Origin of the sequence: Vibrio sp. 10N.239.311.G01, from assembly GCF_041465805.1 — a bacterium.
Classification (GTDB): Bacteria; Pseudomonadota; Gammaproteobacteria; order Enterobacterales; family Vibrionaceae; genus Vibrio; species Vibrio crassostreae_C.
This window is the reverse complement of record NZ_JBFSRM010000014.1, coordinates 1-115,343: the sequence shown is the minus strand read 5'-3', so window position 1 is coordinate 115,343 and position 115,343 is coordinate 1. Positions and strand designations below refer to the sequence as shown.

General features: G+C 44.2%; 98 protein-coding genes and 1 pseudogene (1 of these 99 running past the window's edge). 37 read left to right on the top strand and 62 right to left on the bottom strand.

Annotated elements, in window-relative coordinates:
• Both AB6D06_RS13150 and AB6D06_RS13145 read right to left on the bottom strand, forming a co-directional pair.
• Positions 1-438, bottom strand: the beginning of a protein-coding gene (locus AB6D06_RS13150; protein ID WP_372110446.1) for a glutathione synthase. It extends 1,020 nt beyond the left edge of the window; the window shows 438 of its 1,458 coding nt (coding positions 1-438); the start codon lies at positions 436-438; the stop codon falls past the left edge of the window.
• Between the two features lie 117 nt (positions 439-555).
• Positions 556-1,503 (bottom strand): LysR family transcriptional regulator, encoded by a 948-nt coding sequence (locus AB6D06_RS13145; protein ID WP_017061092.1) that lies wholly within the window; start codon positions 1,501-1,503, stop codon positions 556-558.
• A gap of 126 nt (positions 1,504-1,629) precedes the next feature.
• Here AB6D06_RS13145 and add point away from each other — a divergent pair, with 126 nt between their 5' ends.
• Positions 1,630-2,628 (top strand): adenosine deaminase, encoded by a 999-nt coding sequence (gene add, locus AB6D06_RS13140; protein WP_017071685.1) that lies wholly within the window; start codon positions 1,630-1,632, stop codon positions 2,626-2,628.
• Between the two features lie 152 nt (positions 2,629-2,780).
• The gene (locus AB6D06_RS13135) at positions 2,781-3,347 is read left to right on the top strand and encodes a sugar O-acetyltransferase (protein WP_372110444.1); all 567 of its coding nucleotides are present in this window, start codon (positions 2,781-2,783) and stop codon (positions 3,345-3,347) included.
• On the opposite strand, the gene AB6D06_RS13130 is transcribed toward AB6D06_RS13135, so the two are convergent.
• Together AB6D06_RS13130 and AB6D06_RS13125 are read right to left on the bottom strand one after the other, a co-directional pair.
• Positions 3,344-3,538, bottom strand: a complete 195-nt coding sequence (locus tag AB6D06_RS13130; protein ID WP_017072485.1) for a hypothetical protein — start codon at positions 3,536-3,538, stop codon at positions 3,344-3,346. The genes AB6D06_RS13135 and AB6D06_RS13130 overlap by 4 nt on opposite strands.
• A gap of 37 nt (positions 3,539-3,575) precedes the next feature.
• The gene (locus AB6D06_RS13125; protein ID WP_324295268.1) at positions 3,576-4,220 is read right to left on the bottom strand and encodes an HAD family phosphatase; all 645 of its coding nucleotides are present in this window, start codon (positions 4,218-4,220) and stop codon (positions 3,576-3,578) included.
• Between the two features lie 255 nt (positions 4,221-4,475).
• Between AB6D06_RS13125 and AB6D06_RS13120 the strand changes: the two genes are divergently transcribed.
• Positions 4,476-5,183 carry a GntR family transcriptional regulator gene (locus AB6D06_RS13120; protein ID WP_017065208.1) on the top strand — a complete coding sequence of 236 codons (708 nt, stop codon included), beginning with the start codon at positions 4,476-4,478 and terminating at the stop codon, positions 5,181-5,183.
• Between the two features lie 203 nt (positions 5,184-5,386).
• Here the strand turns inward: AB6D06_RS13120 and AB6D06_RS13115 are convergent, their stop codons facing one another.
• A complete protein-coding gene (locus tag AB6D06_RS13115; protein WP_004732372.1) occupies positions 5,387-6,586 on the bottom strand; it encodes an enolase C-terminal domain-like protein in 1,200 nt (399 codons plus the stop codon).
• Between the two features lie 260 nt (positions 6,587-6,846).
• On the opposite strand from AB6D06_RS13115, the gene AB6D06_RS13110 reads away from it, so the two are divergent.
• From AB6D06_RS13110 to AB6D06_RS13100, 3 genes are all read left to right on the top strand, one after another.
• The gene (locus AB6D06_RS13110; RefSeq protein ID WP_371693387.1) at positions 6,847-8,280 is read left to right on the top strand and encodes a PTS transporter subunit EIIC; all 1,434 of its coding nucleotides are present in this window, start codon (positions 6,847-6,849) and stop codon (positions 8,278-8,280) included.
• 106 nt (positions 8,281-8,386) lie between these two features.
• Positions 8,387-9,343, top strand: a complete 957-nt coding sequence (locus AB6D06_RS13105; protein WP_372110441.1) for a sugar kinase — start codon at positions 8,387-8,389, stop codon at positions 9,341-9,343.
• Between the two features lie 15 nt (positions 9,344-9,358).
• Positions 9,359-9,988, top strand: a complete 630-nt coding sequence (locus AB6D06_RS13100) for a bifunctional 4-hydroxy-2-oxoglutarate aldolase/2-dehydro-3-deoxy-phosphogluconate aldolase (RefSeq protein WP_372110439.1) — start codon at positions 9,359-9,361, stop codon at positions 9,986-9,988.
• A gap of 419 nt (positions 9,989-10,407) precedes the next feature.
• On the opposite strand, the gene AB6D06_RS13095 is transcribed toward AB6D06_RS13100, so the two are convergent.
• The 4 genes from AB6D06_RS13095 to AB6D06_RS13080 form a co-directional block, all read right to left on the bottom strand.
• The gene (locus tag AB6D06_RS13095; protein ID WP_372110437.1) at positions 10,408-11,463 is read right to left on the bottom strand and encodes an AI-2E family transporter; all 1,056 of its coding nucleotides are present in this window, start codon (positions 11,461-11,463) and stop codon (positions 10,408-10,410) included.
• Between the two features lie 100 nt (positions 11,464-11,563).
• On the bottom strand, positions 11,564-11,776 hold the full coding sequence (locus tag AB6D06_RS13090) for a hypothetical protein (RefSeq protein WP_016795981.1): 213 nt from the start codon (positions 11,774-11,776) through the stop codon (positions 11,564-11,566).
• Positions 11,763-12,251, bottom strand: coding sequence for a hypothetical protein (locus AB6D06_RS13085; protein ID WP_372110435.1), 489 nt, complete (start codon positions 12,249-12,251; stop codon positions 11,763-11,765). Before AB6D06_RS13085 ends, AB6D06_RS13090 begins: the two co-directional genes overlap by 14 nt.
• 35 nt (positions 12,252-12,286) lie before the next feature.
• The gene (locus AB6D06_RS13080) at positions 12,287-12,535 is read right to left on the bottom strand and encodes a hypothetical protein (protein ID WP_010431939.1); all 249 of its coding nucleotides are present in this window, start codon (positions 12,533-12,535) and stop codon (positions 12,287-12,289) included.
• Positions 12,536-12,840: 305 nt separating this feature from the next.
• On the opposite strand from AB6D06_RS13080, the gene AB6D06_RS13075 reads away from it, so the two are divergent.
• Together AB6D06_RS13075 and AB6D06_RS13070 are read left to right on the top strand one after the other, a co-directional pair.
• Positions 12,841-13,269 carry a DUF2383 domain-containing protein gene (locus tag AB6D06_RS13075; protein ID WP_010431941.1) on the top strand — a complete coding sequence of 143 codons (429 nt, stop codon included), beginning with the start codon at positions 12,841-12,843 and terminating at the stop codon, positions 13,267-13,269.
• A gap of 107 nt (positions 13,270-13,376) precedes the next feature.
• Positions 13,377-13,787, top strand: coding sequence for a hypothetical protein (locus tag AB6D06_RS13070; protein ID WP_010431943.1), 411 nt, complete (start codon positions 13,377-13,379; stop codon positions 13,785-13,787).
• Between the two features lie 188 nt (positions 13,788-13,975).
• On the opposite strand, the gene AB6D06_RS13065 is transcribed toward AB6D06_RS13070, so the two are convergent.
• The 6 genes from AB6D06_RS13065 to AB6D06_RS13040 all read right to left on the bottom strand — a co-directional run bounded on the left by AB6D06_RS13065 (position 13,976) and on the right by AB6D06_RS13040 (position 18,162).
• Complete coding sequence (locus tag AB6D06_RS13065; RefSeq protein ID WP_016797856.1) at positions 13,976-14,893, bottom strand: mechanosensitive ion channel family protein; 918 nt, start codon at positions 14,891-14,893, stop codon at positions 13,976-13,978.
• Between the two features lie 41 nt (positions 14,894-14,934).
• Positions 14,935-16,548: a diacylglycerol kinase family protein gene (locus AB6D06_RS13060; RefSeq protein WP_017065852.1), complete on the bottom strand. Its 1,614-nt coding sequence runs from the start codon at positions 16,546-16,548 to the stop codon at positions 14,935-14,937.
• Between the two features lie 150 nt (positions 16,549-16,698).
• Positions 16,699-17,127, bottom strand: a complete 429-nt coding sequence (locus tag AB6D06_RS13055) for a hemerythrin domain-containing protein (protein WP_010431952.1) — start codon at positions 17,125-17,127, stop codon at positions 16,699-16,701.
• Positions 17,128-17,197: 70 nt separating this feature from the next.
• The gene (locus AB6D06_RS13050; protein ID WP_010431955.1) at positions 17,198-17,395 is read right to left on the bottom strand and encodes a hypothetical protein; all 198 of its coding nucleotides are present in this window, start codon (positions 17,393-17,395) and stop codon (positions 17,198-17,200) included.
• An 8-nt stretch (positions 17,396-17,403) separates the two neighbouring features.
• Positions 17,404-17,574 (bottom strand): DUF1328 domain-containing protein, encoded by a 171-nt coding sequence (locus AB6D06_RS13045; RefSeq protein ID WP_010431958.1) that lies wholly within the window; start codon positions 17,572-17,574, stop codon positions 17,404-17,406.
• A gap of 42 nt (positions 17,575-17,616) precedes the next feature.
• Positions 17,617-18,162, bottom strand: a complete 546-nt coding sequence (locus tag AB6D06_RS13040; protein ID WP_017065851.1) for a BON domain-containing protein — start codon at positions 18,160-18,162, stop codon at positions 17,617-17,619.
• A 335-nt stretch (positions 18,163-18,497) separates the two neighbouring features.
• On the opposite strand from AB6D06_RS13040, the gene AB6D06_RS13035 reads away from it, so the two are divergent.
• On the top strand, positions 18,498-19,838 hold the full coding sequence (locus AB6D06_RS13035) for a sigma-54-dependent Fis family transcriptional regulator (RefSeq protein ID WP_010431963.1): 1,341 nt from the start codon (positions 18,498-18,500) through the stop codon (positions 19,836-19,838).
• 123 nt (positions 19,839-19,961) lie between these two features.
• Here AB6D06_RS13035 and AB6D06_RS13030 read toward each other — a convergent pair whose 3' ends face one another.
• The 5 genes from AB6D06_RS13030 to AB6D06_RS13010 all read right to left on the bottom strand — a co-directional run bounded on the left by AB6D06_RS13030 (position 19,962) and on the right by AB6D06_RS13010 (position 24,427).
• Positions 19,962-21,386, bottom strand: coding sequence for an aspartate kinase (locus AB6D06_RS13030; RefSeq protein ID WP_010431966.1), 1,425 nt, complete (start codon positions 21,384-21,386; stop codon positions 19,962-19,964).
• A 78-nt stretch (positions 21,387-21,464) separates the two neighbouring features.
• Positions 21,465-21,851 (bottom strand): ectoine synthase, encoded by a 387-nt coding sequence (locus AB6D06_RS13025; protein ID WP_010431969.1) that lies wholly within the window; start codon positions 21,849-21,851, stop codon positions 21,465-21,467.
• 13 nt (positions 21,852-21,864) lie between these two features.
• Entirely contained in the window at positions 21,865-23,130 is a 1,266-nt protein-coding gene (gene ectB / locus AB6D06_RS13020; protein WP_372110430.1) for a diaminobutyrate--2-oxoglutarate transaminase, read from the bottom strand.
• A gap of 35 nt (positions 23,131-23,165) precedes the next feature.
• Positions 23,166-23,699 carry a diaminobutyrate acetyltransferase gene (ectA, locus tag AB6D06_RS13015; RefSeq protein ID WP_010431975.1) on the bottom strand — a complete coding sequence of 178 codons (534 nt, stop codon included), beginning with the start codon at positions 23,697-23,699 and terminating at the stop codon, positions 23,166-23,168.
• Positions 23,700-24,166: 467 nt separating this feature from the next.
• Entirely contained in the window at positions 24,167-24,427 is a 261-nt protein-coding gene (locus AB6D06_RS13010; RefSeq protein ID WP_010431978.1) for a DUF5062 family protein, read from the bottom strand.
• Positions 24,428-24,875: 448 nt separating this feature from the next.
• Here AB6D06_RS13010 and AB6D06_RS13005 point away from each other — a divergent pair, with 448 nt between their 5' ends.
• Positions 24,876-25,091 carry a hypothetical protein gene (locus tag AB6D06_RS13005; RefSeq protein WP_017065847.1) on the top strand — a complete coding sequence of 72 codons (216 nt, stop codon included), beginning with the start codon at positions 24,876-24,878 and terminating at the stop codon, positions 25,089-25,091.
• A 131-nt stretch (positions 25,092-25,222) separates the two neighbouring features.
• Here the strand turns inward: AB6D06_RS13005 and AB6D06_RS13000 are convergent, their stop codons facing one another.
• From AB6D06_RS13000 to AB6D06_RS12965, 8 genes are all read right to left on the bottom strand, one after another.
• The gene (locus AB6D06_RS13000; RefSeq protein WP_371725491.1) at positions 25,223-25,969 is read right to left on the bottom strand and encodes a phosphatase; all 747 of its coding nucleotides are present in this window, start codon (positions 25,967-25,969) and stop codon (positions 25,223-25,225) included.
• 15 nt (positions 25,970-25,984) lie between these two features.
• Positions 25,985-26,719 (bottom strand): nucleoside/nucleotide kinase family protein, encoded by a 735-nt coding sequence (locus AB6D06_RS12995; RefSeq protein ID WP_372110427.1) that lies wholly within the window; start codon positions 26,717-26,719, stop codon positions 25,985-25,987.
• A gap of 10 nt (positions 26,720-26,729) precedes the next feature.
• Complete coding sequence (locus AB6D06_RS12990) at positions 26,730-27,248, bottom strand: MltR family transcriptional regulator (protein ID WP_048609996.1); 519 nt, start codon at positions 27,246-27,248, stop codon at positions 26,730-26,732.
• A gap of 52 nt (positions 27,249-27,300) precedes the next feature.
• Positions 27,301-28,572, bottom strand: coding sequence for a zinc-binding dehydrogenase (locus AB6D06_RS12985; protein WP_372110426.1), 1,272 nt, complete (start codon positions 28,570-28,572; stop codon positions 27,301-27,303).
• A gap of 48 nt (positions 28,573-28,620) precedes the next feature.
• The gene (locus tag AB6D06_RS12980) at positions 28,621-30,027 is read right to left on the bottom strand and encodes a PTS mannitol transporter subunit IICB (protein ID WP_372110424.1); all 1,407 of its coding nucleotides are present in this window, start codon (positions 30,025-30,027) and stop codon (positions 28,621-28,623) included.
• A gap of 29 nt (positions 30,028-30,056) precedes the next feature.
• Positions 30,057-30,500, bottom strand: a complete 444-nt coding sequence (locus tag AB6D06_RS12975) for a PTS sugar transporter subunit IIA (RefSeq protein WP_017065190.1) — start codon at positions 30,498-30,500, stop codon at positions 30,057-30,059.
• Positions 30,501-31,039: 539 nt separating this feature from the next.
• Positions 31,040-31,471, bottom strand: coding sequence for a GNAT family N-acetyltransferase (locus tag AB6D06_RS12970; protein ID WP_017065189.1), 432 nt, complete (start codon positions 31,469-31,471; stop codon positions 31,040-31,042).
• 119 nt (positions 31,472-31,590) lie between these two features.
• A complete protein-coding gene (locus tag AB6D06_RS12965; RefSeq protein ID WP_171733163.1) occupies positions 31,591-32,247 on the bottom strand; it encodes a QnrS family quinolone resistance pentapeptide repeat protein in 657 nt (218 codons plus the stop codon).
• A gap of 320 nt (positions 32,248-32,567) precedes the next feature.
• Between AB6D06_RS12965 and AB6D06_RS12960 the strand changes: the two genes are divergently transcribed.
• Positions 32,568-33,158: a TetR/AcrR family transcriptional regulator gene (locus AB6D06_RS12960; protein WP_372106644.1), complete on the top strand. Its 591-nt coding sequence runs from the start codon at positions 32,568-32,570 to the stop codon at positions 33,156-33,158.
• Between the two features lie 121 nt (positions 33,159-33,279).
• Here AB6D06_RS12960 and AB6D06_RS12955 read toward each other — a convergent pair whose 3' ends face one another.
• The 14 genes from AB6D06_RS12955 to AB6D06_RS12890 form a co-directional block, all read right to left on the bottom strand.
• Complete coding sequence (locus tag AB6D06_RS12955) at positions 33,280-34,527, bottom strand: anaerobic sulfatase maturase (RefSeq protein ID WP_372110421.1); 1,248 nt, start codon at positions 34,525-34,527, stop codon at positions 33,280-33,282.
• Positions 34,528-34,644: 117 nt separating this feature from the next.
• Entirely contained in the window at positions 34,645-36,390 is a 1,746-nt protein-coding gene (locus tag AB6D06_RS12950) for an arylsulfatase (protein WP_372110419.1), read from the bottom strand.
• A 93-nt stretch (positions 36,391-36,483) separates the two neighbouring features.
• Entirely contained in the window at positions 36,484-36,915 is a 432-nt protein-coding gene (locus AB6D06_RS12945) for a tetratricopeptide repeat protein (protein ID WP_372110417.1), read from the bottom strand.
• Positions 36,916-37,109: 194 nt separating this feature from the next.
• Positions 37,110-38,315 carry an iron-containing alcohol dehydrogenase gene (locus tag AB6D06_RS12940; RefSeq protein WP_372110415.1) on the bottom strand — a complete coding sequence of 402 codons (1,206 nt, stop codon included), beginning with the start codon at positions 38,313-38,315 and terminating at the stop codon, positions 37,110-37,112.
• Positions 38,316-38,531: 216 nt separating this feature from the next.
• Complete coding sequence (locus AB6D06_RS12935; protein ID WP_372110413.1) at positions 38,532-38,975, bottom strand: hypothetical protein; 444 nt, start codon at positions 38,973-38,975, stop codon at positions 38,532-38,534.
• A 72-nt stretch (positions 38,976-39,047) separates the two neighbouring features.
• Entirely contained in the window at positions 39,048-40,463 is a 1,416-nt protein-coding gene (locus AB6D06_RS12930; protein ID WP_372110411.1) for a coniferyl aldehyde dehydrogenase, read from the bottom strand.
• Positions 40,464-40,738: 275 nt separating this feature from the next.
• A complete protein-coding gene (locus AB6D06_RS12925; RefSeq protein WP_004732429.1) occupies positions 40,739-41,221 on the bottom strand; it encodes a MarR family winged helix-turn-helix transcriptional regulator in 483 nt (160 codons plus the stop codon).
• Positions 41,222-41,583: 362 nt separating this feature from the next.
• A complete protein-coding gene (gene choV / locus AB6D06_RS12920; protein WP_372110409.1) occupies positions 41,584-42,798 on the bottom strand; it encodes a choline ABC transporter ATP-binding protein in 1,215 nt (404 codons plus the stop codon).
• Between the two features lie 2 nt (positions 42,799-42,800).
• On the bottom strand, positions 42,801-43,643 hold the full coding sequence (gene choW, locus AB6D06_RS12915) for a choline ABC transporter permease subunit (RefSeq protein ID WP_048610272.1): 843 nt from the start codon (positions 43,641-43,643) through the stop codon (positions 42,801-42,803).
• A gap of 95 nt (positions 43,644-43,738) precedes the next feature.
• Complete coding sequence (locus AB6D06_RS12910) at positions 43,739-44,710, bottom strand: choline ABC transporter substrate-binding protein (protein ID WP_372110407.1); 972 nt, start codon at positions 44,708-44,710, stop codon at positions 43,739-43,741.
• A gap of 145 nt (positions 44,711-44,855) precedes the next feature.
• Positions 44,856-46,577, bottom strand: coding sequence for a choline dehydrogenase (betA, locus tag AB6D06_RS12905; protein WP_372110406.1), 1,722 nt, complete (start codon positions 46,575-46,577; stop codon positions 44,856-44,858).
• Between the two features lie 72 nt (positions 46,578-46,649).
• Positions 46,650-48,110 (bottom strand): betaine-aldehyde dehydrogenase, encoded by a 1,461-nt coding sequence (betB, locus tag AB6D06_RS12900; RefSeq protein ID WP_137001589.1) that lies wholly within the window; start codon positions 48,108-48,110, stop codon positions 46,650-46,652.
• 105 nt (positions 48,111-48,215) lie between these two features.
• Positions 48,216-48,818, bottom strand: coding sequence for a transcriptional regulator BetI (betI, locus tag AB6D06_RS12895; protein ID WP_048610022.1), 603 nt, complete (start codon positions 48,816-48,818; stop codon positions 48,216-48,218).
• A 431-nt stretch (positions 48,819-49,249) separates the two neighbouring features.
• Positions 49,250-50,347: an alpha/beta hydrolase gene (locus AB6D06_RS12890; RefSeq protein WP_102428883.1), complete on the bottom strand. Its 1,098-nt coding sequence runs from the start codon at positions 50,345-50,347 to the stop codon at positions 49,250-49,252.
• Positions 50,348-50,635: 288 nt separating this feature from the next.
• On the opposite strand from AB6D06_RS12890, the gene AB6D06_RS12885 reads away from it, so the two are divergent.
• The 5 genes from AB6D06_RS12885 to AB6D06_RS12865 all read left to right on the top strand — a co-directional run bounded on the left by AB6D06_RS12885 (position 50,636) and on the right by AB6D06_RS12865 (position 57,714).
• Positions 50,636-51,340 carry a response regulator gene (locus AB6D06_RS12885; protein ID WP_029235682.1) on the top strand — a complete coding sequence of 235 codons (705 nt, stop codon included), beginning with the start codon at positions 50,636-50,638 and terminating at the stop codon, positions 51,338-51,340.
• Positions 51,341-51,376: 36 nt separating this feature from the next.
• The gene (locus tag AB6D06_RS12880; RefSeq protein WP_102333556.1) at positions 51,377-52,696 is read left to right on the top strand and encodes a cell wall metabolism sensor histidine kinase WalK; all 1,320 of its coding nucleotides are present in this window, start codon (positions 51,377-51,379) and stop codon (positions 52,694-52,696) included.
• 100 nt (positions 52,697-52,796) lie between these two features.
• Positions 52,797-53,072, top strand: a complete 276-nt coding sequence (locus AB6D06_RS12875) for a hypothetical protein (RefSeq protein WP_017065177.1) — start codon at positions 52,797-52,799, stop codon at positions 53,070-53,072.
• A 572-nt stretch (positions 53,073-53,644) separates the two neighbouring features.
• The gene (locus tag AB6D06_RS12870) at positions 53,645-56,014 is read left to right on the top strand and encodes a M4 family metallopeptidase (protein WP_372110403.1); all 2,370 of its coding nucleotides are present in this window, start codon (positions 53,645-53,647) and stop codon (positions 56,012-56,014) included.
• A 143-nt stretch (positions 56,015-56,157) separates the two neighbouring features.
• Positions 56,158-57,714, top strand: coding sequence for a M28 family metallopeptidase (locus AB6D06_RS12865; protein ID WP_065584460.1), 1,557 nt, complete (start codon positions 56,158-56,160; stop codon positions 57,712-57,714).
• A gap of 143 nt (positions 57,715-57,857) precedes the next feature.
• On the opposite strand, the gene lhgO is transcribed toward AB6D06_RS12865, so the two are convergent.
• The 4 genes from lhgO to AB6D06_RS12845 all read right to left on the bottom strand — a co-directional run bounded on the left by lhgO (position 57,858) and on the right by AB6D06_RS12845 (position 64,161).
• Positions 57,858-59,072: an L-2-hydroxyglutarate oxidase gene (gene lhgO / locus AB6D06_RS12860; protein ID WP_065584461.1), complete on the bottom strand. Its 1,215-nt coding sequence runs from the start codon at positions 59,070-59,072 to the stop codon at positions 57,858-57,860.
• Positions 59,073-59,098: 26 nt separating this feature from the next.
• On the bottom strand, positions 59,099-61,276 hold the full coding sequence (locus AB6D06_RS12855; RefSeq protein WP_017067838.1) for a TRAP transporter permease: 2,178 nt from the start codon (positions 61,274-61,276) through the stop codon (positions 59,099-59,101).
• 213 nt (positions 61,277-61,489) lie between these two features.
• Positions 61,490-62,503: a TAXI family TRAP transporter solute-binding subunit gene (locus AB6D06_RS12850; protein WP_372106667.1), complete on the bottom strand. Its 1,014-nt coding sequence runs from the start codon at positions 62,501-62,503 to the stop codon at positions 61,490-61,492.
• Positions 62,504-62,820: 317 nt separating this feature from the next.
• Positions 62,821-64,161, bottom strand: a complete 1,341-nt coding sequence (locus AB6D06_RS12845; protein ID WP_372110400.1) for a sigma-54-dependent transcriptional regulator — start codon at positions 64,159-64,161, stop codon at positions 62,821-62,823.
• 230 nt (positions 64,162-64,391) lie between these two features.
• Here AB6D06_RS12845 and AB6D06_RS12840 point away from each other — a divergent pair, with 230 nt between their 5' ends.
• Positions 64,392-66,455 (top strand): ATP-binding protein, encoded by a 2,064-nt coding sequence (locus AB6D06_RS12840; protein WP_136975820.1) that lies wholly within the window; start codon positions 64,392-64,394, stop codon positions 66,453-66,455.
• Between the two features lie 119 nt (positions 66,456-66,574).
• Here AB6D06_RS12840 and AB6D06_RS12835 read toward each other — a convergent pair whose 3' ends face one another.
• From AB6D06_RS12835 to AB6D06_RS12810, 6 genes are all read right to left on the bottom strand, one after another.
• Entirely contained in the window at positions 66,575-69,025 is a 2,451-nt protein-coding gene (locus tag AB6D06_RS12835) for a family 20 glycosylhydrolase (RefSeq protein WP_372110399.1), read from the bottom strand.
• Between the two features lie 127 nt (positions 69,026-69,152).
• Positions 69,153-69,782, bottom strand: coding sequence for a bifunctional 4-hydroxy-2-oxoglutarate aldolase/2-dehydro-3-deoxy-phosphogluconate aldolase (locus AB6D06_RS12830; RefSeq protein WP_017070148.1), 630 nt, complete (start codon positions 69,780-69,782; stop codon positions 69,153-69,155).
• A gap of 20 nt (positions 69,783-69,802) precedes the next feature.
• Positions 69,803-70,750: a sugar kinase gene (locus AB6D06_RS12825; protein WP_372099528.1), complete on the bottom strand. Its 948-nt coding sequence runs from the start codon at positions 70,748-70,750 to the stop codon at positions 69,803-69,805.
• A gap of 90 nt (positions 70,751-70,840) precedes the next feature.
• Positions 70,841-72,355: a sodium:solute symporter family protein gene (locus AB6D06_RS12820; RefSeq protein ID WP_372099529.1), complete on the bottom strand. Its 1,515-nt coding sequence runs from the start codon at positions 72,353-72,355 to the stop codon at positions 70,841-70,843.
• A 206-nt stretch (positions 72,356-72,561) separates the two neighbouring features.
• A complete protein-coding gene (locus AB6D06_RS12815; RefSeq protein WP_017065166.1) occupies positions 72,562-72,954 on the bottom strand; it encodes a RidA family protein in 393 nt (130 codons plus the stop codon).
• 103 nt (positions 72,955-73,057) lie between these two features.
• Positions 73,058-74,491, bottom strand: a complete 1,434-nt coding sequence (locus AB6D06_RS12810) for an amidohydrolase family protein (RefSeq protein ID WP_017067118.1) — start codon at positions 74,489-74,491, stop codon at positions 73,058-73,060.
• 176 nt (positions 74,492-74,667) lie between these two features.
• On the opposite strand from AB6D06_RS12810, the gene AB6D06_RS12805 reads away from it, so the two are divergent.
• Together AB6D06_RS12805 and AB6D06_RS12800 are read left to right on the top strand one after the other, a co-directional pair.
• Entirely contained in the window at positions 74,668-75,942 is a 1,275-nt protein-coding gene (locus AB6D06_RS12805) for an amino acid deaminase (RefSeq protein ID WP_372110395.1), read from the top strand.
• Positions 75,943-76,059: 117 nt separating this feature from the next.
• Positions 76,060-76,923, top strand: a complete 864-nt coding sequence (locus tag AB6D06_RS12800; protein WP_065206557.1) for a MurR/RpiR family transcriptional regulator — start codon at positions 76,060-76,062, stop codon at positions 76,921-76,923.
• Here the strand turns inward: AB6D06_RS12800 and AB6D06_RS12795 are convergent.
• Entirely contained in the window at positions 76,920-77,459 is a 540-nt protein-coding gene (locus AB6D06_RS12795) for a hydrolase (RefSeq protein ID WP_108184970.1), read from the bottom strand. The genes AB6D06_RS12800 and AB6D06_RS12795 overlap by 4 nt on opposite strands.
• Before the next feature lie 192 nt (positions 77,460-77,651).
• Between AB6D06_RS12795 and AB6D06_RS12790 the strand changes: the two genes are divergently transcribed.
• The 6 genes and pseudogenes from AB6D06_RS12790 to AB6D06_RS12765 all read left to right on the top strand — a co-directional run bounded on the left by AB6D06_RS12790 (position 77,652) and on the right by AB6D06_RS12765 (position 82,913).
• Positions 77,652-78,236 (top strand): porin family protein, encoded by a 585-nt coding sequence (locus tag AB6D06_RS12790; protein WP_102333566.1) that lies wholly within the window; start codon positions 77,652-77,654, stop codon positions 78,234-78,236.
• A gap of 231 nt (positions 78,237-78,467) precedes the next feature.
• A complete protein-coding gene (locus AB6D06_RS12785; protein ID WP_372099532.1) occupies positions 78,468-80,090 on the top strand; it encodes a phosphoethanolamine transferase in 1,623 nt (540 codons plus the stop codon).
• 327 nt (positions 80,091-80,417) lie between these two features.
• On the top strand, positions 80,418-81,353 hold the full coding sequence (locus AB6D06_RS12780) for a CorA family divalent cation transporter (protein ID WP_017062015.1): 936 nt from the start codon (positions 80,418-80,420) through the stop codon (positions 81,351-81,353).
• Positions 81,353-81,928 carry a mechanosensitive ion channel family protein gene (locus AB6D06_RS12775; protein WP_017070158.1) on the top strand — a complete coding sequence of 192 codons (576 nt, stop codon included), beginning with the start codon at positions 81,353-81,355 and terminating at the stop codon, positions 81,926-81,928. Before AB6D06_RS12780 ends, AB6D06_RS12775 begins: the two co-directional genes overlap by 1 nt.
• A gap of 18 nt (positions 81,929-81,946) precedes the next feature.
• Positions 81,947-82,146 (top strand): annotated as a pseudogene (locus tag AB6D06_RS12770) (AraC family transcriptional regulator); the annotation flags it as partial.
• A gap of 134 nt (positions 82,147-82,280) precedes the next feature.
• Positions 82,281-82,913 carry a triacylglycerol lipase gene (locus tag AB6D06_RS12765; RefSeq protein ID WP_050647609.1) on the top strand — a complete coding sequence of 211 codons (633 nt, stop codon included), beginning with the start codon at positions 82,281-82,283 and terminating at the stop codon, positions 82,911-82,913.
• A gap of 151 nt (positions 82,914-83,064) precedes the next feature.
• Here the strand turns inward: AB6D06_RS12765 and AB6D06_RS12760 are convergent, their stop codons facing one another.
• Positions 83,065-84,039, bottom strand: coding sequence for an arginine deiminase-related protein (locus AB6D06_RS12760; protein WP_017061193.1), 975 nt, complete (start codon positions 84,037-84,039; stop codon positions 83,065-83,067).
• 586 nt (positions 84,040-84,625) lie between these two features.
• On the opposite strand from AB6D06_RS12760, the gene AB6D06_RS12755 reads away from it, so the two are divergent.
• Together AB6D06_RS12755 and AB6D06_RS12750 are read left to right on the top strand one after the other, a co-directional pair.
• Complete coding sequence (locus tag AB6D06_RS12755) at positions 84,626-86,476, top strand: ABC transporter ATP-binding protein (RefSeq protein WP_017065156.1); 1,851 nt, start codon at positions 84,626-84,628, stop codon at positions 86,474-86,476.
• 285 nt (positions 86,477-86,761) lie between these two features.
• Positions 86,762-87,466 carry a DUF445 domain-containing protein gene (locus AB6D06_RS12750; RefSeq protein WP_372110392.1) on the top strand — a complete coding sequence of 235 codons (705 nt, stop codon included), beginning with the start codon at positions 86,762-86,764 and terminating at the stop codon, positions 87,464-87,466.
• Positions 87,467-87,576: 110 nt separating this feature from the next.
• Here the strand turns inward: AB6D06_RS12750 and AB6D06_RS12745 are convergent, their stop codons facing one another.
• Complete coding sequence (locus AB6D06_RS12745; protein WP_004732526.1) at positions 87,577-88,065, bottom strand: Lrp/AsnC family transcriptional regulator; 489 nt, start codon at positions 88,063-88,065, stop codon at positions 87,577-87,579.
• Between the two features lie 278 nt (positions 88,066-88,343).
• On the opposite strand from AB6D06_RS12745, the gene AB6D06_RS12740 reads away from it, so the two are divergent.
• The gene (locus AB6D06_RS12740) at positions 88,344-88,514 is read left to right on the top strand and encodes a hypothetical protein (protein ID WP_017061196.1); all 171 of its coding nucleotides are present in this window, start codon (positions 88,344-88,346) and stop codon (positions 88,512-88,514) included.
• Positions 88,515-89,158: 644 nt separating this feature from the next.
• Here AB6D06_RS12740 and putP read toward each other — a convergent pair.
• From putP to AB6D06_RS12720, 4 genes are all read right to left on the bottom strand, one after another.
• A complete protein-coding gene (putP, locus tag AB6D06_RS12735; RefSeq protein WP_229647623.1) occupies positions 89,159-90,649 on the bottom strand; it encodes a sodium/proline symporter PutP in 1,491 nt (496 codons plus the stop codon).
• Positions 90,650-90,832: 183 nt separating this feature from the next.
• Positions 90,833-91,537: a 1-pyrroline-5-carboxylate dehydrogenase gene (locus AB6D06_RS12730; protein WP_372110391.1), complete on the bottom strand. Its 705-nt coding sequence runs from the start codon at positions 91,535-91,537 to the stop codon at positions 90,833-90,835.
• An 11-nt stretch (positions 91,538-91,548) separates the two neighbouring features.
• Positions 91,549-94,686, bottom strand: a complete 3,138-nt coding sequence (gene putA, locus AB6D06_RS12725) for a bifunctional proline dehydrogenase/L-glutamate gamma-semialdehyde dehydrogenase PutA (protein WP_372110389.1) — start codon at positions 94,684-94,686, stop codon at positions 91,549-91,551.
• A gap of 181 nt (positions 94,687-94,867) precedes the next feature.
• Positions 94,868-95,692, bottom strand: coding sequence for an AraC family transcriptional regulator (locus tag AB6D06_RS12720; RefSeq protein WP_017065150.1), 825 nt, complete (start codon positions 95,690-95,692; stop codon positions 94,868-94,870).
• Positions 95,693-96,175: 483 nt separating this feature from the next.
• Between AB6D06_RS12720 and AB6D06_RS12715 the strand changes: the two genes are divergently transcribed.
• From AB6D06_RS12715 to AB6D06_RS12705, 3 genes are all read left to right on the top strand, one after another.
• The gene (locus AB6D06_RS12715) at positions 96,176-97,279 is read left to right on the top strand and encodes a PEGA domain-containing protein (RefSeq protein ID WP_017065149.1); all 1,104 of its coding nucleotides are present in this window, start codon (positions 96,176-96,178) and stop codon (positions 97,277-97,279) included.
• A gap of 188 nt (positions 97,280-97,467) precedes the next feature.
• A complete protein-coding gene (locus tag AB6D06_RS12710) occupies positions 97,468-99,297 on the top strand; it encodes an SUMF1/EgtB/PvdO family nonheme iron enzyme (RefSeq protein ID WP_372110386.1) in 1,830 nt (609 codons plus the stop codon).
• A gap of 364 nt (positions 99,298-99,661) precedes the next feature.
• Complete coding sequence (locus AB6D06_RS12705; protein ID WP_032547136.1) at positions 99,662-100,444, top strand: helix-turn-helix transcriptional regulator; 783 nt, start codon at positions 99,662-99,664, stop codon at positions 100,442-100,444.
• Between the two features lie 102 nt (positions 100,445-100,546).
• Here AB6D06_RS12705 and pdxH read toward each other — a convergent pair whose 3' ends face one another.
• Positions 100,547-101,182, bottom strand: a complete 636-nt coding sequence (pdxH, locus tag AB6D06_RS12700; RefSeq protein ID WP_017061203.1) for a pyridoxamine 5'-phosphate oxidase — start codon at positions 101,180-101,182, stop codon at positions 100,547-100,549.
• Positions 101,183-101,349: 167 nt separating this feature from the next.
• Here pdxH and AB6D06_RS12695 point away from each other — a divergent pair, with 167 nt between their 5' ends.
• The 6 genes from AB6D06_RS12695 (at position 101,350) to AB6D06_RS12670 (ending at position 110,925) form a co-directional block, all read left to right on the top strand.
• Positions 101,350-103,272 carry an ATP-binding protein gene (locus AB6D06_RS12695; RefSeq protein ID WP_372110384.1) on the top strand — a complete coding sequence of 641 codons (1,923 nt, stop codon included), beginning with the start codon at positions 101,350-101,352 and terminating at the stop codon, positions 103,270-103,272.
• An 84-nt stretch (positions 103,273-103,356) separates the two neighbouring features.
• On the top strand, positions 103,357-104,643 hold the full coding sequence (locus AB6D06_RS12690) for a sigma-54 dependent transcriptional regulator (protein WP_017066341.1): 1,287 nt from the start codon (positions 103,357-103,359) through the stop codon (positions 104,641-104,643).
• 113 nt (positions 104,644-104,756) lie between these two features.
• A complete protein-coding gene (locus tag AB6D06_RS12685) occupies positions 104,757-106,148 on the top strand; it encodes an HlyD family type I secretion periplasmic adaptor subunit (protein WP_017061206.1) in 1,392 nt (463 codons plus the stop codon).
• Between the two features lie 59 nt (positions 106,149-106,207).
• Entirely contained in the window at positions 106,208-106,876 is a 669-nt protein-coding gene (locus AB6D06_RS12680) for a transglutaminase-like cysteine peptidase (RefSeq protein ID WP_019823329.1), read from the top strand.
• A 5-nt stretch (positions 106,877-106,881) separates the two neighbouring features.
• Positions 106,882-108,792, top strand: coding sequence for a LapD/MoxY N-terminal periplasmic domain-containing protein (locus AB6D06_RS12675; RefSeq protein ID WP_372110382.1), 1,911 nt, complete (start codon positions 106,882-106,884; stop codon positions 108,790-108,792).
• 18 nt (positions 108,793-108,810) lie between these two features.
• Complete coding sequence (locus tag AB6D06_RS12670) at positions 108,811-110,925, top strand: type I secretion system permease/ATPase (protein ID WP_017061209.1); 2,115 nt, start codon at positions 108,811-108,813, stop codon at positions 110,923-110,925.
• 120 nt (positions 110,926-111,045) lie between these two features.
• On the opposite strand, the gene AB6D06_RS12665 is transcribed toward AB6D06_RS12670, so the two are convergent.
• Together AB6D06_RS12665 and AB6D06_RS12660 are read right to left on the bottom strand one after the other, a co-directional pair.
• Positions 111,046-112,716 carry a DUF342 domain-containing protein gene (locus AB6D06_RS12665; RefSeq protein WP_372110380.1) on the bottom strand — a complete coding sequence of 557 codons (1,671 nt, stop codon included), beginning with the start codon at positions 112,714-112,716 and terminating at the stop codon, positions 111,046-111,048.
• A 420-nt stretch (positions 112,717-113,136) separates the two neighbouring features.
• A complete protein-coding gene (locus AB6D06_RS12660) occupies positions 113,137-115,230 on the bottom strand; it encodes a GNAT family N-acetyltransferase (RefSeq protein ID WP_372110379.1) in 2,094 nt (697 codons plus the stop codon).
• Positions 115,231-115,343: the final 113 nt, after the last annotated feature.

Below are 115,343 nucleotides of genomic sequence, written 5' to 3'. Positions count from 1 at the left end.
GCGTTGACCAAAAGGCGCCATCCCTGCCGCAATGCCATTAAACTCAATCACTTTTGCACCGTGTTGGCGATCGTCCATGAAATCAGTGCGCATTAATAGCAATGGTTGGCGAGCTGGATTCAAGCGCTCATCCGCACTGCCATGGGCTTGTCGGTGCAACTCCATCAGACGACCAAAAAACGGGTCGGCTTTCGCCATATCGCTCAAGGATGACTGTAAAAAGTCGTGGTCTTCAGAAACATTATTGATGAGCTTGGTGATCAGCGGCGTCACCTTCAACAGGTGTTCAAAAACCTCACGCTCAATACTCATTGGAGCAAGGCTAAACGGGCAATGTCTCGCGGTATTGTCAGACTGACGAAAAGCGACACCGTGCATAATTGCCCACTCACAAGCATCTTCAATGACTTGTTGCGGAATCGATGGCATTGGATTCATTTAGATATCTCATTCTTGGCGGGCATTTGGCACCCGTAATAAGACAATGCTCATTCGAAAAAGACGAAATAAATTTAAAAAACTTATTTCGCCGTTTTGATCATCGTAGCTCGCGGTTTACAGCTGAGGTTCTTGGGTCTTATTGACTATGAGGTCGCGAAGCCATTTGTGGCTTGGTTCAGAATCAAAGTAACGGTGCCAAAGCAAAAACAAACCACCGGGAACCAACTCAATAGGAATCGGCTTCATCACCAGTTCGCCACTCTCAATATAGTCACGAACCGAGTTGTACGGATAACACATCAGCAAATCGCTTTGTTTGCACAGCTTTACTGCGCTGGTGATGTCCGACACGTTGGCGGCTTTGTTAATTTGAAGCTGTTTGGCTTGCAAGATTTCCAGTAGCAACCAGTCGCCAACGCCACCGGTCACCAACTGAATATGACGGTATTTAAGGAAGGCTTGCAGATTCCACTCTTCTTGAAGTACTGGGTGATCATTTCGCATCAAGCACACAGAGTAATCTTGCAGCAACTCGACGTGGTTTAGCTCGGCAGGGATATTTTGAATGTGGGTGCTAGCCCTTTCATCGAGCTCAAAAATTCCAATCCCGAAATCGACCTCACGCTTTAGTAAGCGCTTAAAGGTTTCGCTGCTCCAAGTAGTGCTGTTTACCGTAATGTTCGGCGCATCTGCTAGCGCGTTAGGCATAAATTTAGGGTAAATCGCGGTATAAGCGGTTTCAACAAGATCGATATTAAAAGTACGTTCGCTGTCTTTCGGCTCAAAAATGTCCGGCACGGTTAGCTGTTCAACTTGCAGAAGGATTTGATGAATTTTAGGCGCTAAAGAGGTGGCTTTCGGTGTTGGAAACAGGCCTTTTGACTCACGTTCAAACAAAGGGTCGTCAAACAAAGAACGCAGCTTAGTGAGTTGTTTACTCACCGCAGACTGACTAAGGAACAATCGCTCTGCCGTTTTGCTCACGCTGCGCTCTTCAAGCAACACGTGTAAACACAGCAGTAAATTCATATCACATTTGAGTAAGCTTTTAACATCTACCATGATATTCCTTAGATTCAGATTAATGATGACTTTATGTCACTTTAAATCATATCACAAACTTGTTAATTTAAGCCCATGTAACCTATGAGTTAATAACTCAAAAAATAATAGACCTAAGGAATACTCATGAACTTTCTAGCACTCCCTAAGATTGATCTGCACTGCCACCTAGACGGAAGTGTTCGTCCAGACACCATTATTGATCTGGCGAAACAGTACGGAATCGAACTTCCAGAAGACCGTGAAGCGGTAGTAAAGTCTCTAACAGTGCCTGAAGATTGCAAAAACCTTGATGAGTACCTAGCTTGCTTTAGCCTGCCACTGCAAGTGATGCAAACGGAAGAAGCGATTGAGCGTATCTCTTTTGAGCTTTACGAAGACGCAGCACTAGAAAACGTTAAGTACCTAGAAGTTCGTTTTGCACCGATTCTTCACGTAAACAAGGGCTTGTCTCTTGATGCAATCATCGCAAGTGCGGTTAAAGGCATGAAGCGTGCAGAAGAGAAATACGACATTAAGGGCAACTACATCATGTCTGTACTTCGTATGTTCCCGAAAGACTCAATCAAAGATGTAATCGACGCTGGTAAACCATACCTTGGTAAAGGCGTGGTTGCGTTTGATATTGCAGGCGGTGAAAAGCCGGGCTTCTGCGCTGAATTCCCTGAGTACACGCAATACGCTATTGAACAAGGCTACCGTGTGACGGTTCACGCAGGTGAGCAATGGCATGGTCAGAACGTTTACGATGCAGTCACACTGCTTGACGCTGAGCGTATCGGCCACGGTGTCCACATCCAAGGTAACGAAGACGCGTACAACATCGTTAAAGAGAAGCAGGTTGCGCTTGAAACTTGCCCAACAAGTAACGTGCAAACTAAATGTATTCACAAATTCAGCGACCACCCAATTGCTGAATTCAAGAAAGACGGCATCGTTGTAACGATCAACACAGACAACCGCACTGTGTCGAACACAACCATGACTAACGAAGTGAAACGTGTATGTGAAACGTTCGGTCTAACACAAGAAGACTACGCAGAGATCTACAAGTACTCTGTAGAGAGTGCTTTTGCTTCAGACGAAGTGAAGAAGCACCTAATGGGTTTCGTTGAGCAAATCTAATTGGTAAAGCGCGCCTTTTGCTGAATAGCTGGGCTCACTTAGCATTAATGCTTAAAGGTACAAAATAGGAAGAGAAAGGCTGAGGCTTTTCTCTTTTTTTATGTCCAATTATCCGTATTCTAATATCGATGTTGACGAATGGGATGCAAACAATGAAAACAGAACTCGAGAAAATGCTGTCCGGCGAGATTTTTGATGGCGCAGACCATGAGGTAGACCACATGCGCACTCACGCCAGCAAGGCGCTATCAGACTTGAATCAATGTTCAGACGATACTCAACTACCAAGTCTTCAGGCTAATCTGTTTGGTAAAGTAGGAAGCAGCGTTGTCCGTCCTCCTTTTCATTGCGAGTTTGGCAAAACCATCGAGATCGGTGACGACACCTTTATCAACATGAACGTGGTGATGCTTGATGGCGCGAATATCAAGATTGGTAACAATGTATTGATAGGGCCAAGTGCCCAGTTTTACACAGCCTCCCACTCACTGGATTATCTCAGCCGCCGTAAGTGGGAAACTTTCTGCCTACCTATCACAGTCGAAGACGATGTGTGGATTGGTGGAAACTCAGTCATCAACCAAGGCGTTACGATTGGCGCTCGCTCTGTTATCGCAGCGAACTCAGTGGTTAACAGTGATGTACCACCAGATTGCCTGTACGGCGGCACTCCAGCCAAGTTGATTCGGCATTTGAATGCCGAACAAACTCGCAATTAAACAAGAAAGCGCGTATCCAAATCTAAAAAAGAGCGATGTTTCAATAGCATGGCTCTTAATCTAATTATCAGCGTTGTTTTATCGCACGCTTGTTCACCGCGAATTTGAAGCACGACAGCCGCAACTAAAACCAGCGCTGATATAGTCAAAAACAAGAATGCAACGATAGACTTAGGTGGGTATCTTTTCATTTTCTACACCCTCAAATTTAACTCACTCGCCAAGGTGTCAATCTAATAAATTAACGCCAAGCGCCTGCAAGCTGTTTTCACACTGAACGGCATCGGTAAACTGGATAGCAGCCATACCCAAAGATCTCGCACCTTCAACGTTATAAGGCATATCGTCAATGAAGACCGTTTCTGAAGCTTTGAGCCCATAATTAGATAAAAGCGCTTGGTAGATTTCAGGCTGCGGTTTAAGCATGCCAAGTTCAGCGGATACGGCTGCGCCATCAAACAAAGGCCAAAATTCGTAGGTGGCTTTTAGGTGTTCAACAATCTCGACCACGTTGTCGGTAAGTGCATACACACCATACCCAGCACGCTTTACGCGCTCGATAAGGTCGACAGAACCATGCAATAAGATCTGCGTTTTCTTAACGTAATAAAACAGGCGGTCGCACTCTAATGAAGATAAATCGAGCTCTTGTTGGTAGCGAAGTTTGGCTTCATTTTCGGTTAAGAACCCTTTGTTCAAATCCGACCAAATCGCACTTTGGAAAATCGAAAGCGCTCGGGCTTCAGGGTCGGCAATGTTACCAAACGTTAGTTGAGTAATTTCCAGCGGCGACCAACGCACAATCACATTACCCACATCAAATACGACATTTTGATTTGATTCGAACTCATACCCTACTCCTGAATTAGTCACTTAAAATAGCAACAACACAGACATTAAATGCCGCACGTTAAAGTTCATAATCTTGTTTTACAAAATGAGGACTAGAATCACAAGATGTAATCAAGTCAGCGCAAAAGGTGGTCACTAGTATCCCTAACTAACCCTATTTATCATCACCCACTTAACCTTCTATGTTACAATTATGAGTCATTCAGAGCGTACTGAATCCCTGATTTAGTTCACTATTCTTTAGTCACAGTGAATACACTTTAAAGTTATTGATCTATGAAAAAGTACGAGTTAGTTGTCCAAGATATTGTGAGCAAGATCTGTCAAAACAGTATCAATCATAAGCTTCCCGCGGAAAGAGAACTCTCTGAAATATATGGGTTATCTCGATTTACTATTCGAAAAGCGCTAGCCAAGCTAGAGGCTATTGGCATGGTGAAATCTAAGGTGGGTTCTGGTTACTTCGTCAACACTTCTCTCATTGGTACACCACTGGTGTACAACTCCATTACTGAAAACAGTTTTGAAGAGATCTCTTATAAAAAGCTCCAACTGAATAAAGCGCTACCCGATAACCACGAACAGCAGATTTTTTCTTTAGACGACAATGACTACATCTGGAAAATTAGACGGCTTCGATTGATTAACAACAAAGTAGTTCAGATTGAAGAAGCCAAGATCCCTGTCAGTGTCTTCCCAGAGATGAATGCCGAGATCATTGAAAGCTCAATCCAGAAACATGCATTGGCGAAAGGTCTTCAGATCGATAGCTACTTAACGACGTATCAAGCGATCAACGTATCTAAAGAAGACGCGGAGTTGCTCGGCTGCAAAAAAAATGCCGCGGCGATGAATATCACCAACCGAGGTTTCTTAGCATCGGGGGATCTATTCATCGTCAGCGATATCATCGACATCAAATATCAATGCACCTATCACACTCCTTTTAACAATGAGAGCATGAGCTTCCGAGATAAGAAGTAACCTTTTAATTCGATTTAGTATGGTTAATTTTTATAGATATAAGTTAATTACTCTATAGATTAGCCACTAATATTATTTCACATCTAATATTATTAATTTAATGATACTAGAAATATACTTACCAGATAATACGTAATATCTGGTAAGTATATTAAATAAGAAAATGGCCGCTTATAGCGACCATTTGATATTAAAAATACGAGTTAAGGGGTATGAATCGCGCCATCAGGAAGGCGACTTTGAGTCCACTCGTGGGGGCGATACATAACAGGGAACTCGGCTGCAACCTCTCGGTCGATTTCAACACCAATACCTGCGATTTCAGAAGCGTATAAGTAGCCATTAATTGGCTCTGCAGCGTTCGGGAATACCTTGTGTGTATTCTCGTTGTACTCGACATGTTCTTGAATGGCAGCATTGTGTAAATGCACATTCAAATGCGTGTTTACCGCTGCGCCAATTGGCGTCATATCTGGCGGGCAATGCCATGCAATACGAACACCGAAGTTCTGACATAGATGGCCGAGTTTCAGAGCTGGGGTAATACCACCAATCTGTGAAACATGGCAACGAATGAAATCAATGCGGCGGTTAGCAATCAATGATTTCCACTCTTCAGGGTTATTAAATAACTCCCCTAAACCTAATGAAACTGAGCTCTGGCTGCGAATATTATCCAACCATTCCGTTTGATTTGGCGGCAGAATATCTTCAATGAAATACGGCTTATATTGCTCGACTTCCTTCGCAAATTGTATCGCTTGGTTCGGGAATAGGCGCTCATGAACATCATGAAGAATATGGAATTGGTTACCATATTTCTCTCTCAGCGACTTAAACATCGTTAGAGTATTGTCCATGTACTGATCTTGGTCGTAGTACGAACCTTCAGTCGGGTTTTGAGTGGTATGCAAATCCGTTGGAACGCCGCCATAGAAACCAAGCTGACAACGAATGTGCTTGTAGCCTTTGTCTAGGAAAGATTCCACCAGCTCATAAATCCCTTCCATCGTGTCGCTCGTCGCGTGTGTGTATACAGGAATAGCATCACGAGACTTACCACCAAATAACTGGTGTAACGGCATACCCGCCAATTTGGCTTTAATATCCCACAGTGCCATATCAACACCGGAAATTGCATTATTGATAACAGGGCCATTTCGCCAATAAGCGTTGACCATCATCATTTGCCATAAGTCTTCAATATTATTGGCGTTTTTACCAATAAGAATAGGTTTTAAATATTCATCGACCATTGTTTTTACAGCAAGCGGTCTTTGTTGGAATGTCGCACAACCAAACCCTGTCACGCCTTCATTCGTTTCAACTACCACGGTAATGAGGTTGTGTCTGTCTGGTTTAGTAATAATACAATGGATATCAGATATAATAGTTTCTTTCACAATTAAATAACCTAAACTTAAGTCAACTCCTATTATCTAACCGCTTTAAAAACCACATTTCAAGCGCTAATTTTGCGTAAAAATAATTGGTACGTTAAGTGATTTTTTTTGATAACCAAAACATACCAATTGGCCAAAAACGGTGAAAAAATAATTTTTCGGATTTCAAGTGTGATTGAGATCTCTTTTTACTCCGTTGGATTTAAATTGGTTGTCGTTATGATTGCTCGAGTTAAATATATTCCAATAACAGGTGTAGTATGCAAATGGTAGAAAAAAGTGATGCCGTTATTAATAACTCGAAGTCATCATCGAAGAAGAAAAATTTCAAAGAAAATATACAGTTATTAATCACTGCACTTGGTGGTGAAGACAATATCGTGAGTATCACGCACTGTATGACAAGGCTGAGATTCAAATTAGCAGACGAGTCGCTGGTAGACGAAGAAGCAATCAAGCAGATCGCAGATGTGAAAGGTGTGGTACTTCAACAAGGCCAAACTCAAGTCATCATCGGTGTTGAGGTCGAGAAGTGGTTCAACGCGCTATCAAACACTCAACAAGCTGACGCTAATCCGGCTGATGAACTAGAGAAAGGCAAGCTGTTCCAAGGCGTGATGCGTATTGTCGCAGGCATCTTTGGTCCGGTTGTACCCGCAATCGCTGGCGCGGGTATGTTGATGGGCCTGTTGTCTGGTCTTATTGCAACCAATGTTATCTCTGAAACCTCGGACACGGTTTATTTCTTCCGTTCAATTTCTGTCGCTGTGTTCTTCTTCTTGCCTATGCTGGTCTCTTTCTCTGCCGCTAAGGTATTCAAAGTAAACGAGTACATCGCACTTGCTGTCTCCTCTGCAATGCTAGCACCCAAGCTAGTAGATAAAGCGGTGATGCTAAAAGATGCTGGCGCGGCTCCTGAGCTGACGGTGCTAGGCGTGGTTCCTATTGAACTGCTTAATTACGGCGGCGCGATTGTTCCTGCGATTCTAGCAATCTGGTTATTGTCTAAAGTGACACCTCTAGTTGACCGACTGGTACCCTCTTCAGCGAAACCAGTATTTACGCCACTGCTTGCGTTTACTGTGACTTCGACCATCACGCTATCATTTGTTGGCCCTGCTGGTATCTGGCTAAGTAATGGTGCAGGTTGGGTAATGAGCTCGCTACTGGAAATCTCTCCGACGTTAACGGGCTTTGTGTTTGGTCTAACTCGCCCGATTACCATCGTATTTGGTATCCACCACAGCATGACACCAATCAGCCTGAACAACTTTGCACTGTACGGTAAGGATTTACTTATGCCGATCATGTGTTTGGGTAACATGGCAATTGCAGGCGCGACAATGGCTATCTGGCATAAGCAACGTAAGACAGTTTCTAAAGAGCAATCTTCAATTACGATGGGCTCAAGTGTTACGGCTATTTTAGGCATCACGGAGCCAGCTCTATTTGGTGTCCTAACGAAATACACCAAAGCGATGATGACCGCGAGCTTGGCTGCAGGCGTGTTCGGTGCTATCTCGGTAACAATCGATACGCACTTAACAAGCTACATTCTTTCTTCTGTATTCAGCTTGCCAGCTTACCTTGCAGGCGGTACGCAAAACTTCATTCAGGCACTGATGGGCGTGGTGGGGGTGTTCGCACTGTCTTATGTTCTAACGCTATTGTTCGTAAAACTAGACAACAAATAAGACCTCCTCTCAAGCTATTGGGAAAAGAATCAACGTGGCTACTTTCCTTGTAGCCACGTTCCATCATTTATACCTAACAATACCAATCTTTCTGTAAGGGCACACTATGAGCCACATTGCGATTATCGGCGAGTGCATGATTGAACTGAACGGCGCTCCATTCGGCACCATGCAACAAACCTATGGTGGAGATACGCTCAACGCCGCTGTTTATTTGAACCGAGGTGCCACAAGCTATTCCTGTTCGACAGGTGCACCTATGATTCGTACCAGTTATGTCACGGCTCTAGGCTCAGACGCTATCAGCAAAGAGATGCTTAACCAATGGCAGGATGAAGGGCTATCAACTGATTTCGTACTGATTGACGAGCAGCGCTCGCCAGGCCTTTATCTGATTCAATTAGACGACGTTGGTGAACGCACATTTCTGTATTGGCGTAATGACTCCGCTGCTCGCTACATGGTACAGCACCCAGATTTCGACAAAATAACCGCCCAACTTGAAGATGTCGATATGGTGTTTTTGAGTGGAATCTCTCTGGCGATCTTGCCACACAGCGATCAACTAAAGTTGCTCACTATCATCGAGGGCCTGCGTGAGCGTGGCGTTACCATCGCCTTTGATAGCAACTATCGACCAAAGTTGTGGAGCTCAGAAGCCGCAACTAAAGAATGCTATCTATTGGGCTATAAAACAACCGATATAGCCCTAGTCACCTTTGATGATGAACAACTGTTATGGAGCGATCAAACGCCGCAAGACACCATAACAAGGCTGCATGCACTCGGCGTCAAAACCGTTGTTGTAAAGCTTGGTGCTGAAGGCTGCTTGATCAGCGAAAACTCCGCAAATGAGCCAGTAAAAATCACAACGACACCAGTCGAGACTGTGGTTGATAGCACCTCTGCTGGCGACTCTTTTAACGGCGGTTTCTTATCTTGCTATCTCGCTGGAGGTTCTATTGAAGAAGCTTGCCACCAAGGTAATGCATTAGCCAGATTGGTGATTCAACATCATGGCGCAATCATCCCAAAATCCATCACCGACACTCTTTCAAACTGATATTAAGAAGTACACATGTCTACAATTAACGAACAGCTAAAAGCACTTAAAGTTATCCCTGTTATCGCCATTGATAACGCAGAGGATATTATCCCTCTAGGCAAAGTATTGGCTGAGAATGGGCTTCCCGCCGCTGAAATTACGTTCCGTTCAGACGCCGCTGTTGAAGCTATCCGACTGCTTCGCCAAGCACAGCCACAAATGCTGATCGGCGCGGGCACCATCTTGAACCGTGAGCAAGCACTCGCAGCAAAAGAAGCGGGCGCAACGTTTGTGGTATCACCGGGCTTTAACCCGAACACAGTTAAAGCATGCCAAGAGATCGGCATCGATATCATTCCAGGTGTGAACAATCCAAGCACCGTTGAAGCGGCATTAGAGATGGGCCTAACAACCTTGAAGTTCTTCCCAGCAGAAGCATCTGGCGGCATCAGCATGGTTAAATCACTCGTTGGCCCATACGGTGATATTCGACTCATGCCTACAGGCGGTATCACGCCATCAAACATCGATAACTACTTAGCAGTGCCTCAAGTATTAGCCTGCGGTGGTACATGGATGGTCGACAAGAAACTCGTTGAAAATGGAGAGTGGGATGAGATTGCCCGCTTAACACGCGAGATTGTCGAGCAAGTGAATCACTAGTCTATGTCATTCAGGTAAACAGAGCCTGTTTAATTTCTAACAATAAAGCCACAGCACTTTGGTGAGGCTTAATTATATGATCCGCCTCATTCTCAAGCCCTTAAGCTTAGAGTCGGCTCTCAGAGTGAGGTGAACCAAATATCTTCTATCCATACTTTAGGTATCGACCTAGGTAAACATTGCTTCTATGCTATCGCACATAACCGTTGTGAGGTGGAGGCGCTTCGTCGCAACCGACTCTTAACCTTTCTAAGTGAAATAGAACCAGCAACTATTGCTTTTGAAGCCTATAGCGATACTAGTTTGATCTCACACAGAGTTTAACCTCAGCCAGCTGTCCAAAAAGGAGTCATAAAGCAACAGAACTAACACTCACAGAAAGAAGTGACGCTGAGTGGTTATCAAGGCTTACTTCTGCTCTACTGACCTTTATGAGCATTCAACCTTGGATGTCTTAACTGTTCAAAAAATACATTCACACAGACAAGTAATGGGACCCCTACTAGCATTCCCATAGAGCCCCATAGCCAACCCCAAAATACAAGCCATACAAATAAAATCAGCGGATTGAGACTAAACCTTTTCCCCAGTAATGTAGGAGTAACCAATTGGCTTTCTATCAAATTAATCGCCAGGAAGATCGCAGCGACCGTCAATGCGTAGCTAAACGACTCAAACTGTATAAAAGAGACTAAAGCAAAGCACGTAACTGAAACCATCGGGCCAAGATAGGGGATAAAATTAATTAAGCCTGCAAAAGCGCCCCAAAGGAAAGGGTCTTGCAATCCCATCATATAAAAAGCAAAGCCAACAGTGAGTCCTAAGCAAACATTAATGATGGTGATGGCGCCTATGTAACGAGACAAATCCTTTTGAACAACTTTAACCAATTCAACAGCCCTACGCTTATCTGAAAAGCATTCAAAAAGAGATAAGCTTTGAGAATAAATTTTTCGACCGTAACTCATCATGAAATACGCCATAAGAAACGCAACCAACAACTGAGTAACAATGGTTGGTGTTGTCGTAAGCACTGATTCTATAATGGAAAAAGCCGTGTTATTGGTAAGCCCATCATTGGTAACAGTACTACTCATGGAGAACCCGGTGGCGTCAGTTAAGCGACTGTTTTGAGTAACCTCACTCACTTCATTAGATACATTCTCAACCAACATTGGTAATTTTGACCACCATTGCTGAGCGGGCTCACTCAACATATTCAAACTAATCACAACAAAGCCAATAAAACCAATAAGTACAGCCATTACGTTAATGACTCGAGGGATACCGAAGCGAGTAAGGTAGTTAACTAGAGGGCTACATAGCAAAGAAATAAAAGCACCAAAGATGATTGGCAACAAAAATGGCTTGGCGATATGTAATGTAAAAATAGACATCATGAGAACAGCAAGGAGCATAAAACTAGTTTGCAACACACTTCGTTGTCTAAGAATACTGTATTTTTTTGATGTCATTTTATTCCTATGAGTAGGAGGTTTTGTTTTTGAGGCTTCGTCAATTTGAATCAGGCACTCGATACCGTCAGCCAACACTAACTTGAATTAAAAATGATGGTTACTTAAGTAAATTAAGTATTAGCGATAGCTGTTTATAACCAAAAACAGACGATTTAAAACGATGAGTTCGATTCAAAATTACAACACCAAGGCCTGTGATGCCAAGAGCATACAAGGGGTACTTGTGAACAAACTCTTTTCCTTTGTGACGAATAAGTCCCATACAAAGTGCAACTTGGCGAGCTCTACTTCTCCCCTCAAGTCTTTTCATTTGAATCTGTCTTTGTCGATTCTTGAGTGCTGACATGTAACCCCTCCTTCAATTGCTCTTTCGTACATTCAAAACCTATAAATTGCTTTAAGTAACTAGAACGAAGTACCAAGCATATTAGAATCAAACCGAGTGTGAATATAAACGCGCCGTAACCCGCTAACAGATTCAAAGTGAAGTAGTAGATCACTACTCCAGCACCGACGGCGATACTAAAAAGAAACAGCGGTAACAACGCAACAAAGAGGAGCTGAAACACAAGACGCTTTTTAAATGCATCAACACTATTGCGAAACTCCAATAAGAAAAGCTCTAAGGTCGATTGAGACCATTGCTGGGTATGTGTCTGTAATATAGCTAAGTCTTTCCACAATCCATTTAACTCATAAGCAGAACGTTTAAGATCATCCACCTTACGATCGCTCGATTTATCATTGGCAGAGTTTACTGGATCATTTTGACTATTTACCTGCATAACGGTGCTCTCTCAATTGCGATGTTGATATATGGCTATTTGATTAACTTCGAGACAGCCCAACCAGCGAGAAACGCACAGCCAACACTCAATAATGGACGCTCTTTAATGATGTTTTCCGCTTTCTCAGACGTGTTCTTCACACTTTCAGAGCTGGCCTCGAGAGTTTCATGGACCGCCTCTTTCACATTTTCGATAACTTCTACTGCGGCCTCTTCAGCTTTTTCATAAGTTTCTTCAATTTGTTGTTTGGCTTCTGAATTTTTAGCGTTTGACTTTGGCATAATTTTTCTCCTTATTTGATTATCATAAGCCAGAGAATAATATTAATACTATTAATCTCTAGCTACTTTAATAATCAATGCTAGCATCGTGCCAACTTTCACAAGTACCAGAATAATTGAAGATAAGCTCCCATATCATTAATAAATGGCATTAATCAATGTAATAATTTCACTAGAAAACATCTATTAATGTATTTTTTACAAAAACAAAGTAAAACCTTAGACGAAACAAGCTGAATATAGGGTTATTAATTGGCATAAAAAATGCAATAAACCAAATACAGCTTAGAACCAAATGAGGATTCATGAGAAACCAAAGTATATTATCTATTGTTAACCTGATAAAAAGTGGAAATATTATTTACGAAAAAGCGATATCCAACATAAGAAGTGAAAAGATGGCAAAAAATCTTTTTGATATCTACACGGTAAAGAAATGTGCAGAGTTAAAGTTACAATCTTTAACTTACTACTCAAAAATACATCAAGAACAGATACCCGCTAGTTATACGATAAATGCCAGAGAGCGCTGTATTGAAGCGGAAGATACAAAAGGTAAAAACAATCAAGAGCTCTATTTAAAGCACCTAGAAGGTGTCGAGACAAAGATCATTTCCGACATTGAATCACTGCTAGAAACTAACCCTGATTTAGAAGGGAGAAGAAGATTAAAAGTGGTAAAAAATGAAATGGAATCATGTCGAGACCAAATACACAACATGCGTCAGAATTAGTTATTAGCGAATGATGGTTGGAAATCAGAATCAAAGAAAAGGCTTATTTTAATTATTATAAATCAACTGAAATTATAAATACTACTGAGATAAAAAGGAGTAATGATATGTTGTTTAAAAAGGACAATGATCCCCTTGAGGTAATTCACTATAAAGGCATAGAAAAAATACTATGTACATTGAAAGATCACTACTTCTCATGTGTTGACCTAATTGAACAGAAAGCACATGGGAACATTGCAAGAGCTGCAAATCGATTTATAAAAGTTGAACGTTCATTAATAAACGAAGTAAACACCAAGTTCTGCATTAACAATGAAGTTAATGACAATGACATATTGAGTCAGCCCCCTGCGTTAATTGTTAGTTATAACGATATGTACCAGAGTAATTTAAGCCTAATTTCTTACCTCAAAAACACTATTAGAAAGTTTAACAATCAACATATGTCTGCTTTTTTCTCCTATTGGGTTGCGGCGTTGCAAGTTGAAAATGATGAGATAGCAAAGCATTTGTAACAGATATAACCCATCTAAAATAGATACGATTAATTAACTTGAGAAGAGAATCAAAGCCTACAACACAATCATTAAACAGTGGGAATAATCTAGGTTTAATTCTGATCTAATTCTGACATCACTCAAAATAAAAAGCGTCGAGGCATATTGCCTTGACGCTTTTTTACGAGAGGGACCGCTATGTTATTCTAGGAAGCGTCATCGACAGCCCCAGTCATCATTCTAGACAGACTTTTACCGCCTTTGGGATCAAAATCAAGTGTTCTAATCGGAAACGGTATTGTCATTCCAGCCTCTGATAATGACTCTTTAACCGCTATAATACCGTCGTGCTTTGCGTCCATATAACCAAAACCTCCTGGGTACTCAATCCAAAACCAAACCAATAAGTTAACGCTACTATCAGAAAAGCTTGAAGCGTAAACCGTCGTATCTTCTTTCCGACTAACATAAGACTTTTGGTTTATCGCTTTGGTTATCACCTCAGCGGCTCTTTTGGGACAGTCTGCGTAGGAAATCCCCACAGGGATCTCGACCCTTCTTCGTCCTTTTCGACTGTAGTTCGTCAAAATATTTCGGAAAACCATCTTATTGGGAATCATGACGTGTTGACCAGAGAACGTTTCAACCAGTGTATTTCGTAAGTTTATTTTGACTATGGTACCCATGACATCGTTGGAACCAACAACATCGCCAATTTTAAAAGGTTTACGAATACTCATTGTAATACCTGAAATGAGGTTCTCAGTCATATCTTGAAAAGCAAAACCGATAGCTAAACCTAGAATACCGGCACCGGCAAGCAACGATGTAACCGTACCTTGGAGCCCAACAAAATCTAACGCGACAAAAAATCCAATAGTAACAATGGTAACCTTAACAATAGAAGCCAGTAAGTTAATGACTTCTTGAGAGTCGACAACTCTATTGCTCAATCTTTTAAACAACTTGCCGCTTATGTTGGCAACAAAGATAAAAATAAGAAACGTAACAAAAGCAACAATCAGGTTAGGGATAAGTTTAATTGCTTCAACTAACCAATGCTCTAACTTACCCTCTATCAGATGCTGAAACTTCTCTAAGTTAAAAGAGAGATTCATTTCCATGGTGTCTCCTTCTTATTCAATATGCGGATTATTCAATACATTCATGGAATACAAACCGTTAAGGCTTGCTTATCAATACTTATCTCCAGTGAATCAGCCAAATACGTCTCTCCATCAATCACGTATGAAATAGGTCGGTCAGAATCAATTTTAACGAGCTGTGCCGAAGCATAAGTAAAGTAACTAGCTTGTTCTTTCGCTCCGAGACTCGATAACAACAGATCAGATAGAGCGATAGCTCGTTTACTAAGTGAATTTGTGTTTTCCAAATAGGTAATATGCAGCTTCCCATCATCCGGCCTAGGAGGCTGTCCCCCTTGAGCAAGCACAGTACTAAAAGGGGAAGAGTTCGCCACGACCAAACTTTGTAGTTTCATACTTTGTGATGGTTGGTCATCGATTGAAATTTGAAAGTGTTGATTATCGTCGGTGATTACTGCATTGAAGAACCCAGTCAAATACGCGAATTGCCCTTTTTCATTTTTTTGTTCTCGATGTGCGTAATCGATCATCTGTTCTTCAAACCCAATACCAAGAAGCAGTAATATTGGTTGTTGATTACAGAACGCCAGATCGATTCTTTTTGAGTTGCCAGATAAAATAGCCTCACACGCTTTTTCAACAGGCGATATTTTCGAGGTCAATCCATAAAGCATATGACATAGAGCGTTCGCGGTACCCAAAGGTATAATCCCGAGTTGTGTATCAGTCTTCCTAACTTGCCTTGCGACTTCACTAACCGTCCCATCGCCACCTGCAACGATAATATGCGCAGTATTCCGGTCTTTGGCCTGCTTAGCTAATATTTCTGCTGATACTTCTTGGCTAGTAAGAAAAATATCTAAACTATACTTTCTCGTAAGTTCACGAATAACCTGTTGTTCATTCGCCAACCATTTACCACCACCTGCAACAGGGTTGGCAATAAGGCAAGCTTTATGGCCAAGAGTGAGCAAACCTTTATCACTGATTGCTTGAAGTGTTTTTAGTTGTAGATGGTTCAATTGGGCTGTACTTCGCACGTCGTTAATACTTTTCAAGACCTGCTCTACAGTAAGTGACGGATTTTTTGCTAAAAGATAGGCAGCTACGACAAAGACAGAACGTCCTCGACCGAGAGCACAATGCACAACAACCGATCTAGATTGATGGATTTGGGTATCGATCCAATTTATAGCATGTTTAAGCTTATGCATTTTAGGGACTTTATGATCAAGAACCGGGGTGTTTAAATAGCGAAATTGATCACCGGTCATTGCACTTTCTAAACCAGAAAACTCAGCTGTAACATCTACAATACAATGGATGTTTTGAGATTCTAAGAACGATAAATCTGAAGGGAACAAACGACGAGATACATATAAACCTTTTCCAACCTTCTGTATTGGTTCAACTTTATCTCTTTTAATTGCCCATGCATTGTACAGTCGAACACCTAAGAAGAATGGAATGAAGATCCATCTAATCCACCACACTATTTTCCCATCGCTAGTCTTCCTAAATATTGACGGCATATCGAAGATGTAGGCAACACTAACGATGAACATCGACAAACTACACCAGGCAAAAACACCACGGATTATTAGCTGTGGTATAAGAGCAGCAGCAAAAAAACAAGCTATAGCAAGAAGCATATAATATTTAATAATAAACATGTTACGCCTTAATTTATCCGTGAATTTAAATATATTTATCCGTAAATTTATCTATCTCTAAATTAAATAAAAGAAGGGCTCAAGAATGAGCCCTTAGCTTGATAACAAAGCAGTTTTATACTTATTTAAAGAATTTGATTACTTCGTGATTCAAGCAACCTCTTTTTCATATTTACGAGCTAATGTTTCTTTTTGTTCAGTATCTAAGACTCGACCTGCGGTTTGAAAAAAACGCTGCTCTTCTTCTTCTAAATGATGTTCAACCTTATCTTTTAATGTTTTCATTAAAACAAGCCAAGCTGGTGAAGACATCTCTGTATCATCGAGTTGAGCGAGTATTTTGTCGATTCCATGATGTTCAGCGATTCCATGTCTAGTCATGTCAATGGATTGATCACTCTCGATCAAAGGTGCATAAAAATGGCGCTCTTCTGCAATCGCATGCTTGGTTAACTCATCCTTAAGGTTAACATAGAGTTCTTGCCTAGCTTGTGTGTCTCCCGAAGTTTGGAGTAACGCATCCATCAAAAGTCGTTGCTTTTCATGACTGTCTTTGAGCACATCAAATATATTTTTCATGTCTAATTCCTACTTCATTGGTTTATTTTTATGAGGATTTTGGCATCTCATTGCACTCTAGATGACAGTTCTAGCAATCTTCATCTTTCGCATCTAAATGCTCTTTAATATTTTCACAACTATCTTCTATTGCGTTTTGAGTATCCTCTACAGCCTCATCTACATTTTCCCCGGCTTGTTCCATCGGACCTTCATCACTACATGCCGCAAGTGCAAATGTAATACCCACAATAGTTAAAAAACGGTAAGCGTTCGATTTGATGTTCATATAAACTCCTAATGTTTGTTTTTATTCAGCAACATAATTACCACTGAAACCAGTAGTGATATTGCAAATATATAAAATATGATCTTTGCTACTGTCGCAGCAGCCCCAGCGATACCACTAAATCCCAATAGGGCGGCAATAATTGCGACAATAAAAAATATTAGCGACCAGCGAATCATCGTTATTCCCCAATTTTTAATAAATTACCAATTGTAGAGAGGTTAAATAATATTTAATTTATCCACCACTCTCTCTACATTCGGGGTATTATTTGCTATAGATAAAGCTAAGTCGTGTTCACTGCTTGATGAAACTGAACCTTTCAAGATAACCACACTGTTTTCGGTTTCAACTTGAATATCGCTACCACTAACATTGGTATTCATTAATAAACGAGTGATTACCAGTGTCTTTATGTGAGCATCAGTCAAAGCTTGTACGGCTGCGGGTGTTTTTTCTTTGTCTTCATCAATCACTGTAAGTTCGTTTTTTACAGACTTAACGTCATCTAGGCTTAGCACTAACTCTTCTGCCAAATCTTTCTCTGTTTCATTTTTAACCGAGCCAGTTAAAGTAACCACTCGATTTTTAACGTAGGTGTTGATGTCAAATGAGTTTAAATTAGTATTCAGTAATAAAGTCGTTTCTGCTTTTCCATCAATCCACGCATCGAAAGTTTCTTTTTCCCACATGCTATTAGCAAAAACAGTTGATGAAGAAGTTGCAATCAAAGTAGCTAATAATATTTTACTTGCAGTATTTCTCATTAATTATCTCCTCTAGTTAACTGACACTTGTACAATTGCAACCAGCATGCCAACTTTTTAACTGACTGAAAATAAAGGATTTACACTTTAATTTTGAAAATTTACCATTGGTAAAATAATCGGAGGTGTATTAATTACACGAGTATTTTGTAAAAATTATCATCAATGGAGATCCTAGAATAATTAATATCAATACTGTTAATTAGCCACTTCTACTATCAGTAATATTGTAACTACATTTAAAAGGTGGCGTATAGTAAATGATAGATTCGTATTTGAAGGACATTATGTTATTATCAAGGTCGTTTTCTGTCGTACAAAAAGAGAGTTAAATCATGTCATTACCGACACTTTTTATAGAGTTAAAAGATGAATTATTGCGGTCTAAAATAAACTCTCTAGATGAATTATCAAGCTTTGAAATAATTCAAAGTACTATGGATGTTCATTGGATTGACAAGCTACAACAACTGCAACCAGATACTGCTATTGTTGAAGTCTCTCGATTTACTAACGATGATTTTAAGTCCTTATCGAGTGCAACAGGGTTGGACGAAATGGACTTGATTATTATCAGTACAGGTACGCCAAACAAAAATTTAGACATGATGATGAACCATGGCGCAATCTTCCATTATAGAAAGCCCGTCGACATGCAAATATTGGAAGATACCCTTGCAGACTTCAGTCAATACTTCCTCCAGAAGCAGGAAGAAGGGCGTAAAGTGTCCACCAGCGATTTAGACCAGTTCGGTATGTTAGTCGGTTCTTCTAAGCCCATGCATAAGCTGTATCGAACTTTAAGAAGAGTCGCGAAGACTGACACCAATGTTTTGATTGTCGGCGAAAGTGGGGCAGGTAAAGAATTAGTCGCACAAACGATTCACCTTGCCAGTGATCGTAAAAACCAACCTTTTATTGCGATCAACTGCGGTGCTATCAGCCCTGAGTTAGTTGATAGTGAATTATTTGGTCATGAAAAAGGCGCTTTTACAGGGGCGAATCGCACACACCAAGGGGTGTTTAGGCAAGCAGAAGGTGGCACATTGTTTCTCGACGAAATCACCGAAATGCCACTTGAACACCAGGTCAAATTACTACGAGTTTTAGAAACAGGTGAATATCGCCCTGTAGGCAGTAATGCAACGAGTATCGCTAATACTCGAGTCATTGCAGCGACAAACCGAGATCCACAAGTCGCTATTGAAGAACAGTTTTTGAGAGAGGATCTCTATTTCAGGTTGGCTCACTTCCCCATACATGTCCCTCCATTGCGTGAAAGAGGCGACGACATCGTCGGCTTAGCAAAACATTTTATTGCTCATCGCAACGCAAATGAAACCACTGCGAAGACCATTTTCACATCAGCGCTTCAAAAAATATCAGCCCATGCATGGCCAGGGAATGTCAGGGAATTAAAACACTGTATTGAAAGAGCTTTTATATTGGCAGATGAGACGATTAAAGATGAACACCTAATTTTTGATACTCCTCCTTTAGAAACAGGGACTACCGTTGAGGATATGGTTCCGGCGGGTGTTTCTCTTGAGAAGATTGAGAAAGCGGCGATTATCAATACGCTCGAAGAAAATGAAGGCAACAAAAAGGAAACAGCACAAGACTTGGGAATCAGCATCAAAACGCTTTATAACAAGCTCGATAAGTATCAAGAGTAGTAATACTCATATCTGATGTTGCTGTGTGATCAAAATAGATACAGGCGATCGTTAATTTGCAGTTGATGTTTTGCTTTTCCATGAAAATTTAACAGTGGAGGGTGAGCCCTCCACTGTTAAATTTTATGCTGCATTCACCGATGTCTCGGTTCTTTTATCTTGGTCAAAGAATTCTTCATGCAACGCGCAAATCGCTTGTTGATACTTGTCATCACTCACAACAAATTGCACATTTACGTTTCTCATAGACGAATGTAATGCAATAGGCGTAACACTATGGTTCATCAAAGCCAATACACCATTAGCGAGCGTTTTATTGGTATCAATTTGAGAACCGATCGCTGAGATTATAGCGACCATTCGACCTGAAATAGATGCCTGAGGGTAACGTTTCTCAGCCTTATAAGACACCTTGTTTAAACTCTCGGTGCTACCACCTAGATAATAGGTAATAGAATTGGCGTTCATCTCTTTACCAATAAGGTTCACTCTAGCATCTGCGATAATCTCCATTAACTCATAACTAACATTGTCCGCCTTACCGACCATTCCCTGGTCAAAAACATGTAACGCATATACCTTCTGTTTTCCGGCAATGATCTCAATGTGATTCGTGTCTGGTCGGTAATCAGAAGAAATCAGTGTTCCCTCATGTTCTGGCTCGAAGGTGTTTTTGATTTGCAGTTCTATGCCACTTTCTCGTAACCCAGCAGCCGCATTAGAGTGAATAGCTTCCATACCAAGGTTAGCCAGTTGATCGGCAACATCATAATTGGTTGCCCCAATCGGTTTAACCGAACCTACACCAACGACTTTTGGGTCAGCCGAACTAAAGTGATACTCCTTATGGATGATCGCCAATGATGCCTCAGTAATAGTAGCGATACGACTAAACGTCATCTCACTGTAACCACGATCATAAGTATGCATCAAACCTTCTTTGCAATACGCATAACCAGTTACTATGGGAAGCTCCTCAGTAACATCAATGTCAGAGAAAGCCTCTCTAATCGTATCGTCCAAACTTTGAGGGGTTTTGTTGTCCCAACCAGAAAGGTCAACAAAGGTCGAATTTATACCAATGTTTTTTAATTTAAGAGCCGTGTTGTATGCACTATGTGACTCTCCAATTGAAGAAAGAAACTCTCTAATCTGTGGTAAATAATGTCTCAGTGAAAACTGTCCGTATTGGCACGTTTCAAGAATGTTAGTAATACAGTTTTTGGCTTCTGAAATACGAGACCGGATGAACTTATCTGCTCTCATACGATTCATTGGATCCGCAAAAATATGCTCATTGGTCAATAGCATGCGGCGTTCAATATAAGATAGAGCATCCTTCCACGAATCGTCACGCATCGCTATCAATTGATAGACACCAGGCTTACCTGTTTTTTTACATTCCAACAATGCATCCGTCATACCGCTGTAAGCGGACACAACAAAGATTCGGTTATAAGGATTTTGAGGGCGGAGAATAATATTGTCGAGCACAGCATCAAATGCTGTCATTGATGTACCGCCGATTTTTTCTACGGTAAATGTCATAAAAGACCTTTTGTTCTTGAAGAGATTAAAGACTAAATAATAGGGAGCGGGGTGAGATATCACCCCTGAATATATGGGTTAATCAACGAGTGGATAAACGCCGTTTTCATCGTGTACTTCAGCGCCAGTAATTGGTGGGTTAAACACACAAGCCATTGTCATTTCTTTGTTTTTATATGCGCGTAAATAATGCTCATCATTCTTATCTAGGATGTACAACGTACCGGGTTTGATTGGGTAAGTTTTACCACCAACGACTTCAATCTCCCCTTCACCACTCATACAAAACACAGACTCCAAGTGGTTTTGGTAATGGATATGTGTTTCTGTCGCTTCGTAAATTGTTGTGATATGAAAAGAAAATCCCATATTGTCATCTTTCAATAACATGCGAGTACTTTCCCAGTTATCCGATACAATACGTCTTTCACTATTACGACATTCATCAAGTGTTCTAACAATCATTTTACTCTCCCTATTACGATGCTTTCTTGAAATGCTTGGTTGCTACCACTTCAACTGAGTCTTCGAACATAGTTAAACCTTGCATCAATTCCGATTCTGAAATGGTTAATGGACAAAAGAACTTCAAGATTTCATCGTTTGGACCTGCGGTCTCAATTACCATGCCCTTGTCAAAACACACTTTTGCAATCTCATCAGCTGTGTTCCCATCTTTACATTCAATGCCAATCATCATTCCGCGTCCCTTGCGTTGAACAAATAGCTCAGGGAAACGCTTGAGATTGCGTTGAATGACATCATCGACCATGCTTGAGCTACGTTGAATATGATTTTCAAAATCATCATTTGACCAATACATTTCTAACGCTTTCGCAGCAGTAATGAACGCATGGTTGTTACCACGGAAGGTGCCGTTGTGTTCTCCCGGCTCCCACTTGTCTAGTTCAGGTTTTAATAAAACCACAGCCATCGGTAAGCCATAACCACTTATCGACTTAGATAGCGTAACGATATCTGGTTTTATACCTGAAGGTTCAAAGCTAAAAAACGTTCCTGTTCGACCACAACCGGCTTGAATATCATCCACAATAAGTAGGATATCGTGGGCTTTACAGATTTTGCTTAACTTCTGTAGCCACTCATTTGAAGCGACATTTAACCCACCTTCACCCTGAACCGTTTCCAATAAAACGGCAGCAGGTTTATCCATACCAGCGGAATTATCGGTTAACATCGTTTCAAATAATTTTAAACCATCGATTCCAGCGTAACCTTCAAATGGCAAACGCGTAACGTTGTTGAGATTTGAGCCCGCACCTTGCCTGTGGTGTTGGTTGCCTGTAGCAGCCAATGCACCCGCCGTACAACCATGAAAACCATTGGTAAATGCAACAATACTGCTTCGACTTTTTACTTTTTTCGCCAACTTAATCGCTGCCTCAACCGCATTTGTTCCTGTCGGGCCGGTAAATTGAACTTTGTAATCTAATGCTCGAGGTTCCAAAATAAAGCGACTAAGAGCTTCTAGGAATTCAGCTTTGGCTTCTGAATGCATATCCAAGCCATGTGTAATTCCATCCATTTCAATATACTCAAGTAAAGCTTGCTTAAGTATTGGATTGTTATGACCGTAATTGAGAGATCCTGCTCCAGCAAGAAAATCGAGGTAACGATCACCTTGTTTTGTTTCAAGCCAGCAGCCTTTTGATTTAGCAAAAGTGACTGGAAAACTATTCGAGTATGAACGTACGTTAGATTCCTGCTTTTTAAAAATATCCATGATAAGGCCGTTATTTGATTCCTATAAGTTAATGATTATTTAAGGGGTATTCGATACAAATACTCAGTATCGTGCAGCCCTTTAAAATGAACATTTTCATCTAAGAAAGTGGTCACTTTTCCAGTGCTACTATTTTTTGCGTCTAGCTTTTTAAAGAGTGCCCAAGACGCTTGATTTGACTTAGTAATGGTTGTTTCAATAGCTTCTATACTCTTCAGCCACTCTCGACGAAGTAAGCTGTTCAACATCTTGTAAGCTAAAGAGTGACCTCTAAATCGAGGGGCAACTGCAACTTGCCAAATAAAGAGAACATTAGGCTCACTCGGTTTTTGATAACTCGAGATAAAGCCCGCAAGCTCACCTTTGTTCTCAACCAAAATACAAGTTTTACTAAAGTGAGTGGATTGCAAAAAATTGCAATATGACGAGTTGGTGTCTAGTGGCGGACATTCTGAAATCAGTCGATAAATGTCGTTGCCATCTGAAGCTTTGGGCTCGCGAAAACTCCATTCTTCACTCGTTTTTTCTATCACTTCTGGACACAACACCCAAGGCGCTGATGTAATCATACCGAGAAATTCCTTTGAACTCTAATTAAATCCCTTTTTATTATGAGCATTTACCCCCTACTAAGATCAACACCTTAACTTTAAAAAAACAAAAATTAGTGATCTGTATCACATTTAATAGCGGTCAGCATGAATTAAATAATACTTTGAGTTCTAATGTATTTGATCGGTGGAGATCTTAAGAAAATGTCTTTAACCGAATAAGCGTCAAAAGAAGGTTAGAGTCATTAGTAAATTATGTGCTCAGATTGCCAATCAAGCGGCATAAATCACCAACACTCTCAGTGTTGAACATTCTATCGAGTAGATAACAACGCTTCGAATGGCAGTGACTCGCTATCCACTATTAAAATATCGGCCTCAAAAACAAAAAAACCTAGCGAGAGCTCGCTAGGTTTCTTATCTAACATATCGATGAATAATGAACTCAGAGGAAACGAGTCCAGAAATATCAACTTGGAAAAGGTTTACTTCAAGGGATCATTGTCAGGCAATGCTTTATGTATCCATAGCGCCAGACGCTTTTTAATGTTTGCCCCATCAAGCTTACTTTCTGGTAACGGCGTGATCTGATTTACTTCAACAAGAAACAAGTACACCGCTTTGACCTTTATTGGTTGAGATGAATGTGGCAAATCAAAACCTTGCAATTTAGCCATTTTAAAACCGACCTCAACTGCTTTTTTCACTAGTTTATCTTCATTAATGATCTTCGCGGTTTTCGACATATCATCTCCATCATCTTTATCGAACGAGTACTGAGTATATCAAACCGAACAACTCACAAGATTACCTCGCTCTCAATTTGAGGAGTCGCTTTGATAAATAACATAAAGCGAATAACAGGCTCTAGAATAACTCTAATTCGATTGATAGTTACGATATCAATGGCTATACGCAACCGATCTCTTAATAAAACACTCAATAAATGAGATCTTAAGTCAAGAAACAAAAAGTTGAATAATATTTGACTTAGTATTCCAAAGAATACGGAATACTATGTTTCTCATTTAGATGATAAACATTGTATATAATACAAATAACTTTCTGTTATTTAATCAGTTTTATACTAAAACGACTTAGATCATACTTACTGGTTCTTGTAACAAAATGTTATTTACAAAATACTCATTAAGAAAATAGAATAAACCCACTAATATTATACTGGTGTTAAAAATGCGTTACCTATGGGCTTCATTCTGTCATAAAAACCCAATCATCGGACGAATCGTTCATATCTTGGTTATGTTAGTTGCATTAGCTTCTATCGTTGTTCCATTGATATCAAAAGACGCAACAACAATCATAGCTTCACTGTGTGTTGCTCTAGTATGCTTCGTCATTTTTGTCTTCTTTGCTCTCGCCGACAAGATGCGTTCAGGCATGCACTAATCAGTTCTCTATTCACCAAGCATTCTCTTTTCTACAATTCATTATAAAATGCTGGTTACCAAATACGGAAAAGCCCAAAGTTATTAGCTTTGGGCTTTTTGATACCAGTAATCATTAACTCAGCAACACACTTAATATAAGTGTGCAAATTCTTCGATTCGACTTTTACCGCGCAGTAATAAAAAGTTCAAAAAACGGGATGTTGAGGTAGTGATTATTTTGTCTTCTTCCACACCGTGCTTTTCAAGTAATGCTTTTACAAGACCCAAATGAGCAATCTCTTCACAGAAATGCGCATCAGAACCTGTAGAAAAGTAAACACCAACTCGCTTTCCAATCTCCACAATCTTAGAACAGCGTACATCACTCCCCTTGCGGCTTTTTCCCGTCAAAGAGGTATTGTTCACCTCAATCGCCACATTGTGCTGTTTAGCACACTCGAGCACGGCTCGAATATCAAATGGGTAATTTGGGTTACCAAGGTGCCCAAGCACATCAACCTTTCCCCCCTCAATTATATTAATGAGGGCTTGGGTATGTATCTCTTCAGTGGATGGAGGAAACACAGGTTCGTGGAAGCTGGCAATAGTCCAGTCAAGGTGCTGATAGGTTGAAGGGGATAGATCTAAGTCTCCTTCAATGTTGGTGATGTTTGCTTCCACTCCACGCAGGATTCCTACATAGTGAAGAAAGCGGGGCAAAATTCTTTGATTGTTGAAAAACCAGTAGTGGGGGGCACCCGGCATTTCAGGAGCATGATCCGTTGTACAAAGAAGTTTCAGCCCCTTATGCTGTGCTGCTTTAGCGTTCTCAATAATAGTGCTGTAAGCATGGCCGCTGGCAACAGTATGAGTGTGGCTGTCGACGACGATCTTCATAGCGACCTCCTAGAATTAATTGATATCAAAAGAACCATCTTGGTTCATATATAGAGTTAGGTCCGCTTTTACAGAATGATTTAAAACCATGTCTACATTCTTTGAATCTGAACTTTTATAAAAAGCGAGAGCCTCTTCAAGCGTTGAGCCACCACGAATCTTGCGGTTCACTAAACGCTCTTCTAAAAACTTAGGAGCGGTATCGATGAAGATGGTGAAATCAGCAAGCTCATTCAACCCACTCCATACTGGTTCATCGAGCAGAAGCCAATTTCCCTCAATCACCACAATCTCTTTTTCAACGGTGATTGCGTCATCAACTGGATCATGCAGGTTACGATCGTAGTAAGGCCACTTTGGGTCTTGAACTTTTAGCTTCTTGAGTTTGTCGATAAGAGATGTGAGGTTAAAGGTTTCGTGTGCGCCTTTAATACTACGCAGCTTTATCTTGTCTTCACCGCGGATGGTGTAATTCGAATCGAGGATCTCGTTCGGGTAATGAAAGCCATCGAAAGGCAGCACCTGCAATGGTTCAACATTTGGGATTGTGTGAGATAGGTACTCCCAGAATGCCGCTAGGGTTGATTTTCCACTGCCAGGAGGCGCAGCTAAGAATATAACCGTTCGTTCGTTCTTTTCTTGGTAAAGACGAGAAAACTTTTCAACCAATGGCTTATGAATTTGTTCGATATTGTTATCTGAAAACACAGCTTCGGTCTCAAAGCCACTGACATTTAGGGAAACCTTCATATGAAAAGCCTTAATCTAAAATTTCGTTCTCCACGGTTTCTAACAAACCTTCGCAAGCGAGCTTCAACACGGTTTTGACCAGTGACTCATAGCGAGCTTGAGAAAAGGAGTCGAATGATGAAAATTTTAATTGGTTAATCGAATCAAGATAGATGCTGCCGTCGCTCTTTGAGAGCGTCGCTTGATTAGTGATGAAGTCGTAAATGACATCATCACTAAACGAAATTGGCTCTTGTTGCTGAGCGACAAAACCGTGCATTTGGTCAAACAAGTTAATATCTGCGTAACTCTCTAGTGAGATCTTACCCATCGCAAACATCAGCTTTGATACCACATCAATCTCGACTAAAGGACCATCCTCTTTGAGTAGAGGGGTCACGGCATACTCAATCACCAAAGGATCTTGAACAAATACCCTTGGTAACAAATGCTTTAACTTAACGCTAATCAGCTTATGAGATGCTTGGATAAAACAAGTGGCGGTTTCGCACTCTTCTAAGGCATCTAATAATTCGTCTTGCACCGTAATAACATGTTCCTTATTGGTCGTGGCAGCAGTGTAGCTGCCACGAAATCATCGATTACGCCGTTAGGCTAACGCCGTAGAACTCAAGCAGTGCTTTCTCTGCCAGTTCGTTCCAAACGTAGTTGTTATCTTTCAAAATTCGGTCTAGTTCGCCGAAGAACGGGTCTTGCTCTGCTAGCTTATGGAACTCATCAATTGCCGTCAGTGGCAGGTCAATATGCGGGTAGATTAGCTTTTTACCACTCGGAATATCCAGTTGATTTAGGATAGTGTGAGGTGCCGCCTCTAAGCCACCAACGTGAGTTAGCATAAATGATGGGTTGATCTTACCCGCTTCCGAAAGTTCAATGGATTCAACCATATCCCCTGTTGAACCGCCAGAGGTTCCTACAATATGCGTAGATTCATAATGCACATTGTAAAAGTTGAACGGTACTTTAAATTGCTTATCTGTTGGACCAGCAAAGAAGTTCAGGCAGCCATCGTTACCTAATAGCTCATCAGCTTGCTCAAGCACCTGTGCAACCGCTGCATACACCATGACATCGTCATAGCCATTGCCGTCATTCAGTTCTTTTAAGTACGTAACAGGGTCATCAATTTTCGCTGTGTTTACGTAATGGAGTTCAATACCATTCTCGGCCGCTTTTGATACCGGGATAAGGCTTTCTGCGCGCGAGAGACGAGCTTCATCGATATCAGTCACCACAATACGGCTTGGCTTCACAGGGCCGTTAATCGCGTAATCAATCGCGCCAATACCCATAGGGCCAGCACATGCAAGTAGCGCTAACGCTCCGCCCTCTTTGATGCCCATTTGATGTTCATACACGTACGGGGTTGTGTGGTAGCTAGCGTGGAACGCACCGATGATGCAAGACATTGGCTCTGCAAGCGATGCGTTTGCATAGTAAGAACTCTTGTATGGCAGCACACAGTCTAAATCAATCGCTACTTTAGGGATGATTGAGTACGTCGCGTTACCACCGAATGTCTCGTAGCTGTAGCCTGCTGAGTAGCCTGTTGGCAAGCCCATTGCGGGCTGCAGTACAAATGGTTCGCCCGGCTTAAAACGGTCTTGTAAGTTAGCACCTACTTCTACAATCACACCTGCGTATTCATGGCCTGTCATTACAGGTACTTCAGCAATATTTTCAGGCACACGTTTGTGGTTACTGCCGAGGAGTGCTGCTTTGTAAGTCGATAGACAGATGCTGTTTGAAACGTTTTTAACCAGCAGTTCATCATCTGAAATCTTTGGTAGATCGAAGGTTCTTAGTTGAACGTCTTTCTCACCACAAATTACCGCTGCAGTTGTTTGAACCATGATTTTATCTCCGAAAAGTGGGGCCAATACCTGACCCCAGAATATTAATTAAGCTTGCTGACCGATGGTGTCCATTAGGTTGTCTAATGCTGGGTCATGTAGGAAGTTCTTGATGGTCACCACAGGCAGGCCTGTTGCTTTGATTGCTCGACTCTCTAGACTCTCGTGGGTCACCACCACGTCCGCGTTGCTCGGCACTTTTTCGATTGCGAAGTTCTTCACTTCAACGTTAAAGCCGGCTTTTTCGAGTTTGCGCTTAAAGGTTGATGCCCCCATTGCGCTTGAGCCCATCCCTGCATCACATGCAAAGGCGACAAATTTAATGTCTTTCGCTTCTGCTTTTACCGCTGCTTGTGCTGGCGATTTTGCTGCTGCACCTTCAGCTTTCATATCTTTCATGTCTGTGATTGATTGCTCAAACTCTTCTTCAGACTCCTCTTTCTTGCTTACTTTGAGGATTGCGCTTGCGACTAAGAAAGAAACAATCGTTGCTGTTGTTACACCGGCGATGGTCGCGAAGAAGCTGCCTTTTGGTGTTAGAGCTAGGTAAGAGAAGATTGAACCTGGACTTGGACCTGCAACCAGACCAGCATCAAGTAGATTGAACGTTGTGATGCCTGTTGCCGCACCTGCAATCATCGCTAAAATCATGATTGGCTTCATTAGCACGTATGGGAAGTACAGCTCATGAATACCACCGAAGAAGTGGATGATGATTGCACTTGGTGCTGATTTCTTACTTAGACCTTGACCAAACTTAGCGTAAGCCAGAAGCATACCTAAACCAGGGCCAGGGTTAGACGCCACCATAAAGAAGATAGATTTGCCTGTTTCAGCTGCTGCTTGTAGGCCTAGTGGGTAGTAAATACCTTGGTCGATAGCGTTGTTCAGGAACAAGACTTTTGCTGGTTCATTAATAATTGCAAGTAACGGTAGGAAGCCAGTCGCTACAAGCGCTTCGATGCCCGATTTAACGAATAGGTTCGCTGCAGTTACAGCTGGACCAACAATCGCGTAAGCAAATAGACACATCAACATGCCGAAGATACCTAGCGAGAAGTTGTTTACCACCATCTCGAAACCAGAAGGGATCTTGTCTTGTAGGCGTTTATCGATTTGAACAATCACCCAGCCACTTAGTGGACCCATGATCATTGCACCAACAAACATTGGAATCTCGGCGCCGGCAATAACACCCATAGTACCGATAGCACCAGCTACAGCACCACGCTTGTCACCAACAATCTGACCACCGGTATAACCAATCAATAATGGTAATAAATAGGTAATCATCGGACCAACAAGCTCACCGAAATACTCATTCGGCATCCAACCTGTTGGGATAAATAATGCGGTAATGAAGCCCCAAGCAATGAAGGCTCCGATATTTGGCAATACCATGGCAGTCAGATGACCACCAAAAGCTTGCACTTTGGCTCTTATATTTGTAGACACGTTATATTCCTTATTTTCAAAGGTTATTATTAGTAACTTTTAATAATTTCAAGCACTTCTGCTTTTGAAGAAGAAGCAGCCAGTTTGGCAATGTTTTCTTCATCAACCAGCATTTCGCTAAGCGCTTGAATAACCTCAATGTGTGTATCTGAATCCTTTGCAGCTAATGTTAATAAGACATTGGCAGGCCCCATATCAGACCCAAAATCCACCGGGTTAGAAAAGACATGAATACCAAGTCCAGTCTTTAGTACACCTGCTTCTGGGCGGGCATGAGGCATAGCAATACCTGGACAAAGAACGTAATAAGGTCCATTATCATGCGTTGACTGAATGATCGCGTCTGCGTAGTTATCGGTAACGTAGCCCTTATCTTGTAGGTAACGAGTCGTTTCCTTAACTGCATCTTCCCACTTGTATTCAGAGTGGTTAATAACATCAATTAGGTCGTGGTCAATAAGGTCATAAAGCATAATATATCCCAGTTATTCTTTGTTCGTTTTTGTTGGGATTATTATCAATGGAAGTAGAAGAATAGAGAAATGGCAACAAAGTGAGATCCAGGTCACTTAAATATCAGAGTCAAACGATTAGTTATTCTCTACCTCTCATATTTATCATGAAATTTAATTACAATTTTATTATTAACAACAAGTCAATAGTTTAAATTTGATAGCAAGCCCAATTATAGGATTTAAATAAGATTACACAAACGTGATAAAGATCTATTTATACATATTGACCAAGTATTAATTGTGATGATTGTTACATTTAATTTGGGCGTTTGGGTAATGTTAAGCGCTAAGATCAGTGACCAAGATCCCGTATGAAATACAAACACCACCACTTTGTAAGTGAGTAACACCTCGTTCACGCACCTATTCAGATCTGCCTCATATTGGATAATTTGGTTATCATTGGTTCAGATACGGAAAAGCCCAAAGTTATTAGCTTTGGGCTTTTCTTCTAGCGACTGTGGTTGATTACAACCGAGTGATACGACAACCGAGTCTTACAGCGTCATATGCAGAATTGGAAATGGTTTTCCCATATCATCAAGTGGTGAGCGTGATTCTACTTTAAACCCCATGTGCTGATAGAAACCTACCGCTTGTGGGTTTTGCTCATTAACGTCAACTTTGGTGGCTGCTAACTGCTCAATCGCATGTTGCAACAGCACCGTACCTACGCCTTGCCCTCGAACTTCATTCAAAACGAAAAGCATCTCGACTTTTGCATCATGGACACCCACGAAGCCAACTATCGAACCACTTTCATTTTTAACGCATTTCAAAGAAACCGCAGGGAACGCATGTTCCATGATGATAGGTTTAAAAAACTCAATATCTTCTTCTGTAATAAAGTCATGAGTTGCTCGGACCGAATTCTCCCAAACCTTAAGCATTTCTGCATAATCTTCAGGAAGCACATTTTCTATAGTCATAAATTTCTCTAGATTAAATTGAATATAAACATGTGCAGCCGCGAGCCAGTAGTCTATCAATGGTTAGGAAAACAAAACAACCGCCTTCTCTATACCATTTACTCGCTTCGCTAGCCCTATTAATCGGGCATTACCACAATACCCATGGTTTCAAGCAGTTGCTCTTGCTGCCAAGCAACGATTTTAATCCCCGATGTGTCTACCTTGCGAGGATCTAACCCTTCTAATTCAGCATGGCATAAATTAGCACCTTGCATACTAAATTGCCCCCATACATCTTCCGAGAACACGCCTCGGCTAAGATCGGACTCTTTTAGTGACGCTCCGCCAAGGTAAGTACCTATCCAGCGGTTTTCAAATAACTCACACTTCTCTAAACAAGCTTGCTCCAAGTTGGCGTATGACAGGTTACAGCCCGTAATATACGCGGAGCAAAAATACATTCTATTGCTTACCTGGTTGGCAAAGTTAGCACGAGTAAAGTTCGCCCCTTTCAGGTCACAATCACGTAACTCAATACCGTAGCAATTCGCATTACTAAAATTCGCCATCGCCAACTGGCAATTCTGGAAGCTTGCATCTCGTAAGTCGGCAACATCAAAGTGGCATCCCTCAATATCGCCTTGTTCAATAAACTTACAGTTAATAAACGTTGCGTCACGTAAGTTCGAACGTCTGAAATCACAACGGATAAACGTACAGGCTGTAAATGTAAGCTCTGATAAGTCTTGCTGAGCAAAATTGTGGTGATGATAAGTGCTGTTATTGGTGTCCATTTAGCCCCCTAAAGAAATTAAGCTAAGACTACCATTGCGATCTTAAGAAAACACCAAATTAAAAACGAACAAAAACAGCAACTTAAAACACCAAAATTTAGCCATTTTAAGGCACCAAACAGGCCCTTTAAGGTTGTTATTTTCGATTTATAGGATGTGCTTATCTTGAAAAAAGTTTTGTCGCTTAGAAGTGCCAATAAGAGAAAAAGTTACTTTGACGAAACGAGTCAATTATTGACCGCGTCCTAACGCGCTAGACTGGACGGTTGGTATGTTGCTCGTTACACTATTCCTCATTCTCAGCATAAAGAGTAAGAACAATGAAAGACATGCGACAAGCTATGCTCGATGCAGGATTTAGCCTTATTAATGAACACGGGTTTGCTGGTGTTGGCCTGATGAAGATCATCAACCAAGCGGAAGGCACGAAGGGTTCTTTTTACCACTACTTTAAATCCAAAGAGCACTTTGGTGAGATCCTTCTTACTAACTACTTTGATGAGCATCTCGCTAAGCTGGATGACTTTTTAAGTGATGAATCGCTTTCTCGTCGTGACCGCGTTAAAGCCTATTTCGAGTTTTGGTGTGCGTCGAAACTGACTGAAGACTTCAATATCCAATGTCTTGTCGTAAAACTGGCGGGAGAAGTATCTGGGTCTGCAAACCCGTTGCAATCGACCATGGCAGAAGGCGCAGAAAAGATAATCCTGCGTATGGCAAAGCTGTTTGAAGAAGGCAATGAGGCCGGTGATTTCACTATCGCAGAGCCCGAATCGCTATCTCGAACGCTTTATGGTTTATGGCTTGGCTCAACGCTCATGGCCGCCATGCAGCGTAACCGTTCGATTCTAAACAATGCCATGGATGAGACCATTCTTGCCATGATCTCGGCACAAGAATCGGCTGACTAAATACCCCCGTAACCAGAAGCCAAATACCAAATACCAAATACCAAATACCAAAAGGCTCGCACAATTTAGCGAGCCTTCTATCTAACTTAAATCTTGATTGAATCCATTCACGCCTACTCCATTACCCCAGACGAGACGCAATATTATTGGCTTTGAATAAGTCCTTAATAACAGGGTCGATATGCTTGAAGAAGCTCAGCCAACCTTCACAGAGATAATTTAACCCCGCCTCACCATCTCGGCTTGTGATGATACGGTTTTTGGGGCATTCGCCATGACATGCAAATTTAAACTCACAGGCTTGGCATTGTTTCGGCAGAGACTTCTGTTTGGCGAACCCAAAACTCTGCTGCTTTGGCGAAAAGGCTAAAGTTGAAAGTGCTTGTTCCTGAATATTACCTAACTGAAATTCAGGAAAGACATAATGATCACATGAGTACACATCGCCATTGGGCTCAACCGCTAACCCTTTGCCGCAGATCTCACTCAAGGTACACATAGTGCTTTCTCTGCCCATCCATACGCCGACAAAATTTTCAAAGTACGGCACTAATACCCGACCAAAATCGTGTTCAAACCACTCATCAAAAACGGTAGTGAGGAATTGTCCCCATTGTGCAGAATCGACACTCCAAGCCTCAACCTCACCTGATACGGGAATGATCGCTTGTTGGTTGCTCAACCATTTATTGTTGGTGTGAGCTTCGCACTTATCGACCACAGGTATAAACTGCAATTGCTTCGAACCCACTTCATCGCGTAGAAAGCGATAGACCTCTAATGGATACTTACCTGTCACATCATTCACGCAGCTTAAGGTCGCGAACTCGACGTTATGCTGTTTCAAGTAGCGAATGCCACGCATTGTTTGAGAAAAAGTGCCTTTGCCTGCACGGTTAGTTCGGTAGTGATTATGTAGGTGCTCTGGTCCATCAATACTCACGCCAATGATAAAGTCATTGTTCTTGAAGAACTCGCACCACGCATCATTCAATAACGTGCCGTTGGTTTGAAGGTCATTGCTGATCTTGCTGTAGCTAGGACAATATTTTTTCTGCAGCTCGACGACCTTTTTAAAGTACTCAAGCCCCAACAAGGTCGGCTCTCCACCATGCCAAGAAAAGATGATTTCAGGCGTATTCTGCCCTTCTATATATTGCTTGATATAACGCTCTAACAGGACTTCATCCATCGTATATTGAGAGCCTTTTGGATATTCAAGCAGCTGTTGTTTTTCTAAGTAATAACAGTAGGTGCAACTGATATTACACACCGCCCCAATCGGTTTTGCTAACGCTTGAAGCTTGCTGTGTGCTTTACCATTGAACTGCGGAACTGAACTCAAATTTGATAGCGATAATGTCGTCATGAAGAGTGCCTCGATGTAAAAGTTATTGTATTAGCCAAAACAATTCGTAATTCCTTTACACGGTGTTCATCGGCCAACCAAGCTTGATGGCATTAGGTTGGCCGAGTGGTTTTTCCTCTATTTCACGTTTTCAAACGGGTTCCACGCTTCGTCAACCGGGACGATATTTTGCGCTTTTTCGTATTCTTGATATTCAGCGACCATTTCAAGGAACAGATCTGGCATTTCATTTCTCAAGTCATGTTGCTCAGCTGGATCTTTCTTGGTGTTGTATAAGTGCCACTCACTGTCACCGCCCATTCCCGTAGAAATTCGGATGATCTTATGATCACCTTTAAGCAGAATTCCGCTATCAAACAATTCAAATGGAATCGCATTGTTGGCACTGTGCACGTCTGCCGTTTCCCCTTTGAAGTAAGGCAACAAGCTCACACCACTCATCGGCGCTACTTCTCGACCTTGATATTCCGTTCCTGGATGCTCTACCTCTGCAATCTCAAGAATCGTGGCTGCAATGTCTTTCACTTGTGATAAGTCATCTGTTTGAGTTCCCGGCTGTAACGCATCTTCACCTTCTAGAAGCGCTTTGGCTGGCTTAACGATAAACGGCACACGGATACCGCCCTCTGCTGTGTAAGCTTTGTACCAAGATAGGCCACCGGTTGAAGCGCTTGCCCACTCAGGGCCAAGTGACACACTGGAGTTCGCCTTGCCCAAGTTTTCAGTCGAATTATCAAAATGATGAGCAGTCCACGTTCGGATCAAATCACTGATATTTTCACCGGTAATATCCGCCGCTTCTGGGCCGTTATCCGCTAGGTACATGATGTAAGTATTATCGTATTCCCCGATTTCTTTCAGGTAATCAACTATCTGACCGACTTGTTGGTCCTGCATTTCCATCATGCCCATCGCGACAGCCATTTTCTTTCCGTACCACTTTTGTTCTTTCTCAGAGAGCGAGTCCCAAGGTCGGCTTAATGCGTTACGATCTGAAATATCGGCGTCTTTTGGAATCACACCCATCTCTTTCATGCGTTGGAAACGATCTTCTCGAACCGAGTCCCAACCATGTTCAACGTAGTAATCGACTTTATCTTGATAGGCAGACTCAGGCGCTTGCAGTGGTAGATGAATACCGGTGAATGGGACGTAGGCAAAGAAAGGCTTGCCGTCGTCTTTCTTGCTGTCGATCATCTTGATGATCTCGTTGGTGTAAACTTGGTCTGAGTACTCGCCTTTGTAATTATCCTCAACCACTTCACCGTAGCGGTAAGTTGGCTCAACTTCAACACCGGGAATATCGCCTTTTTGCAGCGCATCCGCTGTCGCAGCGTTTTTGGCTCGGAACATCATATCTCGGTTAAAGTGATTCGAACCGCCCGCTAAAATACCATAACTCTCACCAAAACCTCGATCATCAGGTAGGAAGCCATCCTCGTGCCCCAAATGCCATTTACCAGAGAGGTAAGTGTTATAGCCGCTCTCTTCAAGCAACGTGGCGACCGTAACACCTTTCTTGGTGAGGTAACCTTCATAACCCTGCTTACCGATAGCGCCCGGATAGACGGCATAATCAAAGGTGCCTAGCCCAACCTCGTGACTGTTTGCTCCGGTTAGCATCATAGAGCGCGTTACCGATGAGGTTGGTGACGCGTGAAAGTTAGTAAACTTAACCCCCTCTTCAGCCAGCGCCATTAGGTTTGGGGTATCCGCTTCTGAGCCATAAGGCTGTGTATCGGCAAAGCCCACATCATCGCCAACAATAACAACAATATTCGGTTTTTCTGATTCAGCCGCAAGAGCAGCACTGCTTGCCGCAGCCATTGCAGTGAAGACTAAAGATTTCTTGAATGTCTGCATAAGACGTTCTCCAATTTCTGTGATTAACTTGTTTCAGTAATTAACTTTTCTGCGAGTAACTATTTCTGTGAGTAACCTGAGTTAAGATTTGAATTAATGCGCGGCTTGCGACATCCAATGTAATAAGTCGAGCGCGGAGTCATACTCTTGAGCTGCTGCCATGCCTATCCAGGTGACAGCTTCCGCTTGGCTGGCTTGAACGCCACTTCCAGAGATATACATCAACCCAAGCTGTGTTTGAGCTTCAGGGCTACCGTTGTTGGCTGCGGTGACGAACCACTCCGCGGCTTTTTCATCATTCTGTTCTGCGCCCTCTCCGCTCAGATATAAGTAAGCGACAGAGAGCTGGGCATCCAATTGCCCTTGGTAAGCCTCATCCAACAATTGCACGACATCTTGATGCTGCTGCGATTGGTCCATGGTGGCTGCGTTCTTAGAGCTTTCGCTTCCAACGCTTGCTTTGGCAAAAAACAGAGCAGCCAAAACACCAGTCAGAATCACGGTAGTTAAACGTTTATTGATCATTTATTTCCTCCTCGGGAATAAAGGTCTCGACGTCCCTGTTGAATGAGTTAGGTGAAAAGTAGGAATGGCGCGATGATGCACAAGCTTGATAGCAATACGTTTTCAATTTTCATAATTGGCTCTCGAGTAATTGTTGTGAGTGAATCAAGGACTGAACTAAATGGTCATAAGATTCAGTCGATTAAGACAGAGACTTAAATCGCTTTTTCAATGATGGTTTCAATCGTCTGTTTCGAGATTGGGTAGAACTGAAAGCAGATGTCTTTTTCAATCGCTTCTGCAATGTTGCTCTTCTCTTGCTCATCAAACTCCCAGCTGCTGAAACGCTTCATCGCACCGACACTGGTTTGGAAGTTGTTTAAGAAATCCAACACTCTCTGGTAAACCATCTCATCGGTTCCCGTAGTGTCGACCGAGAAAGCTTGAGCTAACTTCGCCGCATTTGGCATATAAAATTCCGGTAGCGCTTCAATCAAAACCGGCATCAGTACCGTGTTGGCATCGCCATGTGGAATGTGGCTAATCGCACCAAAGGCGTGAGCACAGTTATGAATTGGAATGCCGCCCAAAGACGAATAGAAAGCAGAGATCGCCATGGTGCTAGCTTGAAGAAGATTGCCGCGTGCTGTTAGGTTTTCTGGCTCTTTCAATGCCAAGGGTAAGTTTTCAACAATCAGTTTTGCAGCCTGAATGCCGTAAGCGTCGGTGAATGCATTACTCATTGGCGAGACAATCGCTTCAACAGCGTGTGTTAGTGCATCCATCGCGGTAGAACGAGTCAGGTGAGCTGGCAGCTTAGTGGTCACCGTTGGATCAAGAATCGCGATATCGGCTTCCAATCCCGATGCAACTAGGCTTGCCTTAATGTTTTCATGTTCGTTGTAAAAAACAGCAATAGGAGAAGCTTCTGCACCCGTACCAGCCGTTGTCGGAACAGCAATGTGGGGCACTCGAATATCTTCATTGTTTGGCCACACATCCATATGACCACCACCTGCAATTACGGTGCGAATGTCATCTATCTGCTTATGAAATGCGTATTTCACACCTTTAGAAGCATCAATTACGCTGCCGCCGCCAACAGACAAGATCGCATCAGCATTGACGCTGTTTGCAAACTCAATGGCCGCGTTGATGTTGTCGCAAGTCGCGTCTGGCGCGATATCGGTGTAAACGCCAACAAGCTGAACCGCTTGTTGGTTCGCTTCCTGATTCCCATTCTGGTTTACAAACAACGCCGAGAACTGCTCAACAAAGCCAAGAGACTCCAAACCTTTATCAGAAAAGAGCACGACTCTTTGCGCACCTAAGCGACCAAACAAAGAAGGGATATTTTCAATACCGTTCTCTTGAGCATGAACAATGGTTTTAAGTTGAAAGTTAAAATTATTGGTTGTCATGGTGTTTACCTCATTTCTAGTTGATGACTAAATAACAACCAAAACAAACCGGTCGGTCTAGAGCGTAAATGTCAAAGATATGTCAATTAAGATCTTTATGGATCATTGCCCCAAAACGAAAAAAGCCCGCAAATGCGGGCTGTAATCATAAGTAAGCTATTGATCATTAAAGAAGTGTCATTGACTCACCCTGAGCAACTCACAAACGGTTAACGATTAACGAAGGTGAGCTGGGACCTTACTCTTATCTCTAGTGAGGTAGTAGTACAGATAAACCAAAGAATAAACGGTCACAAATCCATCGAGCGCAAACACGCCGCTCCAGCCATAGAACCACTCATAATCGTTGATACACACGTTGTATAAGAAGATGCCAACAAACATCGACTTCTCAAATGCGCTGTAAATCATGGTTGAGGTACGCAGCGATTTGTACTTCGCCGAGAACATCAACAACACACCAATACAGCCAACCACCACACCCCAGTGTTGATAAGTACCGAGCAAATACTCTTTGTTTTCCATCATGGTATCGTTGTACGAGAACAGCGTCTGCATACTCCAATCAGGCGCTAGGAAAGTGGAAAAAGCCGTCGCCGTTAAGAAACCTGTAATCATCAAATACGATTTGATCGTACGTTCAAAAAAACGTTCCAACATAAAAGTAACCTCTTAAAATAATTTCGTGAAAATAACTTTTTGAAAAATAAACAGTGTCATACCAACAGTGATTTACTGGCCAAGCATGCCCATCACTGCTGTTTTTAATTCGTTGTCTTCTTTTGAAAACAGATGCTTAACTCGATGATCTAAACCCGTTTCCAAGACTGTTTTGGCGTGGGAGAAAGTCAGGAAACCTTCTTTACCGTGATAGTTGCCTTGACCTGATTCACCAATGCCACCAAACGGCGCGTCATCAACCGCTAAATGAAAAACACAGTCATTAATACACATACCACCGGAGTGAACTTGATGCTTAACCTGAGCCTGTAAACTCAAATCAAAGCTCATCAGGTAGAGTGCTAACGGCCTTGGTTTGCTATTGATGACTTGGAACGCCTCTTCGACATTGCGATACGTAATCAAAGGTAATAATGGGCCGAAAATTTCTTCGTTCATCACTTTGGATGACAGGCTTGGTTCAACGATCAAATGTGTCACCAATCGATGAGTATCTAGGTCCATCGCTTCGTCATGGCAAGCAACGATTCGTGTCCCAGCTTGCTGCTCTTCATTCAACAGACCAACAATACGCTCACATTGGCGAGGGTTAATGAGCGAGGTTAAACCCTCAGAGTAGATCCCTTCATCAAACAGCTGTTGGTATTGTTTTTTGTACTCCAGAATGAAGGCTTCGAGCTTATCTTCAGGGAGTAGCACGTAATCTGGAGCGACACATACTTGGCCGTTGTTTGAGCTTTTACCATAAATAATTCGCTCTACCGCAATATCGATCGGCATGTCTTCTGCCACGATAACCGGCGACTTTCCACCCAGCTCTAGCGTGACTGGGGTTAGCGTATCAGCCGCTGACTTCATCACTTGGCGACCCACTTGGGTTGACCCTGTAAACAGAAGATGATCAAACGGCAACGCCGAAAATGCGGCTGCGATTTCTACCTCACCTTCAACCAAGCACACCTCATCGGCATGGAAAACTTCCGCCAATAGCGATCTTAATACTTGGTTCGTCGCTGGGGTAAATTCACTCATCTTGATCATGGCACGATTGCCCGCTGCCAACGCCGAAATAAGCGGGCCGACGGATAACATGATCGGGAAATTCCACGGAGCAATAATCCCGACGACGCCTTTGGGTTGATAAACCACTTCAACACGAGAGGTTGAAAGCAAAGGGCCGGAATGACGAATCGAAGATGTCGACCAATGAGGTAAACACTCAATGCTGTGATCAATATTTCCGATGCAAGGCAATATGTCGGCCATCAAAGTGTCTTGTCGACTGCGGTGACCATAGTCCTCACTCACGGCTGAACACAAACGATCTGTGTAATCGATAAGCGCAGATTTAAGTGCAAGCAACTGCTCAATTCTCACCGATACCGCTGGCATCGGGTTCTGTGCAAAAGCTCCCTGCATGTTGTTCAACGTCATGGTCATTTGTGTTGGCGTCAATTCGTATTTCATACATCACCTCGTGGTTAAGATGAGCACACAATAATACAAAGCAGACCGGTCGGTCTATACTTTTATTGTCAGAGAATCGTCAATGCATTTTTGAATACAAATAAATAGGGTGGTTACAACGTAGGTTAAAACCCAGGGCGATTTAAAATAGGAGGGGGTAACGAACAGGCGGTATAACGAGAAATCTCACATGGTGAGATCAAAAATGGCCGCTTAATGCGACCATTTAATAACTCTTTAAGTTTTTGTTTTAAATAGACAATTTAAAACTAACGTTAGCTTTTGGCTACGTTTGCAATGCCTTCAAGCTGAAGCACTGGAGCAGCGTCGATGTCTTCTGCGTTCATCATTGCTGATACACGCTGCATCGAAGAAAGCAGTAAGCTTTGCTCCCACGTCTCTAGATTTTGGAATTTTTTAACGAAGTTATCTTGCAGCGGCGGTGGCGCATTGTTTAGCAACTCTTGACCTTTTTCAGTCAGGTTCGCGTGTACTTTACGGCGGTCCGATGAACTGCGTACTCGTTGTACATAGCCATTTAACTCAAGACGGTCGATGATCGTCGTCGTCGTTGCTTGGCTTACATTGGTCTGATTAGACAATTCTTTGATTGTCACATTACCCATTTCTTGGATTGCTCTCATTAAGATTAATTGAGGGCCAGTCAAACCATACTCTTTACTCAGCTTCTTCGAGTGTAAATCGATAGCGCGAATAATTTGGCGAATAGCGACCAGGATTTCGTCATGTTTGTCCAAGATGCAGACCTTTGTACTAATATACTGTGAATGGTTTTACAGCGTCGAAGCGATGAAATGTCTCGAGTGATTACGTCACGCATGCTCGAATTACACTGTAAATTGATAAATTACTTCATTGATTTTTCCGCATTGTACTGATGTTCATACTATTCTCAATCTTTTCTATACCACTAAACTTGCGTGGTACGGCACTTTTGCTTAATGAAGGGGGAATGAAAGCTTCAATGAAGACAAAAATAATGAACCAGAGAATACAAACTCAAAGAATAATATATTTTAATAATCATAGAGGTAGAGAGATTTAATCCTCTCCACCCAATAAAAAACCAGCCTCAATAGCTAAGCTGAAAAACGAAATTTTACGCAGCGGTATTCATCTGAAAGTTACCCGTTAGCGCGTTGTAAAACTCGCTGTTATCCAAAATCCCAACCAATTGATTGTTTTCAACCAACAGAATTGGGTGGTTACTGATCTGTTTAAGCTTAATCGCATCACGCATACCAATCTCCGGGCTTGTCACTACCACACTAGACGCGTTAATCGCAGTTAGGTCGTCAGACTCGCTCCACTCAACAAGCGCCAAGGTAGATTCACCTTTCACCGATAAAGCACCTTCACTCTGTTCAATCCAGAGATCTTTAGAATCGCAGATCTTCCAGCTTTCATTCTCTTGCGTCAGTGAATCAAGAGGCTGCATTAAAGAGCGACCTTTTAGCACATTCAATGGATTAGTGTGAGCAACGAAGTCTTTTACGTATTCGGTTTTTGGCGTCAACACGATCTCTTCAGGCTTACCGTGTTGAATCAGTTTGCCTGACTCCATGATCGCAATGTTATTGCCAATCTTCAGTGCTTCATCTAGGTCGTGACTCACGAACAGAATCGTTTTGTTGAGTTTGTTTTGCAGCGTGATCAGTTCATCTTGCAGCTGAGCACGAATCAGTGGATCAAGCGCCGAAAACGGTTCATCCATCAACAGAATGTCGGTGTCCATTGCAAACGCACGCGCCAAACCAACACGTTGCTGCATGCCGCCAGAAAGCTCATGTGGAAATTTGGTTTCCCATTCCGCTAGGCCGACCATTTCAAGTTGTTCACGCGCTTTAGCACGACGAACATCTTTGGCTACGCCTTGCATTTCTAGACCAAACGCCACGTTATCTAACACGTTTAACCAAGGCATTAGGGCAAATTTTTGGAACACCATAGAAACGCGGTGAGTACGAAGATGACGCAAGGTCGCTTCGTCGCACTGTTCACCTAAATCAACCTGCTTGTCTCCATCTTTGATCGCCAATGAACCACGGCTGATCTCATTCAAGCCGTTAACTGCACGAAGCAAAGATGATTTACCAGAACCAGACAAACCCATCAACACACAGATCTCGCCCTCTTCCACCGTCAGCGACACGTTATCTACGCCGACAACTTGACCAGTTTCATCAATGATCTCTTGGCGAGTTTTACCTTGGTCGAGTAGCTCAAGCGCTTGTTTCGATTTATTACCAAACACAACATCGAGATTCTTAATGGTAATCGCGTCCATTGTCTTTTTTCCCTGAGAGTTAGACATGATTAAGCTTCCTTCTGGTTTGGTGTTTTGCACAAGCGATCAAGAATGATAGCGACTAATACAATCGCCAACCCGGCTTCAAAACCTTGTGAGATGTTCACTGTGTTCAATGCACGAACAACAGGTTTACCAAGTCCGTCAGCACCGACAAGTGCGGCGATAACCACCATCGAAAGCGACAACATAATACATTGGGTTACACCCGCCATGATGCTTGGTAGAGCGGCTGGTAGTTCTACTTTCAATAGTAACTTCATGCGACTCGCACCAAAGGCTTTACCCGCTTCAATCAACTCTTCAGGGACTTTCGTTACCCCTAAGTAGGTTAAACGAATCGGTGCAGCTATCGCGAAAATAATGGTCGAGATCAAGCCAGGAACAATACCCAAGCCGAATAGAACCAGAGTTGGAATCAGATAAACGAAAGTTGGGACTGTCTGCATCAAATCAAGGATTGGACGCAAAACTGTATAAAGCCAAGGACGGTGAGCAGCCATGATGCCAACCGGTACGCCAATTAATACGGAAATCGTTGTCGCCGCAAAGACGAGAACAAAGGTTTCCAGCATTTCTTGCCAATAGCCAAGGTTAAGAATAGTCAGCAGTGCTGCGACCACAAAGATCACCAGCGAAGGTTTACGGTGTAAGTACCATGCAATCGCAGCAGTCATCACGATTGGCAGTGCAGGCGGCATCCACTTAAATACATCGACTAAAAACATAATGACGGTTTCTAAAAAGATAGAAATAGCATCAAAAAAGCCTGCTGCATTGATTGTTAGCCAATCAACACCCGCTTCCATCCATTGTCCGACAGGGATTTTGTTTTCCGTAATAAAATTCACAATATTGCCTTTTATTATGGGTGGGCTACTTCAAACCAATCGATAAATTGGCAAGCCCACCTTTATTATTTATGTAGCTGTTGAGATAGGTAGAACTAAGCTTTAACTTGTTTTAGGTATTCAGTAACCGCTTGAGTCGCTGATTCACCTTTATGCGTTTTTACGTTGTCTAACCAAGCTTCAACTTGTTGAGGGTTATTGTTCAACCATTGTTGAGCCGCTTTTTCTGGCTTCACTTTTTGGTTAAGAATCTCTTCCATCAACTGGTTTTCCATCTCTAGTGTGAACTCTAGGTTTTGCAGAAGTTGACCGACGTTTGCACATTCAGACAGGTAGTTTGAACGAACATTGGTGTAAACATTCGCGCCGCCGTAGTTAGGGCCGAAGAAGTCGTCACCACCTGATAGGTATTCCATCTCAACATTGCTGTTCATTGGGTGCGGCGCCCAACCTAGATAAACGATCCACTGGCTACGACGAGCAGCGCGAGATACTTGCGACACCATGCCCGCTTCGCTTGATTCCACTAGGCTGAAATCTTTCAAGCCAAACGCGTCTGAATCAATCATTGATTGTATTAGGCGGTTACCGTCGTTACCCGGCTCGATGCCATAGATGCGGTCTTTAAATTTGTCGGCATGTTTTGCTAGGTCGGCGAAGCTTTTTACACCTGAGTCGTACACGTATTTTGGTACGGCTAGCGTGTATTTTGCGCCTTCAAGGTTGGCACGAACGGTTTCAACCGTGCCCTCTTCACGGTACTTAGCAATATCGCCTTCCATGGTTGGCATCCAGTTGCCTAGGAATACGTCAATATCGCCGTTCGCCATTGAAGAGTATGTCACCGGTACTGAAAGTAGGTCGGTTTTGGTTTTGTAACCAAGGCCTTTTAATAGTTCAGAAGTAACGGCGGTTGTTGCGGTAATGTCAGTCCAGCCTACATCAGCGAAGCGAACGTTTTCACATTGCTGCGGTTCAATAGAAGCGTTAGCACCAAATGCAAATGAACTAATGGCTAGTGCTGTTAACGTTTTCGTGGTCATGTTCTGAATATTTAGAGTCGTCATAATGGTTCCTTTTTATCTTTCCTTTTTCTGCTCGATATCAACACCGATAGAGAGCAGTTCTTCTGACTTTTGACTAATTTTTGTTGTTACTTTTTGCTTTTTCTATTTTTGAACTACTTTCTATTTTTGAACTAATAACAGAGGCTTACGCTTCTCTTACTGGTTTATTTATTCTTTGCTTCTCTTGCCACTCAGGTGCAATCCACACTGGAACGTCCTGCGCTTTGAGCATTGGCTTACCCAAAATCAAATCGGAAGCACGCTCGGCAACCATAATGGTCGGGGCGTTCAAATTGCCGTTTGGAATGGTTGGGAAAACCGATGAGTCGACAACGCGTAAATTATCGACACCGCGAACGCGACACTCTTCATCAAGCACTGCCATTGGATCATCATCTGAACCCATTTTGCAGCCACATGAAGGGTGATAAGCACTTTCAACGTTCTGCTTAACCCATTCATCAATTGCTTCATCGGAAGTAATATTTAGACCCGGCTGAATCTCTTTTCCTCGATACACATCCATCGCAGGTTGAGACAAAATCTCACGCGTCAGACGAATACAATCGCGCCAATCTTGGCGATCTTGTTCAGTCGAGATGTAGTTGAAAATGATCTCTGGCTTGGCATGCGGATCAGCAGAAGTGATCGCAACCGTACCGCGACTCTCTGGCTTATTAGGCCCAACGTGTACTTGGAAACCGTGACCATCAAAGGCCGCTTGTCCGTCGTAACGCATCGCTGCTGGTAGGAAGTGATATTGAATGTTTGGCCACTTCAATCCTTTGCGAGAACGAATAAACGCGCACGATTCAAAGTGGTTAGTGGCACCAAGGCCTTTACGAGTCAAAATCCATTCTGCACCAATCATGCCTTTGCTGACTAAACCAAGCTTGCTGTTGAGCGTGATGGGTTCGTTGCAGTGATATTGGAAGTACACTTCTAGGTGATCTTGAAGGTTTTCACCTACGCCATTCAGCTCGTGTTTAAGCTCAATGCCGGCCTTTTCAAGCACGGCTTTCGGGCCGATACCAGAAAGCTGCAGCAGTTGAACAGAACCGATAGAACCCGCAGAAGAGATCACTTCTTTGTTCGCTACAGCCACTTGAGTATTGCCTGACTTTTCAAACTCGACACCAACGGCTTTCAGCCTTGATTGGCCTTTTGTGTCTTGTGCGTCTTGTGCTTCAAGTAAGAAACGACGCGCCACGATACCTTTCTTCAAGGTTAGGTTTGAACGCTTCAATGCTCGACGTAGATAAGCGTTAGAGGTTGAGGCTCTAACACCTTTGTCTACCGTCATATGCATAGTGCCGAAGCCTTCTTGCTGGTAGCCGTTGTAGTCTTGTGTTTCTGGGTAACCGGCGTCTTTACCTGCATCGATGAACGCTTGGTAAAGCGGGTTGAGCTCCATATCGTTACCATTACAAGTGCCGACAGGGCCATTGTCTCCACGGTATTCATCACCACCTTTGTTCCATGATTCAGCGCGGCGGAAGTAAGGCAAGCATGCTTGATAGTTCCAACCCGCTGCACCCTCTTCTTCCCATTGGTCAAAATCACACGCGTGGCCACGAACATAAACCATGCCGTTGATCGATGAGCTGCCGCCTAACACTTTGCCACGTGGGCAGTGCAGTTCACGTCCATCAAGGCCCGGTTCTTTCTCTGTTTCAAATTGCCAAGCGTACTTTTCAGTATTCATTGGGTAAGAAAGCGCGGTTGGCATTTGGATAAAAATACTCTTATCCGTGCCACCAGCTTCCAGTAATAAAACGCTATGTTCACCGCTTTCCGTTAGCCTATCCGCTAACACACAGCCGGCCGAACCCGCGCCGACGATAATATAATCGTAGCGTTGTTCCATGTTTTGATTTCCCTGAGATGAGTCAGTAGGGCTAGCTCTGTTAAGCTAACCCATAAAATTGAGTGTTACGCGTTAGGCATAAGGGCTGGCGTAGTCGCCAAGTTCAATAAGAATGCTCTTAGTCTGCGTATAGTGAAGTAGAGTTTCTGGTCCATTTTCACGGCCAATACCCGAAAGCTTGTAACCCCCAACTGGCATTTCTGCTGGTGAGTCACCCCACGTATTAACCCAACAAATACCCGCCTGCATTTGGTGAATAACACGGTGCGCACGAGAAAGGTTTTGCGTGAACACACCAGCCGCAAGGCCGTATTTGGTGTCGTTTGCACGGCGAATCACATCGTCTTCGTCCGAAAACTTCAACACTGACATCACAGGGCCGAAGATCTCTTGTTGAACGTGAGGCATGTTGTCTTCGCAATCCACAAACACGGTTGGGATAACAAAATTACCGTTTTCGAGGCCGTTGTCTGTCACTTGATAGCCGCCCGTCAGCAGGGTTGCGCCCGACTGTTTAGCTAGCTCAATGGCTTCAAGGACTTTTGAAAGGTGTTCTTTAGAAATCAACGCGCCGATCTGAGTCTCCATGTCCATTGGGTTACCAATGATGAGCTTTTCAGTGCGTGTTTTAAGTTGGTCGATGAAATCGTTGTAGATATTTTCATGAACGTAAACGCGAGTACCGTTAGTACACACTTCGCCTTGGGTGTAGAAGTTAGCCACCATCGAAGCTGAAACTGCATCATCCAATTTCGCATCATCAAACACGATCATCGGTGACTTGCCGCCAAGTTCCATGGTGACTGATTTCAGCGTCTTAGCGCTATCTGCCATTACCGCTTTACCGGTACCGGTTTCGCCCGTGAACGATACTTTCGCGATATCTGGGTGCGCCGTTAGCATCTGACCAACACGGTAATCGCCCTGAACCACGTTGAACACGCCATCAGGAAGACCAGCTTCGGTAAATATCTCAGCAAGCTTGAGCGCCGTTAGCGGCGTTTCTTCTGAAGGCTTGAAAATCATCGCGTTACCCGCAGCTAATGCCGGAGCCGATTTCCACATCGCGATTTGGATAGGGTAGTTCCACGCACCAATGCCCGCACAGATGCCTAGCGGCTCGCGGCGAGTGTAGAAAAATTGAGATTCGCTCAGCGGTTGTTGGTCGCCTTGTAGCGTTGGTGCCAAGCCAGCAAAGTATTCAATAACATCAGCACCAGACGCCACATCCACTTCAATTGCTTCTTGCAGCGGCTTGCCCGTATCAACAACCTCAAGGTTTGCAAGGTCATCATTTCGAGCTCTAAGTATTTCCACTGCCTTCAACAGAATGCGGCTGCGTTCCACAGCGGTCATTGCAGACCATACCGCAAACCCGCGTTTCGCAGATTCAATAGCACTGTCGACATCTGCTGAAGATGCTTGGCCTAAGGTCGCGATAGGTTCACCGTTGGCAGGGTTAATGCTATCAAAGGTTTCACCAGAGGTTGCTTTAACCGCTGCGCCATCGATGTATAACGAGTTCATTTCCATTTGAGATTCTGACTTAATTATTGTTATTAGACTCTACTGGTCTAGTTTGAATTTTGGGTGTAAGTATTGGTCGTTCTAGTGCTGTTCTAGTTCTAACACTGCGTTCTATTTGGTACTGCACGAGTAGAACGTCAGTTGTTTATCTAGATAATCATTGATGATGGCACGCGCCTTTTGAGCATCGATACCATCTGGGTTTAGTGTGCCTCTCAGCCACAAACCATCAATCAGAGACGCAATCCCGTGAGCAACGAGATCCGCTTGTTCATGATTCAAAATACCTTTCAACTCAAGACGTAAGTGTGAAATCAAACGTTTTTCATTCACACGTTGCAGTCTTTTCAGCTGCTCGTCATGCATTGAATATGACCAAAATGCCAACCACGCCTTCGCGACCTTATTTTCTGCTTGGTAACCTTCGAAGTTACCATCGATGATCGCGTTGATTCTCTGTTGGTGAGCATCAACAGGAAGCGCTTTTAGTGAAGTCGTGATGGTATTAGAAAGTTGGCGAAGGATTTCACGCATGGTCTCTTCGAGCAGCCCATGCTTCCCGCCAAAATAGTGATTAATAATGCCAGTGGAGACTCCCGCTTCTTTGCTGATCAACGCAATACTCGCGGCATGCAAACCCACTCGATCAATCACCGTCATGGTGGCTTGAACAAGCTGTGGTTTACGTATATCAGGCATCCCAACCTTCGGCATTTCTCAGTCCTTTTATTTTATATTGAACGTTCAGTTAAATATAAAATGACAGAAATTTAGTTAGGGTTCAAATGATTATTTAAAGCAAACTCGTAACAATACAGCATTCAAAACAACAAAAATCATTATAAAACAATAAATTAAATATCATTTAGAGCACTAATGAAAAACAATTAAAGATTTGAGGTATGATAGTTATTGGTCAAATGTTTTTGCTTAGAAAGTTCAAGAATCAATCAGTGAGAGTCCTTGTAGAAACTTTTTGGGGAGGGAGTGGAAAGGAAGTATCAAGGAATTTTCATACTGAAATTTAAGACAAGGAAATCCACAATCAACACAGGTAACGAATCAAAAAATAAACAAAAAAGGTTGGCGACAACAGCGTCATCACCAACCTTCTCAGTCGTTTCTAATGTTATTGCAAGCCTAAGCTACTCAATGCGTGTGATGAAACCGTATTTATCTGACTCAGCCTTAGTCACCCAGTGTTCGCCAGAAGCCGGAGCAGAATCCAACGTGAAGATATAGAAGTCGATTCCTTTGTCTCCCATTACCTTTTTAAAGTAGGTCGCTTGCTTGCGATGGCTTTCGTTCGTGTATGGGAAGTCTTTGGCTGTTTTATCATCCTCAGCCCAACTGTGGACACCAACCTGCTTATTAAGCTCAATGGCTTTAGTGGTATCTGCTCGTTGCAAAACTCGTGGGTTACCCGCAGCGAAAAGATCCGTGCCGCCAGAGAACACCGACCCCGTAGGCGTTACGATCGTCGTCATGTTGTTACTGTGGATCATGCGACCGGTGTACATATTGATATCATCGTCGGCACTTCCACCAATATGGTTGGTAAACTTCAACGTCATCTCACTGCCTTGATACAATTTCACGATATCAAAAAGCTGAGAATAGGTTGATGCGCCTAGAGTGGAAGTAATGCGATCAACAGCGCCAGTCTCGTTGAGCACATCACGGTAAAAAGCGTTGAAAGCAAACGAGGTGGTTATCGTTACCTTGTTCCCACTTTTAGTGGTACTCAGAATGGTAGACCCAAGGCTAGTCACGTATTGAACCAGTTCATTGTGATACTCAAGCTCGACGGGTTTATGAGTATTCGTCGTCGTGTTAATTAACGTGGTGTCATTGCCGATTGAACGTTGAGCAACACCACAATCAAATGAATCAAAAAACTTACCCTCACTGTAAATCGCACAATCGTCAGTCCCTGCATCAGGGAGGTACAGATCCACACTCTGACCTAAACTATCCGCAAGCCTAACCACTTTTTGCTTATCACTAATATCTTCCGCAAACAGAACGATTTCATACTGCACACCGTTGTAATCAAGTTTTATGGATTCTTGGACCTCTTGTCGCTCTTTATACAACTCACCCAGTTTCGCTGATGAAAATACGTAATCTGCTTGAGGTTTTGCTTGCACTTTGGTGGCAGCTTTACCTGAGTTAGAGCTTGAATTACAGCCCGCTAACAGAATCAAAGGTAACGCCAGTAATGCATTTCTATAGTCGTTCATACCGTTATTCCCAAAATGTTTGATGAGAAAATTCTATTGTTTAGCGCTGAATTTATCTGTCGTGGAAATGTATGAGAATGTCGAGCCTATTTGAACGATGTTTTTTATTTTCCTATAAATGCCAATTCATCATTGAACTAACTTATAAAGTGTTTAATCATTCGCTTTAGGTATTTGGCGAAGCATCTGAACTTATATGCAATAGCGTATAATCGTAATGGTTCATCACGACGAAGACTCGCTCACCTAATCTCAATAAGTGAAACGCACGACAAGGCTGATAATGGAATGACAAAACCTAAAATGATCATCGTGGAAGACGATTTGAAACTTCAGAAAATGTTGCAGGACTACTTCGTCGCGCAAGATTTTGATGTCACGGTGTTGGACGATGGCAGTGATGCCGCACACACCATCCTCACGGAGCAACCTGACATCGTACTGCTGGATTTGATGCTTCCTGTAACTGATGGACTTACAATCTGCCGACAGACGCGTACGCACTATAAAGGTAAAATCTTGATGCTCACTGCTAGCGATGACGACTTTGACCACGTCGCTGGTTTAGAGACAGGGGCTGATGACTATGTCACCAAGCCAATCAAACCAAGAGTTCTGCTGGCCAGAGTTCGTTCGCTATTACGCCGCCAAGACACCAATACCGCTTCAGTCGATGACTCAGACACCCTTCAGTTCGATCAACTCGTTCTGAAAAACACTTATAAGAAGTGTGAACTTTCAGGTGCGGTTTTATCACTCACTGACAGCGAGTTTGACCTACTTTGGTTATTGGCAAGCAACCCAGACACGCCGTTATCTCGTGACTACTTGACGCAAACATTGCGCGGGATTGAGTACGACGGAATAGACCGGACGATTGACAACAAGGTTGTACGTCTAAGAAAGATTTTGGGCGACGACCACACACCAGCAGAGAAAATTCAGACCATTCGCGGGAAGGGTTACTTATTTGTTTCGACCGCCTGGCGTTAACCTCGCTCAATACGAGCGTAATAAAAGAGAGCGATTATGCGACGTATCTTTTTGGAGTCCTTAATAGGGCTGTTAGTTTGCTTTATGGCCGGCCTTGTCGCCTACGAGATTAGCGTCTATCAGCTCAATACCGACTACGAATACGTACTGGAAGATTACGAAGCGGCTGCCCACCAGCAATTGATCGAGAACATCGCTAAAAATCAAGGCCTTGAAGCGGCTCATCAAGCGATAAACCAGTTTGTAGAAACCACACGAAATAAATTGGTTACATTCAGCCCAGACGATGAAATACCCAGCCCCGTTTCAGAGTTCTTCAGCACGAATCCGAATACCTTTGTTTTTCACGATGATGAACGGGACCTATGGTTTCGCTTAGCAAGCAGTGACAATACCTATCACTACCTCCCCAACAGTGAAGCGTTCGTTAGGCAAAAAATAGAGTTGGAGGATGACCTCATTTGGTTGTTCTTTTTAGCGAGCTTTATCTTATATGGGTTATGTCATCTATTTATTATCTTCCGCCGAGTTAAAAAGCTTGAGGCTGCCACTCTGCGTTTTGCGGAGGGCGATCTCTCGACACGAGCCGAGACTTCAAGTGGTATTGCGATTGGTTCATTGAACAAATCCTTCAACCTAATGGCCGACAGAATTCATCGCTTGGTAGAAAGTAATCGCTCACTCACTAATGCTGTCGCTCATGAACTGCGCACGCCAATATTCCGTATTCAGTGGCAAGCTGAAATGTTGAAAGACACCCAGCTAAACGCAGAGCAAGAAAGCACGATTGAGAGTATTGTCGAAGACACGGAAGAGATGGAAAAGATGGTCGATGAACTATTGTATTACGCCAAACTCGATAGCACTGACCTAGAAAACTTAAAAAAGCCATTAGAGATTCGAGACTTTCTCGACCACGCAATGGCGCGTTGGAACAAAGACACTCAGCTCAACATCGACCTATCGCTACCAGAGCAACCTAGCTCAATAATGGCGGATGAAACGCTATTTAACCGAGCACTAGATAACCTAGTGCGTAACGCAATGAAATTCGCACGCTCACAAGTGTCGATTGCAGCGACCGTGCATCAAGATCAGCTACAGATTGCGGTACACGATGACGGTGATGGTGTGGCTCAAGAACATCAAGCTCGCCTGTTCGAACCCTTTTACGTTGGCGACAAAGCGCGTAACAAAGCCAAGAGCGGCCATGGTTTAGGGCTGTCTATCGTCGAGAAGATCTGTGCTCAACACGGCGCTACCGTGGAGGTAGGTCAGAGCCAAGCCTTAAAGGGTGCGGTATTCACCATTACCATTCAGCTATGTAATGATTCCGCTGACAAACCCATACAGTAACTACAAAACACCTCTGGAATAATGTTCAACATCGGTCGGGAGATGCTGTCTCCCAATGAACTTATTGAATCTAAATTCCAATCTTTCTTAAGGTGTTTGTATGAAAAAGTTATTAGTTGTTTTAGGCATTGTTTCTCTAGCGGGTTGTTCTGGTATTAGCCACAACGAAGAAGTTTACACAGCGCACGCTGAAAGCTTCAACATTGTCGGTTTCCAAGTTCCAGGTAATACTCAAGACCGCGCAATGGAATTAGTACCTGAAGGTGCAACCGTTGATACGATTCGCTCAACAAACTCTGATACGAGCTCTGTTCTGGGTATTATCAACCGTATTATCGGTATCGACTACGTACAAGTTGGCGGTAAAAAGCAGTAATTCGCTATAGTGACGTTAGCCACGTACCATAATTAAGTGTCGCAGTTGCCTACCTATATTCAGTAGCCTGCACAAACTAAGTTAGTCTAAGCCAGTGACCCGTCGCTGGCTTTTTTCATCCAGCAGATTTTGTGCTCTGTGCCAAACAAGTGCCCGATTCCCCTTCCCTCTTTTAACTAACAATTCGAAAAATAAGCCGAAAAGTCTTCGATTTCTTATCAAAATTGCCCCTAAATTCGCTAAATGGCCTTCTGTTTAAAGTGACACTTTCAAATCGTTGATCCTTCTATCAACCCAGAATCCGTTAATTGAGGCACAGATCAATTTACTCGAAAATCTTAATTTCCAAGAGAAATAAACACTTAATAAAAGTGTCACGATTTTATAAATAAACATATAGGTGCGTTCAAAAATAAACAGAAATGATAACTATCTGTAAATACGAGAAATATAAGTTTCATGAATAAAAGAGATCATTGCCATGCTACTAATTAATCAGATCGAATGATGTAAATTCGCTGTGATTAATTTGTTACGTTTTCTTGGATTTTACATGGAAAGAGAAAACAACAATGAAAATAAGAAAACGTTTAGTTGCCGTTGCTATAGCCAGTGCTATGTCTTTGTCAGTGCATGCAAGTGAATCCGTTCAAATCGATCAACCGATCAACTTTACTAGCTTCTCTGGGTTAAACGCTCAGTTAGGAGTCAGTAACGCCTCTAGCTTCAAGATGGTGAAAGAAGTAAACCTGAAAAAGCGTGGTATCTATAAAGTTAAGATCCAGCAGAACATCTGGGGAACACCGGTATGGGGACATTACCTAAATGCCACCCAAAGTGTCCAAGGTGGCGCACTTAAGTCCGTTCAAGGTCGCTACCTTAAAACAACGACCTTAGAGCGATCTTTTGTTAAGCCATCAATCAACAGCGCTCAAGCGGTTGAACTCGCAAGTAAAGATCTAAAGACTCAAGGCTTAACCAGCAAATCTCTAGACAACGTTCAACATCAGCTATTTATCTATCAAGGCTCTGTGAAGCAAGGCATCGGACAGCAAAGCGTAGATAAAACACGACTAGTGTACGTTGTCTCTTACCTAGTAGAAGGCAGTGAACAGCCGACTCGACCGTTCACCATGCTAGACGCGCACACAGGCGAAGTCATCGACCGCTGGGAAGGTATTGCCCATGCTCAGATCGGTACTGGCCCTGGCGGCAACGAAAAAACCGGCATGTACGAATACGGCACCGACTACCACTACCTTGATGTTCAAGAAGTGGGCACAGAGTGTGTAATGGAGTCTGAAAATGTCGTTACCGTTGACCTTAATGGCGCGACCGACGGCGACACCACTTACAGCTATGAATGTCCTCGTAACGAATATAAAGCCGTGAACGGCGCATTCTCACCACTCAACGATGCCCATTACTTTGGCAACATCGTGTTCGATATGTATAAAAACTGGTTCGACACAGCGCCACTCTCCTTCAAGCTCATGATGCGTGTTCACTACGGTGAAAACTACGAGAATGCATTTTGGGACGGCAGAGCCATGACCTTTGGTGATGGGGAGAGCTTCTTTTACCCGCTTGTTAGCCTAGATGTATCAGCCCATGAAGTGAGCCACGGTTTCACTGAGCAAAACTCAGGTTTGATCTACGCAAACCAATCGGGCGGTATGAACGAAGCCTTCTCTGACATGGCCGGTGAAGCCGCAGAATACTATATGAAAGGCACCAACGACTGGATGGTCGGACGCAATATCTTTAAAGGCGAAGGTGCGCTGCGTTACATGGACGATCCATCACGCGATGGCTCTTCAATCAACAACGCATCCGAGTACTACGATGGCTTAAACGTGCACTACAGCTCTGGCGTGTTCAACAAGGCGTTCTACCATCTTGCAACCACACAAGGTTGGGACACCAAAAAAGCGTTCGAACTGTTCGTGCTAGCCAACCAGATCTACTGGTCTGAAAACAGTGACTTTTGGCAGGGCGCCTGTGGCGTGAAAAACTCAGCAACCGACCTTGGCTACAGTGCCGATGATGTTGTTTCTGCGTTTAACTTAGTGGGTGTATCACCGTGTGGCGAACCACCACTTCCACCAGAACCGGAATATCAACGCCTTGAAAACGGTGTTGAAGCCGCAGTTGCTGGTGAAACAGGCTCAAAAACTTACTTCGATATCGAAGTACCAGAAGGCCAAGACAAGCTAACGATTGATCTTGCTGTGTCTACTGGTGATCCGGATATGTATGTTGGTCTAGATTATGCGCCAAGCTCTCAAGAGAATATCTGTAAGAGTGAAAGCGTAACCGATGAAGTATGTGTAATTGAAAACCCAACAGCTGGTCGCTACACGGTGAACATTCTGGGTTACTCAGATTACGCAGGTGCAAATCTGAAAGCATCGTACGAATCAGGCAATGCTAACGTACCGCCAGTTTCTTCTTTCGAACACACGGTCGTAGGCAAAGAAGTAGAGCTGCGTAGCACAAGTTCGGACAGCGATGGCCAGATCGTCTCTTACCAATGGAACCTAGGCGATGGCAACACGCAAACCGGTGAAGTGACTCGTTATACCTACGCTGAAGCTGGCGACTACGTGGTGACTCTAACCGTGACTGACGATGCAGGCGTTGCAACATCAACCAGCAAGTCGATCACGATTGAAGGTGACTCAGCAGAAGGCTTCCCGCTAAAACTGAAGTTTGGTAACAAAAACCCGAACGGCAAAGCTCGCGTTAAGCTGGCATGGGATTACGACACCAACGACTACTTCGTGATTAAGCGCAATGGCAAGAATGTTGGCGCTACAGACTTCAACTCATACGTCGACAAGTTCCGTCATAACGGAACAGTAGATGTGGAGTACCAAGTGTGTACCTCAAGCGATATCTGTTCAGAAACCAAGCATTACCGTTTCATTAAAACACAATAATCGATAGTAAATTCAGGGCTCCGAAAGGGGCCCTTTTCGCGGTTAACTGTTCAGAAAATGAAACATCTACACAAAAACATCCACGTATTACACAAAAATCACCCCCATCAACATAACAATACTCACCATAAAAAGGACGACAAATGGCTATTCAAAAAAGCATGCTAGCTTTGGCTGTACTCGGAGGTTCTTTAGCCTTAATCAACAGTACTTCGGCTTACGCATCCCTAGGCATCACACCACCAGCGAACGAAGAAGTTTGGATCACCACCGATGCTGACGCACAGCATATAATGACTCAGCATGGCGCAACGGTTTATCCAAGCGTGACCGGAAACAAGCATTCCATCGTCGCGAAAATCAACCAGAAAGAGCTGGCGAAACTATCTAGCCACATGCACGAAGAAACCCACCGTTGTGGTGGCTACATGGTGCACGAAGACAAAGCAAGCGCACTCAAAGCGGCAGCGATGCCACTGACCATGAGCAACTTCGAAAAGCCAGTTATCAGCCATCAAGATACGGTGAACGACCTACTCGCTCAGGTCGAGCCGAACAACATGGTCACGACCATCGAAAATCTAACCAACTTCACCAACCGTTTTTATACTACTTCTACTGGTGTCGCTGCTTCAGATTGGCTTTTAGAACGTTGGGAGACGGAAATTAAAGATGTGCCGTATGCGTCTGCACGCCAGATCACGCATGCCGAATACCCACAGAAATCCGTTGAAGTGACACTGCTTGGCGCTAAATATCCTGAAGAGATCGTCGTGGTTGGTGGACACCTTGATTCGACCGTTGGATCTTGGACAAGCGAAGGCACCATCTCACCGGGAGCCGATGATGATGCGTCTGGCATTGCAACGGTAACAGAGTCGCTTCGCCTGATGATCGCCAGTGGTATTCAACCAGACAAAACCATTAAGTTCTATGGTTATGCTGCTGAAGAAGTAGGGCTACGTGGCTCACAAGATGTCGCCAACGCTTTAAGAGATGAGCAAGCCAACGTTGTATCGGTATTGCAATTAGACATGACCAACTACAACGGTTCAGCGCACGATATCACCTTCATCACAGACTACACCGACAGCAACCTCACCGCCTATTTAAGCGAGCTGATCGACACTTACGCGAGCGACATCAGTTACGGTTTCGATGATTGTGGCTATGCCTGTTCTGACCACGCCTCTTGGCACAATGTTGGCTACCCAGCTGCCATGCCATTCGAAAGCATGTTCAATGATTACAACCCAAGTATTCACACTGAGCACGACACGCTTGAGAACTCCGATCCTACGGCGACACACGCGACCAAGTTCGCCAAACTAGCCATTGCTTACCTTGTCGAAACCAGCCTTGATTCACCCGTTGCAGGCCCTAAAGAGCTGCAAAATGGCGTGCCTGTTAAAGGACTTACTGCAGGATATGGTGAAGAGCAGTTCTTCACATTTACGACTCAAAGTGCAGGTCAGTTAACGGTAACATTAACCGGCCCTCGAAGTGGCGATGCCGACTTATATGTGAAACACAACGGCACCGTATCGAAAGCGAACTACGACTGCCGCCCATACCAGAACAGCAGCAACGAACAGTGTGTATTGAACAAGCCAGCGGGTGAATTCAGCATCATGGTGCGCGGTTACCGTAACTTTAGTGATGTCACCATCGTCGCTAACTTCGTTCCTGATTGGCTTTAAGGTTGGTTAATTGACTAACAATTAAACCTAGCAAACACGGCTAAAACTAAAAATCCGCAAGCCCACGATCATAAATAGATTGGAGCTTGCGGATTTTTTATTGTCTTCGGAGAGCATCTCAACTTAATAACCTTTAGTTATCATCAAGCCGTCTTTTTCATTACCTTGCCACAGATGTACTCACCAATCGGCATTGCAGAGGTCGCAGCCGGTGATGGCGCGTTACATACATGTAAGCTTCTTGGGCTTTCGGCAAACAGGAAATCATGGACCAAGGTGCCATCCTTCAGTACCGCTTGAGCACGAATCCCAGCAGGATAAGGCTTAAAATCATCAACCGTAATACTCGGGCAGTATTTGTTCACTAGCTTTAGATATCCCGGTTTCCACCACGAGTTCTTAAACTCGACCAAACCCGTTTTCAAGTGATTCGCAGTCACTTTCCAAAAACCCACAAAGCTCAGCATCTGCCAAGTGTCCTTGAAGCTAAAGTTAAGCTTGCCATAACCTTCTCGCTTCCAGCCTTGAACTGCATTTGGCCCTACTGTTACGGAGCCATCAATCATGCGTGTTAAATGCACGCCCAAGAAAGGCAGTTCTGGGTCAGGGATCGGATAGATAAGATGATTCACCACTTGGTTGTGCTTAGCGTCTAACTGATAATACTCACCGCGATAAGGCACGATTTGGAAGTCGGTTTCGATGTCTAACATCTTGGTCATTCTATCGGCCATCAAGCCAGAACACGTGATCAAGAATCGACTGTTCAGTTGAAGAGTCTGACCATCTACTTTGCACGTTAACTGCACTTCATCTTCTTGCTCATCGGCCATGATCACTTCCGTACCAAGGCTAAGCTTACCACCCGCCTCAACAAACTCTTGAGCCATCACTTCGGTGACTTTTTTGTAGTCGACGATACTGGTGGTTTTGACATAAATCGCACCCAAACCCGTGATATTTGGCTCGGCAAGTTTGAGCTGAGCTTGATCCAACAAATCAACATCAATATCGTTATCGTGGCAACGCTGATAGAGCGCATTCATTCGCTCCACTTCTTGCTCATTGGTCGCGACCAACAACTTACCGCAGTTTTCGACGGGGATATCGTGTTGGCTACAAAAGGCGATGGTGCGCTCTACGCCGCGTTTACAAAAATCCGCCTTTAAACTGCCCGGAGCGTAGTAAACACCAGCATGAATCACCCCGCTATTATGGCCAGTTTGGTGCTGCGCGAAACCACGTTCCTTCTCGACTAAAAGGATACTTTTATCAGGGTGAGCTTGCTGTAATTGCCAAGCCGTCGACACGCCAACAATGCCGCCACCAACGATAATATAGTCGTATATTGAGTTCATAATATTCCTACATTCAATCCTTTTAATTATAGGGAAGACGCGACAGTGTTAGACCCGGTTTGAGGTAACTTTTTTTCCTCACTTTCTGATTCCATTTTCACTTGATTAGCATCGTATTTACGACCGCTGTAGATAAAGATGCCAACAAAAATGGCAACACATACCAAACGGATCACGACTGAAACATCAGGCCATACTAGAGCTATACCTACCGCAACCAACACTACTCTAGTAATAATATTAACTTCGCTCTCTAGATAACCTTCAATCGCCGCGATAAACGCGTAAGTACCAATAACAGCAAAGCCACCCGTGACTAACACGGAGATCACATCCCAACTTACCAAGTTAGTGTAGGCAATCAACAATGGTACTAAATACAAGCCTTTGGCTATCTTCCATGCCATTAATCCCGTTCTCATCGGGGGTGTTTTAGCAATGGTTGCAGCCGCAAATGCAGTTAAACAAACAGGCGGAGTCACGTTGCTGTCTTGCGATAGCCAGAAAATGATCAAGTGGGCAGAAAGCAGTGCAAGGCTGATCGCTTCTAAGCCAAGGCTCTGTTCAAGCAGAGTTTCCACAAAATCAGCAGGGACTAACGCAATCATCTCTTTGGCTGTTTCAAGTGCCATTGGCGCGTTCAGCAAATCAAGCTTATCTGGCGCAGCCAACATGAAGATAGCTTTCGCCTGTTCCGGTAACTGTCCCGAAACCAACAGGTCGAGCAACTGACTTTCAGCAATCAGTTTATACAAAGCTGGTGCAGACAGAGTACCCAACACGATATAAGCCGCGGTTACTGGTAAGCCCATGCCCAGAATCAAAGACGCCAGTGCAATTAAGGCGATCATCACCAGTAACTCGCCATTCGCCCAGCTGTTGATCATCAAAGAGAAGGTGTTACCAATTCCCGTAGTGCTAATGACATTAACAACTAGACCAATACCCACTAGCAACACAGCCGTGGTCGCCATGTTTTTTGCGCCTTGAGAAAGCGCTTCGATGATCGCCTTTGGACCCATTTTGTGATTTTTAGAGAACCATGAAGCCACCACGACAGACAGAATCGAGATGCCCGCAGCGTAAGTCGGCGTAAAGCCCTTCACCAACAGAGTCACTAACACCGCTAATGGGATCAGGTTGTGCCAACCCGACAGCAATACTTTCAATAGAGGCTCACAGCCAGAAGTCACCTTTTGCACACCACTGCGTTTTGCTTCGATGCGCACGAAGAATGCCACAGACAAAAAGTAGATAAGCGCAGGAACGAAGGAAACCGCAATAATATCGACATAAGGAATTTGCGTGTAAGAGGCCATGATGAACGCGCCCGCACCCATCACAGGTGGCATCAGCTGCCCGCCAGTAGATGCAGCCGCTTCAACACCTGCCGCGAAGCGCGAAGGGAAACCTGCCTTTTGCATCAAGGGAATACTGATCACGCCCGTCGATACTGTGTTTGCTACGCTCGACCCGGAGACTGAGCCCATCAAGCCGGAGCCAATCACGGCGATGAAGCCGGGGCCACCAATCACTTTGCCTGCCGCTGCGCGAGACACATCAATGATGTAATCACCGACACCCGAACGCACTAAGAATGCGCCAAACAGGATGAACATGAACACGAAGGTCCAACTGATTCTTGAGATCGAACCAAACATCCCTTCTGATGAATAAAAGCTTCGATAAAGTAACGTCTCAAGGCTTAAACCCGGAAAATGAAAAATACCGCTGGTCCATTGTCCCCAAAGCACTACATAACTTAAACACACTAAGATAAGCACTGGAATGAACCAGCCCATAGTGCGTCTAATCAGCTCAATGACGATGGCAATCGCCAAGATAGAGAAAAACCAATCACTGGCGATAAATTTTACGCCTCGGTCATACAACGCATCTTCTGCAAAGGGGATGTAGATAAGACAAGCCAGAGCCGCCAAGGCAATTCCGATATCGACCGCCAGAGCTATCTTGCTCTTTTTCAGTGAGATATGAGCGGGATACCAAAGCGCGCAAATGATTGCGAAACCAGCGAAATGCGTCGCCGAAATCCAAAGCTCTGGCAAGGTAGATAAGGTATTAAACCAAATATGTAGGAGGGAGAGTATCACTCCCATTGTCGTTATTGCTTTGCCTACCCAAGGGAAATCTGTTCGGGTAGGCAATTCGAATTTTTTCAGTTCCTGCTGCAGCGAATCGCTCATAGAAAACTCCTGCTCTCCACAGCCAAACGCGCAGAGAAAATCCATAAAGTAGGGTGGTGCGTTTTCACTTCAAATAATCGAACGAATCGGAGACGGTCAAATCAAACAAAGCAACCGAAACATATGAAAACGCACCAAGCAATTAATTAACGCGAATATTCAGTTCACGCCAAATAGCGAGTTAAAGATAAATGGCTAATCGAAGACAAAGGGTTAGTCGACGATCAACTCAGAAGGGATTTCTATACCCACTTCTTTATAGTAACGAGCAGCACCTGGGTGAAGCGGAACAGGAAGGCCTGCGATCCCTTTCTCAAGTGCCATTGCTTTGGTTGCTTTATGGATACCTTGTAGGAAAGGTAGGTTTTCATAGATAGCTTTGGTCAGTTGATACACATCGTCTTCAGAAATGTCTTCGCGAACTGCTAGGAAGTTAGGTTGGGCAATCGTAGTAATTGGTTTGTCGACACCTGGATAAGTGTTTGCTGGGATCTCATACTTGGTCCAAATATTGTAATCACCATTCGCTTGTTTGATTTGTGCATCGGTAAACGACAAGATTTGAATATCTTCACCCAAGGCAGCAAAGGCTTGTGTTACCGCACCAACAGGCACACCAGCAGGCGTATTCATGCCATCAATTGTGCCATTTTGTAATGCGCTCGCACTGCCACCATAACCCATAAAGGCGAGTTTAAATTGTTCTGGGTCCACGGATAAGCCTTGCATGATTTGACGACCTGAGTTTTCAGTCCCAGAGTTCTTCTTACCGATAGAGAATTTCTTACCGTTTAGGTTCTCTAGATCGCTTACCGTACCTGTTTTTGCTAGATCTGAACGCACAATAAAGTGTTCTACGTTTTGCCATAACATGGAAACTGAACGCAGTTGAGTTTGTCTGCCAGATTTCTCATATGGCCCTAAACCCTGCCAAGCCCAAGCACCATACAAACCTTGTAGAATAGCGAACTGAGCTTCGTTCTCGTTCAACAACTTTACGTTCTCACCCGAGCCCGCAGAGCTGATAGCCGCTAAAGAAAAATGCTGCTTAGGCGCAAGCTTAACTTTACTCAATGTCGCTAAGGCCACACCCACTGGATAATAGGTACCACCCGTTGAAGCCGTCGCTAAAATATAGCTGCGATCTTCTTCAGCTGACGCATTACTGATAAGGCCAAGAGAAGCCATTGCTAGCGCTAAAGTTTTAACCAGCTTGTTGTATTTCATTGTTACTCTCCATGTAGGGTTATTCACGTTATATTTTTGTTAACAACAATAGATAGCAAGCGTAATGCCAGTTTTTAACTATTTGTTTTAATTTACTTTTATTTTAAAACCTATTCAAAATAAGCCGTTTTTTGCTTATTCCCCTGTTATTAAGTAAGCCATTTTTGGCTTATCGGCTACCGGAATTAACACCTGTAGATCGGGAAGCAAGTCACACTATGTTGCAGTTGTGTGATCAATGTATGTAAATTGATAAATATGCAATGAGCCATTTATTGCTCATTAAAAATCAACAAGCACTGCGATGAAGCCGCTCTCTAAGGGTCAACATAGTCACTTCGATTTAACCCATAACGCACCATCTTTTGGTTCAATGTTCGACGAGGTAAATCCAAATCTTGCATCACGTCATTGATACGCCCTTTATAACGAACTAAGGCATCATGAATCACTTTCCTTTCAAAGCTCTGTACTTGAACCGCCAAAGGGATGCCCGCCGTTGTGGACTCTGTGACAGAATTGGGACGACACGCCAAAATATCCCCAACGGTCAAGCTTTCATCCAATGCAAAACGAATCGCAACATTACGCAGTTCACGCACATTGCCCGGCCACCCATACGAGAGCAGTGCATAGCGATCAGCCTCACTGGCTATACGTGTTTCGGAATTGGCTTCTTGGGTGAAGTGTTCAAACAAAAGTAAGGCATCTTCTTCACGCTCACTGAGTGGAGGCAAATGCAGCTGGGCAACATTCAAACGATAGAATAGATCTTGGCGAAAGTCGGGGTGATTCAGTAGATCGCTTTTCGAGGCAGAGACCACTCGTAGATCAACATGTTGTTGCTGATTCCCCCCCACGCGTTCGACGACATTATCTTGCAAGGTGCGCAGCACTTTTACCTGCATCGACAGCGGCATACTCTCTATTTCATCAAGGAACACTGTGCCTTTGTCGGCAAATTCCAGCTTACCAATGCGTCGTTTGGCCGCACCAGTAAACGCTCCGGCTTCGTGTCCAAACAGCTCGCTTTCAAAGAGATTTTCTGGGATTGCGCCACAGTTGAGCGGAACAAACGGATGGGGTTTACGTTGGCTGAATTCATGTAAGCAAGAGGCGACCAGCTCTTTACCACAACCCGTTTCACCATAGATGATCACGTTGGTGTCTATGGAAGCGACTTTCTGGATTTGCTCGCGCAGTTCACACATCACTTTACTGCGACCGATCAGCACCTGTTCAATGCCCTTAAGGTTATCCAGATAGTTCTTACGACTGTTTCTGTCTTGGCCACTTTGATGTTTATCTACCGCTTCCGATACCGTTTGAGACAGACGCTCTGGGTCGAATGGCTTCTCAATGAAGTCATAGGCACCTTGCTGTAAGGCTTTCACCGCCATATCGACATCACCATGCCCAGTAATCAAAATAACAGGCACATCTGGCACAAGACCTTTGAAACGCCCTAGCAGATCAACACCATCAATATCAGGTAAACGAACATCGGTGATAATGGTTTGAAAATCACCCTGCTCTACGGCGTTTAACGCATCTTGTCCTACTTCAAATGCGGTGACATCGAAGCCCGCCAGCTGCAACCATTGGCTGGTTGCTTGACGCACAATCGCGTCATCTTCAATTAAAGCAATACGCTGCATAGTTTGGTTCCGCCACTCTACATCTGATTAATATCGTCCACGGTATGTAAAAAAACCTCAGACGAAAAGGAGCTAGCTCCCACTTTGAATAACACTCCTTTAACAGTTTAATAATGTTTGTTAGCTTCGATTTGTCTCACTCTCCATTCGCTTAAAAAGCAAACATAAAACCTTGTCAAACCACTAGCTCAAAGAGGCAAGCCACTAATTTTAAAGGGATTTGATCAGAAATGATGAATAACAATCGATATTGGTTATTCCTGTGTACCTGTTTATTGATTGGTTTGGTGCAGGTCACCACCAAGAATGGCATCAGCCAGTGGAAGCTTGAACAAGCCCAACGCTATGCCGAACAGCGCTTCCTTGGCTACATTGCCGAAGCAAGGCGAACCCTTAAGCGTTTCTATTATCTGCCCTACCTAGTAACCAATGATGAAACCAGTGTGCGCTTCATTGATGGTGAAGCCCGCCTAGAAAAACGCATTAAGAAGCAGCTGATTCAATTGGATAAAGCCGCCAACACCAAGGGCTGGTATCTGCTTTCTGGCGAAGGGGACTTGTTGGTATCGAGTGTTGAAAGAAGCAAACTGAGCAATAAGAACGCCAGTACAATTGTTTCGAAGATCCACCAACAAGGTGGTGCGATTTCAGTGGTGACAAAAAACAAAGGCGTGACACCCGATTACTTCATAGCGGCACCCGTATATCGAGCCTCTGATGTGGTTGGCATTGTCGCGGTGCAAATCGATTTGTCATTGTTAACCGATCAATGGTTTGCCGATGGTGAGGCGATACTGTTTCAGAACCCTCGCGATCAGTTCTTTCTCTCCAGTGACAACAGGTTGAGTGCCGATTGGTTCAATGACACCTTCAATTCTCAGCCCACAGCGACAAAACGTGAGCTGTATGACCAAACCCATATTCGCGTGTGGCGATTGCAAGATAAAGATTACCTAATTCAGTCCATCAAGTTAGACGATCTGAATTGGCGTTTAACCTACCTAACGCCATTAACCAGCCTCAACCAGACCACGAACTGGATCAGCTGGAGTGTGGCGGTTGGCTGTCTTTTCATTCTGTTACTGTTGGTTATTCTTTACCAAAGACGCCAGAAAAAGCTCAGCAATCTGAGAATCCAAAAGCTTATCGAAGAGTCTGAGAAACGACTGTCTGGGATGATCAATAAAACCCATGTTGGGTTAATACTGATCGATAAACACGGACGCATTCACGATATCAACCTGATGGCGAAGAACTACTTTTCACTATCTGATTCAATGATCAATAACATCAAGGCGTGGCAGTTATTTGAGGCAGGTAACCCGAATTCAACCACCTTGCAACTGCTCAAAAACTTAGAGCAGCATCAAGAGCTGGCCGAGATAACTAGCGTCGAAACCATGGCAAGACGCAGCGATGGCAGCTACTTCCCTGTTTTATTCTCTATTAGCGCCTTTCCTTGGCATGCGACGACTTACTACCTGTGTACCGTAATCGATATCAGCAAACGTAAGAAAGCCGAAATTGCGGTGCAAAACGCCAATAAAACGCTACAACTGCGGGTCGAAGAGCGAACTCAAGATCTAAAAGATGCGCAGCAAGAACTTGTCGAATCTAGCAAACTGGCTGCACTAGGGCGGATGTCGAGTGCGATTACTCATGAACTCAATCAGCCGCTTACTGGCCTAAAAACCCTACTTTCGAGTAACCAGTTGCTGATGGAAAGAGGCGAGACTAAGATGCTGAAAGCGAACATGGATCTGGTGATGAGCCTAATCGACCGAATGGCTAACATGACTAGCCAGCTGAAGTCATTCGCCTTCCAAAGGCTTGAGAAACCTTATCCTGTTTCCCTAACAGACGCACTGCAAGAAACCCTGCGTATTCATCAAACCGAGCTAGACAGCGTCGATATTCGTGTGCGTATCGCTTCCAATATTTCGATGGTTATGGGAGAAGAAGCACGACTTCGCCAAGTGCTTGGTAACCTGCTTAGAAACGCCATCGATGCTACTCAGAATCAAACACCCGCGACCATTGTTATCAGTGCACATACCGATCAACAACGTGTGATCATCAAGGTGCAAGACAATGGCTGCGGTGTATCAGAAGACCAACTCGAAACCATTTTCGAACCGTTTCATACCAACAAAAAAATGGGCGAAGGTTTGGGGCTGGGGTTAGCTATTACAGCCAACAATGTACGGGATATGCAAGGCACCTTGATAGCAAAGAACAACCCAGACCAAGGCATGACATTCACATTAACGCTGAAGAATATAGATAGTGAGTAGTTACTAACAAAAAGCATTAAATCGCACCACATAAAGAAGACAGAACTAAAAAACCGCCCACAGAGGGCGGTTTTGATTCACTTATTAGCGTATGACTTATCAGTTAATCAGTTCGCGACTTACTCAGCTAGCTGCTTTAACAGTAACTCAGTCGGGCGAACAATCGCGATGATTGATTCATCATAGATTTTCGCCGAATCAGACAGTATCGCTTGGTAGGCATTCACGTCTGCTTCTCTTACTTTCTCGCCTGCTTGTGCTTTAGCAATCAAGGTTAACGCCAAGTCTGCCACTTCAACGGTTTTCTCTGCAACCACCACAGTCTCTACCGAAGATACGTTGCCAACGAAGACAGTTTTAGCCGCTAGTGCAGCCGATTTTGCTTGCTGATAATGCTCAGCAAGTTGCTCAAGCACTTGTTGATTGCCTGTCGCCATGTCATTGACCAAGTCTTGCATCTCATACACGGCGTAGCTTTCCACAGGCAGCGCATCAACGAAGCGGTTTAAGCGCTCGTATTGGCTGTATAAAGTGCCCTTAGGTTCCGTAGAATTCCACTTCTCCCAGTTGCGAGCGTAGTATTGAGCAGGCTCGGTGTATTTAGCTAGCACGCGCAGGTCGTGAATATCTTGGCCTTTTGCAATGCGCTTCAACAACATGTCAGCATCGGCGTGGTGACGTAACCCAACCGACACTTCCGACCATGTATCCATCGCTTTCATGCGCTTATACATGCTTCGTTCGTCGGTCAGTTCTGCATCCGACCAGAAACGTTCTGCAATTGCATAACTGCGAGGCCATAGGTAGTTTTCGACCGTGAGGCTGTCTTTGTTTTCTAGCCACATGGTGATCTCGCCGCCTAAAATCAGCTCTTTTTCTTTGTCGGTTAGCTCCGCGGGGTAGCCTCCGTTTGGCTCAGGGATCACGCTGCCTTCTACATCGCTGCTCGCAATCACTTCGCCTGTGGTTGGCCAGCGCACGTTACCAATTAACTGATAGCTGCCTTCCGCAAACCCATTTGGATTCAAGTTCAGGTTGAATTCGGTATACGACATGAAGTTATCGAAGTGGCCGACAAAGGTTTTACCCGGCACATAATCAAGGATGTAGATCTCTTCACGAGACTTACCGTTGTAATCACTGAACGCGCGGAAAGTACCGTCTTGCGCTTCAATGATAGTCAGTGTTCCCTTACGTGGGCTGCCTTTAGAGCGAGGCTTTTGCCATTGGTAAGTCACAAACTTCTCACCACTGTGCAGCTTATCGTCAACCGTGATGCCGCTTGGCATTGGATCATTGCGATAGTGGTAGCTAGTCGGCTGAGGCTGGTCTAGGTAATAACCCGTAGAAAGAATACCTGGGTAGCCCTCTTTCGCCGCACGACCAATACTGTCGTGCCCTTGCCAGCTTTGAATCACGATCGAAGTCGGCAGATCTTTATGCCAAATCTCATCCCAACCAGTCATCTTCTTACCACGCTCTTCCAGCATCTTCTCAACTTTTACATTGAGGTAAGACTGCAGACCACGCTCGCCATCGATATTGTTCTCTTCAATGAACTGTTGGTGCTTTTCGCTGTTTTTCCACTGCGCGTAATTTGGCTCATCGCCGCCGATATGAAAGTACTCATCAGGGAACAGCTCGGTCACTTCGTCAAACACGTCACCTAGCATCTCATAGACTTCTGGGTTCAGTGGATCCATGAGAGGTTCAAACACGCCCCAGCCTCTTTCTTGCTCGTAGCTTTGCCCTTCACCACCCGACATCAAGCGTGGGTAAGCGTGCGCCACAGAAGAAGAGTGTCCCGGCAGTGAAACTTCTGGAATAACACGAATACCAAGATTACGAGCGTACTCAACTAAGTAACGAACTTGGTCTTTGGTGTAGTAATCACCATCAGTGGTTTCTGACCATAGACGCGGCCAAGATTCCGTTTGAATGCGGATACCTTGATCGTCCCAGAAGTGCCAATGGAACACGTTCATTTTCGCAGAAGCCATCGCATCTAGCTGACGAATCAACACATCAAATTCAATGAAGTGACGCGAGGTATCGTAAGAGACTCCACGCCAACGAAAGCGGGGCTCATCAACAATGGTTACGGCAGGAATATGGTAGCCAGTTGCTGTGGTTTCAACGAGCTGTAAAAGGGTTTCGATGCCGTGAATTGTGCCGTATGGGCTTGGAGAGCTCAGCGTGATTTGTTCGCCCTGAGTCGTAATTTTGTAGGACTCCACAGAATCAATGTTTTGTACTTCAGATTTTGGCGCCGCGTCGATATCAATGATCAGGTTCGCTTCGTCTGCGCTATCAACCTGCCAGTTTAGAATAGGTACACCAGTCTGGCGCTCAAGGCGGTCAATAAAGCGTTTCGCCGTGTATTCAACACGGTCAGAGTTAAAGCCTTTGATGTAAACCTTGAAGTTGCCATCAACCTTAACCTGCCCAGCTTTCAGCTCGACTGTTTGCGGGTACGGCATTAAATTTAGATCGGTACTTGGAGCCATTGCTAACGCCATTGGGGACACTACTGAACCTGAAATCAATAGGGATAATATAGTTTTTTTCATTATTAGTTTTCCTATATAACGGGCGTTCTGTTTTGTTTATCGGAGGCAATTCACAAAACAGAACCATCAACCACTGCTGTTGTTTATCTTTATTTAAAACACTTATCTTTATTCCAAACGCTTCTCGTTAGTTCACAAGAGCGACCGCTTCTCTAACTAACTCCGCGATCTCGTCCCACTGTTCATTCTCGATCATCTTCGGAGATACCATCCAAGTACCGCCACAGCACACCACGCGATCCACGGCTAGGTAGTCATTCACGTTGTGCTTGCCGATACCTCCCGTTGGCATTAAAGACACATCAACGTATGGCGCTAACAGAGATTTCACCATATTGATCCCACCAGACGCTTCTGCTGGGAAGAACTTCAAAAAGTTAAGACCTAGCTCCAACGCTTGCTCTACTTGGCTTGGGTTGTTTACGCCAGGAACGATTGGCATACCGATCTCTTGGCAACGTTTTACTGTGTTGGGATTCAAGCCCGGTGCTACGATGAATTCGCTGCCCGCCTCTTTCGCAAGGTCGATCTGCGCAGGTGTGAGTACTGTACCTGCACCGATACACATCTCTGGGTAGGCATCACGCATCGCACGAATCGAATCCGCTGCCGCTTCGGTACGGAACGTCACTTCTGCGACTGGCAGGCCGTTTTCTACTAACACTTTTGCTAGTGGAATCGCATGTTCCACCTTGTTGATTTGAATAACAGGGATAACTTTGAACTGCTTAAGTGTGTTGATCATTTCTTGAGACATAATAAATTCGCTTTGTTTTTCTATTTTTTAATTAAGTGATTCATAGCGCTTACCGGGATGATCGCGCCTGAGTATTGAATAACGGTAGAAGCCAGTTGGTGACCCAGTTCAGCTGCATCATTGGTGCTCTCACCTGTAAGACGCGCAGCTAAATAACCCGCAGCGAATGAATCGCCCGCAGCGCAGGTGTCGACCACGTTAGAAACACGAGTCGCGGATACATAACTCTCAACAACATCGCCTTGTTCAACTTGAACAATCTTGCATGGCTCACAGCCACGTTTGATGACGATCTCTTGGCAGCCTAAGCGAAGGCAGCGTTGTTGAACGCTCTCGCCATTGCCCCAAACCAGCAGGTCGTCGTCTTCGGTAATCAGTGCAATGTCGACCAATGGTAGTAACTTGGCGTACCAATGCTGAGCTTGTTCAGTCGTCCAAAGTTGCGGGCGATAGTTGTTATCAAAAATCAGCTTTCCGCCTTGATTTGAGAACACACCAATGGCTTTCAACAGACGTTCACGTGAGGTGTCATCTAAAATCGCGATACTGATACCGCTGATGTAAACCGCGTCGACTTGTTTCTCTGTCAGCGCGATTTCAAGCTTATTCAGGTCGTCAGTTTGAAAGTAAGATTTTACTGCCGCGTCATTGCGCCAATAGTGGAAATGTCGCTCACCCGTTTCGTCCGTTTCTACCATGTACAAACCGGGCAACTTGTTTGGAATACGTTCAACGAAATTGGTTTGAATGCCTTCTAGCTGCCAACTATCAATCATGTTTTGAGACAGTTCATCGCTACCCAAACCAGTCGCGTAATGAACAGACAGGTTTTGATGTTGGGTTAAGCGAGAAAGGTAAAGCGCGGTATTGAGCGTGTCACCGCCAAATTTTTTGGTTAATGGAGAGCCGCTTATTTCGACCATACATTCGCCGAAGAAAGCAATATTGAAATGAGAAGATGCAGGCATAGCCGATCCTAAAATAGAGAGATATATGTGGGAGAAGGCCCTGCCACTAAGCAGGACCTGAATTAAGCAAACCAGTTGTGGAGACTAGGTTTAGCTTGTTTGATTTGCAGGACGTTGAGGTGCCGCTTCTTCTTCAAGTACGCCAGTCTCAGACATTTCCATCTCCATCAGAGCACGCTCGTCATCAAGAATCGCTTTTGCCATTTCAGGTGTTACTTGGTTAGCCGGAGTCACTAGGCTCACAACCACACCTGCCGTTAGAGCAAACAGACATGATGGGATAACTGGGTTGCCCCAGAAGGCTGTGTAGTCAGCGTTTAACATTACTACGAATGAAGCTACAGAAGCACCCGCTAGTGTTGCAAGCGCACCTTGCCAGTTGTAGCGTTTCCAGAATTTACCCAACATACCGCACACAAACATGCCCGACATAACCGTTGAAATCATCTTAGTGATGTAGCCAATGATGTCGTTTGACGTCAGTGCGAACAGTAGTGCGAAGCCAATCACCACAACCAAAGCTAGACGAGAGTAGTTCAACATTGATTCTTTGTTTGGTACGCGGCCTGTGAACATCACGTACACGTCACGCAGTAGGATAGATACACCGGCAATCGCATCTGAGCTTGCACTCGACATGGTTGCAGATAGACCTGCGATAAGAACAATCATGCCTACGCCAACTGGAAGAACCGTTGCAGCTACGTATGGGAACGAGTAGTTCGGGTTATCCAGCGTTGGGTCAATAGCGTGTGCCGCCATACCTATGATTGCTGGAATAATAGAGAAGAAAAGGTACAACACACCAGAAGCGACAAATGAGCGACGGATAGTTGAAACATCTTTACCAGAGTAGATACGCTGACGGAATGAAGGTGTTGCAAGTACGCCCACACCGATAACCACAGCCAGAGAAACAGCAGGCAGAATGCCCAGTTTATCGATTGCTAAAAAGCTTGTAGCAGCAGGGTCCATCGCAGCGTAAAGGTTATCCATGCCACCAATGTGATCAACAGACATTACCGCCATTAGGATGAAGCCAGCAAAAAGGATGATTGCTTGAATCGTATCGGTCCATACAACTGCTGTGTAACCACCGATAACAACGTAGATAGTGAAAGCTGCAGCAATAATAATTTTCGCAAGGTTAAGGTCGATGTCTGCAATCCACGCTAGGTACATGCCGCCACCTAGAATGTGCGCACCTAACCAACCGATTGACGCGATAAAGATAAGTAGGCCAACCACGTTTTTTACGATTCGGTTAGCGCCAACGTAATAAGCCAGCTCTTCACTCATGGTCATGAAGTTCAGTTTACGAACCGGAGCAAACCAAAGTGCAAGCAATAGGATGCCGACAGCACCGCCAATTCCGTACAGCGCACCTGCCCAGCCATTTGCGTAGCCGAAGCCAACCGCGCCCATACTTGAACCCGTGCCGACCATAGTCGCAACCGTTGTACCAAGTACTAAGAATAATGGCAGGCCACGGCCGCCTAATAAGAAATCTTCGCCAGATTTTTGATTACGCGAGACAAACCAGCCTAACCAAATTAGAAAACATACGTACACGCCGAAGCCTGTAAGAAAAAGTGTGCTGTTCATTTGACACCTCTCAGTGAAATATTGAGTTCATTCTTGAACTTTATTTATGATTCATTCATTTTTATATTTCATATAATTACTTTATTGATTTTATCTATTTTAATTAAAGTAATTTTTATAAATGTAGGGTGAGAGTATTAAAGGATAATAACAGGGATGACTAACCCCTAATACTCTCTAAGTAGGTAATTGTGATTAGGTTATTACTAAACGCGATCCGCGCGGTAGCAAGTCACATCTACTTCAACCTTCACGTCTACAACTAGGTCGCAAACCATGCAGATACGAGCCGGTGGGTTAGCACCGAAGAACTCTTTGAATACCTTATTAAAAGATTGGAAGTAACGAGAATCCGTTAGCACAACCTTTACGTGCATTACGTCTTCTAGGCCGTAGCCCGCTTCAGTCATGATATCGACACAGTTTTGGATCGCTAGGCGAGACTGGTCAACAATGCCACCCTCTACCACTTCACCATCTGTCATCGGTGTCTGGCCAGAAACGTATAGGAAACCACCCGCTTCAGTTGCGCGTGCAAATGGTAAATGTTGTCCGCCTGTACCTGTACCGCCTTCAACACCGTAACGTTTAATAGTCATTTTTTAACTCCACTTCTTTATAGATAATATTGGTTCTGTTCCAATATATTTAAATTAATTCGTCGTTTTCTTATTACTGTATATCTAATAAAATAATTAAATTCTAATTACGGTAAATAAAAACGCCTGAACGATTATTTTTCACTTTTCCTTTTTGGTAAGTTAACTCACCATTTACAAATACACTTTCGATTCCCTCAGCAACTGACATAGGATTTTCAAATGTTGCTGTGTCTTTAATATTCTTTGGATCAAATAAAACTAAATCGGCAAATGCGTCTTGGCGAATCTCACCTCTTCCCGCGAGGTTGTAGCGCTTCGCAGACATTCCGGTCATTTTGTGAATCGCTTCTGGCAGCGCAAACAGTTTTTCATCTCGGCAGTAGTGGCCTAAGACTTTCGGGAAAGTGCCCCACAATCTTGGATGTGGATGCGGGTCATTTGGTAAACCATCAGAACCAACCATGGTCAGCTTGTATTTCAATACGCGCTTTACGTCGTTCTCATCCATGCAGTGGTAAACCGCACCGGCTGGTTGAAGCGCTTTTGCTGCGTCCATCAGTGGTAGGTTCATCTCATCAGCAATCTGCTTAAGCGTTTTGCCTGCATGTTCAGGCTTTGCTTTAGACCAAGTGATGAAGATGTCGAAATCGTCTGTCACCTGTTTCAGATCTAATGTCGAAGAGCTCGCTGAGTATGGATAGCAGTCGCAAGACACATCTTGGTGCTCTGAAACCTTGTCCATCAAATCAAGCACTTCAACAGTTCTGCCCCAGTTGCCTGCACCTGCACATTTAAGGTGAGAGATAACAACCGGTACTTTCGCGTATTGGCCTGTCTCAAACGCCTCTTCCATCGCGCTTAAGATCTCTTCAAATTCGGTACGCATATGCGTGGTATAGATGCCGCCATGGCTAGACAGCACTTTGGCTAACTGCATCACCTCATTCGCGTTGGCTTGCTTCGCACTTGCGTAAGCCAAACCAGAACTCAAGCCTAATGCGCCCTGCTCCATTGCTAAATCAAGGTTGCTTTGCATTGCTGCAATTTCTTCTTCGCTTGCGGTGCGTTGTAGGTCGTCCATCACTTGGTTACGCAGTGTGGTGTGGCCAACTAACGCTGCTACGTTCACCGCTGGTTGCGCCTGCTCCACTGCTTGTGCATACGCGGCAAAGGTTGGGTATTTGAAATCAACCTGCGCGCCTAAAAGGTTCATTGGGTCTGGTGGGTCGCCGGCCAAAACTGTAGGTGATGCACTGATACCGCAGTTACCAACAATCACGGTTGTCACACCTTGGCTGATCTTTGGTAGGCAGTCAGGGTAACGAATAACATTGGTATCGTCGTGTGTGTGTACATCGATGAATCCAGGAGCCAATGCTAAGCCTGCTCCCTCAACCAACTGGCTGCAATCTTCATGATCGATTTTGCCAATTTCGGCGATTTTTCCATCTCGGATTGCTACATCGGCACAAAACGATTGTTCGCCGGTGCCATCAAACACCTCTACATTTTTAATTATCGTATCGAACAACATTTCTCACTCTCTCAATCCACTTTGTTGATGGAGCTATATTAGAAATCCAGCCGATTATTTTCAGTGACAAAACACACATAATATTTTAATTTGCGTGATAGTTTCTATCACAAAACACATTACAGATATATTTAAACATTAAATAACAACCACTTAAATCATGTTAGGAATCAGCAATGAAACATAACCCTGCACAAAAAGATGTTATAAAGTATCAAAAAGATAGTTTCATCTTGACTGAAAAAGGCCAAAAAGGGAGAGCTGTATCACAATCTGAGAACGGTGTTTATCGACTGGTTGATGAAGACATTTCGCTTCCGGTAGCAATTATCAAACAATCAGCGTTGACCAATAACCTGAATTGGATGCAATCATTCGCCGATCATCATCAGGTTAAATTGTCGCCACATGGCAAAACATCGATGACGCCTGATTTCTTCCGTCAACAGCTAGAAAATGGCGCTTGGGGAATTACCGTTGCGACACCTGCACAAGCAGAAATTGCAGCAATGGCAGGCGCAAAAAGAATCATCATGGCTAACCAATTGGTAGGTAAAACCAACATGGCGATCATCGAACAGCTTATTAGTGAGTTCGACGTTGATTTCTATTGCTGTGTGGATTCATCGGTAAACGTGCAGCAACTCAACCAATACTTCGCCAACAAAAAGCAGACGCTAAAAGCTCTAATCGAGTTTGGTGTTCCGGGTGGCCGTTGTGGTTGTCGTTCACCTCAAGAAGTTTTAGAACTGGCTCAAACCATTCAAGATACGCCTGCACTTTCGCTAGCGGGTATTGAGGTGTATGAGGGCGTGATTCATGGCGACAATGCCGAGCAAGACATTCGTACCTTCTTAAATCAGGCGCTCACTTCGGTCGAAAGCCTCGCGTCAGATGGCTTAATTGTAGGGCAACCGATCATCACTGGCGCAGGTTCTGCTTGGTACGATGTGGTTGCAGAATGTTTGGCGAACCTAACCGATTACTTAGCGATCATCCGCCCGGGCTGTTATGCCATTCACGACACAGGTATTTATCTAGACGCTCAAAGCAAGGTGTTGCAACGCGCCGAGGTAAACCAAGGCTACGCGTGCGAATTGGGGGGTGATTTAGAATCGGCGCTTGAGGTGTGGGCTTATGTTATCTCTCGTCCTGAGCCAACCAAGTTAGTGGTTGGGCTAGGCAAGCGTGATGTGGCCTTTGATGCAGGTTTACCGATTGCCGAGCGCGGCTATCGCAATGGTGAAGCTATATCAGTGAAAGGCTTAACCTCTACTGCGGTGATGGATCAGCATACCTTTGTTGAAACTGACGGTTCTTCTGAGATTGAAGTGGGCGACATGATTGCTTTCTCCACCTCACATCCGTGTTTAACCTTCGACAAATGGCGCTACATTGCCATCAGCGATGACGACCATCAGGTAACAAACTGGGTGGAAACCTGTTTCTAAATCGAATTCTCGATAAGCTAGAATCAGCGAAACAATAAGATATACTAACGGGGCTAAGCTTTAGCGACCAATGACTAGGTATTAGCAAATAGCCCCATCAACAAAGGATCAGGATTCTTGAGTTTAGAAGTAGATATCATTTCACAGATTACGGAGCGTTTTCCCGTACTTCGTGATGCAGAGAAAAAAGTCGCCAAGCTGATCATGGACGACATTGATTTTGCTGCCAATGCCAGCATTACAGAACTTGCTGAGGGTGCTCAAGTCAGTGAAGCCACCATCACACGTTTTGCTAAAGCGATCGGCTGTAACAACGTGCGTGATATGAAGATCAAGCTTGCTCAGACACTAACCGTTGGCCAGCGCTTTATCCTCGAGCCTGTTGACCAAACGGGTTATCAAGGTATCTACGAATCGATCAAGCAGAGCCTAGACATCAACCGCACTCTGTTCAAAGAGCAAGACGTTGAAACCGCAGTCAGCTGGCTGCATAACGCCAGACAGATCATTGCTATTGGTATGGGTGGTGGTTCAACCATTGCTTCTCAAGAGCTGCAACATAGACTGTTTCGTTTGGGCTATCCAGTGGTGTCGTACAACGATGGCTTGATGTCACGTATGGTTGCAGCCACGGCAGATGCTAATGACGTAATGGTGATGATTTCAGCGACAGGCTTTACGCCCGTGATCACTGAAACTGCCGAGCTAGCCAAGCAGTACGGACTTAAGATTATCGCTATTACCCCACAAGACACACCGCTAGCAAAAATTGCGGATATCTTGTTACCAATCAAACATATGGAAACCGACTTCATCTACAAGCCATCAGCATCTCGCTACGCAATGCTGGCGTTGGTGGATGTGCTTTCAATGGGTATGGCAGTCAATCACAAGAACCGTTCGCGCGACAAACTACGTCGCTTGAAAGTTGCGCTCGATTCCTACCGAGGCGGTGGCGATAGACAGCCTCTCGGTGATTAACGAATCAAGGATAGAATGGACTTAAATTCTGGTGCGCGGCAGTCCTTTACCAGTTCATATAAGCTCATTTCCAATCCTGTGATTTGGATACCAGCATCCGTTAATCGGCGGATTGCCAGATCCTTGTTGAGCGCCGTTCTTGAACTAATACAGTCGCCAACTACCTGAACATTGTACCCAAGTTCCAACAACCCCATTGTGGTTTGATAAACACAAATGTGAGCCTCAATACCACACACTAACCAAGTATCCACGTCCTTGGCTTGCACCGCCTCAACAAACTTAGGCTCATCACACGCGTTGAAAGTGAATTTGGGTATCGGCTTAGCATCACTCAATAGGTCATTCAGTTCGTCGACCGTAGCACCTAACTTTTGTGGGTTCTGCTCCAAGCTAATAATTGGCAACCCCAAAATCTGCGCTCCTTGAGCTAACTTTCCGCAATTAGCAATCAGCGTATCGCTCTCATCAACAAGGCGTGCGAGCTTGCCTTGTACGTCCACAACCACCAAACCTGTGTTTTGTTTCGTTAGCATGTTTATTCCTTGTTTTAAACAGCCTGACTCACTAAGCAACCTGATGTGTATTTTTTCTACTATGTAACGATTCAGCTTACAAAGCCATACAGTAATACATACAAGACTACGGAATAATACTCACCAACGGTCGAAAGGTCGCAAAATAAAAATGATTGATACTGGCATGACATTTAAGAGTGAGTAACAAAGATGAACAAGATAACGAAATCAGCATTAGCACTGGGTTTAATCAGCGCAGTTTCTCTTCCAGCTTTAGCAGCAGGTACTGACGGCGGTGCGTACATTGGTGGCGGACTTAGTGTCTACCAAGATTCTGACACAGACGGTCACGGTAGCTTAGATTCAGATGGCATGGGCTACAACCTATACGGCGGCTACCAATTCAACCGTATCGTAGGTGTTGAACTTGGCTACACAGATTACGCAAACTACAAAAATAGCGCTGAAAAGCTGTCTCCGACGTCTGTTTCTTTGTCAGCAAATCTTGGTTACACATTCGACAACACAATCCGCCCATTCGTATTGGCTGGTTTAAGCTCTGTTGACCTAAACGCAAATAAGAGTGCTGGTTACGCTGATGACAGCGGTACGGGTTTCCACTTTGGTGTAGGTGTTGAATACACGCCAATCGAACACCTAACGCTACGCTTAATCTCGCAAGCGGATGCAGTGAGCGTAGACGACACAGTCCAATTTGGTAACTCTCAAATATCAGCTGGTGACCACACGCTTGCCTTCAAAAGCATTAGCTTCGGTGGTTCATACAACTTCTAATGTGATTGAACCACATAGAATAAGCTGAACATACTAATTCACTTTGCTGTTCCACCTTGTCATGAAGGTCACTCAGTAAAGTAAATTTTTTGTATCTACACACCTTAGCGTCATTTCACTTTAGCCAGTTTATCGCTCACCATCACTGATTGAGCTTTATGCGTTGATATTAGAGCTTTCTTGGTAGCGAGACTAAAATAAAGGGATAAGTGACACAGGAAGACAAGACCTATGAATCTACCACGCTTAAACATGTCGATAAACAAACTCCCTTTCGTTTTGGCAGTGTATTACCTGCTTGTCATTAACTTGCCTATCTCACGCGAACTGTTCAATATTCTTAGTGCCTCACAAGCCGAAAGCATTGGGTTTATCATCTCGATCCCATTTTTCTTTCTCGCCGCATTCAACTTTATCTTTCAAGTATTCAACTGGCCGATATTCGCCAAAGCTTTTTTTATCTTGTTATTACTTACTTCCTCTTTAGTCAGCTACAGCATGTTCAACTACGGCATTTTTGTAGACTATGGAATGATAGAAAACGTCTTCGAAACCAACAGCGGAGAGGCTGCTAGCTACCTAAGCAGCTATTCTATTTTATGGTTTGTTCTGATGGGAGGAGTCCCGTCACTGCTGCTTTTATTTACGGATCTTGAAAAAGAATCTTGGAAAGATTTTGCTATTTGGAAGGCGATTGGATTGCTCTCTTCGTTGATCGTCATTGCCATCATTGCCGGGTTGTTTTACAAAGATTACGCATCGATTGGTCGTAATAACTCTCATCTTAAAAAGATGATCATTCCGACCGAATACGTCGCTTCAACCGCAAAATACATCAACAATACTTACATCAAAGAACCGATTCCTTACCAAGAAATCGGCTTAGATGCGCAGCTAAAACCAGAAGCTAAACAAGCTGAAAAACCAACCTTATTGGTGTTTGTTCTTGGTGAAACGGCACGTGTATATAACTACCAATATTATGGCTATGAGAAAGAAACCAATGCTCATACCAAACCCTATAACCCGATCTTTTTCTCTGATGTTCAGTCATGCGGAACAGCCACTGCGGTTTCTGTGCCGTGTATGTTTTCTAACATGAATCGCAGCAACTACGATCGTGATAAAGCCTACAACCAAGATAACGTAGTCGACATTATGAACCGCGCGGGCATTCACTCTATCTGGCGAGAGCACGATGGTGGAGACAAGGCGGTCGCACATCGAATCAAAGAGATGACTCTCGTCGCCAAAGACAGCGACCCGCTGTGTAATAACGATGTGTGTTATGACACAGCCATGCTAGAGAACTTCGAACAAGATACTCAAGATCTTAAACAAGATAGCATCATTTTCTATCATATCTCCGGATCTCACGGCCCAACTTACTTTGAGCGATACCCAGAAGATCATAAGAAGTTTGTGCCAGACTGCCCACGTTCTGATATCGAAAACTGCACCAAAGAGCAAGTGGTCAACACCTACGACAACACCATCTTGTACACAGATTTCTTTCTATCACAGGCTATTCAGAAACTAGAGAAACTCACCGATAAGTACAATGTCGCGCTGATGTACATTTCCGATCACGGAGAATCATTGGGAGAAAATGGCATCTACTTACACGGCATGCCTTATTCATTGGCACCGAAAGAGCAAACCCATGTGCCTATGATCCTATGGATGTCTGATGGTTTCGCCGAGCAGAAAGGGATAAACCAGACCTGCTTAAGAAAGGCAGGCAAAGAACAGAGCTTCTCCCAAGATAACCTGTTCGATTCTTTACTCGGCCTAATGGATGTACAAACCAAAGAATACCGAGAAAACCAAGACATTTTTGCTGCGTGTCGGTAGTGTTTTTGCTTATGTAAACCATCGGAAAACTCGAGTTGCCTGAACAAGCTCTCCTCAACTTCCCCTAAAAAGAAAAGACCTCGGTCTTTTCTTTTTTTTCGTCGCTAACATGGAGCCAGAGTGCTAATTTATAACGACGAAACAATGAGCTACATTTAATAGAGACAATAATGGAAGAGTCCGTCGTACTCCAAAGACCAACATGTCTTATTAGGCTTCATCTCACTCACATCGCTCATTGAACTTACCACGATTAAGCTCAGTTCAATACCGCGCCTGAATGGCGCATAATATCAATGTTTACGTCATATCATTAAGGACAAATGAATGGACGCTTTCATAATTTCAAGCTGGCAATTTTCTGAGGGGGTGGCACATGAACACACCACCAGCCCAGCCTCATTCGAGCAATCAACTTGGTATCACTGCCAAAGAGATGCTGACGGTTTGAGAGAATGGCTCCACAGTAATACGGTTCCAAATGCCATCATCGATTCATTACTCACCGATGACACCCGCCCTCGGTTCGAACAATTTGGCCACGACTGTTTTTTGATGATTCTGCGAGGCATTAATCTAAACGAAGGTGCTAACCCTGACGACATGCTTAGCCTACGCATCTTATGGTACAAAGGCACTTTAATATCGACACGTAAAGTTCCTTCAAAAGCGGTCAGTAATCTGATATCTGATCTCAAACAAAACCAAGGCCCTACATCATTACCTGATGTGTTGTTGGGCATGATCCGTGGAATCAACCACAGTATTTCAACCTTCCTAGCACCCGTCGAACTATTAATTGACGAGTTAGAATCTACATCCAATATCGACATAAGATCCATTAACGCTCTACATTCAAGGCTACTCAGACTAAGGCGTTATTTGAAGCCACAGAAATACGTTTTTGAAGATTTAATGAGTGACCTACCTGCGCCATTGAGTAAGCACAACAGTCATATAAAGAACAGCCTTGATACCATCCTGAGAATTAACGAGTCTGTTGAGTTTTACATCGAACAAATTAATGTATTTTTAGCGAGCCTAAGTCAGCAACAAGCTGAAAAAATGAATAGAAATACGTACCTATTTTCTATCATTGCAGGTATTTTCCTCCCTGCTGGGTTTTTCACCGGTTTACTGGGTGTCAATATCGCTGGGATACCCGGAACAGATAACCCGATAGCATTTCCACTATTTTGCGTTGGGCTGCTCGTGGTCATAGCGGCAGAGGTCGTTATTTTGAAAAAATTGAGGTTTATTTAATGGTTGAGTTTTTGCAATCCAATATGTGGCTTAGACAAGTAGTTTTAGGTTTACTTCTTATCACTGTGTATTGGGTGATCAAACGCTTAGGTAAGAACTGGATAGAAACATTAGCGGAAAATAAACGTGTCGAATTGAAGCGAAAGCAGTTCGTGATTAAGTGTTTCAATATTGTTCTGTTTCTACTCTTCATCGCTGTGTTTACGATTGTTCTTAACTTGGGTTTTGGTGATATTTCTCTGTTCTTGTCTTCGATATTTGCGGTGCTGGGTGTCGCTTTATTCGCGCAATGGTCGATTCTAAGTAACCTCACAGCCAGCGTACTAATATTTTTCGTCTTCCCTTATCGCATTGGCGACAGAGTAAGAGTCGCGGAGAAAGACGAAGACATCAGCGGTGTGATCATCGATATCACCATGTTCCATGTTATTCTTCGACACAGTTCGGGCAACATTATCACCTACCCTAATAACCTGATCCTACAAAAAGGCGTAATCAAAGTTTTGGTTGAACCGGAAGCAAAAAGTGAAGCAGGTGATACTGAGCTAACCAAAACTGAAAATTCAGAATCATAAGATCTACTGGTGCCTTAGATATCGGCAAGTCAAACAGATAGACACAGCGAACTGATTCGTAAGATATTAAAAGAGCTTAGTTCGACATGGATTGCAAAACTTGGCGATAAAGGACATTAGAGAGAAGCTTCAATAAGGTAAAAAGTCTAACACCCAATACTTACGCCAAACAAGGCGGATTAACCATAGATGTGTATGGTGGAGTGAGATCTGACTAACCCACCTTTTCTCTATGACGAACGCACTGTTTATAACTTACACCTCTGCCTTTTGTGTCTCATTCGTAGCAAGTTTTATTGAGTTTAGAATTGCGACTAAATATACTGGGGACATCATCAGACGGAGGACAAAAATGAATAATAAAAACAAACATATAGTTTTAATTCATGGTCTATATATGCCTGCGTTGATCATGCAGTATCTGGATAGAAACTTCAAAAAACGCGGCTTTACAACGCACAAGTTTGCCTACAACTCGCTGCGTTTCCCTTCTGCAGCCAAACGCCTCAATCGCTTCGTGAATGCTCGCTTTAATGAATACGATGAGGTCTATTTCTTTGGTCACTCACTCGGTGGCTTACTCATTCGTCACTACTTTAAGTTTTATCAGCCCAATTTTGCCGACACCTGCATTATTACCGCAGGGACACCGCACAATGGGGCAACTATCGCCAAAACACTGTCGAATCATGGGCTTGGTTTTATATTTGGTTCGAGCAAAATGATCTTAAGCGATGGCCTGGGTGACTACGATATTGATGTGCCGATTGGCGTGATTACAGGTACCTACGACGCCGGAGTCGGACGTATTGTTCTGGGAAGAAACCCGGGCGATGGCACAGTCACACTCGAAGACGCCAACCTGAGAGGAGCAACGGATACTTACGCCCTCAAACTCAACCACACGGCGCTCGTCTACTCCAAAGAAGTCGTAACACTGTCGGCTCAGTTCATCGAACACAGAGCTTTTAAGGACGCTTCATAGCTTATTTCCATTAGCTTTTGCGCGTTGACTCCTGTATCGAGCTCTGTTCTCTTATATGTGAAAGACAAAAACAAAAATACCACTCTGCGATAAGAGTGGTATTCAAAGATTCATTACTGAAAGTGAGTGCTTGTTATACTTTCTATACTTGTTACAAGCGATTAACTCGTGTTGGTAGGAACACCTCACCCAACATGCATCGCACCGAACCACCACCAATGTCTTCAATCGTTTTCACGTTAAATGGTAGCAGCTTGCCATGTGTCGAAAGCTGAGCTAGTTGGGCTGGAGAAAACGCATCGTAAGCCGATTGAGACATCGCGATCACCTTGTCGCCATTCACGGTTTCAAGCTGCAGGATGTTGCCACAGAAACGGTTCATCTGATCAATTGAGATAGAGATAACCTGCTTATCTTTAGCAAGCGACTTCACCACAAAGCGGCGTTCAAACTCAGGAATCACTTCATCACAGATCACGCAGAAGTTATCGCCAATCGCCATCATCACATTGGTATGGTAAATCGGTTGGCCAGACGGTAATGCCGTTTGGAACGAGACCACGCGAGAATAACCAATGCGCTTCGCATAATCTTCTAACACTTCGCGGTCACAACGCTGAGAAAGCGCAGCGTAGATGGTCTTGTTGATATGGTCGATAACCATCACGCCCGTGCTCTCTAGATAAGAACCTTGCGCGATGTAAGACTCTAGAGACTCGCTATGGTTAACAATGCGACCCGACGCTTCTAACGCTTCAATAAGAGCATTTGGCTTAACTTCATTCTGACGGTTTTCACACGCCATAGGGAACGTGAATAAGCTTCCATCACTACAGGTACTGAACCAGTTGTTTGGGAAAACAGCATCCGGAGTTTCAACGCCCAATTCTGGGTAATCAAACTCTACAACTTGCACACCTTCTTTACGCAACGAAGCGACCATAGCTTTAAATTCGGCCATCGTTTCTACTTTCACCTCAGCTTCGGTCAGATTAACTCTGTGCTGAAATTCGTTATCACGTGCTGTTTCTTCGTTAAATTTAAACTCTTTTGGTGGCACCATAACAACGCAATTGGCGTTTTGAACATTAGTGATATGAAGTGATTTTTTGTGTAGGTTTAACATTTCAACCGTCCCTATCTTTTATTTACTTCAGAATTGTAAACAACTTGTTACGACAAGATTCACTGAAAAGAATATTGATTTGAATATTTATCCAAAACAATTACTGCAGATCTTAGATTAATCGGTAATTTTTACTGCAAGATAACAGCACATCAGAAAGAACCAACTGTATGCATATTCGTTAAGTCACTTTATGGATAAATATTCTGATTCCATTTTCTCGCCCATCACGAGTTTTGATTACAATTCAATCCATTTAACGTTAGGATTATCACCGTTGCATAACAATCAATTACGTTTGAAATAAGCTTAACTTTTCCTGTCTAATTCAATCTAAAATAAGCGTCATGAAAGACACTCTTTGGACCTTTCCTGTATCGCTTAGACAAAGTTTTAGTGCTTTAAAGCCAAGTGCCTAAATAGGCGCTAGAACAAAATCCATCGAATGACTTAATACTGATAAGAACCCATGGGCGCTTATATAATTTCAAACTAAGACAGTTAAATTTCGAATCAAGACCATAAAAACAAAGCTGCACCAACGATGCAGTCGCTTATAGATGCACTAGTTTATAAAGGGAAATCTATGTACAAGAAATTTGAAGGCTTTACTGAAGCCTTTCCAAAGGGAGAGCCGATACAACCTCCTACTGGAATACTGGCATTCTGCCGCCATTACACTCGAGGTTTTGAAAAACCGTTAATCTTGCTCGGCCTAATGAGCATGACCATCGCGATCATCGAAGTCGCGTTGTTCGGTTACATGGGCCAACTGGTTGATTGGCTATCAACAAGCAACCCAGACACTTTCTTAGCAGACAACGAATCGACATTGATGGGGCTCGGTATTCTGCTGTTGGTTGTGATGCCAATCTTGATCAGTGTTTACTCGCTATTGCTTCACCAAACTTTGCTGGGCAACTACCCAATGTCGATTCGTTGGTTAGCACACCGCTACCTTTTGAAGCAAAGCCTGTCCTTCTATCAAGATGACTTCGCCGGACGTGTCGCGACCAAAGTGATGCAAACCTCGCTTGCAGTGCGCGAAACTGTGACCAAGATGGTCGATGTGTTTGTCTACGTGACGGTTTACTTCACGGCGATGCTGTTCATGCTTGCTGAATCAGATTGGCGCTTGATGGCTCCGATGCTGATTTGGCTATTCGTTTACATCGGTATTCAACTGCACTTCGTGCCAAAGCTAAAAGACGTGTCTTCAGAGCAAGCGGATGCTCGTTCACTGATGACAGGTCGTATTGTTGATAGCTACACCAACATCGCGACGGTGAAATTGTTCTCACACAGTAAAAGAGAAACCGAATACGCCGAAGAAGGCATGGAAGGCTTCCTAGATACTGTGCACCGCCAAATGCGCTTGGTAACCGGCTTCAACATCTGCGTGGAATTCGCTAACTATCTATTGGTGTTCAGCATTGCGGGTATCTCTATCTACCTATGGCTAGATAGCGCAATCACCGTGGGTGCAATCGCGATTGCGGTCAGCTTGGCTCTGCGTATTAACGGCATGTCGAAATGGATCATGTGGGAAATTGGTGGTCTGTTTGAGAACCTTGGTACCGTGATTGACGGCATTAAAACTCTGTCTAAGCCTATTGCTATTGAAGACAAGAAAGACGCGAAGCCTCTGGAGGTTCCACAAGGCGGTATCAACTTCGACAATGTAAGCTTTAACTACGGTGAGAATAAGGGGGTGATCAACAACCTAAACCTCAACATCAAACCGGGTGAAAAAGTGGGTTTGGTTGGCCGTTCAGGTGCAGGTAAATCGACCCTAGTTAACTTACTACTGCGTTTCCACGATGTAGAAAGTGGTCGCATCCTGATTGATGACCAAGAGATCTCGAGCGTTACTCAAGACTCACTGCGCAGCAATATTGGTATGGTGACCCAAGATACCTCACTGCTGCACCGTTCGATCAAAGACAACATTCTTTACGGTCGACCAGAGGCATCAGACGAAGAAGTATACGCGGCAACTAAACAAGCACACGCGCATGAGTTTATCGAAACGCTAACCGACCCGTTTGGCAACATTGGTTACGATGCTCAAGTAGGTGAACGTGGCGTTAAGCTTTCTGGTGGTCAGCGTCAACGTGTCGCTATCTCACGTGTTCTTTTGAAAAATGCACCACTATTGGTTCTCGATGAAGCAACTTCTGCACTCGATTCTGAGGTAGAAGCGGCCATCCAAGAGAGCTTAATTGAGCTAATGGAAGGCAAAACGGTTATTGCGATTGCACACCGCCTGTCGACCATTGCAGCGATGGATCGCCTGATCGTACTCGACCAAGGCAATATCGTTGAAGAAGGCACTCACCAAGAGCTGATTACACAAAATGGCATCTATGCTCAATTGTGGAATCACCAGACCGGTGGCTTTATTGCCGATGATCTTGAGCAAGCTACGAACGCTTAATTTTTGTGCTATTTTAAAAGTGCGATGTGATTCACACCAATTTGTTTATTAGCGGTAAATTACACATGGCAGAATGTTATGTCGTAATTATATAATGACATTAACACCAAAGACGCCTCGCTTGCGCGTTCTGGAATAAGGCTAGACTTCGGGGGGAGGCTAGCCTTTTTATGCCTGCTATTTGGCGCTCTTTGCTACCTGTCCAATAAACTTCATCGATCCTTTTGTTTTTTTCTTGGCGTTTTTTTCTTAAAATGCGCGCAATATTCTTTCTAGAGATCAACCATGAACAAAAGTGTCTTAACTAACGTTATTACGTTAGCACTGCTTGCTGGCGGCTATGCGACAGCAAACCAATACTTGCTTTATGCAGGCCTATTCGCCTTTTCTGGTGCCATCACCAACTGGCTTGCGATTCACATGTTGTTCGAGAAAGTACCCGGCCTATACGGTTCTGGAGTGATTCCAGCGCGCTTTGAAGAGTTCAAGGCAGCCATCAAGCAACTGATGATGGAGCAATTCTTTACAGAAAGTAACATCGACCGCTTCCTAAGCAGCGAGATGACAGGAAAGTCGCTCAATCTAGAGCCTGTGATTCAGAAGATCGACTTTAACCCTGCATTCGACTCACTGGTGCATGTTATCGAGAACTCTCAGTTTGGCGGTATGTTGGCAATGTTTGGTGGCACAGAAGCACTAGAACCAATGAAAGCGCCGTTTGTTGAGAAAATGCAAGAATCTGTAATTGAAATCAGCAAGAGTGACTCTGTAAAAAATGCCATCAAAGACGAGCTAGAATCGCCTGCGATGATGGATGAAATTAAAGAGAACATTGAGGCGATCATCGATCAGCGCTTGAATGAACTAACACCAAAACTGGTTAAAGAGATGGTTCAGACCATGATCAAGAAACACCTTGGCTGGCTTGTGGTTTGGGGCGGTGTATTCGGTGGTGTGATTGGCTTAATCTCTGCGGCCATTACGCTTTAAGGCGAACACGTTTATCGGATTGCTCTTTATCTGACGCTCAACAAAAAATGGAAGCTTATTAGCTTCCATTTTTTATATCTAAATCACCTTGGTAAGGTGAAAGCAGGCCACTATTTTAGAGTTGCCAACAACTCAGGGTTCACGCCAAAACCCTTTTTATGCTCTTCAATCACCACTTCACTGCGTGTCTGAATCACACCAGGTAAGGTGCCCAACTTAGTTGCCATAAACGCTTGATACGCCTTCATGTCTTTCACTCGAACCTTGATCATGGTGTCAAAGTCACCCGACAGTGAGTAGCACTCTTCCACCTCAGGCATCATCTCTACCGCTTGGGCAAATTTGTCGAAGATCGAAAAGCTAGTCTGATCGAGACGGATATGAATAAAGACTTGAACATCGAGTCCCAGCTTTTCTGAACAAAGCTCAGCATGATAGCCCGTGATGTAGCCCTCTTTCTCCAATCGCTTGAGTCTATCAGAGCAAGGTGACGTCGTAAGGTTGACCTGTTTTGCCAGTTCAACAACAGGTAAACGCCCTTTCATATGCAGAATTCTTAGTATCTCTTTATCGATACGATCGAGCTGATGCTGAGACATAACATTCCTTAAACATTCTAAATTCCGCTCAGTATATTCCATACCAAGTGCAATCGAAGAAAACCTCGCTCACACATTTAAAAACTAAATGCACGGATGATATTCACGCCAGATATAAACACATACAAATAGATAAGAACCCTTATAAATCAAACTCTGGTTATTAACAAATTATTATAGAAATGACCCGATTAACAAATAAGTTGAGCCGGAAACGAAAGAAAGGATATAGGCCAAAGTGAATAATATAATTATCAAAGAGAAAGGATGACTCTATTATGAAAACGCAAGAACTCGCATATAAACCTTACGGTATTGGTTCATGGACACACGTAACGGTATCAAAAGATGTTGCTCAGGCACTAGCAAATGAATACTCAAACTATGGTTGGGATGTGAAGATTGATGGCGACGCCATTGTTGCCGAGCTAGCACTCAAAGCCGCATAGAAACGCAAAAACCTCCTAAAACGGAGGTTTTTTGATCTAAATTAGTGAGCGCTTACTGTAAGTTAAGCTAAACCAATTTGGGGTACAGTACTTCCTGTTTCGCAACGACAATTGCACGTGCGGCAGAAGTGCTGAGTTTCCATATCGTAGTACAGGTTTCCACTAAATAGTTTTGACGTCCATTGCATCATACGGCCAGAAGCTGTCTCGGGCTCTGATTCACAACGTTTCATTATAGACTTATGTAGTGTTGTTTTTTTACATCCTTTGCAATAGAGATCAGGCATACCTTTGTCCTATAGGTCTTTAGTGGTTACTGACAATTGACACATCATGTCCAATTCGGTTCCACAATTCACCGAGCTAATGACAAAAGTGAGCGCCAAGTTCAAAAAATAGCCATTTTTCTATTTTATTTTTTGACATCAAACGCCACCAACAAGACAGACCTTTCATTTCTCGCTCAAGATCCTTCGCTTTCGATTTACATTGTAAACCCCCATTTCAATATCAGAAAACCTCGAATAAACTTAATTTGAAATAAGACAAAGGTCGTACTCACATAAAAAAATAGAGCCACCGAAGTGACTCTATTGTTTTTAGCTCATGTTCTTTGCTAATTCACATCTGTTTTACAATGTAAATTAGTCTAGCTCAACGAGGTTCTTCTCGAACTCAGCGTGTTGCTTCTTAACTTCGTCTTCAGGCTCGCCAGTAATTAGGCTCACGATAACGATAGAAAGCGTCGATAGGATGATTCCCGGTACGATTTCGTACACATCGAACCAACCGCCCGTGAACTGCTTCCAAAGAACAATCGTAACACCACCAACCACGATACCCGCTAGAGCGCCGTTACGGTTCATACGAGACCAGTATAGGCTCAACACGATAGCTGGACCAAATGCAGCACCGAAACCAGCCCATGCATAAGATACAAGGCCAAGAACTGAACTGTCTGGCGTCATCGCTAGCACAAGTGCAATTAGAGAGATTAGGATTACCGCGAAGCGGCCTACACGAACGATCTCTTCAGACGTTGCGTCTTTCTTCAGAATTTGCTTGTACAAGTCTTCTGCCATTGCAGATGAAGAAACAAGAAGCTGTGAATCAGCAGTACTCATGATTGCCGCTAGGATTGCAGCAAGTAGGATACCGGCGATGACTGGGTGGAACATTGCGTTAACAAGAAGCATGAAGATCTTCTCGCCATCGTCTAGTTTAGGCGCGCCGGAGTTAGTCACGTAGATTAGACCAACAAGACCTACTAGCATTGCACCAACCATAGACAGAGCAGACCATACCACCGCGATACGACGCGCTGTTGTTAGGTCTTTGTTGCTACGTGTTGCTTTGAAACGAGCAAGGATGTGTGGCTGACCGAAGTAACCCAAGCCCCATGCCGCTAGCGAGATGATCGCGATAGCAGAAAGTGGCTCACCTTTCACATCATTCCATAGCGTGAGAAGCTCTGGGTTGATGTTGTGAAGATCAGTCGATAGCTGACCAAGACCACCGTTCATCGCTGCGATTGGTACAATCAATAGCGCAGCAGACATCAGCAGACCTTGAACCAAATCCGTCCAAGATACCGCAAGGAAACCACCAAATAGCGTGTAAGAAACCACACATACTGTACCGATGATTACCGCTGTTGTGTAATCTAGGCCGAATACTGTTTCAAACAATTTACCACCTGCTACCAAGCCAGAACTTGTGTAGAAAAGGAAGAATAAAAGGATAAAGAAAGCAGAAATTGTTTGGATCAGCTTAGAATTATCATTGAAACGACGAGATAGGAACTCAGGTAGCGTCAGTGATTCTGTTGTAATGCTGTAAGTACGCAGACGCTTAGCACTGATTAACCAGTTCGCCCAAGTACCAACTAGCAGGCCACCAGCAAGCCAGAATGCTTCAAAACCAGCAGCATAAGCGTAACCCGGTAGACCAAGTAGTAGCCAACCACTCATGTCTGATGCACCAGCAGAAAGTGCAGCAGGCCATGGGCCTAGCGAACGACCACCTAGGAAGTAGTCTGTCGAGCTAGAAGTACGTTTGTAAGCGATAACACCGATTGCCAGCATCATAATTAGATACGCAATGAACGTCGTCGTTATTGCAAAACTGTTTTCTATCATTTGATAGTCCTCATTTGTAAAAAGCCTTCCATACCTAATTCAATGCAAGACACTCACCGTAAAGGCAAGCGAGTGCATTGAGTTAGGTATTGAGGCTCCAAGGCACTATGAGTTAAATCCAAAGATGGTGAAACCAACAATGGAGAAAACAAAAGTGCTTAGAGCCAATGTTACTGAAGGTTAGTGAGCTTCGCTTCCAAGTTCGAGCAAGGTCGCGTTACCGCCCACGGCTGTTATATTTATAGTTCGCGTACGCTCGGTAATGAAACGCAGCGATAAGTGTGGATCGTGAGCAACATGCATTGCTGTCAGATCCGTTTCAGCTACTAAACTGACGATGGCACCGTCACGCTTAGCAAGTTGTAAATTGATAGCTTGAGCCGTTTGTGAGTTACCTACGTAACCTGCGCTACGTACATCGCAAGACAGCAGCTGTTGAGCAGCGTCGTACGAGGCAACCTGTACCAAGTTAGTTGGTAGATTCGCTTGTTTCGCGGCGTCAGCAATTAAGGTATTGAACTGCACGTCATCACTGCACAGTTGCACGCTGTTACCCGCTAATAGTGCTGCGGTAATCATCGCGGTTGCTGTTTGCAGTGCTGGCACTTTCTCTTCGCAATCATCAACAATCACCAAAGCCACGCCACGACCTGCAGCATACAGCTCATTGGTTTCGCCCGTAGGCCCCGCCATGAGGTGATGCTCAGAAAGCAGTGCAGACGCTTGCTCTAGATGATAAGTCGCCACAGCTGCCAAAGGCGCAGATTGGCTTTCGATCTCTGATTTGAATGAAAGTACCTGAGCACTCTTATGATCAAAATCGGTAAGATTCCATTGTTCCCACGCTAACAAAGCATCAGAAAAACCTGTCACTTGATGAACCATGATACTGCTCCTTATGCCTTGTCTTGTGATTGAGAAAACTGAACATCAGTAAAGCGATATAGGTAGTGAGGACCACCCGCTTTAGGGCCTGTACCCGACAAGCCTTGACCACCAAATGGTTGTACACCAACAACAGCGCCGACCTGGTCACGGTTGATGTAACAGTTACCCACACGAACGTGTTTTTCGATCCAACGGTAAGTTGTCTCGTTACGGCTGTGGATGCCCATGGTTAAGCCAAAACCGGTTTGGTTAATTTGGTCTACCACTTGCGCCAGTTCACTCGCTTTGAAGCGAACGATATGCAGTACAGGACCAAACTGCTCTTCTTTCAAACAGCTGATGTCATCGATTTCAAATGCACTTGGTGGAACAAAGTCACCATGTTCACAATCCGCTCCTAGAGAAAGTTGAGCCACTTTCTTCTGGGTCTTAGTCATATTTTCTAGGTGCGTCATCAACTTCTGCTTCGCGTTTTGGTCGATAACTGGGCCCACATCCGTTTTATGAAGATGTGGAATACCAACGCTTAGCTCATCCATCGCACCGTGAATTAGTCCAATCACGCGATCTGCAATGTCTTCTTGAATGTAAAGCACACGTAGCGCAGAACAACGTTGACCTGCTGAAGCAAAGGCAGAACGAATCACATCACGAACCACTTGTTCAGGCAGTGCAGTACTGTCGACGATCATCGCGTTCTGACCACCGGTTTCCGCGATAAACGGTACTGGTTTAGCGTTGCGGCTTGCTAGTGACACGTTAATGCGTTGTGCAGTTGGGGTTGACCCCGTGAAGGCAACGCCTGCAATCGCATCGTGGCTAGTTAGCGCACTGCCGATCTCTGCACCACGACCAGGTAGAAGTTGAATCGTGCCAGCAGGGAAGCCCGCTTCATTCATCAGTTCAACCGCGCGAGCCGCAATCAAGCTTGTTTGCTCTGCAGGTTTCGCCACAACCGTGTTACCCGCCACTAGTGCAGCTGTAATTTGGCCAAGGAAGATCGCCAATGGGAAGTTCCAAGGGCTGATACAAACGAATACACCACGACCTTGTCGCGAAGCGATTCGAGTTAGACCATCAAAGCCTTTTAGCTCAAAACCTTGTAGGTTGTTCGCTTGTTTTGCGTAGTAACGACAGAAGTCGACCGCTTCACGCACTTCATCAATGCTGTCGTGAATTGTCTTACCCGCTTCTTGATGACAAATTGCCACCAGCTCAGCCAGGTTTTCTTCCATCAGATCCGCCAGCTTCTCAAGCGCAGCGGCTTTGGTTTCAACCGATGTCGCATTCCAATCAGCAAATGCGGCGTCTGCACCAGTGATCGCTGCGGAAACATGATCAAGGTTTGCAAAAGCCACCTGACCCACGCTAATACGACGATCGTAAGGTGCTGTTACTTGTTCAACATTCTGATCAGCCTTGATCATGCTTTCGGCAAGAGATTCGCCGTTGATCACAGGTCCAGCAGTCCATTGATTGTTCAAAAAGCCTTTTACTTGCTCTTCAAACTGATGCGCTTCGCTCTCGATATCAATGTTCACACCGTATGAGTTCTTACGCTCAGGGAATACCGCTGGCGGCAGAGGAATCTTAGTGTTGTTCAACGTATCGAATGCCAAAAGCATGTCGACTGGATGCTGTGTTAGCTCTGCTACAGGGCAACGAGCATCAACCAAACGGTGTACAAACGAGCTGTTTGCACCATTCTCTAACAGACGACGTACTAGGTATGGCAGTAGATCTTTATGGCTACCAACTGGCGCGTAAATACGTACCGACTGTTGGTAAGCTTCCATTGCATGGTTGTAAAGTGAATCACCCATGCCGTGTAAGCGTTGGAATTCAAAGTCTTTATGGTCTGTCATCACTGCAATAGCGGAAACCGTATGAGCATTGTGGCTAGCAAACTGCGGGAAGATATTGCCACGAACACTTGGGCTCAATAGATAACGCGCACACGCTAGGTAGGCTACATCAGTCGCTTCTTTGCGAGTGTAAACAGGGTAGTTATCGAAACCAGCTTGTTGTGACCATTTGATCTCACTATCCCAGTAAGCACCTTTAACTAGGCGAAGTGGGATTAAATCACCCTGCTCTTTTGCTAGGCGGTTTAGCCAAACCAGAACCGGTAACGCACGCTTTGAATACGCTTGAATAACCAGACCAAACTTGCCCCAGCCTTTCACTAGCTCGCTGCGATACAGTTTTTCGAATAACTTAAGCGAAAGCTCTAGGCGATCCGCTTCTTCTGCATCAATCGTGATCGCAACATCAAGCTCAATCGCACGGCGCAGTAACTGCTCTAGCGTGTCGCATAGCTCAGTCAGTACGCGGTCTTCATTCGCCACTTCATAACGTGGGTGAAGCGCAGAAAGCTTGATAGAAACAGACGGTGCTGGGCTAGATTTTGAAGAGACGTATGTGTCTCGACCTACGGCTTCAATCGCCATTAGGTAATCTTTGAAGTATTTGTTTGCGTCAGCAGTGGTCAGTGCCGCTTCACCTAGCATGTCGTATGAGTAGGTAAAACCTTTGTCACGCATAGACTTACCGTTCTTCTGCGCTTCAGCAATGCTGCGACCAAGAACGAATTGGTGACCCATCACCTTCATCGCTTGGTGCATCGCTTTACGAATCACCGGCTCAGAAAGCTTGTTCACTAAACGGTTAACCGCTTGACCTGCACTCTGCTCTTTAGATGAAAGTCCAACCACCTTGCCTGTTAGCATTAGGCCCCAAGTTGATGCGTTAACAAAAACCGAGTCAGAATTCTTCAGGTGAGACTTCCAATCCGCAACGCTTAGCTTGTCGCGAATCAGTGCATCAGCCGTTGCTGAATCAGGAATACGCATCAAGGCTTCCGCCAGACACATCAGCAAGATGCCCTCTTGAGTATCTAAGCTGTATTCAAGCAACAGTGCATCGATCATCTGGATAGAAGTCTTATCCGCACGGATAGCTTCGATCAAAGAAGTCGTTTTGTCTGTGATTTGCTGCTTTTCAGACTCAGAAGGGGTAGCTAGTGGCAGAAGTTGCTCTAGCCATTGGGTTTCATCCACCATATATAATGGTGAGATAAGCGACCATAGATCATCAAGCGACTGCTCGTTGAATTCTGGCTTTAACACATCAGTAGCTGTAAACATGCGTTTTCCTTAATCTCACACCCGGAATTAGCCCGGGATCTCTACAATGGCTGCAGTGTATTTAGAGTATATAAGGATTACTTGTCAAAAACTCCGAGTTTTTTGCTAAAAACTCGCTTTATTAACAAAACAAACACAACGTCACATATGAAACTTTAAAATAATATGCCGTTTTGTTTCACTATTTAACAGAAATTTTCTTTTTGTATTGGGATGGAGACATGCCTTGAAGGCGTGAAAAGGTGTGAGTAAAAGAGGATTGACCGGAGAAACCAGCCAGTTCAGCGACCTGACCAAGGCTAAGGTTACCCTGTTCAATTAAACGGCGAGAACGATCGATACGCTTACCAAGAACATACTGGTGAGGGGTAATGCCCATTTGCTCTTTGAACAGCATATGGAACTGGCTTTCGCCCAAGAACACGCTGCCCGCAAGCTGAGCGACAGAGATCTTATTCGCGAGGTGTTGCTCGATGTAGCGATCCAGTGCTTCAAGATCAAAACGCGAGTCTTTAATTGAGGTTTCAAATGCCGATATGTGCCTTTGCATCAGAGCGATCACCGTGTCATTGCAGGCACGGCTTAACAATAGATCATCCGGGCTCGCCTGCATTTCTTGCACCAACATATGGATAAGCTTTTGAATTTGCGCGTCTAATTGGAAGTAGACGTTCGATGATTCTAACTGGTTAATCTTCTCTAGCATCAGAGGGTCATCATCGGTTGGCATAGGCATGTTGAGCACGAGAATATCCGACTGACCAACCACTCCGCCGAAAGCATGATCAGAGCTCGCTGTCACCACACAACCTTGTCCTGGGCCAACAAGATTCCCCTTACCACTCACTTCAAATTCCGCCTGACCTTTTAAACCAATCACCACCTGAGAATAATGGTGATCGTGGCAATCCATATGCGATGGCAAAGTGATGATCTCAGCAGGACGAGGGCCAGTAAGGCCTAGCGGAGAAAGGTCTAGGTTAGGAAAGGGTAAAGGTTTAGACATGACAGAAAAATACTCGGGTCAACATAGTAAGAATAATACTCTTAAATGCGCATAAGATGAATTTGTAAATGCTCATGAGAGTTATTTGCTCGCGAGAATGAAAAGATCATTATCGCGATCATCTTGATCATGCCTCCGGAAGGATGATCAAGAGTGTACAAACTACGGGCATTGTAAAACCAATCGTTCCGGCGAGTTTAGGGACTTCACAAGCAATCACACAAGCACGAAAAACCATGTGGTCAATAAATGCTTTTTCACGCCAACATAATGAATAAATTTTCTTATATAGCTCAAATAATTGGCTATAAGCCTGTAAAAAGTGTATCCGAAGTACCGAAACTTGGCTTTTGAGTAGATTGGATAGCAATAAAACGGTATAAAGACGGGTACTGTGTTAATTGCTAATAACTAGTGACTCACAACTAGGAAGTAGACACTTTATTAACGAGCCAATTTTCAATCTACAAGTTGCAGGGACCTATGACTAACTTTCGAATTTCAGCGCTTTTACTTGCGCTATCCCCACTTTGGGTATCTGCATCGGTATCCGCTGAAGAACTGAATCAAGTCGATCCCGTTTCAGCTATCGATGCAAAGCTAACAGAGAAAAACTCAGATATTGAGCGTATTTCAGCAACCAAAGTATCGGCGACTGAAAACCTAAAACAACTTCAAAACAAGAACAGCAAGTTGTTGCGCGAAGGTGAAGAACTTAAGGCAAAACGTAACAGAGCCAAGTCTGTACTCGACAAACAGTACAGTCGCTTGCTTGAAGATCCAGAAACAGATTTAGTCTCTTTCCAGAAAAGTTACCAAGACGCTTGGGCTGCGGTTAAAGAGAATCAATCGTCTCAGCTAGATAACGAACAAGCGATCAACGAGAGCGAAATTCACCTTTCTCAAATCAAGCAAAAGCAAGCTCGCCTGAATAATGAGCTGGCAAACTTGAGAGAGTCAAAAGTTGAAGCTCGCGTAAAACGTATCGCAACAGAACTGCGTGAAAGTGCGGTGCTTGAAACCAGCTATACCACCACATGTTCATCAACAATGACACTTGGTGAGTGTACTGCACAGGGTAAACACCTGACCAATCAAAAAGCCGTGCAAACGTTCAAGAGCCAATTACTTGAGCAGCTCACAGAAAGCACACTTGCGAAGCAAAACTTACAAGGTGTTCAGCTGAATATCCATGTTCAAGACAGCCAAGCGATCAAGAGCGGCTTCTCTGGTAACAACTCTTACTTCATGCAGATGCAAGCTCAACTTCAAGCAAAACCTGAAGCAGTTGCAGCATGTAACCTATTGAATGTTTCGACTCGCTACTGTTTAACAGGCAGTGACGCAGCAGTCGTTAAGAAGAGTGACAAACAGTGGGCTAACGTGACGGTACGTTCTGATCAGTACAACGACTCAGTAACCATCAACGGCATTAAGTATGGCAGCACCCCTCTTGAGGTTGCGCTACCAAGTGGTCGTCACCAAGTAACCATTTCAAAACAAGGTTACGAGTCTTACAACCGCACAGTTACCATCAACGGCAGCGACACGATTTGGGTTAAGCTTCTTCCTAGCAAAGAAAGCTAAACACCCTTTGTATATAGAGCCTGAGCCAATTCAAAACGCTTAGCTCGATATCAGATAGCCGTGCCTATTTCACAAAGCTGAATGAACACTCGCCATTTTGTTGATAGTTATAAACAGTAGCTGCAGACGAAATGGCGTTCTCGTTTAGAATATTCGATTAACCTAAATTACGATTGAAGTAGCCCATCATGCGCCAAGGTCTTCCTACTCTATTATTTGCACTTGCTCCATGCTTAATGACGCCAGCTGTTTTTGCTGAGGCAACACCACCAGCGATCGCGTCATCTGTCACCGACATTGAAAGCTCACTTTTTGAAAAGCATGCCGACTTAACGGCTGTTGAAAAGAAATTAGCCGACAAACAAAACGAAGTCGACAATCAGGCGCAGCAAACGGCACGTCTAGCTGAGTTATCAGCTCAAGCAGAGCAAACACTCGCAAAGGCAAAAGCCAGCCTAGAGCAAGATTACACGCGCATGATTGATGATCCCGATTTCGATATCTCGCTTGCTCAAAAACGCTTCCAAGACGCTTGGAAAACCGTAAAAGAAGGCAAACTTGCGATTTCAGACTCAGAGCAAAAGCAGCAAGGCTTGGTGATGGAGCTTGAGGCTATCCAAGCCGAGAAAGCCGCGGCAGAAGCTTCAATCGCAAACCTAAACCAAGACAAGCTAAGAGCAAGAGCAGAGCGACTAAGATACGAGATCACTCAGACGGAAGAGCAAACTGTTAGCTTTACCAACCGTTGCAGCAGCGATATGACACTGGCGCAGTGTTCAGACCAAACGGTGACTTTGGCACTTCAAAAAGCGGTAAAACAATTCCAACACAGCCTAATCGATAACGCGACTGAATCGAAAACAGTGAAAGAGCACCTTGCGTCTGCTTCGCTGAACATTCACGTTCTGCAACACAAAGTGAAATCCTCTGGCTTCTCTGAAGATAACCGTTACCGAGCGGTGATTGCGGCGAACCTAGAAACTCGTCCAGATAAGAACACACCTTGTCGCCTGCTTGGTATTCAGTCATCAAACTGTTTCACACAAAGCGAGCAACAAGCCAACGACCAGCAAAAAGAAGTTGCTTGGGTTAACTTGGTGGTGCGTTCAAATCAATACAACGACAATGTTTCTATCAACGGCGTGAACTATGGCAGTACACCGGTTGAAGTGATGTTACCGACGGGCCAACACATGGTCACGATCGAAAAAGAAGGCTACCTTTCTTTCCATCAAGAGCTGAAGATAGCCCGCGATCACAACCTACGAGCCGTATTGCAAGCGAAACAGAATTCATTAAATGTCGGCACCAAGTTTGCCGATCCGATGGGTAACGACATTCAGAGCCCTGAAATGATTGTTGTCGGCTCGGGTCGCTACCTACTGGGTGAAAATAACGCACAACAAGTGACGATCAAACAGCCGTTTGCATTAGCCGCAACACCAACCCGTGTTCAAGACTTCAAAGCATTCGTAAAAAACACAGGCTACCAGACAGACGCTGAGCTGATGAACACCTGCGATACATTCGTCAATGCAGAGATCACAACCGTTTCAGATAAAGACTGGCAGAACCCAGGCTTTAAGCAAGCTAATAACTCACCGGTAGTTTGTGTTAGCCAAAACGATGCCAAAGCTTATACACGTTGGTTATCTAAAAACACCGGCTTCACTTACCGCTTGCCAACACCACAAGAGTGGGAAGCTGCAGCAAGAGCTGGCCAAGACACCAACTTCTGGTGGGGCAATGAATTCCGTTCAGGCAAAGCCAACACTGGCTGGGCGGGTACACCATGGTCAAACGTTAGTACATCTCCGGTTAAGTCATTCCAACCAACACCAACAGGCTTCTACGACATGGTGGGTAATGTATGGGAATGGACAACCGTTCAGAAAGGCCTAGCGAAAGGTGGCGCGTGGAGCTTCTCTCCTGAAGAAGCAAAAGTGTTTAACGAACTGTACGTACCGCCTTCAACGGCAGCGAACTATCTAGGATTCCGAGTAGTACGAGAGCTGTAGGCTCCCAGTCATAGGCTCAGAACCCCAAATATTTACTCTAGGTTCTCAATTATCACATTGAGCAACATTTATAGGGGAATTCCCCCCTTATGCATAAGCACTCCTAGGAGTAGATTCGTCGATAGAGTAGTAAGTCACTCTGGGTATCAAATTGATGCCTCAGTTTAATTTACCTGACCCTCGTAAATTAGACTGAAAATCTTCTACATGTCGACAAGGCATATCTTGTCTTTAGCCAGCCCCTCTTCAGGCTGGCTTTTTTTTGCCTGATTATCACCCTTTATGCCCATCGATTCTCCGTGATTGACACAGTTAATCAACAGTCCGTTTAACTGTCAGTCACCCCTTATTTTTCGTACTCTAATTGCCATTGCAGCGCTATAAGAAACTGATATCATTGCCATACCTCAGCTTACGAGATAAAACCTTGCCAGATCCACTCAACTCCATACATCGTTCTTTATTCGAACAACTTCCAGGCTGCTGGGGCTGCAAAGATACTGACTCGGTCTTCGTGTATGCCAACCTTGCTTACAACCAATTGATTGGCTTAAAACCCAATGAGACTTGTACTGGCTTGACCGACTTCGACATGCCCAGTCAAACCACTGAGTGCGCACAAGATTTCAGGGCTCAAGACAAACATGTAATGGATACACGCAGTACCCTTAAGATTCTCGATATTCACCCCTATCCAGACGGACGCTGGCACGCCCATATCTTTACCAAAACCCCTTGGCTTGATGACGACGACAACGTCCAAGGCACCATCTTCTATGGCCAAGAGCTTACCGATACCGCGATCTTAGAGGTCGGTCATTGGGTTTGTCAGGCCACAGGAACAAAAGGCGATCAGGCATCGCTTGCGGGGTCAGAGCCGCGCGTGTCTAAGCTGCAAAAGCGGCTGACTTCGAGAGAATCAGAGGTACTGTTCTTACTGCTTTTCGGCAAGAAACCACAGTACATCGCGTCGACGTTAAACATTTCAATCAAAACGGTCGAAGGTCATGTCGCCAGATTGAAACAGAAGTTTGATGCACGCAGTAAAAGCCAATTGATTGAGTATGCATTGGATTCAGGATTGGGCTCAGTGATCCCAGAAACTCTGCTCAAAAAACAGATCTCTGTTGTTCTTCACAGTGACTGATTGACTGTTCAGCTGAAAATGCAGACAAAAAAATGCCGTTGATTTGATCAGTCTAATCAACGGCATTTTTGGATCTGTTAAGCAGCTAAGCGATCAAGCAGCCTAAGGCGCTAGGCGATCAATATCCCAACTGTTGTCTTGGCGTGAGAACAAGAAACGGTCGTGCAAGCGGTGTTCACCACCCTGCCAGAACTCAATACTATCCACACGAACTCGGAAGCCACCCCAGAAAGAAGGCACAGGAATCTCGCCTTTGGCAAACTTCTGTTTAAGCTCTAGATACTTACCTTCTAAAATCCCACGCGCTGAAATGCGGCTACTCTGCTTACTTGCAATCGCGGCCAATTGGCTCTCTTTTGGACGTGACGAGAAGTACTTCATATTTTCCATAGCGGTCAGCTTTTCAGCCGTGCCCGTAATATGAACTTGTCGTTCGAGTGGATGCCAAGGGAAGTGCAAACTGATTTTGCTGTTGTGCTCAAGCTGGTGCGCTTTGCGGCTACCTAAGTTGGTGTAAAAAACGAACCCGTCTTTATCAACATTCTTCAGCAGAACAATTCGTTGGAATGGCTGACCATTTTCATCAACCGTAGCAACTGTCATGGCAGTAGGGTCCGTCAACTTCGCTTCAATGGCTTGCTCTAGCCATAGATTGAATTGCTCAATCGGGTCTGCGGCCAAGTCTTTGCGTCTCAATCCACCCTTAGCGTATTCGCGACGAATATCTGTCAGTTCCATTTGGTTGCTCCTTTTAATTTTTTTGTGATTTTGCGCCGTAATCCTTTGAAACACAAGTCTAAGCCATGGTTTTGTCTCACAGAAGGTGCTCTGTGTTAACAAGATCTCGGTACTCTCTCCATCATATTGATAATCTTTATACAAACCGATGACAAGCTGAGATCCGAGTGACCAAAATACTGCCTAACCTAATGACGCCCTTTGTTTTATTCTCATTGTTATTGGGAGCTGCAGGGCTGACCGCAACCCACTTTATGGCAGTACAATTCCAAGAAAAAATCGTCACTCAGCAACTCGATGAAGCGGCGAATAAAGCCAATCTACAAATCGATTCTGAACTGGATAAATTCAAACAGATCCCGGATTTGCTCAGTCATGACCCGCGCTTGCTCTCTTATTTTGACTCATCACAACGAGCAAACAAGATTTCCGCTGCGCAGCTCAATCAATTGCTGTTTGAATGGTCGAATCAAAGCCAAGCCGACACCATCTATATTCATGACCCGAGCGGTACTGTGGTCGCTTCCAGTAATTACCAAAAGCCTCGTACCTTTGTAGGTGAGAACTTCTCGTTTCGTCCCTACTTTGCTTCTGCCATTCAAGGTAACAACACACAATATGTCGCGCTAGGCGCTCGTTCGAACGTACGCGGTTATTTTCTGTCTTCACCGCTGTATGTTGAGAATCACATTGTGGGGGTTATCACCGTAAAAGTGAGTTTAGAAAACCTCGAAAACATCCTGACCAGCGACGACTTTGAGATCGTAGTACTCGACTCGAACCAAGTGGTCTTTCTATCAAGCCAAGCTCCATGGCTTTATCATTCACTGTTGCCATTAACGCAGCAACAACAAACGGATATCGCACTTCAACGCCAATACGGTCAAAGCGAAATTTCGATCATCGAAGCCTTTCGTTCTTCAAGATCTCAGTCAGAAGCTAGCAACGCCAATCAATCTAGCAACCTTCAATCCAATGAAATCCGAAAAGAGCTCACCGCCAACCAGTTATTCAAGCTTGGTGCTTTTAATCTTTACCCCGCTACCATCAGCAACAACCAGTACCAAGTCGTCGCCCTAAAAGAGACCAGAGCTGAACTTATTAAAATCTTTCAGATCGATGTCATCTTCGTAGTGATTTACAGCTTGGTGATGCTCATCGCTTGGTCGTGGCGCCAGACTTATCTCGCGAAAGTGGCGTTGACCCGACTCAACCAAAACCTAGAACAAACCGTAGATAAACGTACCCACTACTTGAAGCAATCCAATCAACAGCTGCAACAAACCCTTTTTCAATACCAAGAGTCGCAATCCAAGTTGAAACAGACAGAGCAAGAGCTGACACAAACCGCGAAATTAGCGGTACTCGGTGAGCTGTCAGCCAGCATTAACCACGAAATCAACCAACCGCTTGCAGCACTGCGAACCTACAGTGAAAACAGCTTAAAGCTACTGGAAATGGAACGAACCGATTTAGTGAAAAGCAATCTTGAGAAAATGATTGGCCTCAACAACACCATTACCGACATCATCGCGCGACTCAAAGTCTTTACTCGCAAGGTCACCAAACAAGAACATCATGTGGCGAACCTGCATCAAGCGGTCAATAACGCCACTAGCATTCTCAGTGCGCTGATGATCAAGCAAGGCATTACGCTAAGGCTAAGCACGGTGCCAGATGACATCAATATTGCGATTCATCCAACCGAACTCGAACAAGTACTAGTGAACCTGATTCACAACGCGATTCAAGCGCTGCAACAACAAGTTCTTGAACAGAAAATCTTGCAGGAGCAACAAAACCTGGAAAGCGTTGACCAACAGGCTAGCCCACAGATAGGCATCGAATGGCAACTTCATCACAACTCTTGTCAGCTGATCATTTGGGATAACGGAATTGGCATGCCAGATGACAAACTAGAACAGCTGTTCGACCCGTTTTTTACCACCAAACCGGAAGGTTTAGGGCTAGGGCTTTCAATATCGAAACGGATTATTGAAGCGTATCACGGCACGATCAGCGCGAACCGGTTAGAGCCTTCAGGCATGGTATTCTCGCTAAACATCCCGTTATATAACGATAAGCGCTAACACGCCGTTGTTATTGTTAACGGAAAACGAATTTCACATTACTGCTAATCTCACCTACAGCTAAGGAATCGGCTTTTGCACTCTATGCCTAAACTCTATTTTGTCGACGATGAACCCGCCATTCGAGACTCGGTAGAACAAGCCATGCTCATTGAAGGTATCGATATCGTCGGCTTTCCCAATGCTATTGAGGCATTAAAGAAAATAGATACCACGCAAGCCGGAATTGTCATCACCGATATTCACATGCCGGTAATGGATGGCATTCAATTAACGCAAAAGTTGCTGAGTCAAAATCCTCATTTTCAGGTCATCGTACTTACCGGACATGGTGACGTGCAAACCGCGGTATCAGCGATGAAAGCCGGTGCTTACGATTTTCTGGAAAAGCCATTTGTGGTCGATGCCCTACTCACTGCCGTTAAAAAAGCCGCAGATAAGCTCGCACTGGTTGAAGAGAACAACCTATTGCGTAAAGAGTTGGCAATGCAAAATCAGGTTGGCCCGAAACTGATTGGTCAATCACCATCAATGCAGGCATTACGCCGAGAATTGATCACCCTAGATACCAAAACTAACCCACTTCTATTATTTGTTGGTGATTTAGGGACGGGGAAAAGGGTCACAGCACAATACACCCATGATTTACACAGTCATCAAACCGCGGAGCTTTGCCCTGTCGCTGCGTTTAATTTGCCACGCAGTGACGAAGCGACATTCCATCAGTTTATTTTGCAACTGTTCTTGAAGCATCAAGGTGGAACACTCTATATCCATGAGACAGAAGCACTAACTCAGGATCAATGGCTGTGGTTAGCGAACCTAAAACCCACTCTACTTCGTGAAAACTCATGCAAGACCAATGCAACTTGTATCATTATCGCAACTACAGTAGTTCCTACTACAATTACAGGTGAACTGCGCCGATTTAATTTACTACCCTTGGCGCAAAGAACGGAAGATATTGGCTCTTTGTTCAAACACTTTGCTCGTGGTGCAGCCAGTCGCTATCAACTGCCGCCACCCGTCATTACAGAAAAAGAGATTCAGCGACTCATTGCAACGCATTGGACGGAGAACATTCGTCAGCTTCGCCAACATGCTGAACTCAGAGTGCTGACTCAAATTAAGCAGCCGTCGCTCGACAGCGATACTGATGAGCAAAATGAACTCGATATGAGCATTGAAGAGCAACAACAGTCGTTGAACCAACGCACCGATAGCTTTGAACAAATTATCTTGATTGAGGCGCTACATCGCCATCAAGGTCGTTTAAAAGAGGTACAACAAGAGCTGCAGGTGTCGCGAAAAACATTGTATGACAAACTAAGAAAGCACCAACTCGATAAAACAGATTTCAAGAACCGATAAGTCTTAAAAAAATATATAAATTCAAAGATTTAAATGAGCAAAATCTTAACATTTATCAAAAGTAAGAATACACTCAATAGGCTTGCACTTTTATTTAGCGAACAAGGACTGTTATGAGTCAGAAAAATTTCAGCAAATTGAACGAGACCGAGCTTGAGTATGTCGATGATAAAACAGCGGCACTACTCCTCAATACGCCCACCAGTGCGCGAATTATGTTGTGGGTGATCGTTCTGTTTTTTATTGCTGCTATTGGGTGGTCTGCATGGGCAGAGATCGACAAAGTTACCGTTGGCCAAGGCAAAGTGATCCCCTCCTCTCAGATCCAAGTGGTACAAAACCTTGAAGGTGGCTTGGTTAAAGAAATCTTAGTTAAAGAAGGCCAACGCGTTCAAAAAGGTCAACAACTGCTGTTAATCGATGACACACGATTCCGTTCTGACTTCCGCGAACGTGAACAACAAGTCGCGAACTTGACCGCCAACGTGTTAATGCTTTCCGCTTCCCTGACCAGTGTTGTCATCAATGAAGAATTCTCTGAAAAAGAATGGAAGAAAAGTGTCACTCTCGATTATGGCAAGCTTGCGTTCCCACCTAAATTCTATGAACTTCAACCTCAACTGGTTAATCGTCAAAAAGCAGAATACCGTCAAGATCTCAATAATCTGAGAAACCAGCTTTCCGTTTTTGATCAACAAGTTGAACAGAAACAGCAAGACCTAGTTGAGATTAAAGCGCGTGTTCGAAACCTAAAACAGAGCTACCAGTTTGCTCGCCAAGAACTGGATATCACCAAACCTCTCGCCGATGAAGGGGTGGTACCACGAATTGAATTACTTAAACTGCAAAGACAAGTGAACGACACTCGCCGAGAAATGACTTCGAGCGAGCTAAAAATTCCTCTTTTACGCTCAGCAATCAAAGAATCCATGCTCAGCCGTATTGACGCCGCACTGAACTTCCGCTCCGAACAACAAGAAAAACTCAATCAAGCCCAAGACAAGCTCTCTGCAATGACCGAATCTGCCGTTGGCCTAGAAGACAGAGTAAACCGTACCGTGGTGGTTTCTCCTGTAACAGGCACAGTTAAAACATTGGGTATTAATACTGTCGGCGGGGTTATCCAACCGGGTATGGACATCGTTGAGATTGTACCAACAGAAGACTCTCTATTGGTTGAAGCGAAAATCGCCCCGCAAGATATCGCGTTCCTACGCCCAGAATTGACTGCCATCGTTAAATTCAGTGCTTATGACTTCACTAAGTACGGTGGTCTAGAAGGCGTGTTAGAGCACATCAGTGCCGATACCACTCAAGATGAAGAAGGCAATAGCTTCTATATCGTGCGCGTGCGCACCGAAAAACACAATTTTGGACAGAACGAAGAGTTGCCAATCATTCCAGGTATGACCGCCTCTGTCGATATCATCACGGGTAAAAGAACCGTGCTTGAGTACATGTTGAAGCCACTATTAAGCGCTCAAAACAATGCACTAAAAGAGTAAGGACGTTTGATGTTTGATAACGCCTTTCAATACACAGCAAATAGACAAGAGCAGAGGCTATGAAGTCTCGGATTTCGCTATTGCTGCTGGTCCTCACCTCTTTCACCTCTGTGGCGCTCAACAAGAGCGACCAACGGTGGATAGATGCAGTGACCAAAACCTACGGCGATAGAGCCGGAAAGCGAGTGGCGACATGGCGCTCAAATATGACGTCATACGACGGATTAAGTGAAAAAGAGAAGCTCAGGTCGGTAAACCAGTTCTTCAACCAGATGTACTTTGTCGATGACAACATACTGTGGGGAAAGAATGACTACTGGGCAACACCACTGGAATTTTTAGGCAGCAACGCCGGTGATTGTGAAGACTTCACAATCGCAAAATACTTCTCTTTGCTTGAACTGGGCGTCCCAGATAAGAAATTACGATTAGTGTACGTAAAAGCACTGGAACTAAACCAGTTCCACATGGTGTTAGCTTACTACTCAACACCGAGTGCAGAGCCATTAATTTTGGACAACTTAAACCCTGAAATTAAACGCGGTTCCAAACGCCCAGATCTACGACCAATTTACAGTTTTAACGGTAAAAACCTTTGGTTGATCAAGTCGGCAGCAGGCAGCGGCAAATTGGCAGGGAAATCTTCAAGATTGAGCTTATGGAACGACTTACGTTCACGTGAGCGCTCTCTAAAATTAAACAAACCCATTATCAATTACGATGAGTAGGTACAATGACTTTATATAAACAGCTTGTGGTCGGGATGGTTGCAGTGTTCATACTGCTGATGACGTCAGTTTTTATGATCGAATTCAATACCACCCGTGGATACTTAGAGGAGCAGCAACGCTCTGAGGTAAGTAATACCATTAATACTGTTGGACTGGCTCTCGCCCCTTACCTAGAAGAAAAGGACAAGGTGGCAGTGGAGTCTGTTATCAACGCCCTGTTTGATGGCAGTTCTTACTCAGTCGTTCGATTGATCTTTCTCGATAGCGGTGAAGACATTCTCCGCTCATACCCTGTAAAGCCAACTGGCGTACCAGAGTGGTTTACCAACCTAAACCTGTTCGAGCCTGTTCATGACCGCCGCGTGATCACCAGTGGCTGGATGCAATTGGCCGAGGTCGAGATCGTAAGTCACCCAGGCCCTGCCTACGATCAACTTTGGCAAGCATTCATCCGCTTACTGAGCATATTTGGCACGATCTTCTTGCTCGGTTTGGTGTCTATCTCTTGGATCCTTAAGCGCGCTTTACGCCCGCTCTCGTTGATCATTACCAAGATGGATCAGATCGCCAAGAATCAGTTTGGCGAACCTCTGGCTCGTCCAAAGACAAAAGATCTCACCTTGGTTGTCGATGGTATCAACCACATGTCGACTCAAGTTGAACTGGCATTTAAAAACCAAGCGAAAGAAGCTCAGAAGTTACGTGAAAGAGCATATATCGACCCTGTATCTCAGCTAGGTAATCGTGCTTACTACATGTCTCAGTTAACTCAATGGTTAGAGGAGTCGAGCTTAGGTGGTTTAGCGGTACTTAAAGCGGAGTTTATCAGTGAAGAGTACGATGAAAAGGGCTATCAAGAAGGTGATGCCTTGGTTCATCAACTGGCTGAACAGCTGCAAGCTTCAATTTCATCTCCAGATATCACCATCGCTCGTATTTCTAGTGACGAGTTCGGTTTCATCATGCCAAACATTGATGAGAGCGAACTGAAACTTGTCGCGAGCAGCATCGTAAACTGTATCCAGAGCCTAGGTTCAGACCCAACAGGCACTGCGAATCCACATATTGCTCTTGGTGTGACCTACAGCAACAAGCGTAAAACCAGTACTGAAATCATGTCGCTGGTGGATAACGCACTCTCAAGTGCCAAGGCGAATCGAGAACTTGCTTACGGCTACGTAACCGCAGACGATCACGGCGCAGTGATGGGCAAACAACAATGGCGTATGTTGGTTGAAGAAGCGATCATCAACGACCTCATTACCTTCCGTTTGCAGGCTGCAAACAATGCCTTTGGTAAAACGTATCACCAAGAGGTGTTCTCTGCGATTGAAAAAGAGGGGGTTCGTTACGGTGCAAACCAATATCTATACGCACTAGAACAGTTAGAAATGAGCCACATTCTCGACCAATACGTTATCGAGAAGATGATAGAGAAACTGAATGCGAAAGAAGTCACGAGCCCCGTTGCTATCAATATTTCGCCAAGCAGTATTTCTCAGCCAAGCTTCATCCGCTGGATTGGTAAAACTCTTGAACACAATGCCTCAATTGCTCACCTGTTGCATTTTGAGATTCCAGAAAATTGTTTCATCAATGTTCCGCACTACACGGCGCTGCTGTGTAACACCATTCGTAACGCTGAGTCCGTATTCGGGGTTGATAACTACGGACGTAATTTCCAATCATTGGATTACATCAACGAGTACCGCCCAAGCTATGTGAAGTTGGATTACTTGTTTACGCACAACCTTGATGATGAAAAACAGAAATTCACCTTAACGTCGATCTCTAGAACCGCTCACAACCTAGGCATAACCACCATTGCGTCTCGAATAGAAACTCAGACTCAGCTAGATATCCTGTCTGATAACTACGTAGAAGTGTTCCAAGGCTTCATTGTTGATAAATAGTTGTAAGGGTTATATCGCATGCAAGATCCACTATTAAACTCACTGATCTACGTTAGTCGGTATTACGGGTTAGCTAACTCGCCCGAAGCGTTGATCAATGGGCTACCACTATCAGACGGAAAGCTAACCCCTTTCCTATTCCCACGTTCTGCTGAGCGAGCAGGATTGGTGGCGAAAGAAAACCGTTCCGACTTAGAAAAGATTCCTCACCTGATTCTGCCTGCCGTTTTACTGCTTAAACAAGGTGAGGCGTGCGTCCTCAACAGTATCGATTTAGAGAAGCAAGAAGCGGAAATCATTACTGCGGAAAGCGGAATGGTGCCAATCATCATTCCTGTCGAAGAGCTGAAAGAACAATTCATCGGCCGCTACTTCTTGGTAAAGAAGCAGTTTCGCTATGATGAACGTTCACCAGAGGTTCTAAAAACACGTAAAGGGCATTGGTTTTGGAGCACGATTTGGGAATCTAAAAACATCTACCGAGATGTGTTGATCGCCTCCATTCTGATCAACATCTTCGCAATTGCCGCGCCGATGTTCACTCGCTTGGTGTACGACAAAGTAGTCCCTAACCTCGCCTTTGAAACTTTGTGGGTGCTAGCGAGTGGTATCTTTGTCGTGTTCCTATTCGATTTGCTGCTCAAATTGATGCGAAGCTACTTCATTGATGTTGCCGGTAAGAAATCCGATATTCTCATTTCCTCCAAGCTGTTCAGTAAAGTACTGGGGATTCGTATGGAAGCGAAGCCTGCTTCCGTCGGTGCTTTCGCTAAAAACTTGCAAGAGTTCGAATCCATTCGTGAATTCTTTACCTCTGCAACCATTGGCTCGTTAATCGACTTACCGTTCGCACTGATGTTCTTAGCGCTAATTTGGCTAATGGCTGGAAACCTTGTATTCGTTCCCGTTGCTGGCGTGGTCATTTTGATCGTCTATGCATTGCTAATCCAAGGCCCACTGCGCCGCACCATTGAAGAAGGCTCTCGTCTTGCTTCGCAGAAGTACGCAAACTTGATTGAGAGTTTGGCAGGGTTAGAGACGGTTAAGCTGTTCAGCGCGCAAAGCCAATTCCAATTCCGTTGGGAAGAAGCTGTTGCTCACATGGCGAATTGGAATATCAAAAGCCGACGCATCACTGACAGCATCCAAAACACCGCCGGCTTTGTTCAGCAAAGTACTAACGTTGGTATGATCATCTTTGGCGTGTATCTAATTGCAGAAGGTGAACTTACGATGGGTGGCTTGATCGCTGCAACCATGTTGAGCGGCCGAGCGATTGGCCCGCTTGTTCAGCTGTCTTTGCTTTCGACTCGTTACAACCAAGCGAAGTCATCAATGACTCTGATTGAGCAAGTGATGTCGATGCCAGATGAACAAGAAGAAGGTAAGCGCTACATCCACCGTCCGATTATTCAGGGTCATATCGCGCTAGATAAAGTGACGTTCCACTACCCAGATTCACCCGTGGCTTCTATTAGAGACTTAACCCTCAATATTAGCCCAGGTGAGAAAGTAGCAATCATTGGGCGTATCGGTTCAGGTAAAACGACATTAGAACGCTTGATTATGGGCCTCTACAAGCCCACAGAAGGCCATGTTCGTATAGACGACACTGACATGGAGCAACTTCACCATGTCGACGTACGACGCAATATAGGTTGTGTTCCGCAAGACAGTAACTTGTTCTACGGCTCGGTAAGAGACAACATTACTTTAGGTCGCCCTTTAGTAGATGACCGTGACGTGATGGATGCAGCAAACCGTGCAGGGGTAACCGCGTTTACTCAACAAGATCCGGCAGGTTTGGAACGCCAAGTGGGTGAAGGTGGTGCCTTGCTGTCTGGTGGTCAACGTCAGTCAATTGCCATTGCTAGAGCCTTCCTTGGCCGTCCGCCAGTGTTGTTGATGGATGAGCCGACCAGTGCTATGGATAACCGTTCAGAGATGCACATCAAACACCAACTTAACCAATTGCTACCAAGCGAGACGTTAATTCTGATTACACACAAAACGTCGATGTTGGACATTGTCGATCGAGTGATCGTAATGGAGAAAGGCTGCATCATTGCAGATGGTCCTAAAGCACAGGTTCTTTCAGACCTTAAACAAGGCCGAGTGAGAGCCGTTAGTTAGAGCGCTCAAGCCACCTAAATAATTATCAGTAGAAACCAAAAGGGGGAGCATCAGCTCCCCTTTTTTATTTGTCAGTATCGGCACCTTAACCATACGTAACTTTGTGTTCAGCACAAAAGTCTACAAAGCAATATCCTCTTGCTCCATCTTGAATGAACATTGGATCTCGTATTGGTTGAATGAGAAAACACTTCCACCATGGGTTCGCTTGGTTGTGACTGTCTCATCACCAAATTGAATCGTCACTCGGGTATACACTTTTTCGTGTACCTCTACAGTGCATTCAGCAAGGTTGGTTGCAAACTCCGCTTCGAGTGTATCTAGCTGCGACTTTGTGTTTTCTATTGCGAGGTTATTCTTCTCACGTTGCTGCTCTATTTCTAGGGCTTGCTCTTCGCTTCTCTCTGCTTTCGGGCGCTTCTTAAATTCTAACTCTTGGCGAATCACACCCATGGTTTGCTCTTGAGTGTATTTATAAGTTTCCTTCAGCTCAGCTATCTTTTGGCGGTAACCATCGTAGCGCGCAAAACCATGTACCTTAGTTGCGGTGTCTCCCTCAACACCTAAGAAGACACATTCTACTTTTCCGCCAACTTTGGCTTCACCACCGCTTAGCGTGCCGTGTTTTTTCAAGCTGTCCATCACGATAAGGTTGTTACCACAGCGAATGTCGTTACTCATACTGTGCACACCAAGTCGAAGGTCATTGGCCGTTTGTAGCTCGGCATTCTGTGCGTAGCTTGCTGTGATAGAGCCTTTACTGAATACCTTACAACTTTTTGGCTCACCCTCTTTGGTCGTGTGGCCGATAATGCCTTTGGCGACTTTGATATCCCCCTGAGCTTGCACTTCGGCCGATTCGATAAAGCCACCAACCGTAACACTTCCGGTCGCCTTGACGATCATCCCCGGCTCGATGTTGCCAGAGACAAAGACATTACCTTTAAATTTAACGTGCCCAGTTGAGACATCGACGTTGCTGACACATAAGGCGTCATCCACTTCGATGGTTCGGTCTTTAATGATGGGCAATCCAGGGTGTGAGGCGAGTAGTAAATTGGGATCTTCAGGGGAGATGTAAGTGCCCTTTCCAGGCTTGATTAAACTGTCTTGTCCAGGAAGCGGTGGGATAATTCGGCCTTGAACGGTAAAGCCAGCGATGCCTTTGGTAGCGGGGGTTCGTTTCATTAAGTGATCATTTTGACCGACGGTAATGGTTTGTCCCAAGTCTCGCATATCAATCTTGCCTTCGTCTTTGCTGCGAGGCTTCAAGACTTGGCGAGTAATATCTTCAACCAAAGCGGCAAACTTAGCATCCTTACCTTTTACTGGTTGTGTCCCTTTAGCGACGGGCTGAGTAAACTTTTCCCCGGGCTTAAGTTTGCTACTCATCATCAGAACTTTTCTGAGCGCTAACTTATTTATTCCTTTTGTTATTTGAGCTAGAGATAAGCACTGAATGATGTCGCTACCACGCAGTGGGTGTCCATTGTAGGGACCAGTGACCACGAGACTCGCCAACATCTCATCATCAGACAGTTCGACCGCAACAGTGGCATTTCGAACTTCAGCAATCAAGATTCCTTCATAAGCTTCACCCTTACCTTCTTTAGCAAGAGTAACGAAACGCAACACCTCTTCTTCGAAAAGAAAATAGTTTGATGCATTCAAAGCTTCCAAGGTTGGTGGCAGCGTCTTTTTATCAAAGCTTGCGTCAACCACAATCCCGGTTGGCAGACATGCCATTACTTGTTGCTTGTCTTCCGACAATGTAACGATGTTATCCCACATTCGAATTGAGTATCCCTAATGACTCAGTTGTTATTCAGTCTATATAATTCATTCTGCGCTGAGTATCACATTATTAGAATAATCAGCGTCACATCACTTACTTTCGATTCTGCAAACATGACTCATAAATAAGACTTACACATTTTATGATCTGCTTCGCCTTTACAAATACATAGGAAGATTTTTTCAGAATATTTCGTGTGATTGAATGTCGATTCGATATTGGTGCAAGATAGTAAAGGCGAATAGCTTTAGAAGATTAAAGGCTGTCATGGAGAGATGAAACAGAAGTGATGTAACAGATAGTCAGGGTAAAAACGGATTTCAATATGGAGCTTCAGTTTACAGTGTAAATCCAAGATTCTAATTTACACTGTAAATCTAATTTGTAGCGGTCAGTCTATTTAAATGATGGCTAGCCTATTTACACTGTAAATTTGCTAGCAAAACATCGACATCTTTACGAAACTGAATCTCTGCTTGTTTTCGACCAACAAGATTAAACTGTTCGACACAAGTCCCCCACTCTTTCTGCTGAACAACCTTTGCGATGAGTAAGTCAGAAATACCTATGTTTCGATCGTTGCTGAGTAGAATCAAGTTCAGTACGCTGAAGCTGATCGCATCATAACTGTTGCCACCGTTCACGTGATTTCTAACTAACTGAGTTTCAAACTCGCTAACAGTGTGAACACTCTTTGGCAGCAGCGCTCGTACCATATCGGTTTCAAGTGAAACCAAAGAACCTGAAACAAGAAAACAGTAGCTACGCTCGAAGTGATTTTGAACTTGGCTTATCCAGCCTTGAGAGTTTGAGTTAAGCGCCTTAACCATCAGAACCGAGTGACAGCCACTGGCCTGATCTCGCTGGTGGCCGATGTGCACAGCTTCAAATTCACTACCACGCCAAAAAGAAATCAATTCGCTGGTCGCGCCAAAACTTGTCGCGAGATAATCTGCTTGGCTGGTTTGCTGTGATAACTGAGCCAACATCCAACGGCCAATACCCAAACCTTGATGACGCGCTGAAACAGCAATGCGCATCACTCGAAGGCAACGACTGCTCGCCGCATGAGTACAGCCAAGTTGGTTTGCCAGTAATACTGGAGCAAGGTGACCTTGAGGCCTGCGTTTTCCAAGTTGAATTTGAGTAATCAACTCGCTGTCCAAACCACCCTCTTCCGTCACCAACATACAACCTAAACATTCACCTTGCTGCCAAGCGGCGTATAAACGGATTGCTGGATTGTTGAGAAACTGCATTAAGTCATTAGGCGAGGTCTGATAGTGCGCATCCACAAGAAGAGAAAAACATTGTTGTAGCTGCTCAGGATTAGCCAAGCATTCTGATTTTGATAACTCGCCCAAGTTTAATTGGTTGATTGCGTCAGCAGAAAAGCCTTCGATTTCATCAACCGCCGATTCAGTGACTGATGCGTCATTACCAAGTAGGAAGCAATCAAACAACCAAGCTTCTAGCGGATCGTTGCTATTCCAACGAATCGGTTGTTCGAGCTTAAAGCCTTTCCACCCCGGACGATGCTCAGAAAGCCAAGACTCAAACTTAATACCGAACCCTCGTCCACTGCCTTCGTAACCGTGTACCGTGGTCGAAAAAACCATGCGGTGATAGATGTCGACCATGGATTTAAGCATCGGAATTGGAATTGCAGCTGCTTCGTCAACCAATAACAGATCGCAATCAGGCTTAGATTTAAGTAATTCATCTGTTGCGACGAATCTTAAACTGCCACCTTGATGACGAATGTGAGTAGCGTTTACCACTTCGCAAGATTCCAACCCTTGGCTAGCATGGGAAAATACCGGCTCTACCGCTTTCACTGAAGGTGCGGTAACAACAATATTAAACCCGTGACGCTCAACTAACAGCTGCGCAGCGGCAATACCCAATGTCGAACTTTTACCACGCCCTCTATCCGCAGTGAGAATCAAAGGACGTTTACGGTGTCCAGACACCACTTTTTTGACTAATTCAACAGCCGTGTTTTGCTGTTCAAATTTATCCAATCCGTTTTGGGCGCTTTGCATCTGAGGAAGAACGTGAGTTGCTTGAACTACATCGCAGGCTTCATTGTGTTGTGAAACAGACATCAGTTTATCGAAATGACGTTTTAACCAACGTTGACCAAAGCTTTCACTATCTTCAGAGGCATTAACTTTTGGCGGCAACACCAACAACAGCCCACCACCAACTAACGAACCCAACGCGGCACTAAAACCATTCGCATCGAACTGCTCTCTAAAATCACAAACAAGAACCTGACACTCACGACCAAGCAGTTGTTGGCCTTTTTTTACTGGAGCATGAATCACACCTTCAAATGGCGTACCGCCAATCTGGAAGATGCTCGGACTGTGTGAGTCTTGAAGGAAAGTAAAAACAGCTGAGTTTTGCCAATCAAATTCGCCATCAAAGACCACGCCGTAACGGTGATCGTTATGCTGAGCAATATTAGAAAGTGTATGTAGAAAAGTGTTGGTTGGGTTTGTCATAGTTAGCGTCCAGATTCATCTAAACACAGTTTATCACAGCCAAATAAAAAGCCGCATAATGAACTGACCCCCAATAGTTGGACACCAATTATTGGGGGTCTTTTTATGTCCAA

Bases quoted from the DNA above. Each gene is read 5' to 3' on its own strand.
- AB6D06_RS12825 (WP_372099528.1), bottom strand. From the start codon at position 70,750: ATGCCTGCATCTTCTCATTTCAATATTGCTTTCTTCGGCGAATGTATG.
- AB6D06_RS13000 (WP_371725491.1), bottom strand. From the start codon at position 25,969: ATGAAGATCGTCGTCGACAGCCACACTCATACTGTTGCCAGCGGCCAT.
- AB6D06_RS12855 (WP_017067838.1), bottom strand. From the start codon at position 61,276: ATGAGCGATTCGCTGCAGCAGGAACTGAAAAAATTCGAATTGCCTACC.
- AB6D06_RS13040 (WP_017065851.1), bottom strand. From the start codon at position 18,162: ATGAGAAATACTGCAAGTAAAATATTATTAGCTACTTTGATTGCAACT.
- AB6D06_RS12660 (WP_372110379.1), bottom strand. From the start codon at position 115,230: ATGACAAACCCAACCAACACTTTTCTACATACACTTTCTAATATTGCT.
- AB6D06_RS13045 (WP_010431958.1), bottom strand. From the start codon at position 17,574: ATGATTCGCTGGTCGCTAATATTTTTTATTGTCGCAATTATTGCCGCC.
- AB6D06_RS12680 (WP_019823329.1), top strand. From the start codon at position 106,208: ATGAAGTCTCGGATTTCGCTATTGCTGCTGGTCCTCACCTCTTTCACC.
- AB6D06_RS12730 (WP_372110391.1), bottom strand. From the start codon at position 91,537: ATGGTTCATCAAGTGACAGGTTTTTCTGATGCTTTGTTAGCGTGGGAA.
- betA (WP_372110406.1), bottom strand. From the start codon at position 46,577: ATGGAACAACGCTACGATTATATTATCGTCGGCGCGGGTTCGGCCGGC.
- AB6D06_RS13135 (WP_372110444.1), top strand. From the start codon at position 2,781: ATGAAAACAGAACTCGAGAAAATGCTGTCCGGCGAGATTTTTGATGGC.
- AB6D06_RS13060 (WP_017065852.1), bottom strand. From the start codon at position 16,548: ATGTTTATTATTAAATATTATATGCTTCTTGCTATAGCTTGTTTTTTT.
- AB6D06_RS12685 (WP_017061206.1), top strand. From the start codon at position 104,757: ATGAGTCAGAAAAATTTCAGCAAATTGAACGAGACCGAGCTTGAGTAT.
- AB6D06_RS13080 (WP_010431939.1), bottom strand. From the start codon at position 12,535: ATGCCAAAGTCAAACGCTAAAAATTCAGAAGCCAAACAACAAATTGAA.
- lhgO (WP_065584461.1), bottom strand. From the start codon at position 59,072: ATGAACTCAATATACGACTATATTATCGTTGGTGGCGGCATTGTTGGC.
- AB6D06_RS12940 (WP_372110415.1), bottom strand. From the start codon at position 38,315: ATGACAACCAATAATTTTAACTTTCAACTTAAAACCATTGTTCATGCT.
- AB6D06_RS12995 (WP_372110427.1), bottom strand. From the start codon at position 26,719: ATGAAGGTTTCCCTAAATGTCAGTGGCTTTGAGACCGAAGCTGTGTTT.
- AB6D06_RS12970 (WP_017065189.1), bottom strand. From the start codon at position 31,471: ATGACTATAGAAAATGTGCTTCCTGAAGATTATGCAGAAATGCTTAAG.
- AB6D06_RS12815 (WP_017065166.1), bottom strand. From the start codon at position 72,954: ATGACTATTAAACGTTACGGTGTTGAAGGCGGTACAGGTACAGGCGGA.
- AB6D06_RS12935 (WP_372110413.1), bottom strand. From the start codon at position 38,975: ATGTTGGAACGTTTTTTTGAACGTACGATCAAATCGTATTTGATGATT.
- AB6D06_RS13030 (WP_010431966.1), bottom strand. From the start codon at position 21,386: ATGACATTTACCGTAGAAAAAATCGGCGGTACATCAATGACAGCATTT.
- AB6D06_RS12795 (WP_108184970.1), bottom strand. From the start codon at position 77,459: ATGCTAACGAAACAAAACACAGGTTTGGTGGTTGTGGACGTACAAGGC.
- AB6D06_RS13145 (WP_017061092.1), bottom strand. From the start codon at position 1,503: ATGGTAGATGTTAAAAGCTTACTCAAATGTGATATGAATTTACTGCTG.
- AB6D06_RS12675 (WP_372110382.1), top strand. From the start codon at position 106,882: ATGACTTTATATAAACAGCTTGTGGTCGGGATGGTTGCAGTGTTCATA.
- AB6D06_RS12670 (WP_017061209.1), top strand. From the start codon at position 108,811: ATGCAAGATCCACTATTAAACTCACTGATCTACGTTAGTCGGTATTAC.
- AB6D06_RS12975 (WP_017065190.1), bottom strand. From the start codon at position 30,500: ATGCTTTATGACCTTATTGACCACGACCTAATTGATGTTATTAACCAC.
- AB6D06_RS12710 (WP_372110386.1), top strand. From the start codon at position 97,468: ATGCGCCAAGGTCTTCCTACTCTATTATTTGCACTTGCTCCATGCTTA.
- AB6D06_RS12965 (WP_171733163.1), bottom strand. From the start codon at position 32,247: ATGGACACCAATAACAGCACTTATCATCACCACAATTTTGCTCAGCAA.
- AB6D06_RS13005 (WP_017065847.1), top strand. From the start codon at position 24,876: ATGCGTTACCTATGGGCTTCATTCTGTCATAAAAACCCAATCATCGGA.
- AB6D06_RS13130 (WP_017072485.1), bottom strand. From the start codon at position 3,538: ATGAAAAGATACCCACCTAAGTCTATCGTTGCATTCTTGTTTTTGACT.
- AB6D06_RS13100 (WP_372110439.1), top strand. From the start codon at position 9,359: ATGTCTACAATTAACGAACAGCTAAAAGCACTTAAAGTTATCCCTGTT.
- AB6D06_RS12805 (WP_372110395.1), top strand. From the start codon at position 74,668: ATGAAACATAACCCTGCACAAAAAGATGTTATAAAGTATCAAAAAGAT.
- AB6D06_RS12850 (WP_372106667.1), bottom strand. From the start codon at position 62,503: ATGAAATACAACAAGCTGGTTAAAACTTTAGCGCTAGCAATGGCTTCT.
- AB6D06_RS12840 (WP_136975820.1), top strand. From the start codon at position 64,392: ATGATGAATAACAATCGATATTGGTTATTCCTGTGTACCTGTTTATTG.
- AB6D06_RS12775 (WP_017070158.1), top strand. From the start codon at position 81,353: ATGGTTGAGTTTTTGCAATCCAATATGTGGCTTAGACAAGTAGTTTTA.
- ectB (WP_372110430.1), bottom strand. From the start codon at position 23,130: ATGGATATTTTTAAAAAGCAGGAATCTAACGTACGTTCATACTCGAAT.
- AB6D06_RS12665 (WP_372110380.1), bottom strand. From the start codon at position 112,716: ATGTGGGATAACATCGTTACATTGTCGGAAGACAAGCAACAAGTAATG.
- AB6D06_RS13120 (WP_017065208.1), top strand. From the start codon at position 4,476: ATGAAAAAGTACGAGTTAGTTGTCCAAGATATTGTGAGCAAGATCTGT.
- AB6D06_RS12740 (WP_017061196.1), top strand. From the start codon at position 88,344: ATGAAAACGCAAGAACTCGCATATAAACCTTACGGTATTGGTTCATGG.
- AB6D06_RS12930 (WP_372110411.1), bottom strand. From the start codon at position 40,463: ATGAAATACGAATTGACGCCAACACAAATGACCATGACGTTGAACAAC.
- AB6D06_RS12955 (WP_372110421.1), bottom strand. From the start codon at position 34,527: ATGACGACATTATCGCTATCAAATTTGAGTTCAGTTCCGCAGTTCAAT.
- AB6D06_RS12985 (WP_372110426.1), bottom strand. From the start codon at position 28,572: ATGGTTCAAACAACTGCAGCGGTAATTTGTGGTGAGAAAGACGTTCAA.
- AB6D06_RS13110 (WP_371693387.1), top strand. From the start codon at position 6,847: ATGCAAATGGTAGAAAAAAGTGATGCCGTTATTAATAACTCGAAGTCA.
- AB6D06_RS13055 (WP_010431952.1), bottom strand. From the start codon at position 17,127: ATGAAAAATATATTTGATGTGCTCAAAGACAGTCATGAAAAGCAACGA.
- AB6D06_RS13095 (WP_372110437.1), bottom strand. From the start codon at position 11,463: ATGACATCAAAAAAATACAGTATTCTTAGACAACGAAGTGTGTTGCAA.
- AB6D06_RS12885 (WP_029235682.1), top strand. From the start codon at position 50,636: ATGACAAAACCTAAAATGATCATCGTGGAAGACGATTTGAAACTTCAG.
- AB6D06_RS12810 (WP_017067118.1), bottom strand. From the start codon at position 74,491: ATGTTGTTCGATACGATAATTAAAAATGTAGAGGTGTTTGATGGCACC.
- AB6D06_RS12820 (WP_372099529.1), bottom strand. From the start codon at position 72,355: ATGAACAGCACACTTTTTCTTACAGGCTTCGGCGTGTACGTATGTTTT.
- AB6D06_RS12715 (WP_017065149.1), top strand. From the start codon at position 96,176: ATGACTAACTTTCGAATTTCAGCGCTTTTACTTGCGCTATCCCCACTT.
- AB6D06_RS12830 (WP_017070148.1), bottom strand. From the start codon at position 69,782: ATGTCTCAAGAAATGATCAACACACTTAAGCAGTTCAAAGTTATCCCT.
- AB6D06_RS12720 (WP_017065150.1), bottom strand. From the start codon at position 95,692: ATGTCTAAACCTTTACCCTTTCCTAACCTAGACCTTTCTCCGCTAGGC.
- AB6D06_RS12785 (WP_372099532.1), top strand. From the start codon at position 78,468: ATGAATCTACCACGCTTAAACATGTCGATAAACAAACTCCCTTTCGTT.
- AB6D06_RS12760 (WP_017061193.1), bottom strand. From the start codon at position 84,039: ATGTTAAACCTACACAAAAAATCACTTCATATCACTAATGTTCAAAAC.
- AB6D06_RS12880 (WP_102333556.1), top strand. From the start codon at position 51,377: ATGCGACGTATCTTTTTGGAGTCCTTAATAGGGCTGTTAGTTTGCTTT.
- AB6D06_RS12750 (WP_372110392.1), top strand. From the start codon at position 86,762: ATGAACAAAAGTGTCTTAACTAACGTTATTACGTTAGCACTGCTTGCT.
- betI (WP_048610022.1), bottom strand. From the start codon at position 48,818: ATGCCGAAGGTTGGGATGCCTGATATACGTAAACCACAGCTTGTTCAA.
- AB6D06_RS12865 (WP_065584460.1), top strand. From the start codon at position 56,158: ATGGCTATTCAAAAAAGCATGCTAGCTTTGGCTGTACTCGGAGGTTCT.
- AB6D06_RS13010 (WP_010431978.1), bottom strand. From the start codon at position 24,427: ATGTCGAAAACCGCGAAGATCATTAATGAAGATAAACTAGTGAAAAAA.
- AB6D06_RS12945 (WP_372110417.1), bottom strand. From the start codon at position 36,915: ATGATCAATAAACGTTTAACTACCGTGATTCTGACTGGTGTTTTGGCT.
- AB6D06_RS12835 (WP_372110399.1), bottom strand. From the start codon at position 69,025: ATGAAAAAAACTATATTATCCCTATTGATTTCAGGTTCAGTAGTGTCC.
- AB6D06_RS13070 (WP_010431943.1), top strand. From the start codon at position 13,377: ATGTTGTTTAAAAAGGACAATGATCCCCTTGAGGTAATTCACTATAAA.
- AB6D06_RS12870 (WP_372110403.1), top strand. From the start codon at position 53,645: ATGAAAATAAGAAAACGTTTAGTTGCCGTTGCTATAGCCAGTGCTATG.
- AB6D06_RS13105 (WP_372110441.1), top strand. From the start codon at position 8,387: ATGAGCCACATTGCGATTATCGGCGAGTGCATGATTGAACTGAACGGC.
- AB6D06_RS13065 (WP_016797856.1), bottom strand. From the start codon at position 14,893: ATGGAAATGAATCTCTCTTTTAACTTAGAGAAGTTTCAGCATCTGATA.
- betB (WP_137001589.1), bottom strand. From the start codon at position 48,110: ATGGAAATGAACTCGTTATACATCGATGGCGCAGCGGTTAAAGCAACC.
- AB6D06_RS12845 (WP_372110400.1), bottom strand. From the start codon at position 64,161: ATGCAGCGTATTGCTTTAATTGAAGATGACGCGATTGTGCGTCAAGCA.
- AB6D06_RS12690 (WP_017066341.1), top strand. From the start codon at position 103,357: ATGCCTAAACTCTATTTTGTCGACGATGAACCCGCCATTCGAGACTCG.
- ectA (WP_010431975.1), bottom strand. From the start codon at position 23,699: ATGATTACATCAGCGCCTTGGGTGTTGTGTCCAGAAGTGATAGAAAAA.
- AB6D06_RS12790 (WP_102333566.1), top strand. From the start codon at position 77,652: ATGAACAAGATAACGAAATCAGCATTAGCACTGGGTTTAATCAGCGCA.
- AB6D06_RS12960 (WP_372106644.1), top strand. From the start codon at position 32,568: ATGAAAGACATGCGACAAGCTATGCTCGATGCAGGATTTAGCCTTATT.
- add (WP_017071685.1), top strand. From the start codon at position 1,630: ATGAACTTTCTAGCACTCCCTAAGATTGATCTGCACTGCCACCTAGAC.
- putA (WP_372110389.1), bottom strand. From the start codon at position 94,686: ATGTTTACAGCTACTGATGTGTTAAAGCCAGAATTCAACGAGCAGTCG.
- pdxH (WP_017061203.1), bottom strand. From the start codon at position 101,182: ATGGAACTGACAGATATTCGTCGCGAATACGCTAAGGGTGGATTGAGA.
- AB6D06_RS12950 (WP_372110419.1), bottom strand. From the start codon at position 36,390: ATGCAGACATTCAAGAAATCTTTAGTCTTCACTGCAATGGCTGCGGCA.
- AB6D06_RS13090 (WP_016795981.1), bottom strand. From the start codon at position 11,776: ATGAAAAGACTTGAGGGGAGAAGTAGAGCTCGCCAAGTTGCACTTTGT.
- AB6D06_RS12890 (WP_102428883.1), bottom strand. From the start codon at position 50,347: ATGAACGACTATAGAAATGCATTACTGGCGTTACCTTTGATTCTGTTA.
- AB6D06_RS12875 (WP_017065177.1), top strand. From the start codon at position 52,797: ATGAAAAAGTTATTAGTTGTTTTAGGCATTGTTTCTCTAGCGGGTTGT.
- AB6D06_RS13075 (WP_010431941.1), top strand. From the start codon at position 12,841: ATGAGAAACCAAAGTATATTATCTATTGTTAACCTGATAAAAAGTGGA.
- AB6D06_RS12755 (WP_017065156.1), top strand. From the start codon at position 84,626: ATGTACAAGAAATTTGAAGGCTTTACTGAAGCCTTTCCAAAGGGAGAG.
- choV (WP_372110409.1), bottom strand. From the start codon at position 42,798: ATGTCTAACTCTCAGGGAAAAAAGACAATGGACGCGATTACCATTAAG.
- AB6D06_RS13050 (WP_010431955.1), bottom strand. From the start codon at position 17,395: ATGAACATCAAATCGAACGCTTACCGTTTTTTAACTATTGTGGGTATT.
- AB6D06_RS12765 (WP_050647609.1), top strand. From the start codon at position 82,281: ATGAATAATAAAAACAAACATATAGTTTTAATTCATGGTCTATATATG.
- AB6D06_RS12745 (WP_004732526.1), bottom strand. From the start codon at position 88,065: ATGTCTCAGCATCAGCTCGATCGTATCGATAAAGAGATACTAAGAATT.
- AB6D06_RS12910 (WP_372110407.1), bottom strand. From the start codon at position 44,710: ATGACGACTCTAAATATTCAGAACATGACCACGAAAACGTTAACAGCA.
- AB6D06_RS13085 (WP_372110435.1), bottom strand. From the start codon at position 12,251: ATGCAGGTAAATAGTCAAAATGATCCAGTAAACTCTGCCAATGATAAA.
- AB6D06_RS13035 (WP_010431963.1), top strand. From the start codon at position 18,498: ATGTCATTACCGACACTTTTTATAGAGTTAAAAGATGAATTATTGCGG.
- AB6D06_RS13025 (WP_010431969.1), bottom strand. From the start codon at position 21,851: ATGATTGTTAGAACACTTGATGAATGTCGTAATAGTGAAAGACGTATT.
- AB6D06_RS12780 (WP_017062015.1), top strand. From the start codon at position 80,418: ATGGACGCTTTCATAATTTCAAGCTGGCAATTTTCTGAGGGGGTGGCA.